54 protein-coding genes are annotated in these 108,159 nt (G+C 71.3%); 33 read left to right on the top strand and 21 right to left on the bottom strand.

Going from position 1 to position 108,159, the window contains the following annotated elements; all coding sequences use genetic code 11:
- Nucleotides 1–261: 261 nt before the first annotated feature.
- From K8638_RS15395 to K8638_RS15365, 5 genes are all read right to left on the bottom strand, one after another.
- Nucleotides 262–885 carry a hypothetical protein gene (locus tag K8638_RS15395; protein ID WP_223755273.1) on the bottom strand — a complete coding sequence of 208 codons (624 nt, stop codon included), beginning with the start codon at nt 883–885 and terminating at the stop codon, nt 262–264.
- Nucleotides 878–12,493, bottom strand: coding sequence for an RHS repeat-associated core domain-containing protein (locus K8638_RS44565; protein WP_305071166.1), 11,616 nt, complete (start codon nt 12,491–12,493; stop codon nt 878–880). Before K8638_RS44565 ends, K8638_RS15395 begins: the two co-directional genes overlap by 8 nt.
- A 206-nt stretch (nt 12,494–12,699) precedes the next feature.
- On the bottom strand, nt 12,700–13,269 hold the full coding sequence (locus K8638_RS15375; protein WP_223755272.1) for a hypothetical protein: 570 nt from the start codon (nt 13,267–13,269) through the stop codon (nt 12,700–12,702).
- A gap of 151 nt (nt 13,270–13,420) precedes the next feature.
- Nucleotides 13,421–19,315, bottom strand: a complete 5,895-nt coding sequence (locus tag K8638_RS15370) for a transglutaminase-like domain-containing protein (RefSeq protein ID WP_223755271.1) — start codon at nt 19,313–19,315, stop codon at nt 13,421–13,423.
- A gap of 120 nt (nt 19,316–19,435) precedes the next feature.
- Nucleotides 19,436–35,905, bottom strand: a complete 16,470-nt coding sequence (locus K8638_RS15365; protein ID WP_223755270.1) for a CARDB domain-containing protein — start codon at nt 35,903–35,905, stop codon at nt 19,436–19,438.
- Between the two features lie 629 nt (nt 35,906–36,534).
- On the opposite strand from K8638_RS15365, the gene K8638_RS15360 reads away from it, so the two are divergent.
- From K8638_RS15360 to K8638_RS15240, 25 genes are all read left to right on the top strand, one after another.
- On the top strand, nt 36,535–37,131 hold the full coding sequence (locus tag K8638_RS15360) for a DUF4255 domain-containing protein (RefSeq protein WP_223755269.1): 597 nt from the start codon (nt 36,535–36,537) through the stop codon (nt 37,129–37,131).
- Nucleotides 37,128–38,042: a hypothetical protein gene (locus K8638_RS15355; RefSeq protein ID WP_223755268.1), complete on the top strand. Its 915-nt coding sequence runs from the start codon at nt 37,128–37,130 to the stop codon at nt 38,040–38,042. The genes K8638_RS15360 and K8638_RS15355 overlap by 4 nt, the downstream gene beginning before the upstream one ends.
- Nucleotides 38,043–38,051: 9 nt before the next feature.
- A complete protein-coding gene (locus K8638_RS15350; RefSeq protein WP_223755267.1) occupies nt 38,052–40,016 on the top strand; it encodes a phage tail sheath subtilisin-like domain-containing protein in 1,965 nt (654 codons plus the stop codon).
- 18 nt (nt 40,017–40,034) lie between these two features.
- Nucleotides 40,035–40,487 carry a phage tail protein gene (locus tag K8638_RS15345; protein WP_223755266.1) on the top strand — a complete coding sequence of 151 codons (453 nt, stop codon included), beginning with the start codon at nt 40,035–40,037 and terminating at the stop codon, nt 40,485–40,487.
- A gap of 1 nt (nt 40,488) precedes the next feature.
- Nucleotides 40,489–43,281, top strand: coding sequence for a hypothetical protein (locus K8638_RS15340; RefSeq protein WP_223755265.1), 2,793 nt, complete (start codon nt 40,489–40,491; stop codon nt 43,279–43,281).
- 3 nt (nt 43,282–43,284) lie between these two features.
- Nucleotides 43,285–43,773, top strand: coding sequence for a phage tail protein (locus tag K8638_RS15335; protein ID WP_223755264.1), 489 nt, complete (start codon nt 43,285–43,287; stop codon nt 43,771–43,773).
- Between the two features lie 3 nt (nt 43,774–43,776).
- The gene (locus K8638_RS15330) at nt 43,777–44,520 is read left to right on the top strand and encodes a LysM peptidoglycan-binding domain-containing protein (RefSeq protein WP_223755263.1); all 744 of its coding nucleotides are present in this window, start codon (nt 43,777–43,779) and stop codon (nt 44,518–44,520) included.
- A gap of 10 nt (nt 44,521–44,530) precedes the next feature.
- On the top strand, nt 44,531–44,704 hold the full coding sequence (locus K8638_RS15325; RefSeq protein WP_223755262.1) for a hypothetical protein: 174 nt from the start codon (nt 44,531–44,533) through the stop codon (nt 44,702–44,704).
- A gap of 18 nt (nt 44,705–44,722) precedes the next feature.
- Nucleotides 44,723–45,808: a phage late control D family protein gene (locus K8638_RS15320; RefSeq protein WP_223755261.1), complete on the top strand. Its 1,086-nt coding sequence runs from the start codon at nt 44,723–44,725 to the stop codon at nt 45,806–45,808.
- Nucleotides 45,805–46,524, top strand: coding sequence for a phage baseplate assembly protein V (locus K8638_RS15315; RefSeq protein ID WP_223755260.1), 720 nt, complete (start codon nt 45,805–45,807; stop codon nt 46,522–46,524). Before K8638_RS15320 ends, K8638_RS15315 begins: the two co-directional genes overlap by 4 nt.
- Nucleotides 46,524–48,089: a hypothetical protein gene (locus K8638_RS15310; RefSeq protein WP_223755259.1), complete on the top strand. Its 1,566-nt coding sequence runs from the start codon at nt 46,524–46,526 to the stop codon at nt 48,087–48,089. The genes K8638_RS15315 and K8638_RS15310 overlap by 1 nt, the downstream gene beginning before the upstream one ends.
- 70 nt (nt 48,090–48,159) lie before the next feature.
- Nucleotides 48,160–48,486: a GPW/gp25 family protein gene (locus K8638_RS15305; RefSeq protein ID WP_223755258.1), complete on the top strand. Its 327-nt coding sequence runs from the start codon at nt 48,160–48,162 to the stop codon at nt 48,484–48,486.
- Nucleotides 48,487–48,493: 7 nt separating this feature from the next.
- Nucleotides 48,494–50,803, top strand: a complete 2,310-nt coding sequence (locus tag K8638_RS45200) for a baseplate J/gp47 family protein (RefSeq protein WP_223755257.1) — start codon at nt 48,494–48,496, stop codon at nt 50,801–50,803.
- The gene (locus tag K8638_RS15295) at nt 50,804–53,575 is read left to right on the top strand and encodes a phage tail protein (RefSeq protein WP_223755256.1); all 2,772 of its coding nucleotides are present in this window, start codon (nt 50,804–50,806) and stop codon (nt 53,573–53,575) included.
- Nucleotides 53,572–55,236, top strand: a complete 1,665-nt coding sequence (locus K8638_RS44880; protein ID WP_223755280.1) for a collagen-like protein — start codon at nt 53,572–53,574, stop codon at nt 55,234–55,236. The genes K8638_RS15295 and K8638_RS44880 overlap by 4 nt, the downstream gene beginning before the upstream one ends.
- A gap of 6 nt (nt 55,237–55,242) precedes the next feature.
- Complete coding sequence (locus tag K8638_RS15285) at nt 55,243–56,550, top strand: hypothetical protein (RefSeq protein ID WP_223755255.1); 1,308 nt, start codon at nt 55,243–55,245, stop codon at nt 56,548–56,550.
- Nucleotides 56,551–56,601: 51 nt separating this feature from the next.
- Nucleotides 56,602–57,780: a hypothetical protein gene (locus K8638_RS15280; RefSeq protein WP_223755254.1), complete on the top strand. Its 1,179-nt coding sequence runs from the start codon at nt 56,602–56,604 to the stop codon at nt 57,778–57,780.
- Nucleotides 57,781–57,807: 27 nt separating this feature from the next.
- Nucleotides 57,808–59,787, top strand: a complete 1,980-nt coding sequence (locus tag K8638_RS15275; RefSeq protein ID WP_223755253.1) for an MYXO-CTERM sorting domain-containing protein — start codon at nt 57,808–57,810, stop codon at nt 59,785–59,787.
- Entirely contained in the window at nt 59,780–61,894 is a 2,115-nt protein-coding gene (locus K8638_RS15270; RefSeq protein ID WP_223755252.1) for a hypothetical protein, read from the top strand. The genes K8638_RS15275 and K8638_RS15270 overlap by 8 nt, the downstream gene beginning before the upstream one ends.
- 14 nt (nt 61,895–61,908) lie before the next feature.
- A complete protein-coding gene (locus K8638_RS15265; protein WP_223755251.1) occupies nt 61,909–63,996 on the top strand; it encodes an ATP-binding protein in 2,088 nt (695 codons plus the stop codon).
- Nucleotides 63,997–64,008: 12 nt separating this feature from the next.
- Nucleotides 64,009–67,101 carry a hypothetical protein gene (locus K8638_RS15260; protein WP_223755250.1) on the top strand — a complete coding sequence of 1,031 codons (3,093 nt, stop codon included), beginning with the start codon at nt 64,009–64,011 and terminating at the stop codon, nt 67,099–67,101.
- 30 nt (nt 67,102–67,131) lie between these two features.
- Nucleotides 67,132–67,851 (top strand): hypothetical protein, encoded by a 720-nt coding sequence (locus K8638_RS15255; protein ID WP_223755249.1) that lies wholly within the window; start codon nt 67,132–67,134, stop codon nt 67,849–67,851.
- 18 nt (nt 67,852–67,869) lie between these two features.
- Nucleotides 67,870–70,245, top strand: a complete 2,376-nt coding sequence (locus K8638_RS15250) for a glycosyltransferase (RefSeq protein ID WP_223755248.1) — start codon at nt 67,870–67,872, stop codon at nt 70,243–70,245.
- Between the two features lie 8 nt (nt 70,246–70,253).
- Nucleotides 70,254–71,015, top strand: coding sequence for a hypothetical protein (locus K8638_RS15245; RefSeq protein ID WP_223755247.1), 762 nt, complete (start codon nt 70,254–70,256; stop codon nt 71,013–71,015).
- Nucleotides 71,016–71,110: 95 nt separating this feature from the next.
- Nucleotides 71,111–72,934, top strand: a complete 1,824-nt coding sequence (locus tag K8638_RS15240; protein WP_223755246.1) for a lipopolysaccharide assembly protein LapB — start codon at nt 71,111–71,113, stop codon at nt 72,932–72,934.
- Here the strand turns inward: K8638_RS15240 and K8638_RS15235 are convergent.
- From K8638_RS15235 to K8638_RS15175, 13 genes are all read right to left on the bottom strand, one after another.
- Entirely contained in the window at nt 72,900–74,015 is a 1,116-nt protein-coding gene (locus tag K8638_RS15235; RefSeq protein WP_223755245.1) for an FAD-binding oxidoreductase, read from the bottom strand. The genes K8638_RS15240 and K8638_RS15235 overlap by 35 nt on opposite strands.
- A 49-nt stretch (nt 74,016–74,064) precedes the next feature.
- Entirely contained in the window at nt 74,065–74,442 is a 378-nt protein-coding gene (locus K8638_RS15230) for a hypothetical protein (RefSeq protein WP_223755244.1), read from the bottom strand.
- Between the two features lie 3 nt (nt 74,443–74,445).
- The gene (locus K8638_RS15225) at nt 74,446–74,847 is read right to left on the bottom strand and encodes a hypothetical protein (protein ID WP_223755243.1); all 402 of its coding nucleotides are present in this window, start codon (nt 74,845–74,847) and stop codon (nt 74,446–74,448) included.
- Between the two features lie 195 nt (nt 74,848–75,042).
- Complete coding sequence (locus K8638_RS15220) at nt 75,043–75,504, bottom strand: hypothetical protein (protein ID WP_223755242.1); 462 nt, start codon at nt 75,502–75,504, stop codon at nt 75,043–75,045.
- Nucleotides 75,505–75,536: 32 nt separating this feature from the next.
- Nucleotides 75,537–77,858: a lantibiotic dehydratase gene (locus K8638_RS15215; RefSeq protein WP_223755241.1), complete on the bottom strand. Its 2,322-nt coding sequence runs from the start codon at nt 77,856–77,858 to the stop codon at nt 75,537–75,539.
- Nucleotides 77,855–79,552, bottom strand: a complete 1,698-nt coding sequence (locus K8638_RS15210; RefSeq protein WP_223755240.1) for a hypothetical protein — start codon at nt 79,550–79,552, stop codon at nt 77,855–77,857. Before K8638_RS15210 ends, K8638_RS15215 begins: the two co-directional genes overlap by 4 nt.
- A complete protein-coding gene (locus K8638_RS15205; protein WP_223755239.1) occupies nt 79,549–81,870 on the bottom strand; it encodes a lantibiotic dehydratase in 2,322 nt (773 codons plus the stop codon). The genes K8638_RS15210 and K8638_RS15205 overlap by 4 nt, the downstream gene beginning before the upstream one ends.
- 66 nt (nt 81,871–81,936) lie before the next feature.
- A complete protein-coding gene (locus K8638_RS15200) occupies nt 81,937–85,206 on the bottom strand; it encodes a serine/threonine-protein kinase (RefSeq protein WP_223755238.1) in 3,270 nt (1,089 codons plus the stop codon).
- A gap of 11 nt (nt 85,207–85,217) precedes the next feature.
- The gene (locus tag K8638_RS15195) at nt 85,218–86,048 is read right to left on the bottom strand and encodes a hypothetical protein (protein ID WP_223755237.1); all 831 of its coding nucleotides are present in this window, start codon (nt 86,046–86,048) and stop codon (nt 85,218–85,220) included.
- A gap of 21 nt (nt 86,049–86,069) precedes the next feature.
- A complete protein-coding gene (locus K8638_RS15190) occupies nt 86,070–88,589 on the bottom strand; it encodes a TonB-dependent siderophore receptor (RefSeq protein ID WP_223755236.1) in 2,520 nt (839 codons plus the stop codon).
- A gap of 311 nt (nt 88,590–88,900) precedes the next feature.
- On the bottom strand, nt 88,901–89,821 hold the full coding sequence (locus tag K8638_RS15185; protein ID WP_223755235.1) for a PhnD/SsuA/transferrin family substrate-binding protein: 921 nt from the start codon (nt 89,819–89,821) through the stop codon (nt 88,901–88,903).
- Nucleotides 89,818–92,331 carry a tetratricopeptide repeat protein gene (locus K8638_RS15180; protein ID WP_223755234.1) on the bottom strand — a complete coding sequence of 838 codons (2,514 nt, stop codon included), beginning with the start codon at nt 92,329–92,331 and terminating at the stop codon, nt 89,818–89,820. Before K8638_RS15180 ends, K8638_RS15185 begins: the two co-directional genes overlap by 4 nt.
- Before the next feature lie 20 nt (nt 92,332–92,351).
- Complete coding sequence (locus K8638_RS15175; protein WP_223755233.1) at nt 92,352–94,133, bottom strand: PP2C family protein-serine/threonine phosphatase; 1,782 nt, start codon at nt 94,131–94,133, stop codon at nt 92,352–92,354.
- 224 nt (nt 94,134–94,357) lie between these two features.
- Between K8638_RS15175 and K8638_RS15170 the strand changes: the two genes are divergently transcribed.
- From K8638_RS15170 to K8638_RS15155, 4 genes are all read left to right on the top strand, one after another.
- Nucleotides 94,358–95,500 carry a M50 family metallopeptidase gene (locus K8638_RS15170; RefSeq protein ID WP_223755232.1) on the top strand — a complete coding sequence of 381 codons (1,143 nt, stop codon included), beginning with the start codon at nt 94,358–94,360 and terminating at the stop codon, nt 95,498–95,500.
- Between the two features lie 197 nt (nt 95,501–95,697).
- Nucleotides 95,698–96,705: a thiamine pyrophosphate-dependent dehydrogenase E1 component subunit alpha gene (locus K8638_RS15165; protein ID WP_223755231.1), complete on the top strand. Its 1,008-nt coding sequence runs from the start codon at nt 95,698–95,700 to the stop codon at nt 96,703–96,705.
- A 3-nt stretch (nt 96,706–96,708) separates the two neighbouring features.
- Nucleotides 96,709–97,764 (top strand): alpha-ketoacid dehydrogenase subunit beta, encoded by a 1,056-nt coding sequence (locus tag K8638_RS15160; RefSeq protein WP_223755230.1) that lies wholly within the window; start codon nt 96,709–96,711, stop codon nt 97,762–97,764.
- A gap of 188 nt (nt 97,765–97,952) precedes the next feature.
- Nucleotides 97,953–98,354 carry a GNAT family N-acetyltransferase gene (locus K8638_RS15155; protein ID WP_223755229.1) on the top strand — a complete coding sequence of 134 codons (402 nt, stop codon included), beginning with the start codon at nt 97,953–97,955 and terminating at the stop codon, nt 98,352–98,354.
- A 30-nt stretch (nt 98,355–98,384) separates the two neighbouring features.
- Here K8638_RS15155 and K8638_RS15150 read toward each other — a convergent pair whose 3' ends face one another.
- Nucleotides 98,385–98,750, bottom strand: a complete 366-nt coding sequence (locus tag K8638_RS15150) for a TIGR02266 family protein (protein WP_223755228.1) — start codon at nt 98,748–98,750, stop codon at nt 98,385–98,387.
- Between the two features lie 199 nt (nt 98,751–98,949).
- On the opposite strand from K8638_RS15150, the gene K8638_RS15145 reads away from it, so the two are divergent.
- The 4 genes from K8638_RS15145 to K8638_RS15130 all read left to right on the top strand — a co-directional run bounded on the left by K8638_RS15145 (nt 98,950) and on the right by K8638_RS15130 (nt 104,656).
- Complete coding sequence (locus tag K8638_RS15145) at nt 98,950–99,825, top strand: hypothetical protein (RefSeq protein WP_223755227.1); 876 nt, start codon at nt 98,950–98,952, stop codon at nt 99,823–99,825.
- Nucleotides 99,826–99,948: 123 nt separating this feature from the next.
- Nucleotides 99,949–102,252 (top strand): hypothetical protein, encoded by a 2,304-nt coding sequence (locus K8638_RS15140; RefSeq protein ID WP_223755226.1) that lies wholly within the window; start codon nt 99,949–99,951, stop codon nt 102,250–102,252.
- Nucleotides 102,253–102,297: 45 nt separating this feature from the next.
- Nucleotides 102,298–103,260: a calcium/sodium antiporter gene (locus K8638_RS15135; protein WP_223755225.1), complete on the top strand. Its 963-nt coding sequence runs from the start codon at nt 102,298–102,300 to the stop codon at nt 103,258–103,260.
- Between the two features lie 124 nt (nt 103,261–103,384).
- A complete protein-coding gene (locus K8638_RS15130) occupies nt 103,385–104,656 on the top strand; it encodes an SGNH/GDSL hydrolase family protein (protein WP_223755224.1) in 1,272 nt (423 codons plus the stop codon).
- Nucleotides 104,657–104,664: 8 nt separating this feature from the next.
- Here the strand turns inward: K8638_RS15130 and K8638_RS15125 are convergent, their stop codons facing one another.
- Nucleotides 104,665–105,378, bottom strand: coding sequence for a hypothetical protein (locus tag K8638_RS15125; protein ID WP_223755223.1), 714 nt, complete (start codon nt 105,376–105,378; stop codon nt 104,665–104,667).
- A gap of 31 nt (nt 105,379–105,409) precedes the next feature.
- Complete coding sequence (locus tag K8638_RS15120; protein ID WP_223755222.1) at nt 105,410–108,079, bottom strand: phosphoenolpyruvate carboxylase; 2,670 nt, start codon at nt 108,077–108,079, stop codon at nt 105,410–105,412.
- Nucleotides 108,080–108,159 lie beyond the last annotated feature (80 nt).

Raw genomic sequence — 108,159 nt, 5'->3', positions numbered from 1 at the left:
GCCACCGCCTTCGCTCCTTCCGAACTCTGGCTCGGCCCAGGCGGCCTCCGTCGCTGCCTGAGCCGGTGAACAGTTACCTCCGATGTAGTGACGAAGCCGCGCCTATCGCGCGTGTGCACGCTGGGCCGACGCATGCACCTCCACGACTGCACGACACACTTCCACACGTATGGCTCGTGCCGTGCAGAGCCCTCTGGGCCTTCGCCTCGGAGAATGCCGCTCAACGCTTCCGATATTTCGACATTCTCTGGCGCGCATACATCACCCGCCTGAGAATTCATCAAAGAACTCCCCGCCCCTCAATGCAGCCGAAATCATCTCCTCAACCTCTTGAGTGAAGAGGGCGGGAGCCAACGCAAGCGCATTGTAAATAAAGTAAGCCTGCGGCTCTGTCATGGTCGACGGCTGCGAGATCAACCAATGCAGGTCGACCTCCCGCTTCTTTGGATCTCGAGACAAAACATCCCGAATAATCTCACGAATGAACCGGGCCGTCTCGCGCGACAAATGATTCCCGCGCGCCGAAAGCATTTGCCACATGGCCCTGAATAGGTCGCCAACTCCTGCCTGAGGAATTGACAGCACAGCATCTACGAGTCGACCAACCATGAAGCTCGACCAACGCGGGACCTCTTCATCAAAGTGCATGCCCATCAACGCAAGCCTGCAGGCCCCGACTCGCGCTGACTCGCCGACCGCTGAAATGGAATCATCAGCCTGCAGCTCAGGCTGGTGTCCAAAGATGCCAATAATTGGCGCGTACGCCTGTCTAAGATCTGCCGGTAGCGCTCTTATGAGACTGCTCAACGCTCCGATGTTCCCTTGAACGCGAGCCTTGCGCATCTCTGCCTCTGCAAACTCCTGAAATCGCGAGGGGTCAGTCATGTAGAAGCACCTTGATTGTGAAGTGGGGGGCCATCTCACCCGCCTGAACTCTTCGAATGATCTCCTCTGTGCGATGATGCCCGCCGGTCAGGCGGAATCCTCCCTTCGCACCATTTGCACTGATGGGGTCGTCGACCCTGAATCGCACAAGGTCGTCGTCTGTCATCTGTGAAACTCCTGACCGCTGGAAGGCGTTTGTTGGGTGCAGCCTCTCCACAATCCTTTCTGCCAATTCACCGACCGAGACCTCATAGATTCTTGGGTTGAACTCCTTGATGGTCGGCGGTCTCGGGTTCCTCGGAGTGCCAAATCCACCCTTCGAGATTCGATAGAGAACACTCTCAGGAAGCTCATTGAAATCGATGCCGTGCTTTGCAGCCTCCATCCGCTCGATGCCCAGTTCAAGTCCGGGCGCCAAAACTGGCCCCTCGCCCAGTCCAGGGGCTACTAACGTTTCCCCTGAATGACCAGGCGCCAGCATGGATTGCCCCCCCTCCCCCGGCGCCTCCTGCGGCATCACGGGGCCCTCAGGCGCAGGCGCATGCATCGGCACCCTCACCGTGCCTGCGATTCCCGGGGCCTCCACCACTGTTGTCTCGCGTGCTTGCGTCCCCTGCTGGTTGTGGCGCGCGAGAATTCGGTCTGCTTCCGCCATCAACCGCTCATGCTCTGCCTCTTCTGCACGCTGCTCTTCGGACTTGATTCCCACTGCTGCGGCCAACGACGTTGCCGCCACCTTCCACCACGGTAGCGACTTCGCCGCAGTGGGCGCAGTGCCCGTCCCTGCGTAGCCTTGGAATTTGGAGAGCGCCTCGGCACTGTTCCCCAGCCGCTTGGCTTGCTCGGCCACCTGGTGTGCATTCCTCGCCGCCCTTGCCGCCTCGCTGTAGCAGACCGTTGGCCGTGCATCACACGTATTCCCGGCAAACGGGTTGATGACCGGGTCTGGGTCATACCCGTCCAAGTCCACGTACAGCAAAGGATTGACGCGCGCATATACGTACCGGTGCAGGCTCGGTGCATCGTCCAGCGTGCCCTCGTAGGAGTCGCGGCTGATGAAACGGCCCAACTCGGAGTCGTAGTAGCGGGCCCGGGCGTAGGTGAGGCCCGTCTCGGTGTCGTACTGGTGCCCGGTGAAGCCCAGCTTGAAGTCGCCGGCCCCCGGCGCCGTTCCGCCCCGGTGATTGCCCCACGCGTCGTACTGGCGCGCGGCCACCACGTCGCCGGTGCTACTGGCCGTGGCGTCCGTCACGCTTCCCAGCGCGTCCGTCCCCAGGAAGCTCGTCGTGGTGGTTGAGGCCACCTCGCTGACGGCCAGCGGGCCCTGGCCGTAGTGGTAGCGCCGCCTCGTCGGATGGTTGGACTGGCTGCCGTCCGCCTCCTGCAACACGAAAGCGTCGTCCAGCACGTACTCCACGTCCTCCGTGGCCGTGCGCCGCTTCGTCCGCTGGAGGTTGGCGTCGTAGTCGTACCTCCCTACCTCCACGCCGCCCTCGTACACGGACGTCAGCGTGTTGCGGATGTCCCACCCCAGCTCCCGCGTCACTCCCCCCTTCTGCCGGGAGACGAGGTTGCCGTTGTTGTCCCAGTTGTACGTCGCGTTGCGTGACGCGTCCTTCGTGTCCGTCTGCGACAGCGTACGGTCCGCCCGGTCGAAGAGCGTCGTCACGTCCGCCAGCGCGTCCGCGGGCGCCAGCGCGAAGAAGGCCGCCGCCGTCAGGGCCACCACCGCCGACGCCGGGGCCCGTCGCTCTCCCAGGCGGTTGCCCACCCCGTCCAACCTGTACAGCATCGCCGTGCCCTCCGGGTACTTCACTCCCACCAGCCGGTCCAACCCGTCATACCCATAGCTGGTCGACTCGGCCGTCCCCAACGCCTGGGTGGCCGGGCTCGTGCGCTGCTCCGTCTGCGACACCCGGTTGCCATTCGCGTCGTACCCATACGCGTACCGCGTCACCACCGGCGCCGACGTGCCGCAGGTGTCCGAAACCGCCCCCTTCGCCGTGACGAGCACCTCCAGCCGCCCCGCCGCGTCGTAGCACCGCCGCTCCTCCAGCCCATTCGGGTACGTCGTCCCCTTCGGCAACCCGTCCGGCCAGTACGCGTACGTGGTGACGGCCTCGCCCATGGTGGCGGTGCGTACCCTGTCCAGCGCGTCATGCGTGTACTCGGTGGCCACCCCGTCCCCGTCCTCCACCCGCGTCCGGTTCCCCTTCGCGTCGTACCCGTACCCCACACGCTTCCCGTCGTAGCGCACCTCCTCCTTCAACCGGTCCACCCCGTCGTAGGTGCGCACCGTGGTCTCCACCACCGTCCCCGTCGCCGCCTGCTTCGTCTCCACCACCGACGTCACGTTGCCGTTGCCGTCGTACCCGTACTCCTCCCCTTCCACTGACGGCAGCTCTCGCGGCTGCTTGTGCAAGAGGTACGTCCTCGCCTCCAGCCGGTTGAGGAGGCCGTACTCCTGCAACGTCACCTGTCCTTCCGCGTCCTCACGCCGCGCGACGTTGCCCTCCTCGTCGTACCCCGTCTTCCACGTCAGGGTATTCGCACCCTCGGCGCCCGGCACGCTGCCCCGCTGCTGGGGCGTCAGCCGCGTGTGCGCATCCAGGTGCTGGTGCTCGTCCGTCCTCCGGTTGAGGGCGTCATGGGCGTACGTCGTCAGGTTGCCGTTGGCGTCCTGCTTCGCCACCAGGTTGCGCTGCACGTCGTAGACGAAGGAGTGCACCCCTCCCAGTGCGTCCGTCACTGACAGCAGCCTCCCTTCCTCGTCGTACGCATACCGCGTCACGAAGTTGCCCTCGCACGCGTGGGCCCGCACCGCCTCCACGTCCAGCCCCGCCGCCGCGCCGTGCCCCAGCGTCGCCCCTCCCAGCGGCCGCTTCTCGCACTCCTTGTTGCCGCTCGCGTCGAAGGCCCGCGTCGTAACGTTGCCCACCGCGTCCTCGCTGCGCACCGCCCGGTTCAGGTCGTCGTACGTGTGCCGCACGTCGTACGCCACCCCCGTCACCCGCGCCCCCTTCACCTCCAGCACGTTGCCCACCGCGTCATACTTCGACGTGGTACGCGCCGCCTCCGCCGTCCCCACCCCTCGCGTCTGCTCCAGCAGGCGGCCCGCCCCGTCGTACACCGACTCGGTGACGTGGCCGTTGGCGTCCGTCTCCCGCGTGGCATGGCCGCTGCCGTCGTACTGCGCCTCGCTCGTCTGCGTGTCCTCCCCATCGCTCCGGACGGTGCGCTCCACCCGTCCGAGGCCATCCAACTCCTGCGTCTGCGCGGTGCCGCGCCGGTCATACTGCGTCCGCGTCCTCGCCACGTCGTCGTACACCGTGCTTTGCGTGTACTCCGGCGTGGTGGCCTCCAACGCGAAGTCCCGCTGGAAGCGCGGCCGGTTGGCCCCGTCGTACTCGTACGTCGTGACGTACCCCTTCCTGTCCCTCTCCTCGCGCTTGTTGGCCGCGTCGAAGCGCGTCTCCCTCGCGTGCCCCAGCGCGTCCACCGTACGCACTTCGCGGCCCAGGGCGTCCACGTACCGCGTCGTCACGTTGTTCCGCGCATCCCTCTCCTCCACGCGCACCAGGCCCGCCTCAGGCACGTCCACGTAGGCGCGCGCGCTTCGCGTCAACTCCTGTCCACCGGCCGAGAGGCTCTCCACCAGCACTTCGCGTGTCGGCCGGCCCAGCATGTCGAAGCGCGCCTTGCGCTGAATCCCCCGCCCATCCACCTGCGCAATGACGTGGCCCTCACCGTCGTAACTGAGGGCTTCCGTCACCCCCATGGGCAGTGTGCGTGAGACTCGCCGGTTGAGGCCGTCGTAGCCCTCCACCGTGCGCCGGCCCAGCGCGTCCACCACCGCGCTCCGGTTGCCATTCGCGTCGTACTCGTACCGGGTGGTGAGGCTCAGCGCGGGCCCCACGCGCGGGTCATCCGGGCTTCGCGCCAGCGAGGCCTCGCCGTCGTCCACCACCTCGGCGAGGGCGCGGTCCAGGTCGTCCAGTTCCACGGTGCTCACGAAGCCTCGCCTGTCGCGCGTGTGCACGCGGTGCTGTGCGTCCTCGTAGCGCGTTGTCTGCGTGTACACCCACGTGGCCCCGCCCCGCCTCGCCACCGTCTCCGTCACCACCAGCGGCCGGTTGAGTCCGTCATACGTGGTGCCTCGCACCAGGTGCACCGCCGTCCCCTGCCGACTCTCCACCCGGGTGGCGTTGCCGTTGCCGTCGTACTCGCGCCGCTCCTCACGGCCCACCGCGTCCACCGTGGACGTCCGACGGTTGGCGAAGTCATACGCGTACGTCGTCGTGTGGCCGTTGCCATCCGTCTCCGCCAGGAGGTTGCCCACCCTGTCGTAACGCCGCGTCATCTCGTATTGGCGGAGGGCCGACGTGGCGAAGGACTCGGAGGGCACCTCCGGCGTCCTCACGCGCACCACCCGGTACAGCACGTCCAGCCTCGACTCCGTCCGGAAGCCGTGCCGGTCCTCTTCCCAGACGCGATTGCCCACCGCGTCGTAGCCGTAGCGCGCCACCACGCCCGCCAAGCCCACCGCGGTGGCTTCGCCGCCTTGCGCCTGGAAGCGGGCCGCGTCCTCCACGGCCACCGTCACCGTCACCGGCCGGTCGGCGAAGTCATACGCCGTGCGCGTCACCACCCCGCGCCGGTCCACCACCTCCGTCCGGTTGCCCGCCTCATCGTAGCGGTACACCGTCCTCAGCGCCGCGGCGAGGTTGCCTCCCGACTCCGTCACTTCCTCCGGCCGGTTGAGCCCATCCAGCTGCACCTCACGCGTCAGCCCCAGGCCGTTCCGCTCCTCCTTCACCTGCCCGCCCGCGTAGTACGCGTACTGCGTCGTCAGGCCGGGGCCCTTCGCGTTGCGGCGCTCGCGGCGCACCACGCGGTCCAGCCCGTCGTAGGCCAGGTGTGTCTTGTGGCCCAGCGTGTCCGCCTCGTCCTCCAGGCGGCTGCGCTTGTCATACGTGGACGTCGTCTCGATGAAACCGCCGCCGGACGTGGGCGTCTGCCTCCTCGTCGGGTTTCCGTACCCGTCGTACGCGAGGACAACGGTGGTGTGGCCATTGCCGTCCACGGCGGAGACCAGGTCCCCCCTGACGGCGCCCGTAGGGCAGGCCGCCCCCTGCACCTGGCAGTACCGCTGGCTCGTCACGAGGTCCGAGGGGGAGGTGGCCACTCCACCCGCCAACTCCAGGCACCCCGCCTCTCCCAGCAACGCGGCGCTGGCCACCGTGTTGGCCAGGGCACGTGATTGCAGCATCCGGCCTGTCCCCGCGGGCGTGCCTGTCTGGGGATTCACTCCCGTGGAGTCCACCGTGTGCAGCGTCACTCGCCCTTCCGCGTCGAGGTGGCACGTCGGGACGGCGAAGGCCGCGTCGTACGCCCACCGCTCCACCACCGCGGGCACCGGCTGCCCCTCTGCGTCCAGCACGCGCTCCGTCGGCTCCGTGTCTTCGCCCGAAGCAGCGAGCGCCGGAGTCTCCGTCCTGCGCTCCACCAGGTTGCCGAAGGTGTCGTACTTGTAGCGCGTCACCCGGCCACGCGCGTCCTCCTCGCTCACCTTGCGGACATGCGTGGCGTCCCAGTCTGTCCGCGTGCGCGCCACCTGTGTCCCGCTGAGGGGACGCTCCACCTCCACCGCCGCGCCGTACGGATTCATCCGGTACACCGTCGCCGGCACGCCGGGGCGCGGCCCCGTCACCCGCGTCTCATACGTGCGCACGGGCTGCCCGAAGAGGGGCCGCGTGTTGGGCTCCAGCGCGTACACGAACTCCGTGGTGGCTCCCTCGGGCTCCAGCACGCGCTTCACCCGCTCGCGCTTGTCCCCGAAGCGCAGGTAGTCCGACTCTCCCGGCAGCGTGTCCGCCTGCGTGTACCACTCGTACCGCGTCGTGTTGCCGTTCGCGTCCGTGTACGCGGCCAGGTTGCTCTGCAGCCGCTCGTCGAAGCTGTCCACGTACTCGTACTTCTCTTCCCTCAGGACGGGCGCCCCCGACTCGGCACACCCACCGTCCAGGCGCCTCACGCTGCCCAGGTTCGCGCGCACGTCGTAGCCGAACGACAGGCACACTCCCAGCGAGGTGGCCGTCCCGTCCTCGGGCACCGGCGCGGGCGCATACGGGTTCTCCATCAGCTCCACGTTGGCCAGCAGCGCACGCGGCGCCCCGGGCAGGCGCATGTAGCCGAATTGCAGCAGGCGGCGGGCTCCCGCCTCGTAGATTCGCGTCACCTCGCCGTCCACGTCCGCTCCGCCGTACTCCAGCGTCGCGCGGTTGCCCGCGGCGTCCGTCACCGAGCGCAGCCGGTGCCGGGGCGGACTCACGGAGGTGTCCACCTGCCCGTACCGGTACTCGACTCCCGCAGGAGCCCGGAAGACGAGCTGCTCCTGCGACGTGCCCCCCACCGGCACCGTCTCGCGGCGGAAGGTGCCGTGGTAGCCGCGCTGCGCCGTGCACGCACCCGTGCCGCCGCACGTGAAGACCTGGCCGCCGCCCTCGCCGCCCACCACCATGTAGCGGAACTCGCCGTTGCTGCCGTCGAACACCACGAAGCTCCGGTAACCGTGCGTCCAGCCGCGGCCCAGCGGCCCCGCCTCGAAGCCCTGGTTGCTGTAGCTGCGCGTGAAGGCCAGCGGAGCGCCACGGCCAGGGACTCGCAGGTCCTCGAACTGCCGGGTGAGGTGCCCGTCCACCACGCTGACGTTCTTCACGAAGGTGTGGCCCACCGGCAGCGCGCCCGCGTCGTCCACCGTCGTCTTCAGCGTGAGGCGTTGCGTTTGCGGCTGGTCGGGGTTGGCCGCGGACACGAAGTCGATTCTCACCTCCTGGCCAGAGGGGTCTCCCGGAGGTACCTGGAGGCGCAGCACACCCGAGCCGGCCACCCTCTCCGGAGGCGGCGCGTTGGCGTCCACGGCCCGCACCTCCAGCACGCCCTCCGCGTTGCGCACCAGCCGCCCCCGGCTGAGGAGCGTGGGGCCGGACGTCACCGACACGTCGCCCTCTTCATCCAGACAGAACGACAGCGGCGCCGGCACCAGGATGGGTTTTTCTGTGGCCGTTGCCGCCACCACGTCCGAGCCCTCGGGCGTCGCCGCCGACTCGAAGTTGCGCACCGGGAGGATGACCTTCGCCCCCAGCGTGTCGCCGCTGGCCACCAGCTGGCTCCCCGCCGGAGCGATGCGGATGACGCCGCTGCTCACCACGTCCGTGACGGACGGCGCGAGGCTGTAGCGCACCGCGTGCACCTCCACCCGGATGACACCGCCATGGGTGCCGGGCCTCAGCGGCAGCGTGAAGGTGGTGCCAGACTCCGGCGAAAGCTGGACGAGCGACGAATCCGAGGGGAACCGCGGCGAGCCCGCCAGCGCGCCGTCCGCGAGGAGGGCTTCCCCCGGCACCGCGGGCTGCTCGATGAAGCGGGCATAGAGGGGATAGCCGGCGGGGTTCGAGACGCGGACCCGCGCGAAGCCCTCATCCACGGACGCGCCATTGCACGGACTGGCGACGGGCTCCCCGGAGGTCGCGTCAACCACGGCCTGGACCTCGGACTCCACCGAGTGGAACGAGTAGGAAAAGGCCGCCGGGCTCAGAGCCGCGGCCCTGTCTCCGTCCGGGGTCCGCTCCACCACCGAGGCGCGCACCAGGACGTACTGCCGCCCGTTGTGCACCAGGTACTTCGGCCAGAACACCACGCGCTGGTCGTCATCGAGACCGCCCCCCACCGTCAGCGGCGTCGCCACCTGTTCGGAGAGGGTGGCGGTATCCGACGCCACCTGGATGCGCACCTGCACACTCGCGAGGTCCGGCTCATTCCCCTTCACCGGCTGCCAGGGGCCTCCATTCTCCGGGGCGCTCAGCACCTGGGCCACCAGCGGCTCGGGGAAGTCTCCGCCGAAGACGCCGTTGAAGTGGGTGCCCAGCGTCTCCACGGTGAGGGTGTACCGCTTGTGGTTCTCCGACGCCGGGGGAAGCCCCGCCTCGACGATGTAGCTGGCGCTGACCGGCCCTCCGGGTGACTGCGCGCTGGCCGTCGCCGTGTACTCGCCTGGGGTGGGGCCGGGGACATAGCCCGCCAGCACCTCTCCGAGCGTCTCGGTCGGCTGCATCAGCGTGGGCGTGACGTGGGCCGAGCCCAGCACCTGAATCTGACCCGGGGGCACCACGGCCGGGTTGAAGAAGCCCCCCGTGCCCGGCGCGCCGCTCCAGGTCATGTCCACGTTGGCCAGGGGATTGCCATGGGTGTCCACGGCCCTGGCCCGCAGGGCGCGGCCCGTCTCGACGCCGCTGACTCCGAGTTCCAGCCGCCGCGGGTCCTCGACCTCGATGCGCGCCAGGGGGCCGGGCATGCCAAGCACGGTGAAGGGGCTCGCCAGCGCGAGGGTGACTTCCCCACTCGTCGTCTGGGCCATCACCTCGTTGAAGCCCACGAACTGGCTGGCCGGGTGGGCGTTCGTCCCGGTGGGCGCCACCGGGAGCTGGATGGCCCACTTGCGGATGTCCTTGTCCGGAATGACGAGCACCCGCGCCCGGCCTCGCTTGTCCGTGTTCACCGTCACGGAGGCACTCGGCGTGCCGGGGGCCTCCACCGTCGCGAAGCGCGGGACGGCGTGGTTGTTCTGCGTGTGCACCCTGAAAGTCACGGGCGCCCCGTTGACGGGGGTGCCGTCCGCGGCGGTGACGTACACCGCCAGCGGCACCGTCCCGGGCTTGTCCACCTCCACCTGCTGCAGGTCCGTCGCCGCCACCTTCACGATGCGGGCGATGCGGGCGAGGTCGTCCGTGGACTGAGGGGCGTCAGGGCCCTCGAGCACCTCCACCAGCGAGTCATCCAGCCACGCGCCGGGGGAGACAATCGTCTGACCACCGGAGAGACGGCCCGACAGGTAGTAGCCACCTTCCTCCGTGAGTGGCTCGCGGGCGATGTAGCCCGTCCCCTCCCAGTCCCTCAGCTCCAGGGGCACCTCCGGAATCCGCACCTCCCAGCCCCGGGAGACCAGGTCCTCCACGTCGCGGCGCACCTCGGGCGTGGCGACGAGCCGGGCCAGCTGCGCCGGGGCATTGGCCGGGGTGATGTCCAGGACGTCCACCCCCTGCGCTCGCGCGCGCTGGAGCACCGTCGCCGCGGAGACCGCCTCCTCGCCGGTGCCTTGCGCCAGCACGTGTGCTTCCTGGTAGCTGCCCTCGTAGCCCGCCATCCGGAAGAGCGCCCTGCCCCGCCCCGCCACCAGCTCCAGCGGCGTCATGGTGCGCAGGTCCGCGTCCATCTCCAGCCCCTTCCAGAGGAGCCGCTGCGGCACGCCCAGCGTCTGCTCCACCTCCAGCTGGTTCTGCACCAGCACCACGCTGGCCGTGGGGTGGATGGGCACCACCTGGAGCAACCTCGCCAGTTCGCGCTCCCCGGCCGTCCACGCATTCACGTACGCCGCGGCGCGCTCGTAGAGGAAGCGGGGCGCTTCGCCGTCCTGGATGTCGTCCACGTCCAGCAACACGGGCGAGTACGCGTTGCCAGGGCTCCCCACGCCCACGGCCACCAGGTTGCCGGCGATGATGCGGTTCTCCATCCGCCGCTTCGAGCCGTCCGGCAGCACCAGCTCCAGCGCCCACGTGTGCTCCAGGCCCAGTCCCACCGCGCGGGTGCCGAGCGCCTTCTGCTTCCCGTCCACCCGCAGCTGCGGCATCACCCGCACCACCGACGCGGGCGCCTGGTAGAGCCCCCCATACCGGAGGACGACCTGCTCGTCGGCCACCGTGGCCGGGCGGTAGGTGAGGAGGGTGCGGTGGCCCGCCACCTGATGCAGGGGCAGCGTCACGTCCAGGAAGAGGCCCGCATCATCCGAGGCCGTCACCCGCAAGCGTTGCCGGGCCGAGTCCGGCAGGAAGGCGGACTCCGCCTGCACCGACACCACCTCGTAGGGCAGCGTGCCGGGGAGGAAGGACAGCTCCTCGCGGCGCCGCTGCACGGTGCGCAGCGTCTGCTCGTAGCTCGTCTCCGGATGCTGCGCGGTGAGGAAGTCACGCACCCGGCTCCGGTAGTACTCGAGTGGCGAGAGCGGGCCGTTCTGGGAGAGGTAGCCATCGGTGAAGGACTCCGGCCCCACGCCCATGGCCTCCAGGGCGTCCAGCACCGGGGGCGTGGCCGCGTACTTCGCGGTGCCCGGAATGGCGGCATCCAGCGCCACCCACTGCCGCGCCCCCGCGCCGTCTCCGACGCCGCGGTAGTCCGCATAAGGAAGGTAGGCCTCCACCCAGACGCGGGAGAGCTTCACCGCCACCACCCGGTTTCCCCCCGACACCGGCTCGAAGGGGATGCCCGCCGCGGAGAGCCCCTGAAAGACGCGCTGCTCGATAGCCGCCGGCAGCTGGAAGGCCGCGCCCGAAGCGCCGTACAGCGCCGTCACCTCCGCCTCGGTGAGCAGCCCCATCAGGTCCGCCAGCTTCGGCAGCGGGAGCTTCACGGTGCCACGCACGTAGCGGGCGGGGATGTCCTGCGCCCTCAGCAGGGCGATGAGGAGCGTCGACAGGTCCGCGTCGTTGCCGCGCTTCTGACGCAGCGTCTCCGTGGAGCCCTTCGTCGAGCCGTGGTACCAGTCCAGGTCGAACTCATTCTTGACGTACTCGTAGGCCGCCTTCGCGGTCCCCAGCTCGCGTGCCCGGGCCACCACCTCCGCGGACAGCTCCACCTCCTGTCCCTGCGTCGTGTCCTCCAGCGCGGGCAGGCTGAGGGGGCCGGCGAGGAAGGCCGGGACGATTTCCTCGGAGGCCAGCTCGGCCGGCGCCAGCATTCCCCGCACGTACGTCAGCTCCGAGCCCAGCACGGGCACGGGCCGCGAGGCGCCCCACTCGCGCAGTTCCTCGCGCAGCTTCGCGAGCCGGGTGGGCGCGTCGTCGTAGAGCCGCCGTTCGATGTAGGCCAGGTACCGTTTCCAGAGGGAGTCGCGTGGCTCGGAGAGCGCCTCACGCACCTGGCGCAGGGCCTGGAGCGTCGGCTCCGCGCGCGCCGTGAGCTCCGCGCGCTGGTGTCCCACCCGGCCCGCCAGCTCCGTGTCTCCCGGTGGCAGCGCGGCCTCCAGCGCGGCCATCCGCCGCAGGGACTCCTGGTGGCTCTCCTCCAGCAGGCGCTCCACCTCGCTCAGGGCGGAGGCCGCTTCCTGATGTCTCGCCGCCTCGTCTCCGGTGGGCTGGGCGGGGAAGCTGAAGACGCGCTCCCAGAAGCCCAGCGGCACGCCGACGCGCTCCACGGCCACGTCCAGCTTCCGGGCGAGGTCCGTCCCCTGCGCATGAGGCCGGGTCTGCTCCTCGTGGCGCTGGCGGCGGCGGTTGAACTCCTCGGTGCGGGCGCGCACCGCGGCCCAGTCAAAGGGGGACGGAGCCGGCGGGGTGACAACCACCACCGGCAGCTGGCCGCCACCGGCCCCGTGGGGCGTGAGGCCCGCGGCGAGGCCCCGCATCCGCCTGTGCGCGGCGGTCTGCTGGTCCGCGGCTGCGGCCACGGCCGGAGCCTCCGGCCCCTTTGGCGCCGGAGGGGCGCCCTCCACGGTCCGCGCCGCCAGTAGCGTGACGAGGACGAGGACCACCCGGTATACAGAAGAGGAGTCGAACATGATTCGCGCGCTATTCGAAGGAAGAGAGGATGCGGGGAGACCTGGACCGGGGCTTCAGCGGCACCCGCTGTGTTCCGAGAGGTCTCCCGGCTTGCCCAGGGCGCCACATGCGGCGTCAAGCCAACGTGAGGCACCGACAGCACCGACAAGCCTTGGGGTGACCGCGTAGATGGCGAGCCGGCTTTCTCTCCGGCCCTCGTGATGCGTTACTGCTCCTGATTGGCAATGGACTTCGGGCAAGCGTCGTCCGCGACTCTCTCCCGGGAGCGCACCGTGCCAGCGCACCGATAGACACACCCCCACCTGCGCGTCGGCTCCCGGAAGGTTTCCTGATAGAGCGTGCAGACGCTGGGGTCCTGCAGGAGGCTGATGGCCCTATCAATGGTCCTCAGGGTCTTCTCGTCAGAGACTTCCGGACGCAGGGCCTTCAGGTGGGGAACAGCCTCGGCGCGTCCCAGCGTCATCAAATCATCGACAAGCCATCGCTGCGCCTCCGCATCCCGTCGTTCGCGGAGGTTCGAAGCGAGAATGCCCACCTTTTCGTTCTCCGGTGCAAGCTCGACGAGTCCCTTCAGGGCCTCTCGTGAGAGCGAGAAAGCGGCCTTGTCGCTGGAGGCAAGTCGCTGGAGCACCCCTCGGGCCCGCTCCTTCTCGAGCTGCACCAACCCCTTCACGGCGGCCACCACCTGATGGGCGTTGTCGGCCCGGCCGGTTTCCGCAGCATCTGTCACCAGCTTCTCGAAGAGCGGAACCGCCTCCTCACCGTACTTTTTCAAGAAGGACTGGAAGCTCTCATCGTATGCCCCGTCCTCTCGCCGCGCGTCCTGGTCTTCCTGGATGGCGCGGTCCAGTTCCTCCTGGAGCCGAGGCGGACTGGCGGAGCCCGCCGGCCTGCAGGCGCCAGCAACCAGGGCCAGAAAAAACAGGCTACAGAGAACTCGAGCGATTGACCCTGTCGACAAAGTCCGCCTCCTCCTCGGAAATATCCACGCTGCCCGCTTCCGGTCCGGTCTTGAAATACATCAGTGAATTGTCGTTCATGGCGTGGCCATACTCCTTCGTTTCTTCGGCGCCGTATGGAGGCGTCGTGGGAAGCAGGTACGGAGGCCTGCCGGAGGGGCCCACTTTGGATGGCTCGACCGTGCCATCCGTGTTGTTGAGTCCCAGGTGGTGACCATACTCGTGCGCGGTGGACAGCTCACGCTCGCGCGGTTTGAGCGCATCCAGCTGGCGATGGGTCTTGGGGTCCATCCGCACGTTGTTGCCGGCAGCAACCGCGATTCCCGCTCGAGGCAGAGCCACCGCGAGGACATATCGATTCCCCGTCCAGATGAACCTACGCCGGTAATACATCTCCATGTATTCCGAGCCGAACTGGGCCTTCCGATCCGGCTGAGACAGCGTATCGAGTTGCATGACCTCGTGAACGAGCTTCGTGCTGTAATCTCCCGCGACGAGCTCTGCGGTAGCTTCTCGACACGTGGCGGGTCCATCACCGTCCACGCGAGTGAACCGGACACAGGCCTGGCGCCAGATGTTGTTGGTGGCAGCCAGGTCCTTCGCGAGCCACTCAGGTGGCAGGATTTCACTCACTTCGTCCGCGTCATCGCAGTCCGTGACGACAGCAAAGGGCCGGACCTTGATGGTCCGGTAGTTCTTCACCGTGAGGGTCAGCGGCGAGGCAGAAGCCCTCGACTTCGCCTTGTCCACCGAAATCTCGAGGCCAACCTTGCCGGGCAGGCCCGGAAAGGGGCCCGTAGTGGTCGCGGGAGACAGTTGGACCTTGGGGCCCTTGTTGCCACCCACGAAGGTAACCCCGGTGCCGTTCGCATCGAGGCTCCAGGTAATCAGGTTCTCGAGCCCCTGGGTGTTCTTCAGGACGAAGGTGGCCGGCGGGTCCGTCTGCCCTGACTCCGGCACACAGAGCCGTGCGGGATTCCAGACGACGCCAGGGGCTGCCGGGTCCCGGTTCGGGGCCGCATCGAAGTCAGACTTGCTGGTGATGAGGTCGATGCCAATGTCCCGGACCTTCTTCTCGATCTTCTCGCCGAGTCCCTGCACCTCGACCTGTAGCGCGCCTCCCGGCGGAACCGCCATGAGCGCGCCACCATCCTGGCCAGCCGGCCCGACGCCGCCATCACCGCCGTCCGCTCCGCCGGAAACGGGAAGGACGTCGCGAGCGCATTCATCACCCGCATCCCCCGAGACCACCGACTGGGGGAAGCCGCCATCATCGGGCAGCTCGGTCTCGGGTGGAGCCGCCTCCCCGAACAGGTCATCTCGCGAGGAATACCCCGCGACGGCCGTCACCCACTCGGACCGGTACTGGTTGGCGAGGGTCAGCGCGAGCTCCACCCGGGTCTCCACACCGCACTGCCCGGTAACGCCCTTCAGGATGGCCTTGTACTCCCGGCCGTCCGTGGGCGGCGGCCAGAGCTCCACGCGGAACCGCCGGGCCTGACCCGCCAGATAGTCCGCGTACGGCTGAAGGCCGACATAGAAGGTCGTCGGGTCGTCCTCGGTGCTCAGTCGCTCGCCGTCGTCACCCACGAGGTAGAAGGAGGGGCTGGCGAGGACCTCGACCTTCCGCGACACCCGCACCGCCGACAGCGCGGGCGGCTCGCCGTATGCGGCGCGGTCCTGGTAGAGCTCGAAGCTGACGAGCCCGCCCACCGTGTCCGGCACCACCGGGAAGGAGAAGTCCGTCCTGCTCAGCGAGAGCGTCCCGTCCGGACGCTGGCTCGTGCCGAGGCTGGCGGGAACCTCCACCAGGCTCGCGTCCGACGGGTGCCGCTTGAACACGTCCGGGCCCGGGACGCGGACGATGTCTCCCGTCCCCGAAACCGGCGTCTGGACCACCCGCAGGTAGAGGGGCGCATCCGACGGGTGGCTCACCGATAGCTCGAGGTACCGCGTCTCCGCGGCAAGCACGGGCTCGCCCGCGAGCACCACCTTCTCCAGCGTCGGCTTCACCTGCGCCACGGAGAGCTTCGCCCGGCCTGAGGGCGCCTCGATGTAGAAGGACTGTCCGCAGCACACCTGCCGCGAGTCCTGCGTCTCGTCCACCCGGCCGCGGAAGGTGATGTACTGGTAGCCGTCCTCCACGACGTAGGTCGGCCAGAAGATGGCCTTCGTCCGGTCATCCCCGGGCATGCTCGTGTCCACGTCGCGAGGCACCCGTGTCTCCGACAGCAGCAGCGTGCCCAGCCGGTCCCGGACCTCCATGGTCACCTCGACGCGGGAGAGGTCTCCCCCCGGGCCCTCCAGGGGAACCCAGCCGCCCCCGGAGACCCGCCGCAGCACCACGCCCGCCACCGGCGAGGCCAGCCGCGTGCCGTGGATGCCACCGAACTGCACACCCCGCTGAATCACCGGCCGGAACACGTAGTCCGGCTGTTCCGTGGGCACGCTGAAGGTCTGGGTGAGCCCCGCCACCTGGGCCAGCACCTCGCCCGAGGTGCTCTGGTAGCCGGGAATGAAGTCCACCTTCACCTGCCCCTCCGTGGAAGAGAGCCGCATCACGCTCGGCACCTGCAGCGGGTCGAAGAAGTCCAGCACCCGCACGTTCAGGTCCTTGCGCAGCGGGGAGTCTGGAGGCAGCCCGTCATAGTCGAAGAAGCGGCTGTCGCCCGCGAGGCTCGTCCAGGTCACCGGCTGGTTCGCCAGGCGGTTGTCGAACCGGTCCTGCACCCACACCGCGAGCGGGTGCCCCAATTCCAGCCCCGCGGGAGCCGCGGGCACCAGCGCGCCCGGAAAGGGCACCAGCCGCGCCGGTGCCTCGGGCAGGGCCGTCACCCGGAAGGAGTCCACCACCTGCACCTGGTTGCCATTCCCGTCCGTCACCCGCGCCAGCACCTCGCTGAGTCCCAGGAGCTGCGCGTGCGGCTGCTCGGGCGTCGTCGGGGCGAAGATGGCCACGCGGCTGAAGTTCGGGTCGGGCGTCATGTAGACACCGGCCTGCCCGTATTCGTTGGTGGTGACGGTGACCTCGGCGGGCAGTGCGTGGACGCGCTCCACCACCTGGCTCCCCGGGCCGCTGAGGACGGCCTGCAGCGTCTCCGCCTGGGCGGCGAGCCCCGGCTTCGCGTCGCCGTGACGGAAGAAGGTCACCGCTGCGCCCTTCACGGGCCTGCCGTCCTCCGTGACGACGTACACGCGAAGCTGTCTGGGCGCGAGCTTCCCCGCCTGCGTCTGCTGGAAGTCCGTCTCCGCGACCTTCGTAATCTCCGCCACCTTCGTGACGTCCTCCTCGGCGGGCGGCGCGTCCGGCTGGCGCAGTTGCTCCACCAGCGTGGCTTCTGGCCACCGGCCGGGGGAGACCACCGTCTGTCCTCCGGAGAGCCGCCCCGAGAGGAAGTAGCCCGCCTCCTCGGTGGCGGGGGCATGGGCGATGAAGCCCGTCCCCGTCCAGTCCTCGAGGACCACCGGCGTGGCGGGAATCCGGACGTGACGCCCCAGGGCCAGCAGGTCCCGCACATCCCGAAGGACCTCGGGCGTGGCGGAGAGTCGCGGCAGCTCCGTCTCCTGGTTCTCCGGCGTCAGGTTCAGGATGGCGATGCCCTGGCGGGCCGCCTCCTGCAGCACTGACGTGGAGGCCACGGTGGGCACGCCACTGCCCTGCGCCAGCACCCGCGCCTCCAGGAAGCTGCCCTCGTAGCCGGACAGCCGCAGCAGCTCCCGGCCCGCCCCCGCCCTCAACTCCACCGGAGTGAGGGTGCGCAGGTCCGCGTCCAGCTCCAGCCCCTTCCACTCCACCCGCCGCGGAACTCCCAGCACCGAGTCCACCTGGAGCTGGTTCTGCACGAACACGAAGTTGCCCGTGGGCCGCACCGGCAGCACCTGCGTCAGCCGCGCCAGCTCCTCCTCGCTCTGCGTCCACGCGCTCGCATAGGCCGCGGCGCGGCCATAGAGGAAGCGCACGGCGGCGCCGTCCAGGCCCTCCGGGCCCTCGCCCTCGACATACGCATTGCCCGGTGCCCCTACCCCGAGCGCGATGAAGTTGCCCGCCACCACGCGGTTCTCGACCTGCCTCACCGCTCCGCCCGGCAGCAGCAGCTCCAGGCGCCAGGTGTGCTGCGTGCCCAACCCCACCGCGCGCCCGCCCACGGCCACCTCCTGGCCTCCCACTCGCACCACGGGCACCACGTCCACGAGGGACGCCGGGGCCAGGTACAGCCCTCCCGAGGACTGCACCAGCTCCTGGTCGGCGGCGGTCGCGGGCTTGTACCCCAGCACCGCGATGTGGCCAGTGAGCTGGTGCAGGGGCAGCGTCACATCGAAGAGCGGGCCGTTGGCGTCCGCGCCCGACAGGCGCACCCGTTGCTGGGCCGATTCGGGAAGAAAGGCGAGCTCCTCCTGCACCGACACCACCGGGTACGGCAGTGAGCCGGGAATGAAGGGCAGGGCCTCCGGACGCGCGCTCACCGTGCGTAGTACCTGTTCATAGGTGACGTCCGGCCTCTGGGCCGCGAGCCACGCCTGGATGCGCCCCCTCACGAACTCCAGAGGTGACTGCGCGGAGCGCTGCGCCAGGTAGGCGTCCATCAGCGAGGTGGGTGTCTCCGCCATGGCCTCCAGCGCCGACAGCACGGGAGACGTGGCCGCCACCTTCGCCCTTCCCGTCAATGCCGGCTCCAGCGGTACCCACTGCCTGCCGCCCTCCCCCACCCCACGATAGTCCGCATAGGGCAGGTACGCTTCCACCCAGATGTGCGCCAGGCGCACCGCCACCACCTGTGCCCCCTCACTCACCGGCTCGAAGGGAATGGCCGCCGCCGCCAACACCTGCAGCACACGCTGCCTGAGGAGCTCGGAGACGACGAAGGGCGCTCCGCCATGCTGGGAAGCATCTAGCGCCGAGGCCTCCTCGGGCGAGAGCAACCCCATGGCGGCAGCGAGGGCGGAGAGCCGCAACTCCACCGTTCCCCGCACGTAGCGCGCCGGGGTGCCCTGGGCGCGCAGCAGGGCGATGAGGAGGCTGGCCAGGTCCGCGTCGTTGCCACGCAAGTCCCTCAGTGTCTGCGTGGCTCCCTTCAGGGAGCCGAAGTACCACTCCAGGCGCGCCCCGTTCCTGACGAAGTCATGGGCGGCCTTTGCCGTGCCCAGCTCGCGTGCCTTCGCCACCAACTCGGCGGACAGCTCCACCTCCCGGCCCGTCTCGGTGTCCTCCAGGGCCGGCATAACGCCGGCGGCCGCGAGGTACGCGGGCGTTACTTCCCCACTGAGAAGCGCTCCGGGGGCCACGTCCCCCCTCACGTATGTCAGCTCCGCCCCCAGCGTCTGGGGCGCGGGCGCCGACCACTCCTCCAGGCGGGACTGAAGCGCGGTCAGCCTCGCGTCCGGCCTGCTGCCCGTCAGCGAGTGCAGGAACCGCAGCAGACCTCCCATGCGTCCGTCGTACGCGCGCAGCGCCTCGGTGGCCCGTGTGCCCAGCCCCCGCGCCTCGGCCTCTCGGGAAGCCAGCAACTCCCGCTGCCGGCGCAGCCGCTCCTGCCAAATCGCCTTGTGAGGCGAATCCGGGAGCGACGCCTCGAGCCCGTCCAGGTGCCGCAGCCCCCGCTCCTTCTCCGATGACAACTCCGACAGCACTGCTTCCACCTGGGCGGTCGCGAGCCCGCGCTCCCCCTGCGTCTGGCCATTCTTCGCCACCAGCGACCGGGCCTGGGCCAGCGATTCCACCGGCCTTCTGGTGGAGCGCACGGCCTCCTCCGCCGCGCGGTGGCGCGAGAGTGCCTCCTCGAATAGCCGGGTCTGCTCACGGACGCGAGCCAGGTCGATGTCCGCCCCCACTCCCGGCGGCATCACCAGTGCTGAGGAAACCACGCGCGATGGTGCCGCCGCCCCCTTCACGGGGGCGGCGACCGCCACGGACAGCGTCGTGAGCGCAGCGGCGAGTCCGAGCCCCAGAGCGCCCCTTGGAGATGAATCGAGCATGATGTCGCGCTACTCGCAGAAGAGAGGAGGCGGGGAGACCTGGGACCCGGGCTTCAGCACCACCCGCTGCTCCCCCGAGAGGTCCACCGTCTTGCCCATGAGGGCGCCATACAGCGTCGTGTTGGTGGACAGCGCCAGGTAGTTCCTGGGCGCGTACAACATGAGGGAGGCGTCCGCGGCGTTGTTCACGACGACCGACTCACCCTCCATGTGATACGAGCCGGTCACCACCACCATGGGGTGGGAGGCATCAGGGCTCGCGCCCAGCGTCGAGCCGGTATCCACCTGCACGTCGTTCTGAACGAAGAGCAGCACCCGCGCCCCCGGCTGTGCCGACAGCGTCGAGCCTCCGGAGAGGTGGAGATGGTCGGCGTAGTAGCGGCCCGAGGGCAGCGCCACGTGGGCCCCGTTCAGCTCGAAGGCTCCGTTGACCCACCAGGTGCCACTGTCCGGGAGCGAGGCCATGCGTGCGTTGTCGTTCTCCGCGCTCGCCTGCGCCAGCGTCGCCATTACGTCATAGCTGCACTGGCAGGGGTTGAGCGTGCCGACGGGATGGATGCCTCCCAGCACGGTGGCGTACTCGCCCAGGGTGTAGCCCTGCCCGTAGTACAGCGAGCCGCTCAGCAGGGCTACCTCCACCACGGCGGAGTGGCCGCCGACGAGGTCGCCGGACACGAAGGCATTCTGGCCAACGTACGCCAGGCTGTTGGCGGCCACGGAGGCCTTGTCGCCCGTCGCCGGGCCCACCACCTCCGCGTTCCCGTACACCAAGGCGTCCTGCACGCCGCACACCGCATAGGGGAAGGGCGGCATCAGCGGGTCCGCGGAGCTATCGACGGAGAAGTTCACCACCACCTCGCGCGTGTTCCCCGCCAGGTCGGAGGCCCGCACCCGCAGCACGCGGGCGCCCTCCTCGGTGACGGTGTTCCCGCTGGTGAAGGGGTTGCCGTCCAGCGTTGCGAGGACGCTGGGGGCGTCCAGGTGGAGGTCCGTGGCGGTGAAGTGGATGGTGAAGGAATCTCCCTGCGCGCCCTCGGACACCCCCGTCACCTGGATGGTGGGCGGCGTCTTGTCGAGCGTGAAGGAAAGGCTCGCTTCCGCTACGTTTCCGGCCACGTCCCGGGCCTGGGCACGCAGGAGGTAGTCGCCGTCTTCCGTGAGCTGGGTGCCCATGGTGAAGGGCTGACCGTTCAGCGTCACCGTGGTGCCAGAAGTCTCGAGGTGGAGGTCCGTCACGGACACCGTGGGCGTCACGTCCTGGTTGACCAGGGCCCCCGGCGCCACGCCCCCCAGCACGATGCGTGGAGACTGGGTGTCGAGGGTGAAGCGCCTCAGCTCCTGGTCCGTGTTGCCGGCCCGGTCGGTGGCCACCACGTGGAGTTCATAGACGCCATCCGTGGAGACGGCGGTGCCCGAGGTGAAGGGCACGCCATTCAGGGTGGCCGTCACCGAGGAGAGGTAGGTGTCCTGTGCCTCGAAGACGGGCGTTACGGGGCCATGCACCGGTACCTCGCCGGGCACGCCCGTCACCGTCAGCACGGGTGGCAGGGTGTCCCGGATGACGGTGACACTCACGGGGTTGTCGAGCGACGGCAGCGTCCGGCCGTCATTGCCCGCCCCGTCCGCGGCGCTGAAGACGAGGGTATGGCTTCCCTCGGTCGCGAGCGGAATGCTGGCGCTCCAGACACCATCCAGCGCGTTGCCGGACAGGGGCGCCAGCGCCACCGCCGACGCGTTGGCGCCGTCAACAACGGCCCGAAGCACGGCGATTCCCGTGGCGTCGTCGAGGGCGCGTACCCGGGCACTCACCGTTTCGCGCACGAACATGCTTTCGGTGAGGTTGACGAGCTCGAGCCGGGGCGCCTGGCCATCCGTCACCTGGAAGGTGAGGTTGGACAGTACCTCCGAGCCCGCCGAGCGCTCCACCAGCAGCGTCAGGCCGTAGGAGCCCAGCGCCCAGCCCGCGGTGGAAAAGACGTGCTGCTGCATCCACTGCGCGCCCGGCGCCAGCATCGCGAGCGGCCAGGTTCCGGCGGAGAGGTACGTCCCGTCGGGACGGCTCACTACGAGGCGCACGGTGGCATCGACTTCCGGCGCCGTCCCGCGGTTCTCCACCCGCAGTTCGGCGGTGGCGGACTGGCCCGCGCGGACGACGGGCTGCGAGCCCGTCTGGCCGGCGATGGACACCTGGCCCGCGAACAGCGGCCGGCCCTCCAACGTGAAGGTGGCCTGAGCCTGGGCCAGCACCTGGGTGCCCAGCCGCACGTCGCTCGTCACGCCGTACTGTCCCGGCGGCAGCGTGCCGGTGGCGAACGACGTCAGCCGCGTCTCACGCCGTCCGGACATCATGAGCGGCAGGGGCATTTCCTGCTGGCCCACGACGGCGCCGCCCGCGTTCCGCAACGTCACGACGCTCACCGCGCCCTCCAGGTAGCTGTTGCGCGAGGTGTTCGTCACGTCCGAGCTGACCTCCACCGTCTCGCCCGTGAGGTAGCGGGTGCGCGACGTGCTCACCGCCACGAGGACGGCCCGCTCCGGCAGCACAGTCAGCGGGGCGCGGTCTTCCTTTACCACCGCACCGTCCCTCCACAGCGTGGCCCGGACCTCATAGTCGCCGGCCAGCAACGTTCCCACCGCCACCGGGCGGGTGAAGGCGCGCTCCTCGCCGCCGGGAAGCGGCGTGAGGAACTCGGCGGAGCCGAGGGCGAGGACGACGCTTCCGCCCGCACCCAGCAGGTCCACGCGCACCTCGCCGAAGAGCGGCGCAGTGCTCGGGTTGGCCACCGACATCGTGGCGGTGCGCGTGCCATTCACCGGCACCGAGGCCGCGTCGAGCGCCACCGCGACGATGGGCTGGGTGTCCTCCGCCACGGTGAAGGGCTTCAGCACCTCGTTGTTGGTGCGCTCGAGCTCGAAAATCTGGTGGGCCGGGTCCACCACCACGCTCAGGTGCTGCGGGCCCACCAAGCCGGTGACGTCGATGGGCACGAGGAGAACGGCCGAGGCGCCGGCGGCCAGCGTCTGGTTCAGCTGCGCGAGGGGGGAAGGCCGCAGTGAGCCGTTCCCCGTCACCACCGTCACCGCCACCCGCGGGTTCGTCGCCGCAGCCGTGCCCGTGTTGGAGACGGTGATGACGGCATGGGTGGTGTCAGTCGCCAGGGGCATCCCGGGCTGGAGGACGGCGGACACGGTGAGGTCCGCTACCGAGGTGGGCACGTAGCGCGCTTCGATGGGAAGCGAGGAGCCACTGCGCGCGCCACCCGCGTCCTCGGCCACGGCACTGAAGAAGTTGTCGCCGACCTCAAGGGAGATCCCGGGGAAGGAGAAGCGCCCCGACAGCTCCACATAGGTGAGCCATGAATTGGAGGAGCCGATGTACGACATGAGGCTGTCGCCCGCCCCAGCCAGGAGGCGCTCGCCCAGGTAGCCCAGGTTCTCCACGACGTCGCTGTAAACCTCCTGGCGAACCAGGTAGCCATTTTGGGTGAAGAGAACGCGGGTGCCATCGGGCGTGAAGAGCGGCCCATCCGCGGAGTTCGAGGAAGGCAGCCGCCGCCCCTCGGTCTTCCCCGCGCCTACCTCCACGAGGAATAGAGAGGTCTGGGAGCTGTTGGGCACGCGCGAGACAAGCGCCACCTCGCGACCGGAAGGGGACACGGCCATGGGCGCCCGGATGTCCGGCGACGTAAAGATGTCGACATGCGTATCGCCCTGCGTGTCGAAGCGCCGCAGGTGGTACAGCCCGTCGCCATCCACCAGGATGGCGACGAGGTGCCGTCCGTCCCGTAGCCACACTGGCGACCGGGCATTCATCCCCGCCTCCTGCGGCAGGGCCTGCTGCACGCCCGTGGCCAGCTCCACCACCATGAGCGAATGGATGCCGTCCGCGTCGCGGTACTGCACTGCCACCCGGGACGCGTCCGGTGCCCACGTGGGCGCGAACTCCTGGCCCGTGGGCGCCGCAAGCAGCGGCTGTACCGCGCCGGTGGCGACGTCCACGAGGTAGACGTGGGTCTCCCCCGCCGTCGACTGGGCTTCCATGGCCAGCCGCGTGCCGTCCGGGGAGAAGGCGGGCGTACCCTGGAAGTTCGCGCCCGGCAGCGTCGACTTCACCACCCCCCCCGTCTCCAGGTCCTCCACGGCGATGCCCCGTACCGAGCTGGACTCCTGATAGGCGTAGGCCGCTTTCCGGCCATCGGCAGATAGCGCCGGAATGCTTCGGCGCGACAGCGCCAGTGTCTTCTTCCGGGTCTGGACCTTGAGCGCCCCGGCCTGGGTGCGCCCCACCTGACGACCGTTGCGGTACAGGTCCACCCAGGACAGGGGCTCCGCGGTGCCCACCACCTCCGTGACGGAGTTGGAGAGGACGATGGGCGTGCCAGAGGCCGTTGGGTACTTCAGCCAGGGCGCATCGGGCGCCTGCGTGTCGCCCGGCACTCCCGAGGCCACCACGGAAGGCGAGCTGCGGTTGCCGCCGCCATCCACCGCGAAAACCCGGTAGTAGTAGCGCGTCCCATTCACCAGGCGCCGGTCCGTGTAGGTCGTATCCGGAGTGGCCGCCACCATGACAGACGTGAACGGTCCCTGCTCCGCGAGGGCTCGCTCCACGAGGAAGCCCGCTGCGCCGCCCGCAGCGTGCGTCCACGTCAGTGCCAGCATCCCACCGGTTGCGGGCGCGGATACAGCCAGGGACTCGGGCGGAGCCAGCAGCGGCACATCCACCGTGGCGGACACCGCGTTCGAGTGCGTCCCCGAGAAGCCGTCCTCATTCACCGCCACCACCGTGTATGTGTACGTGCCGTTACGCAGGCCCGGGTCAAGATGGGTACGCGCATCCGCCGCCAGCGTGGCCACCATCTCGGCCGGCGCCGCCCCCGAGGCCCGCCACACCTCGAAGCCCGCTACGTCGACCGTGTCACCGGAGACAGAGAAGGCCAGGGCCACGCTCAGGCCCGACACCTCGGCCGGCGCCAGCGTCACCCCCGCGGAGGGCGGCGGCACTCGAGTGACGTACACCGGGTAGGACTCCATGCTCCTGCTGCCCGTGGTGTCCCTAGCGACGGCTGAGAGGACGTTCTCTCCCATTTGCAGGGGAGCCTGCACCTCGAACATCCCGGAGGTATCCGCCTCTGCCTGGGCCACGACGGCCCCGTCACGCTGAATGTCAATGGAGACCTCCGCGACCGGGCTGTAGCCGCTCAACCGCACGGTGGGCGTCGCGACACGCGTCTGTGCCGGCCAGTCCAGGTCCGGCCGGTACACCCGGGCCTGGGCCGTGCCTTCCGCGCGCGGCCCCCACTTCCCCACTGTTACCACCTGGTATGCGTGCGTGCCCTCGGGGACATCGACTTCGGAGAACGACGCAGAAGTCGTCAGGCGAGCCAGACCCAGCGTCACTTCGCTCAGAGATACGCCAGTGGTGTTGGAACCGCTGAGGAACTGGAGGCGAACGCCCTCGGCACCCCACACCTGGGGCAGGCTCAGCGAGACGTAGTCTCTGCTGGCCACCACGGGCTTGCCCATGGGGACCCACGTCCCATTCAACTTCAGGAACACCTGGACCGTGGATCCCCAGCTGAGGTCGGCCCGCAGTGACTCCAGGGGGACTGGAGCGCCGAACTCCATCTCCCAGGTCTGGGGCAGACCGGGCCCGGACTGCCAGGCGGTGTTGCTGTTACCGTCAAAACCCTGGGCCGGCGTGGAGCCGTTGACGCTGCTGCTCGCAGATGCCGTGGCAGCCGGGCGCGGCGGCTCCGGCAATAGCGAGGTGCCTCCACGCCGCACGTCGAAGCCCAGCACGAGCCCCGAGGGGTTGCTGTCCGTCCAGGAGAAGTCCACCGCGGAGCCCGTCGCCCGAGCGGTGACCGTGGGCGCCACGAGGTCGGGCGAGCTCGAAACGAGAATGGACGTCGGCGCCGGGTCCACGTTGCCACGGGTATCGGTGGCAACGGCGCGCAGTTCCAGGACCGGCGCGGCGAACTGCGCGGGGTCCAGCATCGCGGAGTACGGCGAATTCGTCGCGGCGGGCCCGAGGGGCACGAAGGCCCCTTGTCCGGCCGCGCGTGCCTCGAACTGAACCTGGGCGACATCCAGGTCCGTGGTGCTGGCCTGCACCGCCACCGGTCCGGACAGCCGGCTGTAGGGGCTGGGCGTCACCAACATCGCCACCGGTGCCCGCGTCTCCACGATGGCCGTCCTCGGCTGCGAGGGCGCGCTGAGGCTGCCGGCCACATCCACCGCGTAGAGCTGATACTCCAGCTCTCCGTCCAGCAGGCCCGCGTCGATGAATTGCGTCGTCCCGGCCGGCAACAGGAAGTCCAGGTAGTTTCCTGGGGAAGCGCCATCAGGCGCGTTGGCCGGAGCGCCATTGGCGAGGAGCAGATAGCCCGCCAGGTCCGTCTCGGTATTCGCCGTCCACTGCACGGTCACCGAGGAGCCGCTGGCCGTCGCCGAGAGCAGCACCGGCGCCGCCGGCGCCGTGTTGTCCACCTGCACCACGACGCGCGCATCGGCCACGTTGCCGGAGGTGTCCTCCGCCTCCAGGAGCAGCGTGTGCTGCGAGCCCTGCGGCACCGTGCTGGTGTCCCACAGGAGGAGCACGTCACCCGGTATCGGCGCTGTACCACGCGCCAGCTGCGTGAAGGCGGTAGGGAGCGCACCCGCCCCCACGGAGAGTCGGTATTCGCGGAAGTCCTTCAGGCTGAAGGCCCTCCCCTTCACCTGCACCTGACCGGAAACCACCATGCCATCCGCCGGCGAGTCGAGAGCCACCGCCGGAGGCGCGAAGTCCACCGCGGCTTCCGGCGAGGGCGGGCTCTGCTGTTGCGCCCTGTCCACCGCCACCACCGCGTAGCGGTACTCGGCGGCCGAGAGGTTGTCTTCGGCGAACGTCGTGCCCGACACGAGGCCCGTGCCGATGGGCGCCATGGGGCCCTCCCCCTCCGCTCGCAGCACGCGGTAGCCCACGAGGTCCGCGTCGCCACTGGCTGTCCACGTCAGCGTGACGTCATTCGGCGGCCGCACCTGGGCCGTCAGGCCGGCAGGGGCGGACGGCGGAGCGCGGTCCACGAAGAAGCCCGCCACGTCCACCCGCTCGTTGCCGGCCCGGTCCTTTACCGTCAGCCGCAGCGTGTAGTCGCCGTCGGCCGGCGTCTTCGCGAGGGTGGCCAGCGTGCTCTCGGCCACCGGTGACGTGCCCTTCACCAGCGTCACGAACCGGGCTGCCGTCGCGGGCACGCCATCGGAGAGTTCCAGATGGTACTCCGCGAGACGCTCGTCCGTGGCCGTGCCCGAAATCGTGCCCGCCGCTAGCAGGACGCTGTCCCGCGGCGAGGTGATGTGTGCCTGTGGCAGCGTGCTATCGAGGGTGAGAGCGATGCGGCTCTCACCGGTGTTGCCCGCCTGGTCCTCCACCTTCAGGAGAAGGGTGACATCCCCATCCGCCGCCCCGGCCACGTCCCAGCGCAGGAGGATGCTGTCCCCGGGGAACTCGGACCAGGATGCCAGCAACTCCGGCGCCGAGCCGTCCCCGCGCAGCAACTCCAGCGTGAGGCGCCGCAGGTGTGGCTCCTCCAGCGTGGCGGTGACGGGCACCAGGCCATCAAGTCCGGTGAGGACCGCACCGTCCAGCGGAGCGGTGAAGGCCACTACCGGCGGCGTGGCATCCACCGAGAAGGCGATGACCGTCTCGCGGAAGTTGCCCGCGACGTCCGTCGCGCGGACCGTCAACGTGTGTGAGCCCTCCGCCAGCGACGTGAGCGCGGAGAGCTTCCCGTTCACCGGGGCCGTCCCCGAGGCCACGGTGCTCGTCGTCCCCGCGGGGGACGTGTGCAGCACCGTCCAGGTCTCGAGGTGGGGATCGTCAATGCTCCCGACGGCGTCCACGCTGGCGCGGACGATGGCCCCTGGCTGCGGCGCCGTGACGGCCACGTCGGGCACCTGCCTGTCGAGAGTCAGGGGGGCTTCGGCCTCCTCCGTCGTCGCGCCCGCGGTGGCCACGAGGCGCACGCGATACTCTCCGTCCGGAAGCGGCTGCAGGAGCGCGAGCTCCAGCGGCGCGGTGTGCTCGCCCGCGTCCCGCGAGGTGGAAGCCAGCGGGAGCCCCACCACCTGTCCTCCAGCATCCACCACCTCCAGGCGCACGGTGGCCGCCGACAGCAGGCGGAATCCGGCCTGGGTGACGTCTTGGGCCCCATCCCCGTTCGGTGACAGCACGCTTCGCGCGAGCGAGAACCCGCCCAGTACGCCTCGGGCCGACACGTCCACCGTCGCCAGCGCCGTGGAGGTGTATCCCGCAGTGTCCCTCACCACCAGTCGCAGGGTATGCGGCCCCGGCTGCAGCCGCGCGGTGTCCACCGTCCCCAGCGCACCCGTGGCTGGCGCGGACGCTGCCTGCACCAGCGTGTAGCTCGTGGGAGCCGTCCCCTCCCCCACGAAGAGCTGGTAGTCAAGGAAGTTGGTGTCGCTGGCCTCACCGCGCACCGTCACCGTACCCTGCACGCTTCCCCCCGCCGGCGAGTCGATTCGCGCCACCGGCGCCTGGGCGTCAACCCGCACCCGGGTGGTCCGGCTCGTCTCCGCGCCACAGGCGTTCCCCGCCGTCAGGCGCAGCACGTAGTCACCATCCGCAAGGGCGCTTCCCGCCGGGCCGCGCCCATCCCAGGCCACGGTGTTGGCGCCCGCCACGAAGGAACCCTGGTAGAGGGTCCCCAGGGAGGGCCCCTCCACCTCGCCAGTCAGCCGCGCCAGCGTCACCGTGACTGTTGCGTCTTCCGTCAGCGTGGCATCCAGCGTCGTGCCACCCTGGTCCGGTGCCACGAAATCCGTCGCCGCCGCGAAGCGCGAGATGTCCACGCCCGCGACGTAGCGGAAGGTCCTGACGGGAGAGCAGTAGCTGCCCCCACTCGCGTCCCAGGCGCTGAGGCGCATCTCGTAATCGCCAGAGGCCAAGCGGCTGGTGTCCACCTGCGCCAGGAGGCCCGTCACCGTCCGGGCCTGCGGAATGGCGTAGAAGGTGCTCGCCTGCTGCTCCAGCGGATGGCCCGCCTCTCCCAGGAGGACGGCGTAGCCATCGAGGAGGTTGTCGGAGATGGTGCCCCGCACTTCGATGGCCGTGCGCTGGCGGCCCTGCGCGTCCCGCATGCGCACCGGGCACACCACCGCCTGTGAGGCCGGGACGTCCAGGACGGTGGAGGGAGCCTGCCGATCCACTGCGGCGGTGACGGCGTCGAGCATGTCCGTCACCGTCAGGCCCAAGCTGTCCGTGGCCTGGGCCGTCACGAGGTAGCGGCCATCAGGCAAGCCCGCCGAGGAGAAGGTTCCCGTCGTCTCCACCCTGGGGGCCGCCGTGAAGGGCTCCACCACCACCGGTGTCACCGTGGTGGAGGCGTGCGGCCTCACCCAGGCGGCAATCTCCCGTACGTTGCCCCCGCCCTCAGCGGATGCGCTGAAGGCCACGGTGAAGTGGGGATCCTGCGGCGTGCAGGCGGGAGCCCGGCCTTCCACGCGCGCCACGGACTCCACCTTCACCCGGGTGCAGGGCACGTCGAACGTCGCGGACGCCGTGCAGGTGTTCTCGGAGTGGGCCTCCGAGTCCACGGGCGCACTGCCATCCGCGAAGTACGTCACCACCCGCACCTTCTGCTCGCTGCATGCCCACGAGGCGTCGCTCGTCACCGCCAGGGCCGGGGCCGTCCCGTTGAAGGCCCCCAGCGTCCCCACACTCCTCCAGGTGGATGAGCCACCGCCCTGGACGAAGACCTCCATGGCGGAGACCGGCTTGCGGAAGGTCTCAGCAAACGTCAGGGAGGCCCCTGTGTCCGTCACTGCGGCTCCCGTCAGGAAGGTTCCGCAGAGGTTCACCGTCTTCTCGGTGTCCAGCCGCTGTCCCAGGACGGTGCGTCCGCGGAACCTCGCGCGGTACTGACACCCCGTGAGGCCGGAGGTGTCGAGGTTCGCTTCCAGCGTCGCCGTCCCATCGGGCCGCGCCTGGAGCACCATGTCGTCGAGCGAGTAGGTCCGCTCCGGCTGCGACGAGGAAGGCGCAACGAAGTCCACCGCGGCCCCTGGCTCGAGGAGGAAGGAGGCCGCCGTGAAGAGGGTCAACGTCACCTTGGAGGACTCACCCACTCCCGAGGGGGCGGTGCACACCCGCAGCTCCGAGAGCTGCGCTTCGAACCTCACCCTGGCCCGGAAGAGTTGCCCATCCGCCGCGGTCGCCTCCACGTCGACGTCGTAGGCTCCAGGCGCCAGGGCGCGGGCGTCCCAGAGCACCACGGCATCTCCCAGCGCGTTGACGTTCTGCGTGTCGAGCTGCGACTGGCCGGTCTCCCGCCGCGTGTACCGGACGGCGAAGCTGACGAGAGGCGAGTCGGAGGAGTGGTCGAGGGCGAAGGCGTAGTGCTGGGGCGCGAAGGCGAAGACATGCGGGAAGCCATTCGCGTCCATCAGCGGGGTCAGCCGGTCGATACGCGGCACCTGGCGACCATCAAGCAGGAGGTGGCCGTACTCGGGCCCCACCTCCGCGGCCTCTCCCAGGGCGGTGACGAACATGGCCTCGGGCGTCGACAGCGGGAGGGTCGTCCTCGCGTTGCCGGCCTTGTCCCAGGCCTTCAGCCGGAGCGCGCGCCCACTGAGTGATCGCAACCGCAGGGGCCTGTCCAGCACCTCCACCTTCGTCTGCGTGAACGCGGCTTGACCGACGCTCACCGTGGTGAAGTCATTGACGCTCGCGGGCGCCCGCTGCTCCAGCGTCCACCCGACGAGGTTGGCATCCTCGGCCCGCCAGCTCGTCCGGAGCTGGACGGCGGGCACCATCAACCGATGGCCTTCCGGCTGCGACAGCGCGTCCGCGAAGCCATATGCGAAGACGTCGCCTTCCGGCGGATTCTGCTCGGCCGGGAGCTTCTTCGAGAAGCGAAGCTCCAGGTCGGGGGGGCTGCTGTCCACGACGAAGCGCAGCGAGGCTCCCTCCGTCCGGGCCGTATAGACACCATCCTCGACCGCCACGCCCTGGTCATTCCTGCCATCCCAGGAGAAGGACTGGTCACCCGCCCCGGTGTGCGTCACGGAGACATGGCGGACGGCGGTGCCCGCCGAGGAGACGAACTCGAACTGCGTCGTGAGTGGCGCGGTGTTGGTGTAGTGCAGCTCCGAGACGTCCTGCACCCCATCACCGTTGGGGGAGAGGAACTCGGGCTCGCGCCAGAGGTTCGCCAGCAGCGGCGTGCTAGTCCACGCCGCCAACGTCCGGCTCGTGCGCACGTTGCCTGCCTTGTCGGTGGCCTTGAGCATCACCTCGTACATTCCCGGCGCGGAGGGCGTCCACTCGGCCAGCGTGCCGTTCAGCATGGGCTGGTTGGAGCGCGCTATGACGGTCGGCGTCCCCGAGGGCATGGCGCGGACGGAGACTTCGTAGGACTCAAAGTTCTTGTCCATCGCCGTCCCGTGGAGGGTGAGAGACGACGAGCCCGTCTTTCGCGTGGCCACCACGCGCACCCCCAGGTTCTCCAGTGAGGAGACCGCGCGGTAGCCACCCGGTGCCAGAACCACGCTGAGGAAACTGCCTTGGGGGGAAATCTGCAGGTCCTGCACACCAGCGCCGACGGGAGCCGTATAGAACGGGTGCCCCGGGCCTCCTTCCAGCGGCACGGACCAGATTTCCCAGGGGAGCCCCTTGTCCGAGCCCTTGCTGTAAGTGAAGTAGAGGGACTGCTTTAGCCCATCGAGGGACAGGGAGTAGAGCTGCCGGGTGAAGAGGCGCCCATCCCAATCTCCAAACGGAATCTTGAAGACGGTTCGTCGCACCCCTGTCAGGGGGGCCACGGCGAAGAGTTCGTCATTTGAACCGTAAATGAGCTCGGAGTCTGTTGACCAGATATGCCGCCTGCCGCCTACGTACGTCGTGGTCTCCGTGCGGGAGGGATAGTTGAGCGGTCCTACCTGCCGGGGTGTCCCGCCTTCAATCCCCACGGCGAAGACTCCGACCCTGTCCGCGATGTAGTCACTGTGATCGGCCACCCGGAAGGAGAACATCTGCCCGTCGGGCGAAAACGCCCCTTCCGACATGTACTCAGCGGGATCGAGTACGCTCAACGCCTTCAGCGTCCGCCTGTTCGCACCGGTCCGGTCAATGACCTCTAGGATGTGGCGCCATGCATAGCCATTGTAAGCCAGGGTACTGAAGACAACCCTCTGGCTGTCATGGCTGAATATTGGAACGACGTAGCCCGACACCGACTTGTACTTCTCATTGTGTGCGAGCGTCTGCACCTTCTTGGTGTCAAGGTCTTGCATGCCGAGGTGGCCGCAGTTCTGGTTGCTGTAACCGCAAGAACTCATGCTGATGGGAAAGAGCAGGGTCTTCCCATCGGGCGAGATCGAGACGTCGTAGATCCGCCGGATGTCGCAATCCCACTCGGGCTGCACCCGCTCCGGTGACCCACCCTCCAACGATTGGAAATACATGCTACACATCTGGGCCGATCCGGACTGGCGCTGGCCGACGAAGTAGATGCCCGAATCATCGGGCGCGAAAGCGAGACGCCCACGCCGAGTCACACCCGAACCAGCCGAAGGCTCCAGAGTCTTCTCCAGCAGCCACTGCGACCCGGGTGCATCCTCCAGGCGCGAGCGGTTGTTGTCGACGACGGCCACCAGCATCCCGAGGTCCGTCTTGCCGCTGGACGCACTCGCGCGGACCGCCAGTTGGTACGAGCCGTCTCTTGTTACTCGTCCCTGCGCATCCCGCCCGTCCCAGCTGACGGTGCCCGCCTCCGCCGGCTCCGCCATCAGCGTCCGGACCAGGACGCCCGCCGCGTTACGGACCTCCACGTCCACGGCGGAAGGCGCCGCCAGCCGGTAGCTCACCTCGGTGGCGTCCTTCACCCCGTCCCCATTGGGCGAGAAGAAGAGATGGGAGAGGGCCAGCGCCGAGTCCTGCACCCGGACCCTCCGCTCCGCGCGGTTGTTGTCGTACCGGCCCTCGCTGACCGCCTGCGAGGGATTCACCACCGCCACCAGTCGCTGTTCCCCGGTCAGCCCCGTGGTGCTCCACGTGAAGGTGGCCTCCGCGCGCTCGCCCGCCGGCACGAGCGCCAGGGGCTGGCTGCCGAGGAGCGCCCCGCCGCTGCCCGGCTCCCCCAGGTACAGCTCCACCACCGCCCCCGCCGCGTCCTGCCCGCCGGAGTTGAGGACGGATACCGTCACCGGCACGTCCATGCCCGAGCGGGGATAGACCGGCTCGGGCTGGATATCCGCGCTGCCCACCACCAGCTCCGCGAGGGGCACCGGCTGGAAGGACACCACCGCGCGGTTGTCCATCTCGTCGATCTCCTGGACCTGCAGGTCCGCGTCCAGCTCCACCCGCACGGCGGCCTGCGCCGCTTCCGCCACCGTGAAGGGCGCGGAGACGGTGACGCTTTCCCCGGCGGCCACCGACGTCACCTCGCGGCGGGCGAACCGCGAGTCCGTGCCCCCGGTGGGGCCCTCGAAGAAATCCACGAAGAAGGGCCCCGCGGCCGAGGCCCCGCCGTTGCGCACCACGACAGTGGCCGTGGCCTCCACCTGCTGCAAGGGCCGCAGCGGCGAAAGCGAGAGCCCACCCGCCGGGATGTCCAGGTTGGCCAGCGTGGAGGCGTCGACAGTGAAGGCCGCCGTCGCGATGTCATTCGCCGGGTTGCCGTCCGCCGGCGCCGGCTGGCCGGAGAGGACCTGGACCTTCGCGACGAGGCTGCCCGCGAGGTTCGCGCGCCACGTCACGTCGCGCTGCACGGAGCCTCCCGCCGGGACGGTGACACTCTGGGACGGCAGCGTGGCGAGCGTCGCGCCGCCGGAGGACTCGATGGTGAGCCGCACCGTGGTGCCGGGCGCGTCCACCGTGCCGGCATTCACCACGCGGAAGGAGAGCGACACGTCCTGTCCCTGCTGCGTCTGGGACGGTGTCACCGTCAGGTTCGCCACCCCCACGTCGATGGAGGGGGTGACAGGCACCTGCACGGTGCCCATGTTGTTGTCCTCGTTCCCCTCGGCGTACAGCTTGCGCGGGTCCACCACGATGGAGACCTCGACGGCGGACGGAGCACTGGCAACGCTGCCCGTCAGCGTCACGGGAACGGACGCGCGCCCGGCCAGCGCCACCGTTGTCGTCGCCACGGGAACTTCGTGGACGAGCAGGGCCACCTCCACCGAGTCCGCGTCCGCCACGCTCAGGTTGCGCAGGGTGGCGATCGCCGTCAGCGTGGTGGGCAGCTGGCTGATGGCCACCGGTGACGTGGAGACACTGCCCGCGCTCACCACCAGGTCCAGCAGCGCCGGGGGCAGCTCGACGGTCAGCGGTACCGCCACCCGGTTGTCATCCTCCCGGGTCTCATCCACGACCTGTGGAGCGTCGACCACGATGAAGACCTGCGTGGCCCCCGCCTGGCCCGTGGTGTCGAGGGTGAGGACCACCGTGCCCGTGGCCCCCGCCTCAATGCTGGGAAGGGTTTGCGGCGCCCCCAGGGACGTGCCGTTCGCGTCGAAGGCCTGCACCTGCACGCCGTCCGCCCTGGAGCCTCCGAAGTTGTGCACGGACACCGTCGCGAGGACGGCCTCCCCTTCCACCACCGTCGAGGCCGAGAGCGCCACGTCGAGCGGCGCCAGCGACAGGTTGGGCGTCAGCGCCGTCCGCACCGCCTGGACGACCCAGGCCGTGGCGTGGACCGACGACTCCCAGCTCCCGTCATCCCGCTGCACGCCCAGGAGCGCACCGGCCGTCGTGGCCGCGTCCGCCGAGGACAGCCGGGACCAGGCCTTGAGGGCCAGGAGGGCCTGGGCCGTGGCCGCCGCGGACGGGCGCTCGTCACCATAGAGATGTCCGGGGTTGCGGCGGCTCTCCAGGAACGCCGCGGCCTTGCCGGCGGCGGCGTAGGTGGCGGGCGTCCTCGGCAGCCGCGCCAGCATCTCCATCACGAGAGCCGTCGGCTCGACGCGGCCGGGGCCACCCACCAGCAGCGGCCAGCTTCCATCCATGGACTGCCGGGCCAGCAGGAACTCCGTCAGGCCCGTGAGCTGGGGCGCCGTCGCGCCCGCCGCCACCAGGGCCCGGGCCGCGAGCACCGAGTCGATGACCGTGGGCGTGTAACCCTGCGACAACCCCGCGCCCCCGCCTGTCCACCACCCGAGCTGCCCCGTGAGGGCGGTGAGCGCCGCCTGGACGGACTCCGGCGTCTGCCGGGCCGCCACGAGCCCGAGCACCCTGCGCGCCGCATCATCCACCCCGGACCCCATCGTGGCCGCGAGGTAGCCCCCGCCCCGTCCCGTCGCGGCCGTCACGCTCGGCGAGAGGCCACTGAGCGCTAGCGCCTCGAGCGCCACCTGCGTCTCACGCCACCGGGTGCCGGTGCCATCGCCATCCGCCCAGAAGCCCTCCGCCTTCTGCCGGGCCACCAGGTAGTCGATGCCCCGCTGGAGGCTGGGCTCCGCGGTGCCCGGCGACGGAGGCAGCTCCACCAATGCCGTCTCGAAGACGGCGCGCCCCCGGGTGAGGAAGAAGAAGCTGTTGCTGAAGGAGCGGCGCAGCTCGTCGACGAAGGCCACCTGCGCCGGAGTCGCCTGCTGCCCCTGCGGAGTCATGAGGATGAACGCCGCGCGGAAGGACTTCTGCGACTGGCCCACCGCCGGCACGCGGGCGCCCTCGGCCGCGATGATGTCGTTGATGGAGAGGGTGCGCGCCGTGGCGTCGATGCGGGTGCCGTCCGCCGGGGGCAGGTCCACCGCCTGGTGGGGCACCTGGGCGCCGGGGGTGAGCAGCGTCAGCGGGCCCACCTCGTCCGGGCCCAGCAGGCCCATGAGGTACAGGTCCAGATTGGAGTAGCGCGTCCGCGAGCGTGCCGACGTGAAGCTTCCCGCCACCTCCTGCGTCCACTCACTGCCGTAGAGCACGGACGCGTCCGAGTCGAGGAAGAAGCTCCAGTGAGCGCCCTCCCGCCCCACCAGGTCCGTCCTCCGCGCCTGGGTCACGGGATCCAGATAGGCGACCCGTCCGCTCCACTGGTGGGCCACCTCGTGGGCGAGGATGGAGGCGGCGGACTCCACGCTGGTGCCCAGGGCGTCGGGGTTCAGGGCCAGGACGTCCACGTACCCCTTCAGCCGCGTGGCACTTCCATACTGGGCGCCCACGTCATGGGGCGATGGGAGACCAATGCCCTGGACGGCGTTGCGGACGACGATGTGGTAGCCCCCGACCTCCTGGCCCAGGTCCACGTCGAACGTGGGCAGGACCACCAGGAAGTCGTACGCGTCACCGTGCGTCTCGTAGAACTTCTGCGCAACACGGGCCCTGGGCGCGCTCGCGGTGCCATAGGGCATCCCGTCGTGCTGGACGACGGTGACATGCTCCGAGCCGAAGGCACTCGCGGGCAGGGCCGCCGCCGCCACCACGCACAACGCCCCCACCAGCCCCCCCAGGGACTGGTTTCCAAGAATCCCGGTCCGGCGCATCTCCCCCTCCTGCAACCATGAGCACTTCGAGCAGCACATCCGCGCCATTGAATGTCGGCGCTCTGACATTTGCAGCGGCGTGGCATCTACAGAGTCCGTGGCCGCGCGTCAAACCGATAAAGGCATTTGACAAGGAAATGATTGTCACGGCAGGCGCACGGTTCCGTCATGGTTTCGGAATGGCCCTTGAGGCCCGCCTGAAGACAGACAGGGTGGCCCCGACTGCCCCGCCAGCGATCCGACGAGAGCGTCCGCCCACGGCGCCTCGCGCCGTCTGGCCAGCCGTCACGGGTGATGGAGACGTGACCCCACCACGAGCCGTGGCGGAGCCTGCGATCCGCTAGAAGTTTCCAGCCCACACGGCCGCCGCGGGGCCGCGGGGCGAGGTGGATGTTTCTGTCCACCCCCTTTGATCAGGGATTGCCGGGGGTTGCCCCGGAGGGTGGAGCTTTTCGTCCACCCTCCCCCATACCTGCGCCCCGGGCGCTCCCTTCAAGTGTGCGGGATCACTGAGTCACGCACGCCAAAGTGTGCGGGCACGCGTGTTGCTGTCTGCCCACCGACGGTTCCAACGCACCAATGGGGTGTGGGTGGCCATGGGCCCGGCCTGGCCCAGGGGGACGCTTCTGGTGGCGACGTACGCGGCGATTTCCGCGGTGGGACAGGGGCTCGTCGCCCTCCTGGAGCAGTCCTGTCCGAAGCCGGAATTCGAGGGCGCGAAGTTCCGCCTCTTCCTGGCCTCTGACTTCAAGACGCCCCCCTTCGAGGAGGGCATCTCCCTCTTCCTCTACCGCGTCACCCCCAGCACCACCCGCCGCAACCTCCCGGGCCGCGTGGACTCGCAGGGGCGACGCACTCGCAGGCCCCTGCCGCTCGACCTCTATTACCTCCTCACGCCGTGGGCGAAGACACCCGCCATGCAGCACCGGCTCCTCGGCTGGGCCATGCGGCTGCTGGAGGACACGCCCACCCTCACCGCCAGCTTCCTCAACCACTACGGCACCCCGGAGGCCGACACCTTCCTCCCCGATGAGACGGTGACGCTCGTCTTCGAGCCCCTGTCCATCCAGGACATGCTCAACATCTGGAAGCCCGGCGAGCCCAACATCCAGGTGTCCGCCACCTACGTCGCGCGGATGGTGGTCATCGAATCCGCCATCTCCGATGAAGAGGCCGGCCGCGTGCAGACGCGGGTCCTCGAGCCGGGGAGGCTCACCGAGCGATGAGGCCTCCCGTCCACGTCATGGAGCGCCTGTCTCGCGTGGCCCCGCTGGGCCTGCGCTTCGTGGACGAGGCCACCGGCACCTTCATCGGTGACGGCCTCCAGGTCAGCGCCTTCCCCGAGGGACTGCCCGCCGCCCGCCGCCAATCCGTGCTCAACCGCTCCGGCATCCACGTCCTCATGGACCTGCCCGGCCTGCGAGACCTCGAGTTCGGGGACGAGCACGCCGGAGATGACGCGTGGTGGGCCACCCACGCCGGCCAGCGGCCCTACACCGTGGAGGTACGGGACACGCTGGGCCGCTTCCTGCCGTGCGCCTTCCGCGCCGAGCTGCCCCACCGGAAGCTGTTCGCTCCGGACTGCGTGTCCTCGCCGCCGTCTCCGCTGTCTCCCCTGTCTCCCAACGACGACGGGCCCTCCGTGCCGCTCTTCTCCGCGCCCTCGCGCCAGGCCGCCGTGCCCCTGGCCGTGCTGCGCGCCGAGCTGTGGGACGTGGACGAGGACGCCCCGGCGGCGTGGGCCCTGGTGGAGGCCACGGACCCGGGAGGCGTCACCGTGCGCGGCGTGGCGGACGAGAAGGGCCGGCTCGCCCTCTTCTTCCAGTACCCCAGGCCCCTCGACTTCTCGCCGGACTTCAGCTTCCCAGCGGGGCCTCCCCTGCTGGAGCAGACGTGGGCGCTGCAGATTCGCGTCCACTACACCCGCCGCACGCCCGTGCCGGAGCTGCCGGACGTGTGCCTCACGCTGTCCCAGCCCCCGGCGGGGGTGTGGACGGTCGACTCGGGCGGCCCGCTGGCGCTGCTCGAGTCAACGCTGCGCTACGGCCAGGAGCTCGTCCTGCGGACCCGCCGTCCCGACCCGCAGGCCCCGCCCCACCCCAGGCTGTGGATCACCCCCACGGGTTCAACGCCCTAGGAAAGACCGATGCCCGAATATCTTGCCCCTGGCGTATTCATCGAGGAGACCAGCTTCCGTGCCAAGTCCATCGAGGGCGTGAGCACGACCACCACCGGCTTCATCGGCCCCACACGCTACGGGCCCGTGGACCTGGAGCCGGAGCTCGTCACCAGCGTGGTGGAGTTCGAGCGCGTCTACGGCAACCGGCGCCAGCTCCAGTACCCCTCCGGCACCATCCTCCACAACTACACGTGGCACGCCGTGCGCGCCTTCTTCGAGGAGGGCGGCAAGCGCCTCTACGTGAGCCGCACCTACCGCCGGCCGGATGACAAGACCTACACCGGCCTGGACAGCACCATCAGCCTGGTGAGCGCCTCGCCCGCCTCCGCTCCCTTCAATGACGGCCACGCCCGCGCGCTGCTGGAGCCGAACGCGGCGGACAAGACGCAGACGCTGGTCCTGGCCGCGCGCTACCCCGGGCTGGCCGGCAACCTGCGCGTGCGCTTCACGCTCCGGGTGGGGCAGAACGTCCTCTCCTTCGAGAACGGCACGCCGCGCGTGGGCGCGCTGCTGGAGCGCGACGTGGTGCTGATGAAGGACATCACGTCCCCCCTCTCCAGCCCCATGGGCGCCGGCGAAATCTACCTGGCGGAGTGGGACCAGGACGCCAATGACTGGAAGTTCACCCAGGGCCCGAGCTCGCCGGTGTTCCTGTCCACGCTCCCCGCCGGGCAGGGCATCGAGATTCGCGTCATCACCGTGGCGGTGACGGTGATTCCCACGGACGACCCCGCCTCCGCGCAGACGTGGGACGGGCTGGCGCTGGACCCGAAGCACACCCGCGCCGGGGCGGAGGACTCGCTGACCGCGCGATTCAAGCACGACACCAACGACACGGCGCGCAACCGGGAAATGCCCATCATCGTGGACACGCAGGGGCTCACCCACGGCGTGGCGGTGATTGGCGCCTTCCTGGCGGCCAGCCTCGCCAGCCCGCCCGCCAGCCCGCCGCTGGACATGGCGCTGGAGGACCCGGACTCGACGGAGGCGGAGCGCTCGCTGGAGGTGCTGCTCAAGGGCGGCAGCGACGGCATGCGCCCGGTGGCGGACGACTACCAGGGCCAGGGCATCCCCAACACCACCCGGAAGACGGGCCTGCTCCAGTTCGAGGACCTGGAGGACATCTCCATCGTCGCCGCGCCGGGCTCCACGTTCGGCTACGAGAACGGCTACGGGGCGAGCTCCGCCACCATCATCAACCTGCTCATCTCCCACGCGCAGCGGATGAAGTACCGCATCGCCGTGCTGGACAGCGGCAATGGCCAGACGATTGCCCAGGTGCGCGCTCTGCGCGCGAAGATCGACTCCAGCCACGCGGCGCTCTACTACCCGTGGGTGAAGGTGCTGGACCCCGTCACGCGCCAGCCCATCTTCCTGCCTCCCAGCGGCTTCGTGGCCGGCATCTACGCGCGCAACGACGTCAACCGCGCCGTCTACAAGGCCCCCGCCAACGAGGTGGTCAACCTGGCGCTGGGCTTCGAGGCGAACCTCAGCAAGGCGCAGCAGGAGGTGCTCAACCCCGAGGGCATCAACGCCTTCCGCTTCTTCGAGGGCCGCGGCAACCGGCTGTGGGGCGCGCGCACCACGTCGTCCGACCCCGAGTGGAAGTACGTCAACCTGCGCCGCTACTTCGCCTACCTGGAGCGCTCCATCGACAAGGGCACCCAGTGGGCCGTGTTCGAGCCGAACGGCGAGCAACTCTGGGCCAACGTGCGGCGGACGATTGAAGACTTCCTCCTCAACGAGTGGCAGTCGGGCGCGCTGCTCGGCGACAAGCCGGAGAAGGCGTACTTCGTGAAGTGCGACCGCAGCACCATGAGCCAGAACGACCTGGATAACGGTCGGCTGGTCTGCCTCATCGGCGTGGCGCCGCTGCGCCCGGCCGAGTTCGTCATCTTCCGCATCGGCCAGTGGACCGGCGACCGGAAGTAACCCTCCTGGAGAGCACCCATGGCCGTCTTTCGAGATCGTCCCTATGTGCAGTTCAACTTCCTGGTCGACCTGGGCACCGGCACCACCGAGGGCCCTGACGCCGGCTTCCAGGAAATCTCCAACGTGGGCATGGAGGTCACCGTCGCGGAGTACCGCAACGGCAACGAGAAGGAGAACAGCGTCCGCAAGATTACCGGCCTGAACAAGGCCACGGACGTCACCATGAAGCGCGGGGTGATTGGCTCGCTCAGCCTCTACAAGTGGTTGGATCAGCTCCGCAACGGCGACGCCAACGCGCTGCGCACCGTCACCATCCAGCTCCAGAACGAGGACCACACCGCGGTGGTGCAGACGTGGAAGCTGTTGCGCGCGCGCATCATCAAGCACGTGTCCGGCCCCTTCAACGCGAAGGGCACCGACGTGGCCATCGAAGAGCTGACCATCGCCTACGAGCGCCTGGAGATGGAGTGACGTGAGCCGCCCCGCCGCCAGACGCCTCCCCGGCCTCCGCTTCGAGATGCAGGCGCCGCCCGTGGCGGACGCGCTGCCTCGGATGGACGTGGCCGCGTTCGTCGGCTTCGCCGCCTCCGGCCCGCTGCACGTGCCGGTGGCGGTGGAGGACGTGGCGGACTTCGAGGCGGTGTTCGGCGCGGCGCCCCTGCTGGCCTGGGACGCCGAGCGGGGCGAGCCGGTGCACGCGCACCTGGAGTCCGCCGTGCGCGCCTTCTTCCGCAACGGCGGCCGGCGCTGCTGGGTGGTGCGCGTGGCGGGCAGTGGCGCTCGCACCAACACCTTCCCGGTGCCGGGCCTGCTGCGGTGCTCGGAGGGCGGAGCGGTGTTCGCGGCGCTGGCGCGGGCCCGCTCGGAGGGGAGCTGGTCGGACGCGGCGAAGGTGGCCGCCTCCCTCCACCGCGAGCCGGTGGACCTGGTGGACTGGAACAGCGCGGGCGGCGCGGGCGCGGAGTTGCGGGTGACCGCGCCCGGCGGCGTGGCCGTGGGCGACCTGCTGCGCGTGAGCTTCGACGGCACCGGCTGCTCGCTGCTGGTGCCCGTGGAGTCCGCGGAGCCCGTGGCGCGGGAGACGGCGCCGGTGGGGTCCGGCCCGGCGTCCCGGCGGGTGACGGCGCTCGTGCGCTCGCCCCACGCGCGGTGGATGCAGACGGACGCTGCGCCCGTCGACACCACGCCCTTCGTTTCCTGGACGCGGGGCGAGGGGGACGAGGTGTCCCTGGACGTCACCGCGATGACGGACCCGGGGCCGGGTGTGACGCCGCGCGTGCTCACGCTCACCCTGAACCTGACGCCCGAGGAGGCCCCCTCGCCCGGCACGGTGCTGCGCATCGTGGACGCGTCCACCGGCGAGCTCTGGCTCCAGGTGGAGTCCGTGACGCTGGGGCAGGGAGAGACGGGCGCGGTGCAGGTGTCCGGCGTAGCAACGCGGGTGATGACCAGCGCTCCCATGGACGTGGCCTCCGCGCCCGCGTGGTGCGAGCGGCTGACGCTGAGCCTGTGGACGCGGCGGGGCGAAGAGCCGCCGGCGCAGCTGGAGCGGCTGGGCTTCTGCCCGGCGCACCCGCGCCACTGGGCCGCGCTGCCCACCGACGTGGAGCGGGCCCGGCACGAGGACGAGGAGACGCTCCCCGCGCGGCTGCCGGAGGAGCGGCTGCCACAGGACTGGCGCCAGGGCGTCCCCGCCGCCCGCTTCCCGCTGGCGGGCCCCGGCCCGGCGGGCGAGCTGTTCTCCCTGCCGCTGGGACTGACGGACCAGCCCACCGCGTACGTGGGCTGCACACCTCCGGCGGGGGACTCGCTGGAGCGCGACGGCCTGGCCGTCTTCGGCGCGGACCTCTTCCTGGACGCGGGCGTGAAGTCCGTTGGCACGGAGGCGCTGATGGCCCAGGCGGACTTCCTCCGCTACCAGAGCAGCCAGCCGCGCTCCCTCCAGGGCATCCACGCGGTGCTGGACCGGCTGGACGCCACCCTGGTGGCGGTGCCGGACGCGGTGCACCGGCCGTGGGTGCTCGTGGGACGTCCCGACGTCCCGCCTCCAGAGCCGGGCGAGCCGCTCCCGGAGCCGGCCTGGGGCTCGTTCCTCGACTGCGCCTTCCGGCCCCCACCCGCGCCCGAGCCGCTGGTGGCGCAGCCGGACGCGCCGTCCTCCGGGCAGTCCTTCACCCTGACCTGGGCGGAGGTGCCGGGGACGGACGTCGCGTACGTCCTGGAAGAGGCCACGGAGCCGGACTTCCGCGACGCGGCCGAGCTGTACCGGGGGCCGCGAACCACCCGCACGCTCTACGGACGCACGGCCGGCACGCGCTACTACCGGGTCCGCGCCGAGAGCGGGGGCGTCACCGGTCCGTGGGCTCCGGGAGTGGCCGTCACGGTGGCGCCACCGGCGCGGTGGCACCTGGCGCCCGAGTCCCAGTACGACGTGGGGCCGCTGCTGGCCGTGCAGCGCGCGCTGATGCGGATGTCCTGCGCACGCGGAGACCTGCTGGCCGTGCTGTCGCTGCCCGAGCACTACCGGGAGGAGGACGCCATGGCCCACGCGGCGGCGCTCCAGTCCCCGCTGGGCGCGGAGGAGGACGGCGTGCCGCCGCTGGGCCTCATCGAGGAGGCGGCCCTCTCCCACGGCGCCCTCTACCACCCGTGGACCTTCGTCTCCGAGGAGGGCCGCTCCGGCGCGCCCCGGCGCATGCCTCCGGACGGCACCGCGTGCGGCGTGCTGGCGCGGCGGGCGCTGGAGCGCGGGGCGTGGGTGGCCCCCGCCAACGAGCGCTGGGACGGCGTGGTGGCGCTGGACCCGGCGATGAGCTCCGAGCGGTGGCTGGACCTCCAGGAAGCGCAGGTGAACGTGGTGCGCCAGGAGCCCCGGGCCTTCCTCACGCTGTCCGCGGACACGCTGTCCACGGACCCGGAGCTGCGCCCCATCCACGTGCGGCGCCTGCTGGCGCTGCTGCGGCGCGCGGCCCTGCGCCTGGGCGCCACGTATGTCTTCGAGCCCAACGACGCCAGCTTCCGGCGGCGCGTGCAGCGCGGCTTCGAGACACTGCTGGGAGAGCTCTTCGTCCGGGGCGCCTTCGCCGGGAAGACGCGCGAGGGCGCGTTCCAGGTGGTGACGGGAGCAGAGCTCAACACCCCGGCGCAAGTGGAGCTGGGGCGCTTCTTCGTCGACCTTCGGGTGGCGCCCTCCCAGCCACTCACCTTCCTCAACGTGCGGCTCGTGCAGAGCGGCGACCGCGGGCTCGTCACGGAGGCTCGCTAGTCCATGGCCACGCAACAGGACGAAACGGTCATCGCCCCGTTCACCGCGTTCGCCTTCGCGGTGGAAATCGACATCCCGGACGTCAGCCCCAAGGCGTGCAGCGCGGCCTTCTCCGAGTGCGACGGCCTGGAGATGACGATGGACGTGAAGACCATCCGCGAGGGCGGCAACAACGGGCGGCAGATACGCCTCGCGGGCCCGCTGAGCTACGGGCAGCTCACGCTGAAGCGGGGCATGACGGCCAGCGATGACCTGTGGAAGTGGTTCGAGGTCATCCGCACGCGCCCCCGGCTGCGCGCCAGCGCCGAGGTGGTGGTGTTCGCCCCGGGCCCCGAGCAGAAGGAGCGCGCCCGCTTCGTCCTGTCCCGCTGCCTGCCCGTGAAGCTCAAGGCGCCGCCGCTCAACGCCAAGGACGGCATGGTGGCGATTGAGGAACTACAGATTGCCTACGAGTCACTGACGCGCAAGCCCGTGTCCGGGGGAGGCGCCTAGCCCATGTCCGACGACGCCACGCCGCTTGCCAAGGCGAAGCTCATCCAGCTCGACTCGAACTTCGAGCACCCCATCGACGAGGACAAGACGTCCACCGAGGTGCAGTTCAACCCGGAGACGCTGAAGGTCTCCTACGCCAACCAGGTGCAGCAGCCCTCCGGCGGAGGAGACCAGCGCGGCACGCCCGCGCAGCAGTTCGTGGGCGCCGGCACCACCAAGCTGGCCGTGCAGCTCTGGTTCGACGTGACGGGCCAGCCGGAGGGGGCGACGGGCGCCGTCGACGACGTGCGCAAGCTCACGGAGAAGGTGGCCTTCTTCATCACCCCGAAGAAGGAGGGCGACAAGTTCATCCCGCCCGCCGTGCGCTTCCTGTGGGGCAGCTTCCGCTTCGACGGAATCATGGAGTCGATGGAGGAGTCGCTGGAGCTGTTCTCCGCGGAGGGCCTGCCCCTGCGCGCCAGCGTGTCCTTCACCCTGTCGCAGCAGAAAATCGACAAGTTCGTCTTCGAGCCCACCGCGAAGCCTCCCGCGGGCGCGAGCACCAGCCCCAGCGGCAAGCCCGCGGGCACCGCGCCGATGACGCCCGCTCCGGCGGGCTCGACGATGCAGGGACTGGCCGCGAACCAGGGCAAGGGCGGCAACTGGCAGGCCATTGCCTCCGCGAACGGAATCGAGAACCCGCGGCGGCTCGCCCCGGGACAGCTGGTGGACCTGCAGGCGGGACTCAACGTTGGCGTGAGGCGATAGGGGCGCGCACATGGCCGTGGTCATCAACGAGATGGAAGTGGTGAGCGAGCCGCCGCCGGCCGCCGCGCCTGCTGGCGCCAAGGGCGAGGAGCAGCCCTCCGCGTCCGGCGTCCAGCGTGCGCAGGACCTGGAGCGAAGCCTGGGCCGTCACCGTCAGCGGATGGAGCGCGTGCGCGCGCACTGAGCCGGAAGACCCTGAACCATGGCCGACGGAAACAGCACCGACACCAGGCTCCGCGTCGCCCGCCCCACCCTGCGCGTGGACGGGCAGGAACAGGCCACGCTCGCCAGCGGCCTGATGGAGCTGTCCATCGTGGAGACGGCCCAGGGGCTGTACCGGTGCGAGGCCACCTTCGGCAACTGGGGCCCCAAGGAGGGCGAGACGGGCTTCCTCTACTTCGACCGCGCGCTGCTGGACTTCGGCAAGGCCTTCGAGGTGCGGCTGGGCACTGCCGACGTCCTCTTCGAAGGCCGCATCACCGGGCTGGAAGCGGACTACCCGGAGAGCGCGCCGCCCACGCTGACGGTGCTGGCGGAGGACCGGCTCCAGGATTTGCGCATGACGCGGCGGACGGCCACGTACGCGGACGTCAGCGACGCGGACGTGCTGCGGCAGGTGGCCAGCAAGCACGGCCTGACGGCGGAGGTGGACGTCCAGGGGCCCACGCACAAGGTGCTGGCGCAGGTGAACCAGAGCGACCTGGCCTTCCTGCGCGAGCGCTGCCGCGCGGTGGACGTGGAGCTGTGGGTGGAGGGGCGCACGCTGAAGGCGAAGAAGCGCGGGGCCCGCGCCACCGGCGAGGCGCCGAAGCTGGGACGCGGCAACGAGCTGATGGCCTTCACCGTGCTGGCGGACCTGGCGAACCAGCGCTCCTCGGTGACGGTGAGCGGCTGGAGCGTGCAGGACAAGGACGCGGTGAGCCACGAGGCCGGCCCGTCCGTGCTGGGCGCGGAGCTGGACGGCGACGAGAGCGGCGCGAGCCTGCTGTCCTCCAAGCTGGCCGAGCGCAAGGAGGCCGTGGTCCACACCGTGCCGCTGGGCAGCCAGGAGGCCCAGGCCCGGGCGGAGGGACTGTTCCGGCAGATGGCCCGGCGCTTCGTGGTGGGGCGCGGCACGGCGCAGACGGACGCGCGCCTGCGCGTGGGCGCCCGCGTGGAGCTGACGGGGCTGGGGCCGCTGTTCAGCGGCAAGTACCACCTGGCCGAGGTGAAGCACCTGTTCGACGGCGCGCGCGGCCTGCGCACGGAGTTCATCGCGGAGCGGGTTGGCCTGGGGAGGGCGTCATGATGGACGGCTCGGCGTGGGAGATGGTGGCGGACGAGCGCGTGCCGGGAGGACTGGGCGGCCGCTTCTACGGCCTGTACCCGGCGCGGGTGACGGACATCAAGGACCCGGACAACCAGGGCCGGGTGAAGGTGGCGCTGCCGTGGGCCGCGGACGCGGCGGGCGGCGGGCGCTACGAGGCGTGGGCCCGGCTGGCCACGCTAATGGGCGGCAACAACCGCGGCTCCTGGTTCGTGCCCGACGTGGACGACGAGGTGCTGGTGGGCTTCGAGGCCGGAGACGCGCGGCGGCCCTACGTGGTGGGCGCGCTGTGGAACGGGAAGGACGCTCCGCCGGAGAGCATGGACGGCGCGGGGCGCAACGCGAAGAAGGTGCTCCGCTCTCGCAACGGCGTGGTGATTACCCTCGACGACACGGACGGCCAGGAGACGCTCACCCTGGAGACGCCCGCCGGCCAGAAGGTGACGCTCAAGGACGGGCCCGGCTCCATCGAGGCCCAGGACAGCAACGGCAACTCCCTGAAGATGGAGGCCAGCGGCATCACAGTGACTGCCGCGGCGAAGGTCACCATCAACGCCAGCACCGCGGAGGTCTCCGCCGGCATGCTCACCGTCAACGCGGGCATGTCCAAGTTCAGCGGCGTGGTGCAGGCGGACACCGTCATCACCAACAGCGTCGTCAGCTCGTCGTACACGCCGGGCGCGGGGAACGTCTGGTGATGGCCACGACGCTCGCACATCCCGTCCAGTGGGTGGCGGCCTCGCCCCTGTGGGGGCCGGGAGTCGACAAGCTCGCGCGCATCCAGGCGCCCGGCATCCTCGAGTTCGACTCGGACCGCTTCATGGAGGAGCTGGCCGAGCGGCTGGCGGCGGCGCCGCGGCCGGACCTGACGTCCCTGCTCGTCACCCAGTTCAAGAGCCACCGCGAGCGCATGCCCGGTGAGCCCGCGGACGACGTGGTCAACACCCCGCCGAAGCTGTACCAGCCGGCGCACGGGCGCTTCTACCTGGTGGCGTCCAGCCTGGTGTGCCGCCTGCCCGGCATGCCCGACCACGTGGTGGACACCGCCAAGGGCGAGAAGGCCGCCTTCGTGCTGCGCCGCGACCTGGGCGGCGGCAAGGAGGGCGCGTGGGTGCCCGACCCGGGCGACTCGACGGGCAAGCGCCGCATCTGGAAGACGCTGGAGGCCGCGGACGCGGGGACGCTGGCGAAGGGCGAGGAGCTGCTGCCGCTCTTCCCGGTGAACTTCACGGCGGACGGCAAGCGCCGGCGCATGCTGGTGGGGCTGGTGCCCACGTCCAGCCGCGACACCTTCGAGTCCGCCGAGGCCTTCGAGCCTCCCCCCGGCACGGACCTGGACCCGGAGAAGATGATTGCCGCCGAGGCCGAGGCGCAGGTCCTCGTCCCGTATGAGCAGCTCCTGGCCTGGAAGAAGGACACGGCCGAAGCGGTGGAGGTGCAGAAGGAGGCGACGCGCTTCTTGCTGGTGGACTTCGCCACCCTGCTGGAGGAGCGGCTGCCCACGCTGTGGAGCGTGCTCAACAAGGACACGCCGGGGCCCGCGCCCGCGGTGGGCTCCCCCACCCGCGCGCTGTACGACCTGCTGACCGGCAACCACCGCGTCGAGGGGAGCTCGGGCGACACCTGGCAGCAGGCGCTGCGCAAGGCGTGGCTGCAGCGGGTGGCCATCCTCAACGGGGGCACGGGAGGGCTGAACTACAACCTGCGCAGGTGCACGGAGGTGTCCGTCGCGGACCTGCGCCGGGACATCGAGGCCGCGGCGGTCGCGGGCACCTACTCCCTGCCCTCCGAGCCGGAGCCCGTGCCCAGGCTGGAGGAGCCGGGCATCGCGCGCTACGTGCTGCGCTGCGTGTACCTCAAGCCCCACTGCGGCGCGCTCTGCCCGCCGCTGGTGAGTGCCCGCTCGAAGGCCTTCACGCTGGCCCCGTTCTTCGACCCGGACGCGCCCGGGCGGCCGGTGCGCATCGAGCTGCCCGTGGACACCAGCATCCGCGGGCTGCGCAAGTTCAAGAAGAACGTCGGCTTCACGCTGTCCAAGGGGCTGCGCAAGCAGATGTCCCGCGTGGCGGGCCTCGAGAAGACGATGAAGGGCGAGCTCGATGACGGCCTGAGCTTCGACCTGGGAGAGCTGTGCATGTTCTCCATTCCCATCATCACGCTGTGCGCGTTCATCGTCCTGATGATCTTCCTCGCACTGCTCAACATCATCTTCTGGTGGATGCCCTTCCTGAAGATCTGCCTGCCGAAGCCACGGGTGGGGTGAGTCCATGGACGCCGGAAAGCTCATAGGCCGAGGCATCAGCTTCCCTCCCCGCGTAGGCCCCGACGGCCGCGTGCAGTGGTCCGAGGGCGAGCGCAACGTGCGCGAGTCCATCCAGGTCATCCTCGCCACGGAGCAGCGCGAGCGCATCCTGCTGCCGGAGTTCGGCGCGGGACTGTCTCGCTTCCTCTTCGAGCCGAACACCGTCACCACGCGGCAGCAGATCGCCGAGCGGATTACCCGCGCCCTGGCGCGGTGGGAGCCGCGCATCGCGGTGGAGTCGGTGAGCGTGGACGCGGACCCGCAGGATGCCCGGGCCGCCACGGCGACCCTTACCTACAAGCTCGTCGCCACCGGGGCGCGCGAGCGGCTCAGCCTGAACATCACCCTCGCGGGGTAACCCCACCGTGCCACTCACCCTGCCCTTCATCGACGACCGCAAGTACCAGCAACTGCTGGACGAGGCGCTGGCGCGCATCCCCGTCCACAACCCCGAGTGGACCAACTTCAACAAGGCCGACCCGGGCGTCACCCTGCTGGAGCTCTTCGCCTTCCTGACGGAGAGCCTGCTGTACCGCGCCAACCAGATTCCGGAGCGCAACCGGCTCAAGTTCCTCCAGCTGCTGGGCGTGCCGCTGCTGCCGGCGTCCTCCGCGAAGGGCCTGGTGGCCTTCCGCAACGAGCGCGGCGGCCCGCCGCAGACCCTCACGCTCACCGACGGCGTGGAGGTACGCGCCGGCCAGGTGCCCTTCCGTACCGAGCGCGGGCTGGACGTCCTGCCGGTGGAGGCCGCCCTCTACTACAAGCGGAGCGTGGCGCCCGAGACGCGCGTGCGGGAGTACTACCAGGAGCTGTACGCCTCCTTCACCGCGACGATGCCGCCCCCCGCGGCGCCGAGCGACCTCCAGTTCTACGAGACGACGCCCTTCTCCCCTCGCGGCACCGAGCCGCTGGACCTGAACACCCAGACGCTGGACCGCGCGCTGTGGGTGGCGCTGCTGCTGCGGCCCGCGGACCGGAAGCTGCCGGACGCGCTGAAGCGCGCCCGCGAGGAGCTGAAGGGGAAGGTGCTGACCGTGGGACTGGCCCCCGCCGGGGACACGGGCGGGAGGAACCTGGTACCCAACGGGCAGGTACGGCCGGAGGGCTCGGCGGTGCTCCAGTTCCAGCTCCCGAAGCTGCCGGCGGAGGGGAAGCTCCCGGAGACCGCCGCGGAGCGCAACGCGAGCTGGCGCACCCTGGCCACCGCGGAGGTGCCCGCCGAGCCGGTGGTGGTGGACGTCCCCCTGCCCTCCAGCGTCGCGGAGCTGGAGCTGTGGACGAACATGGACCCGCTGGAGGCGGGCACCCGCGACTTCCCTCCCGCGCTGGACGACGAGGAGCTGGACGCGCGCGTCATCACCTGGCTGCGCATCACCTCCTCCGCGCCCGTCTCGGTGAAGCTGCTGTGGGCGGGCATCAACGCCGCGCCGGTGTCCCAGCGCGAGCGCGTCACGGGCGAGCTGCTGCCCGCGGGCACCGGCGAGCCGGACCAGGTGGCGAAGCTGGCGCGCGCGCCCGTGCTGCCGGGCACCGTGAAGCTGACCGTCACCGTCAACGGCACCAGCGAGACCTGGGAGGAGATTGACGACCTGATGAGCGCGGGCCCGGAAGTCGCGGTGGCGGACCCCCGCCTGCCGCCGGGCACACCCGCGACGGGCAACACGCGGGTGAAGGTGTTCCGGCTGGACGCGGAGGCCGGAGAGCTGCGCTTCGGTGACGGTGCCCATGGCGCCCGGCCGCCTCCCGGCGCCACCCTGCGCGTGGACTACGACCACGGCGTGGGGCGCGCCGGCAACGTGGGCCCGGGCACGGTGACGAGCGGCCCGGCGCTGCCGCCGGGAATCCAGGTGGAGAACCCGCTGCCCACGTGGGGCGGCGCGGACGCGGAGGGCGTGCGCGAGGGAGAGCGGCAGATTTCCCGCTTCCTCCAGCACCGGGACAGGCTGGTGACGACGCAGGACTTCGAGGCACTCACCCTGCGCACGCCCGGCGTGGCCGTGGGCCGGGTGGAGGTGCTGCCCGCCTTCCACCCCGCGCTGTCGCCCAACGAGCCCGGGGACGCGCCGGGCGCGGTGACGGTGATGGCCATTCCTCGCTTCGAGCCGGACCCGGCGGAGACGCAGGGCGCCGACGCCTTCCTGGACGCCATCGCCTGCTGGCTGGCGCCCCGGCGGCTGGTGACCACCGAAATCTTCGTGCGCCGCCCCCAGTACAAGCCCGTCTGGGTGACGGTGGGCCTGGAGGTGGTGGCCGGCGTGTCCCAGGCCCAGGTGCGCGAGGCGGTGAAGGCGGCGCTGACGGCCTTCCTGTCTCCCCTGCCCCCCGAGGGCGCGGAGCTGCTGGAGCCGACGGTGTCGCTGGCGGGCGCGCCGCAGGCCACCGTGGCGCAGCGGGGCTGGCCGCTGCGCAAGGCGGTGGTGGCCCTGGAGCTGGCCGCGGTGGCCAGCCGCGTGGCCGGCGTGGCGCTGGTGCGCGGGGTGCGGCTGGGGCTGGCCACGGGCACGGCGCAGGACCAGGTGCCGCTGACGGGCCTGCAGCTCCCCCGGCTGGCCGGCATCGCCGTGGCCGTGGGGGACCCGCCGTCGCTGGACGAGCTGCGCGGCACCGGCCCGGTGGCCACCGGCGCGCAGCGGCCCTTCGTCTCCGTGCCCGTCGTCCCGGAGGAGTGCCGATAGATGGACGCCAACGGCACCCGCTTCCACCTGCTGCTCGGCCGCGACGACTGGGGCCGCTGCTCCTCCGGGGGGCGGCTCCTCTCCGAGGCCTGGGCCGACGCGTCCGGCACCGGCGCGGACATCGCCTGGGACGCCCTCCGCGCGGAGGTGTCCCTGCGCGCGGAGCTGTTCCGCTTCCTCGCCGCGCCCCGCGACGTGCCACCGAAGCTGGAGGACCGGCGCGGCGCCGCGAGGGACCGCTACGGCAACTTCTACTGGATTGACCGCGACGGGCTCACCGTGAAGGTGCTGTCCAGCGGCTCGCGGCAGACCAGCGCCTTCTGGCCCGTGGCTCCCGCCGTGGCGCCCGCGCCCACCCACGGCGGCTTCGGGCCGGCCGTGCCCCCCTCCGCGCCCGCGCCCCTCCCGCTCGGCGGGCTGGTCATCACCGCGCACCACTACCTCGTCGTGGGCACGCTGGCGCCGTCCCCCGGACTGCTGGTGTTCGACCTGCACTCCGGAGGCCCTCCGGTGCGGCACACGTGGCCCGCGGGCGTGCCCTTCGCGCCGTGGGACATGGCGGCCACCCCGGACGGGGGCGCGGTGGTGCTGGACCGGCAGAACCGCCGCCTGTGGCGCCTGGACGCGGAGCTGCGCGTGGTGCGCACCGGCGGCGAGTCCGTGCTGTCCGAGGAGGTGGTGGAGGCATTCCAGCCCGCGGATGGCAGCGCGCAGCGGCGCGTGCCCGCCGTGCTGTTCCCGGAGCCGGTGACGCTGGATGCGTCCACCCCGCTGTCCGCCGGAGACCCCATCTCCGTGGAGGTGCTGCCGGACGGCCGCGTGCTGGTGCTGGACCGCGGCGAGGCCGGCAGCTTCCTCCTCGTGTACCGCGACGGGCAGGGCGAGGGCGCGCCGGTGCCACTGGAGGTGGAAGGCATCCTCCAGGGCACAGGCCCGGCCTTCAGCTACGTGCTGGTGGCGCACGACATGGCGCTGGTGCCCGGGACGGAGGAGACGCCCCACAGGGTGCTGGTGGTGGGACGCGACGGCAACCAGGTCTTCGCCTTCGACCTGCACGCGGGCCAGGACGGCTCGCTCTCCGCCGTGCCCCAGCCGGAGTACCTGCCGCTGCGGCTGTTCGGCGGCAAGGCGCTCATCGCGGCGGGAGGCGGAGCGTTCTACGACTTCGCCGACACCTTCGTGCCCCTGGTGCCGCAGCGCCGGCCCCGTTACGTGCACGAGGCCACCCTGCGCACGCCCGTGCTCGACGGCCGCACCCCGGACTGCGTGTGGCACCGGTTGCTGCTGGACGCGTCCATCCCTCCCGGCGCCCGCGTCACCGTGCGCAGCCGCGCGGCCAACGAGCGCGAGGACCTGGAGGCCGCTCCCTTCAGCGAGGAGCCCACGCTCTACAAGCGCGGCGGCGGCTCCGAGCTGCCCTTCGTGGCCGGCGCGAAGGGCGAGCACCGCGGCACCTTCGAGGTCCTCTTCCAGCGCGCGAAGGGCCGCTACGCGCAGGTGGAGTTGACGCTGCACGGCGGCGGCGCCACCACGCCGCGCATCCATGCCCTGCGCGCCTGGTACCCGCGCTTCTCGTACCTGGCCCAGTACCTGCCCGGCCTGTACCGGCAGGACGCGGAGTCGTCGAGCTTCCTGGACCGGTTCCTCGCCAACGTGGAGGGCCTGTTCACCTCCACGGAGGACCGCATCGCGGCGGCACAGGTGCTGTTCGACGCCCGGAGCGCGCCCCCCGAGGCCCTGGAGTGGCTGTCGTCCTGGTTCGGCGTGACGATGGACCCGGCCTGGGACGAGACGCGGCGGCGGCTCTTCCTGCGCCACACCCTGGACTTCTTCCAGTGGCGCGGCACCCCGCGCGGGCTGCGCATGGCCCTGCGCGTGGCCCTGGACGAGTGCCCGGACGACTCCATCTTCACCGAGGAGACGGACCCGACGCGCTCGCGCTACCGCATCGTCGAGCGCTTCCGCTCCGCGCGCCTGCCCTTCATCGCTCCGCCGGAGCTTCCGGAAACAGGGGGCATCCACACCCTGGCCACCCCCACGACGGCACGCTGGGAGCCGTCCCAGGGACGGGCGCGGCTCGTGGACCGCTACCGGAAGGCGTTGCAGGACGCGGGCGTGACGGCCCTGCCGGAGAGCTTCCCCCTGCGCGAGCCCTCCGACGCGCAGGTCTCCGCGGTCTGGCGCTCCGTGTGCCAGGAGGCGCTGGGCTTCCTCCCCGCGGCCACCACGGCGGACACGCCGGTGTGGCGGGACTTCCTGTCCCGGCGCTACCGCAACGTGGAAGCGCTCAACGCGGCGCACGTGTCCTCGCTGACGGACTTCACGCAGGCCGCGCTGCCGGTGACGCTGCCGGCGGACGGCCCGGCGCAGTCGGACTGGTACCACTTCGAGACGGTGGTGATGCCGGTGCGCGCCGCGGCCCACCGCTTCACGGTGGTGTTGCCGGTGCCGTCGGGGAGTGCCGCGCAGGAGCAGCGCGCGCGGCTGGAGCAGGCGATGCGGGTGGTGGCGGTGGAGAAGCCGGCCCACACCGTGTTCGACGTGAAGTTCTACTGGGCCATGTTCCGCGTCGGCGAGGCACGCCTCGGCGTGGACACCTTGATTGACCTGGGCAGCCGTGCCCCCGAGCTGATGCCCGCCATGCAGCTCGGACGCGAGTACCTGGCGGAAAGCCATCTGGCCCCGAGGCCCCCACAGGACGCCATGGACCGGCACATCCTGGGACGGGACGCGCTCGGGCGCCGAGAGAGTCACGGGAGCGACATCCAATGAGCACCTTCACTTCCACGGCAGTACCGCGCGCGGCCGCCGACCCCACCAAGCACGTCAACTACGTGCTGGGAATGGTGCTGGGGGTGGACGACTTCACCCAGGAGTTCGCCTACCTGTCCGAGCGGGACAGATGGCTCGCGAGGGATTTGCTCGGCTACGGCACCGCCTGGGGCCTGGCCATCACCCCGGGCACGGGCTCGCGAGGCCCGGAGGTGCGGGTGTCGCCGGGCGTGGCGCTCACCCCACGCGGGCACCTGGTGCGCGTGACGCCCGCCCAGTGCGCGTCCCTCAACGACTGGCTGAAGGCCAACCGCGGGGGCGTGGACACCCACGTGTCCGTGTCGCAGCTGCTGCGCTTGTGGGTGGTGCTCTGCTACCGCGAGTGCCTCACGGACATGGTGCCCGTGCCGGGCGAGCCGTGCCGCAGTGAGGATGACTCCATGGCGCCCTCGCGCGTCACGGACGACTTCCGGCTGGAGCTGCGCCTGTCCCGTCCCGCCCAACCGGAAGAGGACGCCGTCCGCGACTTCGTGCGCTGGCTGAAGGACCACATCCAACCGGGGAGCGACCCGGCCAGCTCCATTTCCCTGGAGGACTTCCTCCAGGCGGTGCGCAACGCCGTGGTGACGCGCTCGCCGCCGTCCTCACCGCTGTCTCCGCCCTCTCCGCTCAACAGCCCGCTGGACGCGATGCTCGACGCGTCTCCTCCCGGGCCGCTCATCATCTACACGGAGTACATGGAGCAGTACCTGCGCGCCGCGCTGCGGCTGTGGGTCACCGAGCTGCGCGCGCTGTGGCGCCCCAACTGGCTGGGCGAGGCGCATGGGTGCACCGCGCCCGTCACGCCCGAGCCCACGGGTGATGGCGACTGCGTGATGCTGGCCGAGGTCGAGGTGGCGCTGGTGAAGTCCGGCGTGGGCGGCGATTGGCAGGTGAGCGACGCCGCCAATGCCATCCGCATCCTCGAGGAGGAGCGCCCCTACCTGCTCCACCTGCGGATGCTCCAGGAGCTGCTGCTGGTGGACCTGGCGGCCGGCGGCGGTGGCGGCGCGGCCGGCCCCGCTGGCCCGATGGGCCCGCCGGGACCTCAAGGGCCGGCGGGACCGGCGGGGCCCGTGGGCGCGACGGGTGCGACCGGGCCGCAGGGGCCGGCGGGGCCGCAGGGGCCCACCGGCCCTCAGGGGCCCACCGGCCCTCAGGGGCCCACCGGCCCGCAGGGCCCCACCGGCCCCCAGGGCCCGATGGGACCGCAGGGGCCCCAGGGCGAGCCGGGTGAGACGGTCGTCGACGTGGTGCTGAAACCGCCCGGGCTCCCCCAGTACTTCATCGTCGCCGCGGGCATCGTCCTGGCGGACCCGGGCCAGGCTTTCGGCGACACGTTCAACAACCTGAAGTGCGTCTTCATCGACCACGGGGAGGTGGGCTTCTCCTTCGACAACTACGCGGAGGACCCGGACAAGTACCAGTACATCGTCAAGGCGATGCCGGAGTTCCATGGCGAGTTCCCCGACATGCCGCTCGTCGTCAGCTTCGGCGGGTTCCATGGGGACCACTTCCGCCTCCGCGTCTGGAGCATCCGGGATGCGGAGCCCCTCAATCTGGAGATCCTCCGGCTGCTCCGGTTCGTCATCGAGGTCAGCCAGTACTTCCTGGAGGGGTGACGCGCCATGCGCATCGACCTGGACACCGCATTCCTCGACGACGGCATCCGTTCGACGAACTTCTTCAACGGCCGGCTGCTGTCGGCCGAGGACCTCACGCAGGAGCAGCAGGCGCGCAAGGAGGCACTGAAGCAGCTGGGCCGCGCCATCGGCGAGGGGGTGGTCTACGGCCTGACGGTGGAGGCCGTCACGGGCGGAGGCTCGAACACGGACCCGACCGTCACCGTGAAGAAGGGACTGGCCCTCAACCGCGAGGGCCGGCCTCTGGAGCTGAAGCAGGAGGTCACCGTGTCGCTCTTGCGCGGGGCCGCCAACACCGAATCAACCACTGGCGGGACGGGGGACTTCGGGGCGTGCGCGCCCCCGGGCAGCGTCTATGTGTCCGGCACGGGCGTGTACCTGCTGGTCATCTCCGAGGCCGACGGCCGAGAGGGGCGCGCGACGACGAGCGGGCTGGGCGGCCTTCCTGGCACCGGCTGCGAAGCCAGGCGGCTGGTGGAGGGCGTCCGCTTCCGGCTGCTGCGGCTGGACGTGCCAGAGGCGGACCTGCAGAACACCAGCGCCAAGGTCCAGTTGCTGCGCAACAAGGTGGCATACCAGTGCTTCGGGACGCCGGAGGGCGCGCTGACGTGGCCCTTCACCGAGCCCGAGAATGGCTACGGACTGGTAGACAAGCTGCGGCCCCATTTCCTCACCCCCTGTGACGTCCCGCTCGCCGTGCTGCACTGGAGGGACGGCGTGGGCATCCGCTGGGTGGACATGTGGTCGGTGCGGAGGCACCCCGTCCAGGTGGGGACGCCGGTGCCCTGGCTGGCGGGACGCGGCGAGCGGCGCGAGCGCGAGGCCGAGGCCATGTTCCTTCAGTTCCAGGAGCAGGTAGCGCTGCTGCACGTCCAGAGCCTGGCCCTGGCGAGCGTGAAGGCCACGGACCACTTCGCGTACCTGCCCTCCGCGGGAGTGCTCCCGCTGGGAGGCTTCACGGGGACGAGCGGGTTCGACTACCTGAAGTTCTTCGAGGGCCTTCCGGCGCGAAAGCCCATCACCATCGAGGGCGCCCGCGTCGCGCCCCTGCTGCGGGCAGCGCGCGACTACCCGCCCATGGAGCTGTCCCGCAAGGAGCTGCTCTGGCTCTACCTGGTGCGGGAGAACCAGCTGGCGGTGTCCGCGGGTACCGCCAGCCGCCGTCCCCAGCCCTACCTCGTCTTCGCCACGGGGCACATGCCCTACTGGGGGGACCCGCGCTTCGATACGGCGAAGTGGGATGGCGCCCACTACGCGTCCCTGGGACCGAGCGCGGACCAGCCCGGCCCCTGACGCCCCCGCGCGGGAGCCACGAGGCGCAAACCCTTTCTGGAGGATTCTTCCATGTCGCAACTGCCATCCAAGGTCCAACCGGGGGACCTCATCACCTCGGACCTGTTCAACAGGCTCATCGACCACCTGCAGACCCAGGACCAACGCCTGGCGGAGCTGGAGGCCTCCATCGCGACGGTCGCCATCACCGACATCGTGCCCACCGGCCTCATCCGCATGGGTAGCGAGATGCGCGTGCTGGGGCGGGGCTTCGGCGTGGCCTCGCAGAACACGGTGCTCATCGAGTCGGTGATGGTGAATGCTTTCAAGGCGGGCAGCTCGGACTCGCAGCTCATCTTCAACGCGCCGGCCGTGCCCAACGTTCCGGTCGAGGGCAAGCCCGTCACCCTGTCGGTGAGCAACATGCGGGGCTTCGCCACCACGACCATCATGCTCGCCCAGGCGGAGGCCACCACGCCGGAGGGCTCGCTCCAGGTGTCGCTGGCACAGACGCCGTCCACGACCATCACCGCGGGCTCCAGCTACGACTTCACATACACCATCAAGGCGATCACCAACATGGAGGAGACGTACAAGCTGACGCCCTCCGTGGAGCCGCCCGCGGGCACGGCCGCGTCCTCGTGGGCGCTGGTGGTGCAGGACACCTCTGGCGTTACCCTGGCCAACAACGAGCTGCTCATCCCCAAGGGAGATCCGCCGTCCGGCGCGCTCCGTCAGGTCCGTGTCCGGGTGACGATTCCGTCCGGGCTTACGGGAGGGAGCGTCAAGCTTCGGCTGGCGGTGACCTCCAAGCGCAACGCCAAGCTCACGGGCTCGTCGGGCGACCACAGCTTCATGCTGGGCTCCATCTCCACGGCGCCGAGCATCCCCATGTCCCGCACGCTGGTGTCCCCCTCCAGCGCGGTGGTGCAGGACGAAGTCCACGCGGCCGCGGGCGGGAGGGTGCTGCTCCAGTTCACCGCCGAGCTGAGCGTGGCGGGGCCGTACACAGTGACGCTGAGCCTGCCCGGCGACAGCACGAACCTGTGGGCGGCGAAGCTGAGCATCGCGTCAGACCAGACTCCCCTGTCGGGGCAGGTCAACATCACCGGCCCGGGGCCCACGAACCTCCTGATGAGCATACAGCCTGGGGCCACGGCGCCCGCGTCGGTGGACCTGGTGGTACGCATTACCTCCTCCGAAAACACCTCGGTCTTTGGACAAGTATCCCAGAAGCTGCGCCGCGTCTGAGCGGCAGCGGCATGAGAGGAGAGCGGCATGACAATGAAGCAGGGCATGTTGAGTCGGTGGTGCGTGCGGGGGAGCTTCGGCTTGCTGGCGGCGCTGGGGCTGTACGCGCCGGGGGCGGGCGCGGATGGAGGCAACCGGCTGTGCTTCCGGGATGTCTCGGGCGTCCCCTACACGAGGGGGCCACCGACCCTTGATGGGAAGATCCAGGAGGACAAGGGCTGGACGGGCGCGTTCCGCTACGAGTTCGGCAACGGCACGACCAGCTCGCACGCCGTGGTCCAGGGCGTGCGCGACTCCGGCAACGTCTACATCTCCGTGGAGGCGAACAACGATCCGTCGTTCGACGAGAACGACGTGGTGGTGCTCGCATTCGACCTGGGGGGCGGCGCCAACCGCTACCGGCGGCTGCACCTCTTCCCGCTCTACGCGACCGGCGCCGCGGCGGATGGCCGGATGCGGGAGGCGCAGTACTGGCAGTCAGGAGCGCTGAACCCCAACGGCACGGTGAACTGGGGCACGGTCCAGATCATCCCCCATGGGGACCTGGTGGCGGGCGCGTTCTTCCTGGACGCGAAGGTGACGTCCTCCGACGGCGGCCCCAACAACCGCACCTGGAGCGTGGAGATGCGGATTCCGTCGTCCGGCCTTCCCCTGCCGCCGGCCGCCGACTTCAAGATGTACTTCGACATCTTCCGCGTGGACGGACTCACCTCCACCACGCCCTCTCTGCACTGGCCCACGAACGCGAACCCGCCGCCGGGGGATGCGCCGGACATCAACAACCGGACCCCCGCCCCGGCGAACTGGGGAATCGGGAGCTTCGGCACCTCCGGATGCACCGGGGTGTCCATCAGCGCGACGGACATCCGCACGAACAACTCCCCGTCGCACGTCATCCAGATTCCGGGGACGACGGCCAGCAACAAGTTCCAGGCGGTGGTGCGTAACAGCGGCGCGGACGCCGCGCCGGACGTGCGCGCCACGTTCAAGATCGCCAACTTCGGCCTGCCCTCGGAGCAGAGCTGGCGGCCGGTTCCCGCTCCCGGCAACCCGACAGAGGCTCCAGGGCTGAGCGTGCCCGCCCTGGGGAGCCAGATGCTCGAAACGGGCTCCTGGATTCTCACGGGCGCGGTGGCGGACTCCTACGAGGACAACCGGCATCAGTGCATCCTCGTGGAGCTGAGCTCGGGCTCGGACCGGACCACGTTCACCAATCGAAGCGCCTACGTGAACATGGACTTCAGCGGCAGCGCGTCCGTCTTCGAGCGGAAGGTGGAGATCTCCACCCGGGGATACGCGCTGCCCCCCGGCGCGACCGCCCACCGGATCCGCGTGGACACCAACCAGCGGCGGAACACCGTCTTCGCCCCCGGCGGCCTGAGGATTCCCATCTCCCAGCTGGAGTGGCTGTTCCACGGGTACCAGGACACCGGTGCCGTCGTCAGCATCCGAGGCAAGACGTACAGGGTGGTCTCGCCCATCGGCTCGTTCGGCTACATCATCAAGCACAAGCTGACGCGCCCCCTGGAGCCGGTGGAGCGTCCCGAGTTGCTGGACGACCGGTGGCGAATCCAGTTGGACAACCTGCGGCCGGAGATCAGGCTGCGCGCACTGCCGAGGCTGGACCTCCAGCGCGTGCCCGTCGTCGAGCGACAAGTGGATGTGGCGGGTGCGGTCGCCATCACTCGCCCTCCTGAAATCCCGCTGATGGACGCCCCGAGGGGCGCCCTGCCCGTGGCGGGGACGGAGACGCCAGCCAGCTACTTCATCGACATTCCCGCCGGGGAGTCGGTGCAGATGGTGACGCGCGCAGAGTTCCCCGACGAGGGAGCGCCGGCACCGAGTGACGGCGGGACGGAGCCTGGCGACGGCGGGACGGGGACCCCGACTCCCAACCCGGATCCGTGTGGCTGCCGGCGGACGCCCGCGAGCGGGACGATGGGGCTGCTGGGGCTGACGATGCTCGCGCTCATGGCTCAGCGGAGGCGCCGCCGGGACGATGAGTGAGGGGGCGCGAGTGGGCCGCACGGTCATCGGGAAGCTGCGGCTGCACGGGGCGGAGCTGGAACCGCTCTCCGCGCGGCTGCGGCTGGAGTCCCTGTTGAGCGGCGCCCACCTCGTGCCACTGGGGCTGCCTCCGTCGGCTACCGTCTGCATCCGCCGGCTGATGGACCCGAAGCCGGGGGTGCTGCCCGTGCGGCGGCACTCACTGCGTCCCCCAGCGGCGTGGGACGAGGCGCTGGCTTCCACGCTGGAGGCCCAGGTGGCACGGGCGGCGCGGCCCGCGCGTGGCGCCGTGCCGCCGGGCGCGGAGGCCGTGCTGTTCGCGGACCCGGCGGAGTTGCTGGCGTGCCTCGCCAGTGACGTCGCCCGGGGTAGCGCGCTGGCGCACTGGTGGTGGCGCGGCCTGTTCCCCAGCGTGGACCTGGCCCGGACGGTGGTGGCCGAGTGGCTGCGTCAACCCGAGTACGTGCCCGCCGCGCTGGAGACCACCGTGCTCCGGCGCGAGGCGCGGCCCGTGCTCGCCCTGTTCACCGAGGAGGAGGCGCACACGCTGCTCGCCCAGGTGGCCCGCGTGCATGGGCTGCCGGCGCTGGCGTCGGCGCGCCAGGCGGCGGAGGGAGCCGCGACGGGTTCGAAGGCGGAGGCGCTGGACGCCGGGGGGAGCGGACCGGTGATGGCGGAGGTGGAGGCCAGCGCGCTCGCGGCACCGTGGGAGCCCCGGGTGCCGGAGGTCCGCACGCTGGGGCTGGGAAGGGCCCGGCAGGCGCTGCTCGGCGTGGCGCTGATGTTGCGTCGGGCTCCCGTGGAGGCCCGGAGTCCTTCGTTCGCTCCCGCGGTGGTGGCGTGGCGCGCGGGCCCGGCCGAGGCGCGCAGGGAGGAGCGGGCGCGAGCACGTGTGGCTTCCCCGGCATCGGCCCTGGAGACCGGCTCGACGCCCATGGATGTCAGGGGGGCTGGCGGTTCAATGGGAGCCGCCTCGGAGGTTTCTCCCGCGCGGGGGGAGAAACTCGAGGTGCGTGCTTCGCCTCATCGCGGGAATGTGGCACCGAATGTGAGTGGCGGTCCGAGCGAGGAGGCCGGGAGCGGGGCTCCGCCGCCCATCGAGGCCGTGGTGGCACGGTCCTCCCCCGTCCCGTCGCTCGTTGATGCCCCGGCTCCCGCGAATGATGGGGCCGCGGACACGGTCCGGGGAACCGCTCCGGACGAGGGGACGCCGGCTGTCTCCCCTCCCTCTCCCGCCATGCCAGATTCGCCGCCCAGGGTGTTCGAGCCGCCCCCTGGACGCGCGTGGGGCCTGCCCATCTCCACCGGCCTCGGCGGCCTCTTCTACCTGGTCAACCTGGGCCTCTTCCTGGAGCTGTACGGGGACTTCTCGCGGCCCATGCATCCGCACCTTCCCCTGCCCTTGTGGGACTTCGTCACGCTGCTGGGACGCGGGCTGCTCGTGGACCCGCGGCCGTCGGACCCGGTGTGGAAGGTGCTGGCCCTGCTCTCCGGCCGCAAGCCGGGCGAGGCTCCCGGTCAGGGCTTCGAGCCTCCCGACGCGTGGCGCGTACCCGAGGAGTGGCTGCTCGCGTTCCGGACTCCGGAGGCCTCCGAGTGGACGTGGGCGGTTGGCGAGGACCGGCTGCGCATACGGCACCCGGCGGGCTTCCTGGTGCTGGATGTGCCGTGCGAATCGGACTCCGAAGCGGAGGTCCAGGTCCGACGGGAGACGGAGCCCTACGCCCGCGCTCTTGTTCCGGACCCAAGAAAGTCCGCGCGAAGCGACATCACTCGGGACGCAACGGCCTCCCCATTCACGTTGGCGCGCGGAGAGGTGACCGCCCCCGCCGGACCGGAGGCTTCGCTGCTGGAGCGGTGGCTCGGGTGGCTGGTGCCCTACTGCCGCGCCCGGCTGGTGCGCGCCCTGGGCCTGCCTCCGGACGATGCGCTCGCGCTGGAGGCCACCCTGCTCACCCACGAGGCCCGGCTCCACGTGACGGAGACACACGTGGACGTGGTGCTCGCGCTGTCGCAGCTCCCTCTGGAGGTACGCGTCGCGGGGCTGGACCGCGACGTCGGATGGCTGCCCTCCGCCGGGCGGCACCTCTCCTTCCACTTCGAGTGACTCCAACGCGCGCCATGTCCGACACCCAGACCGCCATCACCCTCCCACCTGATTCCGAGCCGGAAGCCTCGGAGCCCCTGGAGCACTTCAAGCTGTACTTCTTCGCCGCGGCTACGCGAGTGCTGGCCCACGGCGCCCGCACCTGCGGCGGAGAGGCGGCGCTGCTGGCGCGCTTCCCCTTCCTGGAGAGCTACCGCGAGGAGCTGTCGGAGCTGGGCGTGGCCCCGGTGGAAGCAGACGACGGCCCCGGCCCATGGCCCGAGGCCATCGCCGCCTGGGAGGCGGACGTGTCCGGCCACCTGCCCCTGCGCGCGCTGCGCCGGGCCGCGGGGCTGGACCACGAGGCCCTGACGCTGCTGCTCGCCGTGGGCATGGTGGAGGAGGACGCCCGCTTCGGCGCGCTCTTCTCCTCCATGCAGGGCACGCCCACGCTGCACCGCCCCACCCTGGGCCTGCTCAACGCGAGCTGGCGCGGCGAGGAGGACCGCGGCGAGGTGCGCTCCCGCCTGCGCCGGCTGATGGACCTGGGGCTGGTGGAGGTGTCCGACCGCGAGGCCCCGCGCTCCGAGTGGGCACTCCACGTCCCCGGCCCCGTCTGGGACGCGCTGCGCGGCGAGGCACCGGAGCGGCCCGCGCCCTGGCTGAAGCACCACGCGCGGGAAACACTGTCCCGCGATGAGCCGCTCATCGTCCCGGACGCGCTGCGCGAGGCACTCGGACGGCTGCCGGCGCTGCTCGCGTCGGGAGAGGCCCGGGCGCTGGTGGTCCGCGGTCCCCACCACAACGGGCGGCGCACCCTGCTGCGCTCGGTGGCACGCGCGCTCGGCCGTGGCGTGCTGGAGGTGGAGGGGCCGCAGAAGGCGGACGACGCGCGGTGGCGCATGGTGGGGCCGCTGGCCACGCTGCTCCACGCGCTGCCGGTGGTGGTGCTGGAGCCCGCCCCCGGCGAGGCCGCCGAGGTGCCGGAGCTGAACGGGCTGGATGGGCCGCTGGGCGTGGTGCTCGGCCGGCTGGGCGGTGTCTCCGGCGATGGCGTGGACCGCGCGCTCACGCTGAACGTGGACATGCCCGGCCCCGAGGAGCGCGCCCTTCACTGGACGCGGGCCCTGGCGGGCCGGCCCTGCTCCTCCGTGACGGAAATCAGCGAGTCCTTCCGCCTCACCCGGGGCCACGTCCGGCGCGCGGCCCGGCTGGCGCAGGCCCACGCGGCGCTCGCCGGGCGCTCCGAGGTGGAGCCCGCCGACGTGCGCGAGGCGGCGCGCGCCCTCAACCGGCAGGCGCTGGACACGCTGGCCGTGCGGCTGACGGCCTCCGGCGACTGGAGCCAGCTCTCCGTGGCCGGCGAGACGCTGCGCGAATTGCGCCTGCTGGAGGCGCGCTGCCGCCACCGCGAGCGCATGGGCGTGGCCGTGGGCGGCCCGCTGGCGGGACAGCTCACCCCGGGCGTGCGCGCCCTCTTCCAGGGCCCCAGCGGCACCGGGAAGACGCTGGCGGCGCGCCTGGTCGCCGCGGCCCTGGGGCTGGACGTGTACCGGGTGGAGCTGTCCTCCGTGGTGAACAAGTACATCGGCGAGACGGAGAAGAACCTCTCCCGCATCTTCGCGCTCGCCGAGGAGCTGGACGTGGTGCTGCTCTTCGACGAGGGCGACTCGCTGTTCGCCCGGCGCACCGGCGTGGGCTCGTCCACGGACCGGTATGCCAACCTGGAGACCAACTACCTCCTCCAGCGCATCGAGTCCTACGAGGGCATCCTCGTCGTCACCACCAACGCGGCGGACGCCATCGACTCCGCCTTCCAGCGCCGCATGGACGTGGTGGTGGACTTCCGCGCGCCGGACCCGTCCGAGCGCTGGATGCTCTGGCAGCTCCACCTGCCCACCGCGCACGCCGTGGATACGGGCCTGCTGCGCGAGGTGGCCGTGCGCTGCCAGCTCAGCGGCGGGCAGATTCGCAACGCGGTGCTGCACGCGTCCCTGCTGGCGCTGGAGGAAGGGACGCCGATGGGCTCGGCGCACCTGGAGGCCAGCGTGGTGCGCGAGTACCGCAAGGCCGGTGACGTCTGTCCCCTGCGCCGCGCCGGCGCCACCTCCCTCCGGGGCTGAGAGCCACCACCCATGCCTCCCGCCCGCGCCGCCGCCCGAGGTCCCGCCCGCGCCCCCGCACGCGGCGCGGCCCCCGCGCGTCCCGGGGGCGGCGCCACCACCGCCGCGGCACCGGGCGGCGCGGCGGTGAAGGTGGGCGGCGACGCGGAGAAGGACCCTCGCTTCCGCAAGGTCATCGAGCAACTCGAGAAGGGCGCGGCCCGCACGAAGAAGCACCCGCCCGCCTCGCAGAAGGCCTCGGAGGCCCAGGCCGCCGCCGTGTCCCCGCCCACCGAGCGGCTCGCCGGCGCCAAGGCCAACCAGGTGGACGCCATGAGGTCGGCGGAGGCGCCCAAGGCAGAGCCCAGCGGTTTCCTCGCGCTCCTGCGCGCGGAAATCGAAAAGGTGATGCCGAAGACGCTGGATGACGCCGACAAGTTCATGGAGGGCAACGAGACGGCCCAGGTGAAGGGCGCCGTCTCCGGCAGCGTGAAGGAGCAGAAGGACGCGGCGGCGGGCCCCACGGAACAGGCGTCCGCCGCACCGCCGGACCCCGGCGCCGTGCCGGCCCGGCAGGCCACGCCCATGCCCGAGGAGCCGGCCGCGCCGCCCCCGCCCGTCAACGGCGCGGAGGCCATGCCGGCACCGAAGCCCGCCGCTCAGGTGCAGGCGCTCGGCAAGGGGAAGCAGGACGCCGAGCAGCAGATGAAGGACGCGGAGCTGACGCCGGAGCAGCTCAAGAAGGCGAATGACCCGCGCTTCTCCGCCGTGCTGTCGCAGAAGACGCAGGTGGAGAAGGTGGCCACCGTGGCGCCCGGGAAGTACGTGGCCAGCGAGGCGGCCACGCTGGGCCAGGCCAAGGCGAAGGCCACGGGCGACTCGCGCTCGGGCGTGGCGCAGATGGCCGGCGTGAAGCTGTCCGGCAACAGCAAGGTCAAGGCGCGGCAGTTGCTGGCAAAGCAGAAAGATGAGGCGCGGCGCAAGGAAGTCACCGACCACATCGAGAAGCTGTACCAGCAGACGAAGCAGAAGGTGGACCTGAAGCTGTCCACGCTCGAAACGGACGTGATGCGCGTGTTCGACCTGGGCGCCGAGGCGGCCCTGGCGGACATGAAGGCGTACGCCAACCGCCAGATCGACAAGTTCAAGGACGAGCGCTACAGCGGCCTCCGGGGCAAGGCGCGCTGGCTGGCGGACCTGTTCCGCCCCGTGCCCGAGGGCATCAAGGTCATCCTCGGACAGGCCCGCGCGCGCTTCGCGTCGAAGATGGACGCGCTGGCGGTGCGCATCTCCTCCATGGTGGACGGCCGGCTCGCGGACGCGAAGGCCGAGGTCAACAAGGGCCAGGCCGCCATCAAGGCGTACGTGGACAGCCTGCCCAGGGATTTGCAGGCGGTGGGGCGGGACGCACAGAAGGCGATGGCCGAGCGCTTCGACGAGCTGCGCAACGGCATCGACGCGAAGAAGAACGACCTCGCCCAGAAGCTGGCGCAGAAATACAAGGAGGCGCACGACAAGGCGGACGCGGCGCTCAAGAAGCTGGAGGAGGAGAACGCCGGCGCGCTGAAGAAGCTGGCGGACGCCATCGGCGAGGTCATCAAGATCCTCACCGAGTTCAAGGACAAGCTGATGGCCGTGCTCCGCAAGGGGCTGGCCACCATCAAGCTCATCCTGTCGGACCCCATCGGGTTCCTGTCCAACCTGCTGGCCGCCATCAAGCAGGGGTTCAGCCAGTTCGTCGCCAACATCTGGACTCACCTCAAGCGCGGCTTCATGCAGTGGCTCTTCGGCTCGCTGGCCGCCGCGGGCATCCAGGTCCCGAGCGACCTGAACGTGTGGTCCATCCTCAAGCTCGTGCTCGACGTGCTCGGGCTGACCTACGCCTGGATGCGCGGCGAGGCCGTGAAGCTGATGGGCGAGCGCAACGTGGCGCTCCTCGAGAAGCTCGTCGAGTACATCACCGTCACCATCAAGGGCGGCCCGCAGGCGCTGTGGGAGAAGGTGAAGGAGGACCTGTCCAACCTCAAGGCGATGGTCATCGACGCCATCCAGACCTGGCTCATCGAGACCATCGTCAAGCAGGCCGTCACCAAGATTCTCTCGATGTTCAACCCGGCGGGCGCCATCGTGCAGGCCGTCATCGCCATCTACAACGTGGTGATGTGGGTCATCGAGAACGCCTCGCGCATCGTCGCGCTCATCGAGGCGGTGGTGAACTCGGTGCATGCCATCGCCACGGGGGCCATCGGCGGCGCGGCGGCGTGGATTGAACGGGCGCTGGCGAACCTGATTCCCATCGTCATCGCCTTCCTCGCGCGGCTCATCGGACTGGGCGGCATCTCCGGGAAGATTCGCGAGTTCATCACCAAGGTGCAGGCCAAGGTCCGCGCCGCAGTGCTCGGCTGGCTGAAGAAGGCCTGGGCGTATGTGAAGAAGCTGTTCGGCGGGGGCAAGGGCAAGGAGCAGCCCGAGGACAAGCGGACACCCGCGGAGAAGGAGCGGGATCTCCAGCTCGCGCTACGAGAGGCGAACAGCCTCCTGTCCAAGGAGGACGCCTCCGTCAGCACCGTCAGCAGCAAGCTGCCCGGCCTGCGCACCAAGTACCGCTTGAAGTCCCTCGAGCTCAAGAAGACAGGAGGGACGAAGTACCGGGCCAAGGGCAAGGTCAACCCGGGCGACGAGACCGACGAGCACGACCTCAAGAAGGTGTCCATCTACGTGGACAAGGCGACGATGGAGGTCAAGCCGGGCATCGTCATCCGGGACAAGTTCTACAAGAAGAAGTTCCGGAAGGTGCCGATGACCAACATGCTCGCCCGTGCGCTGTCGCCCCAGAAGGCTCCCAATGGCGACCCGCTCTACAGGTGCGAGAACACCGGCAAGAAGGGGCCCAACCACAAACCCCTCCTCCTTCGTTCGGAAATCGAGGTCGAGCACACGGAGCAGGTGGTGGACCAGTGGAACAAGGCGGGCGGCGGGAACAACATGCTGCAGAAGGAGCGAAACGATTGGTACGACGATGACTCGCACCTCATCGTCATGTGCGGCTCGTGCAACGCGGGCAAGAACCAGGGCGATTACGTGCGCAAAGTAACCGAGCGATTCCGCGGCCCCAAGGACCCGTAGCCAGCCCAGCCACATGTTCAGGAGCGTCGGATGGAAAACTTCATTCTCTGGAACGCGGCGGTACAGGACGGCGGGCAGACGCTGTCCTTCTCGGCCTTTGCCATGGCCATCAAGCAGCTCCACCAGGGGACGCCGGAGATGGTGGCGCAGATGCTCCGGGACCTGGGCGTGCCGGACATCGCCTTCTCTTCCTGGCGTGTGAGCCACTTCGTCACCAACTACCTGGCGGACGACCTGGACAGCGATGATTGGGAGGACATCTGGAATGACAACTGGCGCGTCGACGTGCGGCTCGTCACGCCACTTCAGCGCAGTTGGTCGGACCTCGAGCTCATCCGCACCTACGCCAGCGATGCGAGCTGGCCGGGGGAGCCGCCAGATCCTCCCTTCGAGTGCGTCGTCATGGCCGACTTCCTGGAGACCGGCGCGCTCACCCACGCGGAAGCCCTCCTCCGGCGCCTTGAAGGGCTGAGGACGGGGACACTGACTCCCGCCGAGCTGCTGCGCGAGGTGCCCACCGCCCGGCCCGAGCTTCCGAGGGAGCTCGCCGAGGAGCTGCGCGCCCGGCCCGAAGCCAGGGTGGTGGTGGAGCGCAGGGCGACCGAGCCCGAGCGGCTGGTCATCTCCGTGGGCCGCTTCGACATGGACTTCTTCGAGGACGGAGCCCCGTTCGCTGAGAAGGTCCGGGAACTGTGCCGCGTGCTTGGCGGGCTCACGACCTGGAACGACCTGACGGATGCCCAGATCTGACGCCCGGGAGACCGCCGCATGAGAAACACCTTCGCCTGTCTCGTCCACGAGAGCCGGGAGTGCGTCATCGACCTGGTGCGCAACCTGCACCACCTGGACCCGGACTCGCGCATCCTGCTCTACAACGGTGGGCAGGACGGGGATCTGCTCCAGGGCTTCCCCTTCGAGCGGTACAACGCCGTCGTCCACCCCACCCCACGGCCGATGAAGTGGGGCTGGCTGCACGACTTCGCGCTCGACTGCTTCCGCTTCGCGCTGGAGCACCACCCGTTCGACGCGATGACCATCGTCGACTCGGACCAGCTCGGGCTGCGGCCCGGGTACTCCGGCTTCCTGCGCGCCTTCCTGGACGCGAACCCCGGCGCGGGGCTGCTCGGCAACGTGCAGCCTCCCCATGGCCCCGGCAGCCGCGCCGCGCCCGCGGTGAATGCCCGCCGCGAGGTGGACCTGTGGCGCCCCTTCCTCCGGAGGTTCCCCCAGGGCGAGGCCCAGTTCGTCCATTGGACCTTCTGGCCCTCCACCGTCTTCACCGCGGATGCCGCCAAGGACATGGTGACGCTGTGGGAAGACCCGCAGCTCCAGGACATCCTCCGGCGCTCACGCATCTGGGCCAGCGAGGAGGTGCTCTTCCCCACCCTCGTCGCCCTGCTCGGCCACCGCGTCCTCACCAGCCCGTGCAGCTACGACCTGGTCCGCTACCGCGTCCGCTACTCCACCGGACAGCTCGACACGGCCCTGGCCGACCCGAGCGGCTTCTGGGCCCACCCCATCCCCCGCCGCTACGACGACCCGCTGCGCGCCCACGTGCGCTCGCGCTTCCGCGACTACGAGGGCCGCGCGCGGGTGTTGCAAGCACCGCCCCCGGCGGGTGACGCCCTGGCGCCGAAGGCGGAGGACGGCGCCCCTGTTGAAGGCGCGGCGGCGAACACGGAGGAGCACGGGCCTCGGCTGCTGCTCACCTGGCCCATCCTCGCGGAGATGCAGAAGGTGGAGGGCTGGCTCTCCGAGGAGGAGGCGGACCTGCTCATCGCCGCGGCCTCACGCGCGCTGTCCTCGCTGCCCGCGCCGCACGCGGTGGTGGAGGTGGGCAGCTACTGCGGGAAGGCCACCGTCGTGCTGGGCCGCGTCGCCGAGTCGCTCGGCTCCCCAGCGCCCATCCACGCCATCGACCCGGGGGACGGCGTCGTCGGCTCGCGCGACAGCGGGCTCCGCCACCTGGGGCCCACGCGCGACAAGCTCCAGCAGACGCTGCGGCAGGCCGGGCTCGACTCGCGCGTCCGCGTCCACTTCCAGGCCGCGCCCTCCGTGCCGTGGAGCGAGCCCATCGGCTTCCTCCTCGTCGACGGGCTGCATGACTACGCCAGCGTCGCCGCCGACTTCCACCACCTGGAGCCGTGGCTCGCCACCGGTGGGTTCGTCGCCTTCCACGACTGCGCGGACTACTTCCCCGGAGTGAAGCTCTTCGTGCGCGAGTTGCTGCGCGGCGGCAGGTTCCGGCGCGTCCACATGGCGGGCTCGCTCGTCGTCCTGGAGAAGGTGGCCGCGGAGGAGCGGACGGACGCGGCCGCGGCGCCGCCCGCCGCCGAGCCTCCGGCGCTCGTGGGGATGGACCCCACGCCCACCGCCCCGCGCGCCCGCGTCACGCTCCCGGCGGGAGCGGCGGGCACGAAGGTGTCGTGCATCATGCCCACGTACAACCGGCGCCGGTTCGTCCCGCTCGCGGTGCGCTGGTTCCTCGCGCAGGACTGGCCGGACCGGGAGCTCATCGTCGTGGACGACGGCTCCGAGCCCGCGGGCGACCTCCTCCCCGAGGACCCGCGCATCCGCCACGTGCGATTGGAGCGCCGCCACTCGCTGGGCGCCAAGCGCAACCTCGCGTGCCAGGCCGCGCGTGGGGACGTCATCGTCCACTGGGACGACGACGACTGGTCCGCGCCCACGCGCCTCACCTACCAGGTGTCGTCCCTGCTCCAGGCGGGCGCCGCCGTCTGCGGCCTCACCCGCGTCTACTACCACCAGCCGTCCACCGGCCGCTCCTGGCAGTACGTGTACCCCACCGGCCAGCGCCCCTGGGTGTCCGGCAACACGCTCTGCTACACGCGGGACTTCTGGCGCCGAAACCCCTTCCCCGACATCAACGTCGGCGAGGACGCGCGCTTCCTCTGGAGCGACCCGTCCCGGACGCTCCTCGTGCTGGAGGACTCCTCCTTCTTCGTCGCCTGTGTGCACGACGCCAACGTGGACCCCAAGCGCGTCCACCACCGCTTCTGGCACTCCCACCCCACCGAGGCGCTGCGCGCCCTCATGGGTGACGCCTTCGACGCCCTCCGTGGCGCCGCCCTCCCCACCGAAACCTCCCATGCACCGCGCCCGCTCGCCGCGGGAGCCCCCTGAGGCCCGCCATGACGTCCGCCCTCACCTTCTGCTTCCACGACCACACCGTCCGGCCCAGCCTGGTTGCCGCCGTCCGCTCGGCCATGTCCCACAACCGCGACGCCGTCGTCCGCATCTACTGCGACCCGGAGAGCATCCCCCGCTACCAGCCGCTGCTGCCCAAGGCCCACTTCGAGGACCTGACGCAGTACTTCGACACCTTGCAGACGACACGGATGGACATCGCCGCGCGGCGCATGCGGGCCTTCGCGCTCCACCGCCATGGAGGCTGGTACCTGGACGCCTTCGACACCCTCTCCCTCCGCCCCCTGCCGGACGTGGAGCGCTTCACCATTGGCGAGGAGTGCTGGGACCCGCGCCGCCGCTGCGCCGGCATCTGCGCCAGCCCACCGGGCTCCCCGTTCGCCGCGGCGTGGCTCACCGCGATGAAGGGCGTGCCCGACACCCAGTGGGACCACTGGACGGACCAGACGCTGGTCAACCGCGTCATCGACTCCGGCCGATTCCCCGTGGAGCGGCTCCCCACCGGCCGCCTCAACTGGCCCTCCGAGAGCGGCTTCGTGGGCGAGCTGCGCCTGTCCGAGGACCAGGTGGAGTGGCTGCTCGATAACGCCTGGGTCGTCCACTACTACGGCCGGGGCGCGCGCGGCATCCCCTACAAGGAGATGAACCTCACCACCCTGCGCCGCTGCAGGAACCTGGACGGGTGGCTCCCCCGCCTCATCCTCCATTACAGCCGTGGCGTACCCGAGACGCCCGGTCCCGGATGACCCGTCGCCGCCTCGCACCGACCGCCGCGCCGAGTGCGGCCTTACGGGTTCTCCAGCGATTGCTCAGTTCTTGAGACAGTGTGAAGATCAGCGCCATGGGAAAAAGCGCACTGGCGGTCTCCGTTGCGGGAGACGTCCCCCCGGTCATCCCCTCTCGTGCCCTGGAGGTGGACGTGGGGGGAGCCCTGCCGGTGGCCTTCGGTGGCCTGCGGAAGGTGCTGCGCGCGTGCGAGGACGCCGCTCCGGACGTGGTGCGTGCCCTGTCCCGAGCCCACCCTTCCGAGTGGAACCGGCTCTTCCCGGGCGCCATCGACGGCGTGCCGGACCTGAGCGACCTGGCGCTGACGCCGTCCGAGCGCCGGCTCCACCGCGAGTCCGAGCAGATGTTCTGGGTGCTCAACGTGGCGGCGAAGGCCATCGTCGAGACGCTGCGCGCCTGTGGCCGCCCGCTGGTGCTGCACGGCGCGGGCGAGTGCGACCTGGTCAGCCTGCGCGCGGTGATGCGCGCCGCTGAGTGGAGCCGCCTGGAGGGGCTGGACGGCACGCTGCTGCTCACCGGGTGGAACGTGCGCCGTCCGCATGGCGCGGTGGGCTTCGAGTCCCGGCGGCGGGCGTACCTGGACTCGCTCTGCGACCGGATGCGGGCGCCGCGCGCCTCGGGGCCGGGGCCGGTGTCCTCGCGCGCCGTGGAGCCCGCGGTGGACCTGGAGGGGCGCTACCTGCAGCTGGTGGTGGACGGCTCGCAGGCGCGGGAGGACCGCGTGGCCGCGGCCATCCTCGCCATCCGGAGCTGCTTCTTCACCACCAACTACGAGGGAGCGATGCTGGCCGCGGAGCAGGGGCTGGCGCTGCTGGACGGGGACGCGGACGCGGCGCTGCCCTCGCGCGTCGCCCAGGCGTGGGACGCGCTGGACACGGGCTTCTCCACGCCGGCCATCGAAATCGACCGGAGCAGCCTGGGGGACGTGGAGGAGTTGCGCGCCCTGTTCGCGCGGAGCATGGGCGTGGTGCACGTCTATACCGGCGCGCACGACGCGGCCATGGAGGCCTTCGCCCGGGGACTGGCGTGCCGCGTGCCGCCGGAGCTGGTGGCGCGGCTGCACATGTTCCGCGCGCTCACGCTGACCAAGCGCTTCGGGCAGCTCCCGAACGCGCGCGCCGAGGTGGAGGCGGGCGTGGCCGCGCTGGAGCGCTGCACGTCGCCGGACCGCGCGCTCCAGGAGGGCTGGTTGCGCAACGTCTGCGCGCTCACCTGGTTCCAGGAGCGCAAGCTGGACAAGGCGCTGGTGGAGGAGAAGCTCGCCATGCGCTGCGTGGGCGACCTGCATGACGCCAGCGCCACGCACCTGAAAATCAACCTCATCTCCAACGCCAGCTACCTTCAGGAGACGGCGCGGCAGTACGGGGACGCCATCGCCACGTGGCGGCGCTTCGAGGCCATCAGCGCGCGGTGGGGCGTCAACTTCGCCAAGCACCACCGCTACCGGCTGGCCGGACTGGAGCTGGCCGCGGGCGAGCGCGACGCCGCCGTGGCCCACTTCACCGAGGCGTACGCCAACGCGGACGCGCTGGGGGACTCGTTCCACCGGCAGGTCATCGCCGCGGAGCTGGGGCGCCTCTTCCTGGACGAGCAGCAGCACGCCTCCGCCGTGGAGTGGTTCGCCCGCGCGGAGGAGCACGCGCGCGCCGTGGGAGACCCGCTGAAGACGGCGGAGAGCCTCGCGGGGCTCGCGGTGGCCGCCGGCCGCACCGACTGGACGGAGGCCCTGCGCTGCGCCCGGGCCAGCACCACCTGGCCGAAGGAGACCGCCACCCTGACGGATGCGCTGGAGCGCGGGGACGTGAAGGCGGTGCACGCCGCGCTGCCGCGAGCACGGACGAAGCTCAACCGCCCGTTCGACCTGGTGAGCCTGTACTGACGAGGCGCGCGGGGTCGAACGGAGCGACCGCGTCACAGCGGCCGTGTGCCAGGAGCTCCGTGACGGAGGCCCCCGTGAGCGCGCCGGTGAGGATGCCCTGCCCGCCCAGTCCCGTCGCGACGAAGGTGCGCAGCGTGCCCGGGAAGCGGCCGATGTAGGGCCGCCCATCCACCGTCACCGCGCGCAGCCCGGCCCAGGCGCGAACGAAGCGGGCGTCCCGCAGGCGCGGCGCCAGCTTCGCCACCGTGGCGCTGAGGTGCAGCAGGCCCGCGGGCGTCACGTGCTCCGAGAAGCCCGCGTCCTCCTCCGTGGCGCCGACGACAATCTCCCCCGAGCGCCAGGGCGCCAGGTACGAAGGGCCGGAGACGACACGCGTGAGGTGCAGGCCCGGCTGGTGCACCACCAGCATCTGCCCGCGCACCGGCTTCAGCGGCAGTGCCGGCAGGCCCGCCAGGCCGGCCGACCACGGGCCCGCGCTGACGATGAGCTGGTCCGCTCGAAGCGTTCCCCCGTCCGTCCGAACCTCGACTCCGCCGTCCGTCTCCGTGACGGAGCGCGCGGCCTCGCCCAGGCGCAGTCGCACTCCCGCGCGCGCCCCGGCGGCCAGGAGCGCGTTGACGTAGCCCTCCGTGTCCACCATGTGGCCGTGCCCGCTCTCGAAGGCGCCGAAGAGGGGCGTGCCTTCCAGCGCGGGCTCCAGCGCCACGAGCCTCGCGGCATCCACCCACGTGCCGGGGCCCTCCGGGTCCTTCGAGGCCTTGTCCGCCAGCGCGTCCCGGGACTTCGCGTCCGTGGCGACGCGGAGGATGCCGTGCCCCCGGCGCAGCGTGGGGCCTTCCGGGAGCGAGGCGAGGTCCTCGGCCAGGGTGGCGCGGCCCGCGCGGGCGAACGCGAGCATGTCCGCGTCCTCCCACAGGCGGACGGAAGGAATGGCCACCCCGGCGGCGGCGCGCGAGCCCCGGCCTCCGGGGTGCACGGCGTCCAGGACGGTGACGCTCGCCCCAGAAGAGACGAGCCGGCGCGCGGCCGAAAGGCCGACGACGCCAGCTCCGAGAATCAGGATGTCGGTGCCTGGCTTCATGTGGACGGGCCCGGGTGGGCCCTGCTCCCTCCTGGCACCAGGACTCCGCTCACAGCGGGCGGGCCACGAGGTGGAAGTTGCCTCCCACGTAGACGAAGCCGGTGCGCTCCGCGCGCTTCACCACCGCGTCCAGCAGCGTGTAGCCCAGCAGCATCTTGAAGCCCTGCCGCGCCGCTTCCTCGCACACGGCGGCGACGATGGCGTCCACGGCCACGTTGCGCTCGTCCTTCGGCAGCCCCGGCGCGGCCACGAGGTTCTCGATGAGGGCCATCGAGCTGTCCGTGCGGTACAGGAAACCCGCGGCCTTGCCGGGAATGATGAAGCCGGTCTTCGGAAGAGCTTCCGGGACCATCAGCTCGTTCCAGTGCTGCAGCCAGTCCTTCACCTGCTCGAAGTGCAGCTCTGGAACGAAGGGGATGGGCGTCATGGATTACTGGAACAGCAGCTGGGCCATGCGCTGAGCGGACAGCTCCGTGGCGTTCTCGCGGCCCTGCTGCGTGAGCTCCTCCTTCTTGGTGCTCTTGAGCAGGTCGCCGATGATGTCGGTGACCTTGCCCTTGCCGGAGGCCAGGTTGAGCGCGCCGCTCAGCAGGCTGTTGCCGCCCATGCCGTCCATCAGCGCGGAGCCGCCAAACTTGCCCAGGACGTTCCCGAAGATGTTGCCACCCGGGATGAGGTCGGTGGCCGCACCCATCAGCGCCTGCAGGGGGTTCTTGCCCTGCATCAGGCCGCTGGCGAAGCCCATCGCGGCGCCGAGCAGCGGGTTGACGGCCGAGACGAACGGCTTGACGACGTCCATCACCTTGCCAAGAGCCTTGCCGATTCCACCCATGGTCAGATCCTTTGTTCGGGGCCGCCGTGCGGCCAGCGTGTGTTCCTGTTGATGGAATTGTCGGACGCTCGGCTTATTTGTTCCGTGTTACCCCGAAAAAACCCGACGACCTCCTTGGGGCTCCAGGGAATCCAGGGACTTGGGCACACTGGGGACGGGAAAAATCCCGGGGACTCCCGTCCCCGCGCGTGCGCCTCAGCTTCCCCTGGGCGGCGACTTCTTGGCGTCCGCGGCCTGCACGGCGGTGGGGGACAGGCCCTTGCGAGCCTCGGGGGCGCCCTTCTGGACCTGATCCGACGCGAGCGCCGACTTGAAGCGCGCGTCCGGGTCCTCCTTGTTGAAGCCGTCGAGCTGCTGGGCGCGGTTGAGCATCACCTCGCCGTCGACGACCTTCTGCAGGTACCCCTGGAGCTCCTCGACGGTGGGGACGCTGGGGTCTCTCGCCTTGAGCTCCTCGTCCGGGGTGATCTTGAGCTGAGCCGGCTTCTCCGGGTACTGGGCGTAGTCGATGATCTTCGCGACGTAGGCCTCCACGTCGATCTTCAGCATCCGGGCCTGTTCCTTCACATCCGGGTCGGCCATCAGCTCCGCGCGAATCTCTTCCACCGGCTTCTTCAGCTTCCGCGGCTGCGGGACGACCTCGTTCTCTCCGGCCATGGGCTTTCTCCAGAAGTTAGGGGCGCGTCATCCTACCCCAGCCCTCCGGGGCCGGGTACGGGGGTTCCCTGGCTCCAGCGGGTGAATTGCATCCGCAGCTCGCAGGTGAAGCGGCCCCGCGCGTCCTTCAGCCAGAGCTGCTCCGGGGCCGGGTACATCTCCTCCACCGACAGCCGCTCCGCCTCCCGCGCCAGATGGGACAGCAGGTCCAGGGCGAAGGGGCTCGCCGTGTCGATGAGGTACGGCTTGCGCTCCTTCGAGCTGCGCATGAACACGAAGCGGGGCCACCCGCCCGCCCGCCGCTCGCGCTGCACCGCGAGGAAGAGGTCGAAGCCCGCCGGCCCCGCCAGCCGCTCGGCGGGCAACTCCCACCGCTCGCGCTGGTACACCGCGCCGCCCACGCTCAGCCGCGGCAGGTGGCTGCCCCTCGTGCGCAGCGGCGCGTGCAGCACCTGGGCGTGCGCCAGCGCGGCGAAGGGCGGGTACGAGGAGAAGTCGTCCAGCGGGAGGTAGAGGCTCAGCCGCTGGCCCGTGCCGTCCGTCAGCACCGGCCCCTCCGGCGTGGGCGCCACCCGCACGTCGGCCGGCGTCAGCGCGCCCTCCTCCACGTCCAGCACGTCCGACACCGAGTACACCAGCCGCCGTCCCGGGAAGACGTAGAAGCCCTTGTTGCGCCGGCGGATGGACAGGCCCACCAGCCCCCGCGCGGCGGGGTCCGCGTCCAGCCAGCGCGAGGCCACCGAGGCGTACCGCTCGCGCTCCGGCTGGAAGGCGCTCAGCCAGCTCCACAGCAGCAGGTGGTGGTGGACGCGCGCCAGCATCACCTCGAAGCCGCCGCCGTCCGGCTTCGCCGCGAGGCACACGTCCGGCAGCGCGTACCGGCCTCCCGGCGTGGACGTGCCCAGGAAGTCCACGGGCAGCGCCCGGGCGCGCGCCCCGTCCTCGTCGAGCAGCACCGGAGGCACCGGCGAGAAGCGGCTCCCCGACACGGTGTCCGGCCGCAGCCGCACCGCGTACTCGAGGAGGTCCATGGGCCGCGCGTCCGGGCCCAGCGCGTCACGCACCTGCTCGCGGAAGCCGCGCTGCACCTTCTCCCCGTACGCGGCTGACAGCTCCAGCGCGCCCGTCAGCGCGGCCTCCAGCTCCGCGGTGAAGCGCTCGCCGAAGCGCAGGCGGAACGGTGAGCTGGCCTCCTCATAGATGATGAGCCGATCCGCGTAGACCTGCCCTTCCCCGCGCCGCGCCGGCTTGCCGGTGGCCTCCGTGAAGGCCGCCTCCAGGCGCGGCAGCAGCTCGCGGCGGTGGGCCAGGTCCGCCGTCTCGAAGCCGGCCCTCAGGCGCGCGAGCGCGTCGAGCCGCTCCAGCCAGCGGCCCCGGGCCTCGGACTCCGGCAGCGCGGCCACCGCGTCGCGCACGCTCTCGAACGTGCTGAAGTCGTTCGGCCGGAACGGCAGGCCCCACAGCAGCAGCGCCGTCTTCACCAGCGGCAGCGCCTGCCGCTCCACGTCCGCCACCGCCACCCCCAGCACCCGCGCCGCCTCCTCCGGCGTCGGATGCTCGCGCAGCACGGACAGGAGATTCTCCGCCTGGGGAGACAGGGGCACGTCCAGCTTCAGCGGCTCGCACGCGGCGCGGCCCGGAGTCACCTTGAAGAGCGGATTGAGACGCAGCGGGAGGTGCGCGCGCAGCGCCCGCTCGCGGCCCACCGCGCGGGCCAGTTCCGTCACCGCCCAGAAGGAGAAGAACGTCCGGCGGCGCGTGTTGCCGCTCGGTACCGTGCGCACGTCGTAGCCGTCCTCGGTGGTGCGCTCTCCGTAGGAGATGGGGCCGAAGAAGCTGGTCGTCTCGTTCTTCGCGCAGAAGCGCTGCAGGTACGTGTAGACCTGCCGCTCCACCCGGCGCGCGTCGGAGGTGTCCGGCCGGTCGCCGCCTCGCAGGTAGCGCGTCCAGACGTTGTCGAACATGGCCGGGCTGGAGAGGAACACCGCCTCCTGGATGGCCGGGTCCGCCGCCCGCTCACGCAGGCGCGGGCGCAGGGCCTTGCGCTCCTCGGCGTAGCGGGCCTGGAGTGAATCGCGGCGCGCTTTGTAGCGCGCCAGCGCGTCCCGGGCCGCGGGGCCATGGCGCGGCTTGAGCATGGGCTCGCGGCCCCGGGCGAGGGACTCCTGGAGGGCCTGGGCGTCGGCGTCACCGCCTCCTGTACGCACCGCGGCGAGCAGCGCGTCCTCGTCCTCCAGCAGCCGGGTGGTCTCCTCCAGCAGCTCCGCGGACAGGCCGAGCGACTCCAGCCAGTCGAAAGGAAAGCCCGCGTGGCGCAGTACGAACACCTCGCCCAGCGTCCAGGTCTCACTCATCCGTGCACCCTCGTCAGGACGGACTTCGCCACCAGCGTGTCCACCAGCCTGCCCCGCTGGGCCTCGGGGACGGCGCCCAGCACGTCGGCCACATGCGCGGGCCGCGTCAGGCCAGCCAGCTTCGGCGCGAGGCGCGCGTCCATCGCGAGCACCGTGCCCGTGCGCAGGTTCGCCGCGTACCACGTGGGCTTCGGCGCTCCGTCCAACGCGGCCGGGAGCTGGAGCAGCGCGCAGTCGTCGTCCAGGCGGAGGGGCTGGCTTCCCATGCCTGGCGCCCGGGCCGCGCTCCCTTCTTCCGCCGGCGGCTCACGCTCCGCACGCGTGGGTCCATGGAGGTAGGCGGCGGCGACACGGCCCGGGTTCAGGGGCGCTCGCTGCATCAGCCGGGTGGACAGGGCCGTGAGCATCTCCTGGAGCTGGAAGCCCGAGAGCGTGGCCGGAGCATCGAAGGGCCAGCTCCGCGCGAGGTCCCGGTCCGCGGCCGGATTTCGCAGCTGGCCGATGCGCCAGCGGAACCGACGGTCCACGTGCCGCTGGTGCATCGGCCAGTGAAAGGGACGCACTCCGGCCATGTGGTGGAACAGGGGCTTCGCGTCGAGCGCCGCCAGCGTCGATTCCAGCATCGCCGTGTCCACGCCCGGCGCTCCCACCCACCACTCCGCGACGACCCGCACGCCCGCGGCCCTCAACCGCTCGGCTCCCCGCGCGAGTTCCTCCGAATGCAGCCGGCCGCCAAAGGTATCCAACACGTCCTCGCCGCGCGCCGCGCAGAAGCCCACCACCGCCACGCGGCAGCCGCTCGCCACCAGGGCGTCCGCATGCACGAGACTGTCGAGCTCCACGTGGCCGCCCCAGGGGGCTCCCCCCGTGAAGCCTCGCAGCTCGTCCGGGGTACAGACGCCGAACTCCTGCCCCGCCGTCAGCGCCCGCAGGTCTTTCGGCCCGCGCTCCTCCCCCAGCGTCACCCAGCCGCGCCCATCGTCTGGAGGCCAGGGCGTGGTGACACACAGGTCCAGGGCCTCGGGAATCCACACGAGCGACTCCGGCCCGGGGGCACCCGTCAGCGGAGCCACGCGCCAGCGGAGGGGCGCGGTCGCATCGACGAACACCGCCCGCTGGAGCATGGGCAGGCGGGACAGCACCTTGCGGTGGGCCACCGCGAAGGGCCCGGCGACCTCCAGAACCACCTCGGGCGGACAGGCCCGGGCGAGCCATGCCGTCGCCGGGAGTTGCTGGTCCCGCTCCAGCCAGAGGCGCACCCGCTCCGCTTCCGTGAAGCGCTCGGCCGCCCGGGCCAGGTCCTCCGCGTAGGGCGCGGGCTGGCCCACCGCGCGCAGCACGTCCGCGCTCCGCTCGGTGGTGCCCTCCTCCAACTCCAGGTCGTCGAGCCGCAGGCGCACGCCATTCGGAGGCCCCGAAAGGGCCGTGAGCACCGCCCCCAGGGCCCGGAGCCCGGTGTTTCCGCCGCGCTCCTCGCGCGTAGACAGGGTGCGGGCCGCGCGCAGCAGGAGCAGCTCGCGCATCGACTCCGCCGTGGCGGGAGCCGCCTCGCGGGCTTCGGAGGCCTCTGTCATCGCCGCATCGGAGAGGATGCGCCGGCAGAAGTCCCGGGCCACGTCCACGAGGTGCCAGCCCTCGGGCGCCTCCGGGATGAGCGTCACGTCCCGGTGTGGTGGCAGCACCAGCAGCTTCATTCCCGGGCCTCCGGCGACGGTGCTCCCCACAGCAGCGTGCACCGCAGCTCCACCGTGTGACGGCCTCCCGGTCCCCGGAGCCAGAGCTGGTCCGGCGCGGGCCGCATCTCCGAGAGGACGACGTCCGTCTTCTGCTCCAGCAGGTTGAGGAAGACGCGCAGCAGCGGCGGGCTGCGCACGTCCACCAGCACGGGCTTCCGCTCGTCCTTGAACTTCGCGAAGACGCAGTCAGGCATCCCCCGCGCCGCCCACAGGGCCACCGCCGCTCGCAGCCGCGCCCGGTCGTCCCGGCATGCGAGCAACACCTCCCGCTCCTCCGCGCCCAGCCGCCACTGCTCGCGCTGCACCACCACCCCACCCAGCGTCAGCCGGGGCGTATGCGCCCCCTGCGACACACGCAGCGGGCGGATGCGGGGCAGCGCGAAGGCGGTGTGCACCAGGCTCTCCAGCTCGCCGTTGTAGAGGCACACCTCCGAGCCCAGCCGCTTCGACACCAGCCGCGCGCTCTTCCCATCACTCTCCACGAACAGGTCGTCCAGCGGCAGCCGCCACCCGGAGGCCCGCGCGCTCACCCCGCCCAGCTCCACCACCGGGCCCGGAAACTCCGAAGGCAGCAGCCCCGTGCGCCGCGACGCCAGCACCGTCACCAGCGGCAGGGGCCGCGGCAGCGCTCCCAGCGCCCGCACCATTCCGCTCTCCACCTTGCCGCGCGCCTCGTGGAACTGGAGCGCCCAGCCCCACACCAGGGCCGTGTCGTGCACGTCGCCCATCACCAGCTCGTAGTCGCCCCGGCTCCACGCCTCCACGTCCCTCGCGCCCACCAGCAGGTCCACCGAGGTGACGAGCGGCAGCGCCCGCGCATCCTCCGGCGCCGGCGGCGCCGCCACTCCGCCCAGCTCCACGTGGCGCGCGGCCGCGTCGGGAATGGCCCCCGCGAGCACCTCCGCCACCGACGTGTCCGAGGGCACCGGCCGGTCCGCGTACGCGGCCACCACCTTCCAGAAGGGCACCGTGCGCGCCCCCACCAGCCCCGCCACCGCGGCCCGAGCCGCCTCGCGCGTGCGGCGCGCCGCCTCGCCCATCCACGCCAGGGCGGGCTCCAGCCGCGACACCAGCTCGCGGGCGCGCTCGCCGCCAACCTCCACCCGCAGGTCTCCCCCGCACTCCTCCCGGAGCGGCAGCCGGTCCTGGTAGAAGTTGTGGGATTCGGACGCCGAGGCGCGCTCGGACGGCGGCACCACGCCCCACCGCGCGCGTGCCCGCTCCGCGAAGGCCCCTTGCAGCGCCATCTTCCCCGCGGCGTCCGCCGCGCCGTACCGGGCCATCAGCTCCAGCAGCGCGCTCAGCCCCTCCACGTGGCGCCGCGCCGCGGGACAGGGCACCCCCGCCACCCGCTCGGCCAGGTCGTCCAGCGGGTGGTGCACGGCGGCGGGGACCTCGAGCTGGTGCGTGAGCAGGCCCTTGTCACAGCCCAGCCGCGCCGCCTCGCGCGCCATCCCCGGTGCCACGCCCAGTGACGACGCCAGCCCCGCCAGCGTCCGCGTCCCGTCCGCCAGCTCCACCAGCCGCGGCAGCAGCTCGTCCGTGCTCTCCGGCGGGGGCGCGGCCTTGCGCGAGGGCACCTCCGCGAAGGCCTTGCGGCGCAGCACCAGCCACGCGGAAATCTCCGGGTCGAAGGCGATGGCGCGCACCAGCCCCTGCACCAGCCATGAGGCCGCGAAGGTGTTGCGCCCCACCAGCACCTCCGGCCCGGACCAGCGCAGCGTCACCCCCGTGGGTGCCTCCGCGTCCGCCCGGCCGTAGTTGATGGGGCCGAAGAAGCCCATCGTCTCGTTCTTCGCGCACAGACGCTGCAGGTAGCTGGCCACCTGCCGCCGCAGCCGTGCGCCATCACGCCCCGCCAGCAGGTCCTTCGCCACGGGGGGGCTGGAGCTGGCCACTGCCTCCAGGAAGCGCGGCTCCATGCGCAGCGCGGCCAGCGCCGCCTCCACGCCCGCGGACTCGCGCTCCAGCGCCGACTCGAAGGCGTCCTCCGCCTCTCGGGCCGCCCGGGCGCGCGCGTTCCACGCGGCGAACACCTCCGGCGACTCCAGTCCCTCCGTGTCCACCGGATGCCCGGCCTTCAGCGCCGCCAGTACCGCGCGCGGCGGGCGCTTCACTCGTGGGCCCTCGGCGCGCAGCGCCTCCAGGGCGCGCTGCTCCGCCGCCAGCCGCCGCGCCCCCGCCGCTGACTCCGGGCACCCCAGGCGCTCCAGCCAGTCAAAGGGGAAGCCCGTGGTACGCACCACGAGGTGGGGGAAGAGGGTCCAGCCCTTCATGGGTTACGCACCCTTCGTCCTGGGGCGCGCGCGGCGCCCGGAGGTGTGCCGCTCAGCCACGCTGCTCTACCGCGCCTTCACCTCGATTTCCTGCCCCGGCACGGCCATCACCCACACCTTGCTCACGCCACCCGGGCAGCGCACCAGCACCTCCAGCTCCCGGCCGGCGTCGATGGGCGCCTTCACCACCGGCGTCACGCCCGGCAGCATCGCCCCGCCGACCTGGACCTGGCAGCCCGGAGCGCTTCCCGCCACGCTCAGCAGGCCCTGCGTTCCAGGCTGATGCGTGGCGCCCGCCAGCGTGCGCACGTCGATGCCGTCCCGCTGCTGGGTCGTCCCGAAACGCCGCAGCTTCCCGTCCACCGCCGTGGAGACGAGCAGCGGCCCGGTCAGCGACTCGAACGAGGCCGAGCCCTCCTCCACGCGCACACCGCCCACGTAGACGTGCTCGCCCGGCTCCACGTTGACGAACGGAGAGCCGGGGCCACGCAGCATCACCAGCGCCACCGCGCCCAGCACCAGCAGCCCGCCCCCCCCCAGCGCGGCCCACTTCCAGGCCCCGCCCCCGCCCGCCTCGGCCTCCTTCGAGGGAGGCCGCGGGGCCCCCTGCGGAGCGGGACGGGCGGCCGGGAGCTCCGGAACCGTGGGGACGCTGACGGAAGGCCGCGTGGGCACGGGGGCCCGGGCCTGCGCGGCGGCATTCGCCTGCGCGCCATGAGCCGGCACGCCGGTGGTGGAGGGGCGCGCCATGGCCGGCTGGGAGGGCCGCGGCGGCGGTGCGGGCCGGGGCGCCGCGGGGGCCTCCGCGCGCGGCGGAGGCTGTCCCTGTATCAGCGGGAGGACCTCCGTGCGCTCGCCCAGCTCCACGTCCACGTCCAGGCCGGGGAGCTCGGGCAGCGAGGCCGGCGGAGGCACCGCCGCGGCCCGGGGCTCCACGCGCGGCACGCTCCCGCTCGCGGGGGGACGGGGGCCGCTGGCGGGGGGCGGCGTCGCGGGCGAGGAGCCACCAGGCGCTCCGCTGCCGGCCACCGGACGCGCGCTGGCGACGGGAGGTGGCGTCATGGGCCTGGGGCCACTGCCACTGCCCGCCGCCGGACGCGGGCCGCTGCCACTGCCCGTCGTCGCCGGGTGCGAGCCACTGCCCCGGTTCGGCGTGCGCCCGTCCGTCGGGGCGGCCATCTCTCCCGTGTGGACATTCCCGCTGCCCGTGCCCGACGGCATGGGGCGCGGGTGGCTGCCGGTGCCCGAGGTGGTCGACGGCGCGAACTCCACCAGCCGGTCCCCCAGCGTGTCCTTGAAGAACTGGGCCACCGCCGCCGGCGACGAGTTGAGCCGGTGGTGGGCCATCACCGCCTCGATTTCCTCGCGCATCGCCGCGGCCGACGGCGTGCGCCGCGCCGGGTCCTTCACCAGCGCGCGGAGGATGAGGTCGGACACGTCCTGCGGAATGTGAGGCTTGAGCTGCGAAGGCACCGGCGCCGGCTCGCGAACGATGGCGTTGAGCGTGGCCGCGTCGTGGTCCCTGCGGAACGGAAGCTGGCCCGTGAGCAGCTCGAAGAGCACCACGCCCAGGGCGAACACGTCGTTGCGCGCGTCCAGCGTGCGCCCGGAGGCCGCCTCCGGGGAGATGTAGGAAATCTTCCCCTTCAGCACGCCCGCCTGGGTGTTCTCCTCGCCCGCCACCTTGGCGATGCCGAAGTCGCTCAGCTTGATGGCGCCGTCCAGCGAGATGAGGACGTTGTGCGGGCTGACGTCCCGGTGCACCACCGGGTGCGGCGTGCCCGCCGGGTCCACGTAGCTGTGCGCGTAGTGCAGGCCCGCCGCGACCTCCGCGACGATGCGCAGCGCGTGCTCCAGCGGCAGCGCCAGTCCCTTGCGCCGCAGCTCGATGACCAGCTTCTTGAGGTCCGGCCCGCGCACGTACTCCATGAGGATGTACGCCACCCCGTCGGACACGCCCACGTCGAACGTCTGCACGACGTTCGGGTGCGTCAGCCGCGCGTTGGCGCGCGCCTCCGCGAACAGCATGTCCACGAACTCGGGGTTCTCCGCGAACTGCGGGAGAATCTTCTTCATCACCACGAACTTCTCGAAGCCCTTCACGCCGACCTGTTTGGCGAGGAAGACCTCCGCCATGCCGCCCTGCCCCAGCCGCCGGATGATGTTCAGCTTCGTGCTGCCCAGCGAGTTGGAGATGTCGGTGGAGGCGCCCTGCTTCGCCTGGGGGTCGACGTTCGTGGAGCCGAAGAGGTACTGGCTGAGGGCGCGCGGCTCCAGCGCCTCCATGTCCTCCAGCGGCCTGTCCGTGAGCTGCATGCGCGCCAGCAGGCCCTGGAGCTGGGGCATGTGGGGCACGCGGGCCTCGCCGCCGCAGATGGGGCACGCGATGTCCACGGCGGACTGCTGGGCGCGGAGCTGCGCCAGGTAGTCCGCGGCCTGGATGCGCTGGTGGCTCACCTGCCCGCAGTTGCGGCAGTCGCAGGGCAGCCACAGCGTGGCCATGCGCACCGGCGGATGCCGGGACGAGCGCGCCAGCGCGGCGAGGACCGGAGGCGGCACCCGGCACAGCACCACCTGCGCGCCCTGGGCCGCCGTCTCCAGCACCTGCTCCAGCTTGGGCAGCGCCTCCGGCTCCACCTTGCTCACGTGGCTGAAGTCGAAGGCGACACGCCCCTCCAGCCCGGACGCGAGCCGGCGCACGTTGAGGTCGCCCTTCAGCGCGCTGGCCAGGGTGATGTAGGTGATGTCGTCCTGGACGATTTTCAGGTGCTGCTGCAACTCCGGCTGCTCCGCGGGCATGCTGGCCCGCAGGTAGCGCATCACCACCGGGTCCACCGTGCCGAACTGCTGGCGGCGCGCGTAGTCGAAGAACTCGCCCGGCAGGTCCGCGAACTCCAGCGCGTTGGCGCACACCGGGCACTTGTGCTCGGGCGCGCGCTCCTCGGCGATGGCCTGGGCGTCGTCCAGCAGGTTCACCACCCGCAGCCGGTCCTCGTTGCAGGTGCGGCAGGTGTAGGGCGCCAGGACGGAGAGCACCCGCGCCACGCCGGCGAAGCCCTCCACCATGTTGAGCTGGTCCACCATCACCGGTGGCGCGTGCACGACGTACAGCCCCAGGGCCCCGGGAGGCAGCTTGCCGGCGAACTCAATCCACCGGCGCACACCGAAGGAGCTGATGCGCTCCACCCGTCCCAGGTCGACCACCAACAACCCGCTGAGCTCCGGGCTGCTGGCCGTCAGTGGGAATGTCTCGTCGATGACCCCGGAAATCCGGACGTGGGTGATGGTACCCACGCGGAGCCGGCTGATGATGGCGTTGGAACCCTGGCTATCCACCGGCCCTGACCTCATTGCAGACAGAACAACAGCGATTTCGGTTGGGTGGCGCGGCGGCGCGCCTCTCCCATGTCCACCACGCACAAGACACGCGATTCCTGGCCGGGTCTCACCCGGACCGCCACCGTGTCGCTGTGCTCCAGGATGCGCCGCAGCCCCAGGCCCGCGCCCCCGCCCGAGGCGTCCACCCGCACGCGCCCGCCCCACCCCTCCAGCGCACGGGCGAAGGGCCCCGGACGCAGGCCGCCGAAGCGGTCCACCACCTCCAGCCACATCCGGCCGTCCTCCACCGCGAAGGACAGCTCGCAGGCGTCCTCCTCCGCCACCTCGCTCACCTCCGTGCGCCGGTGCGCGTAGCGGTGCTGGCCCCGCGCGTCCACCGGAGCATCCAGCAGCGCGTTGGCGGCCAACTCATGCACCACGTCACCCACCAGGCCGGCCGCCACGCGGGAGCCACCCGCCTGCCCCACCGCCGCCGAGGCCGCGGCCCCCGTGACACCGATGTCCGCCACCCGCCGCAGCCGGTGCCTCGCCACCTCCACCCCTTCCGGCAGCAGCGCCCCGCCTCGCAGCAGGGCCCCCAGCAGGCGCACCTCCCACGCGGCGGGACGTCCGTCCGGGCCGCGCGTGGCCAGCAGCAGGGGCGGAGGCTCGCGGCGCAGCGACTCCGCGTGTGACGGCGACAGCCGGCCGTCGAAGAGCACCAGCCGGCGCGGGCCGGAGGGGAGCTCCGGCCCCTGGTGGAGGGCCACCCCTCCCTGCGCCAGCACCGGAGCCGCCCGCTCCAGCAGCGCGGGAGGAAGCGACTCGTCGGCGATCAGCAGGAGACCCCCGGGCTCCATGTGGGGTGCGGTACTCAAGGCCTAGTAGCGAACCTTGACTTCACTGAAGAAGGACTGCGGGGGCGCTGGGAAGCCGTGCGACTCCTCGTACCGGGCGTTGAAGAGGTTGGAGCCCAGGAACGACACGGAGACGCCGTCGTAGACGTTGAAGCCCACGCGCGCGCTGGCGGTGACGTAGCTGGGGAGCTGCACCCGCGTGGTGGCCTGGCCCGTGGCCTCGTCCACCAGGAAGCCCGGGTCGTAGCGCGGGCCCACGAAGAGGGCGTACAGCTCCGCGAAGGCCACCTTGCCGATGTTGGTGCGCCCGCGCGCGTAGATGCGGTGGCCGGGCGCGTAGTCCAGCGGCGTCTCCGGCCCGTCGCCGTACGGAAGCGTCTTGGCGTCCAGGAACTGGTAGGCCACGTCGAAGGACGAGTCGATGGACGGAATCTGCGCGGCGGCCTCCAGCTCGAAGCCCCGCACGCGCGCGTCGCCCAGGTTCTTGAACTGGGAGACGGAGCCGAACACCAGCTCCTGATTGATGAAGTTCTTCGCCAGGTTGTAGAAGCCCGTGCCCGTCAGACGCACCTTCCGGTCGAAGGGCCAGAAGTCCACCGACGCCTCGAAGGTGTCCAGCGTCTCCGCGCGCAGGTCCGCGTTGCCTACCAGTGTGGCCGCGTACATCTGCTGGTTGATGGCCAGCTCCGCCAGCGTGGGCGCGCGGAAGGCGCGGCCGTAGTTGGTGCGCAGCGTGAGCAACTCCGGCACCGCGTGGAAGACGACGCTGGCGCGCGGCGAAAGCTGGTCCGTGCGCTGGGTCCAGACGCGCTCGGGAATCTGGTAGCGGTCGTAGCGGGCGCCCGCGCCGAACACCAGCCGGTTGAAGAGGCGGTACTCCGCGTCCACGAAGCCGCCGATGATGGTCTGCTTCGTGTCGTCCAGCGTCAGCTCCGGCAGGACGTTGGGCACGTTCACCTGGTCCAGCTTCACGTCGCCGCCGAAGGTGACGTTCAGGTCGCCCACGGACAGGAGCGCGCGAGCCTCGCCGCCCAGCCGCCGGCGCTTGCCCAGGGCGCGCTGCGGGTCGCCACCGAAGGCGTTCTCCATCAGCACGTCGCGGCGCTTGAAGAGGCCGTACGCCTGGCCGAACAGGCGCAGGTTCTCCGACACCTGTGTGTCCACCTGGGCGGAGGCGTTGAAGTTCTGCACCGACTCCGAGTCGTTGGGCGTGTAGTGGCAGCGGCCGCAGTTGCCCACGGTGGAGATGTTGGTGCCGCCCGGGCGGCCAATCTCCGCGTCCGTGAAGTCCGCGTCCAGCGCCAGCGGGCCCGCGCGCACCTTGCCGCTCACCTGGTGCACCAGTGAGTCCTGGTTGTCGTCCACCCGGCCCACGCGCGGGTCGTTGAAGAGCTGCGGCCCGTCCGAGCCGTAGCCGTAGTAGCCCAGCAGCGCCTCCACCGGGCCGCCGCGGCCGGCCACGTTGCCGTGCACGCGCCACGTCTGGTCCTGGCCCGCCAGCACCCGCGCCTCGGCGCCCACGTTCCGGCCCTTGGCGAGCAGGTCCGCCGGCTGGCGCTCGATGATGTTGATGACGCCGCTGAAGGCGTTGGAGCCGTACAGCGACGAGCCCGGGCCCCGGATGACCTCCACCTGCTTGAGGTTGACCAGCGGCGTCGTCTCGTCCGCGTAGAACTGGCCCGTCCACGGGTCCGTCAGCGGGCGGCCGTCCTTCAAGAGCAGCAGGCGGTTGGACAGGTAGTTGGAGCCCAGACCGCGCGCGCTCACCGCCGCCTTGCGCATGGAGCCCCGGCGGCACTCCATGCCGGGGAAGTACTGGATGGCCTCGCACAGCGAGAACTGGCCGGTGCCCTCCAGCTCCTCGGCGGGAATCCAGGACACCGTGAGGGGCACGTCGGCGATGCGCTGGTTGCGCTTGGACGCGGTGGTCACCACCGCCTCGCTCAGCACGCGGTTGATGGACTCCTCCACCATGTCTCCGCCCGCCAGGGGGTCCACGCCGGCCAGGCCCGAGGGAGGCGGCAGCGGCCGGTCCAGGGTGGGCTCCGCGAAGGGCGCGCTGATGGGCACGTTGGATGCCGGCGCGGGCGCCGGGGCGGCCACCGGGGACGGCGCGGGCAGCGTGCCGCTGGCGGGCACCGTCGTGGCCTCCACCGGCGTGGCCGTCGTCCCCACGGCCGGGGTGGCCATGGGCGAGCCCGGCGACGCCACGGGCAGCGGCTCCCCCATGGAGGGGGCCATCGGGGTGGGCGGCTCGGCCGCCACCGGCATCACCGGCTCGGTCGCGGTGAGCGGATCATCCGTGGCCGGCCCGCCCAGGACGGGAATCTCCGCGTCGGCCGGAGGCGTGGCCGGCTTGACGGCCGTCTTCTGGGCCTTGCGCGACTTGCCCTTCGGCTTCGAGGCGCGCGGCGTCGTGGCGCTCTTGGGGGCCACGCGCTTCTTCCTGCGCACCTTGGCCGGAGCCTCCGCCGCGGCGTCCTGGGCGCGGGCTTCGGTGCCGGCGAGGCCGGTGACGGCCAGCAGGCACAACATGAGGGACATGGACAGGGCCCGAACACCCCGGCGCCCTGGAAGAGCCTTCACCGCGCCTTTCCGCGGCTCACGGTACACAGTCGAGTGCATCGTTCTCACATCCGTGAATGGGGGACACCCACGGTCCTGTACGCACGCCCCGGGTTGGCGGGCCCGGCGTCGGGGTCATCGTCCTCTCGGACAAAGCACCACCCCTGAACGCTCGCGCCGTCGGACTTCAACCTACCGCAGAGCCACTGCTGGGCCAAGTCAGCGACTCTCATTCCCTGAAACTCAAGAAGTTGGCCGGGACCCGGTGGGTCCAGGTGCGCCCGGAGGCCTCAGTCATCGGGCTGTTCGGCGGAGACGGCGAGGTCCCCGGCGAAGGAAGGCAGGGCGGGGCCCAGCTCCTCGGAGCGCACCAGGACCTCGGCGTCCACGCGCAGGTCGGGGGGCTCGGCCAGCACGGGCTGGCGGCGTGGAGGGCCCTGGGTGACGAGCCTGCGGAAGTCCTCGAAGTCACGGTCCTGGACGCGGGCGAAGGCGTCGAAGGGGGGCACCGCGCCCACGGCCGCGAGCACCCCGGTGAGCACGTCCCCGCTGCCCCGCAGGTCCACCAGCACCGCGCCGGGAATGCGGCCGCTGCGGAAGAGGACGCGCACGTCCTTGTCCTTGGGCACGTGGGCGAGCGGGACGAGGGCGGCCTCCGCGCCCCGGGCCTCCAGCATCTTCAGGGCGGACTCCACGTTGGGCACGGGCGTCACCTTGAAGTGACGCTGCGCGTCCAGGTCACCGCCGAGCACGACGTGGGTGACGAACTTCGGGTCCGAGGGGCCCGCGCCCTTCACGAGCGCCAGGCGCTTGCCGGCCAGGTCCTTCACGGCGCCCTTCTGGGTGGAGACGATGGCCCAGCGCTGCTGCGTCTCGCCGGAGCGGGAGGCCCAGGCCACCGGCTTCGCGCGGTTGCCGAGCTGCACGGCGGCCCACGCATCCACCACGGCGAAGTCCAGCAGCCCCTCGGACACGGCGCGGGAGAAGTCCTCGTACCGGCCGAAGCTCTTGGCGGCCACGGGGCGGTCCAGCGCGTCGCCCAGCCTCGCGGCCAGCGCCTCCGCGTACTGGAAGCGCTCCTGGCCGTCCGCCAGGGTGGTGGCGAGGAAGACGCCCAGGGTGGCCTTCTTCGCGGCCGCGCCCGCGGGGGCGGCGGCCAGGGTACAGGCCAGCACGAGGCCGGCCAGGAGGAAGTGGTGTGCCTTCTTCATGGGGTCTCCTCCGCGGTGACGGCCGGCGCGCTGGTGGAAGGCTCCGCGAGGCCATGGAGGCTCTGCAGGCGCTCCTTCCACTCGCGCACCTGGGCCAGGCGCGGGCCGGCTCCGGCGGCGAGGTAGCGGCGCCAGGCGTCCACGGCCTCGGCGGGCTCGCGGCGGCGCTCCTGCGCGTCGATGCCGAGGTTGAGGGCGGCCACCGGCACGGCGGACTCCAGCTGGCGCCAGGTGTCCAGCGCGCTCGCCGCCCGGCCCTTGCGCCAGTCCACGCAGGCCAGGTTGTGCTGCACCAGCGCGTCCTCCGGGGCCTGGGCGAGCGCGGCCTTGAGGGCCTTCTCCGCCAGCTTCATGTTGCCGGCGGCGTATGCCAGCCCGGCCTCTCGCCGGTGGAGCGCGCCCGTCATGGCGGCCAGCCACTTCGGCTGCCCGGGCATGGGCTTCTTCGAGGCGGCGGCGAGCTGCTTGCGCGCCGCGGGCACCTGCCCCTTCTTGTAGAGGACGAAGGCCTCCGCGAGGGCGCGGGTGTTGGGCCAGGCCCAGCGCTGGGCGGGGGCGAGGGCGCGCTTGAGGGCGGCGCTCGCCTCCGCGTGGCGCCCCGCCTCCGCGCGCGCCAGGCCGCGGGTGAAGAGGGCCAGCTTCGCCAGGTCCGCGCGGCTGCCGGTGCCCAGCCGGTCCACCAGGTCCAAATCCCGGTCCGCGCCCTCGGCGTCGCCGGCCTCCAGGCGCGCCAGCGCGCGGCGCACCAGCACGCGTGGAAGGTTGGCGCCCGCCACCTGCGCGGCGGCCCGCGAGGGCCCCACCGCGGTGAGCCGCTGCACGGCGGCGTCCACCTGCCCCAGCTCCACCTCCGCCAGCGCGGCGCCCACGGACGTCTCGGCCTGCTCGTCCGGCTCCTCCGTCTGCGTCCCCGCGCGGGTGAAGGACTCCAGCGCCGCCTGCGCGTCGCCCGAGGCCAGCCGCGCGTAGCCCAGCAGCAGCCCCTCGCGCCAGGTGGCGCCGGGCAGCGTGACGCCCTGCTCCATCACCCTGCGGGCCTCGGGGAAGGCGCGCGTCTCCAGCAGCGCGGCGCCCAGCCGGCGGGCCATGAGGGCGGAGCGTTCCAAGTCGTACGCGCGGCGCAAATCCCGCACGGAGTCCTCCAGGCGCCCCGCCCCGGCCCTGTCGCGGGCGCGGTGGGCCAGTGCGCGGGCCAGCCACTGCTTCGCCCCGGGGTGCTCCGGCTCCACCTGCAAGGCGTTGGAGTAGTCCTCGATGGCCTGGTCCCACTGGCCGGTGGCGAAGTGGTCCGCGCCCAGCAGCACCCAGCCCAGGGCCTGCCGGGGGGCCATCTCCACCACGCGCCGGTGGACCTCCACCGCGCGCTGGAAGCGGCCCGCGCGCCGGTTGACGGAGCCCAGCGTGGCCCACAGCTCCAGGCTGTTGGCGCCGGAGCGCACCGCGGCCTCCAGGAACTGGATGGCCTCCTCGTGGCGTCCCTGCGCCTGCAGCGCCTTGCCCACCGCCATCTGCCCCAGCACGAGGCCCGGCTGGAGCTGCAGCACCTTGCGGTACTCCACCTCCGCGGCCGCCGCGCTCTTCTGCGCCAGCCGCACGTCACCCAGGAGCAGGTGCGCCGCGGGCGTGCTGCCCAGCTTCACCAGCGCCAGCGCCTGGGCCTCCGCCCGAGCCACGTCTCCGGCCGCGAGGTACAGCCGCGCCAGCTTCTCCCTCGGCTCGGCGGCCTGCGGGAAGCGCGTGGTGACGCCCTCCAGCAGCGTGCGCGCCTCCGGCACCCGGCCCTCCAGCTCCAGCACGCTGGCCAGGCCGAGCTGCACGGAGGGCGACTCCGGCCGCCCCGCCTGGGCCTGCTGGAAGGCCGCGCGCGCCGCGGCCACGTCCCGGCGCAGCACGTGCGCGCGGCCCAGCAGCTCGTGAATCTGGAAGTCGTTCTGCGCCAGCTTCGCGGGGCGCAGCGCCAGGTAGCGCAGCAGCCGCGTCACCGCCGCGTCGCCCTGCTGCGCGTAGAGGTAGTAGCTGGCGAGGTAGTAGTGGACGATGAGGTGCTCCGCCGCGTCCGCGGCCGCCACCTGCTCCATCAACGGCACCGCCTCGGGGAAGCGGCGCAGCTTGTAGAGGGCCACGCCCACCGGGTACGCCAGCGACAGCTCGCGCGGATTCGCCGCCAGCACGGGCCGCACCTTGTCCACCGTGCGCTGCCAGTCCTGGAGCCCGTTGGCCGCGGCGCCCACGCCGGCCGCGGCGGCGACGGAGCCCGGCTCCGTGGCGAGCGCCTGCTCGAAGAGGGCCAGGGCCTTGCGGTACTTCTCCTCGGCCTCCTTCTTGTCACCTTCGGCGGCGGCGGCGCTGGCGGCCACCTGGGCCGACTCACCCTCCTTCACCAGCCGCTGCGACTCGGACATGGGCGGAGGACGGTACTGCGCGAGCGCGGGAGGGCCGGCCAGCGAGGCCAGCAGCGCGAGCGCCGTGGCGAGACGGCGCGGCGGCGGAGTGCGGGGTGTGCGGCGCATGCGGGGTGGTTCCTGGGGAATCAGGCGACGGGGCTGAACTCGGCCACGACGACGGTGATGTCGTCGCGCTGCGGCTGGCCGGCGCTGTAGGCGCGCGCGTCCGCGAGCAGCGCGTCGCGCAGCGCCTCCGCGGACAGGTGGGCGTTGGCCTGCACGGCGGCGGCCAGGCGCTGGGTGCCATAGAGGCGTCCCGAGCCATCTCGGGACTCGGTGAGGCCGTCCGTGTACCAGACCACCACGTCCCCCGGGCGGAGCTGCGCCTGGCGCGAGGTGAACTGGGACGTCACGGACGCGCCCAGCAGCGGCCCGCGCGCCGGCAGCGAGGCCACCTGCCCGCTGTTCCGGTTGAACACGAGCGGGCTGGGGTGCGCGCCCGCCGCGTAGTCGATGTAGCCGTTGGACACGTCGATGACGGCCAGGGCGCTGGACATCTGGTGCTCGCCGCGCCCCACGTTGGCCAGGGTGACGTTGAGAGCCGTAATCAACATCTGCGCGTTGACCTGCGAGGGCTCGCGCAGCGTCATGGCGGAGGCGAAGCCGCTGGTGGCGCTGGTGGCCACCAGCGAGGTGGACAGGCCGTGGCCCGTCACGTCGCCGATGCCGATGACCACCCGCCGCTCGTCCAGCCCGGCGCGGAACCACCAGTCACCGCCGCACGCGTCCGCGGTGACGACGAGGCCGGCGATGCGCACCGGGCCCACCTGCACCGCGTCGCGGCCGGGCAGCAGCGTCTCCTGCACCGTGCGCGCGAGCGACACCTCGCGCTCGAGCTGCGCCTTGGCGCGCACGTCGTCCAGCAGCACCTTGATGCGCTCGGCCATGTGGTTGAACACCACGCCCAGCGTCGCCACCTCGCGGCCGGCACCCCGGGCGGTGCCGGCACGGGCGCCCAGGTCTCCCGCCGCCAGCTGCATCACCTTGCCGGTGAGCATGCCCAGCGGCCGGGTGATTCTCCGGCTCTGGAACGCGGCGATGACACCCGCCAGTACCACGAAGCCCAGCCCCAGCCCCAGCATGCGGACCGTGTTGGAGCGCACCGTGGCGCGCTTGTCCTGCTCCAGCACCTCGAGCTGCTTCTGGAGCGCGCCCAGCGAGTAGCTGAGGACGACCAGGCCCTTGCCGCTGCTGGAGCCGTAGTCGATGGGCTCCTGAATCTCGAAGACGGGCTGGTTCTGGTAGAAGGCCTCCACCAGCCGCCGCTCCACCGTCCTCGCGGTGGCGGGCTCGGGCGCGGGCTCCTTCTTCGCGTCCGGCGCGCTGTCCGCCATCCGCACCCCGTCCGGGTCGAAAATCTGCACGCGGAGGATGTTGGGATTGGACTTGACGACGGAGCCCGCCACCTCCTCAAGAAAGGCGTAGTTGTTGTCGCGCAGGTTGGTGGCGGAGGTGAGTGCAATCGTCTGCCCCACCGTCCTGCCCAGCTCGCGGGCCTGCTCCTGGATGCGCTCCGTGGAGCGGCGGGCCGTCTCCTCGAACTGGGCCTGGGTGGAGGCGACGGACAGCGCGGCCAGCAGGCCGACGATGAGCACCACCAGCGCGATGGTGGTGAGCAGCAGGAGCTGGTCCAACCGGGGCCCCTTGATGGCGGCCACGTTGGGAAGCTCGCCGGCCTCCAGTGGGGCGATGAGGGTGCTGGTGGCCTCCGCCTGCCCCAGGCCCAGGGGGCCCGTCAGCCGCGTGGCCGTGACGTCGCGAGTGCCCGTGGCGGTGACCTCCCGGGTGCCCGTCCGCTCGGCGGGAGGGGGGGCGGAGTCCGGTTCGTCTTCGGGCGCGGGTTTCAGACGCGTGTTCGTGCTGGACAAGGGCACACCCAAGGGGTCGCGACGAGCGCGATGTGATGAGGGAGCAGGGGGGCGTGGACTCTATCGCACTTCTCCTGCTTCGCGAGGACCCCCACCCCGGCCGCTCCGGGTGGCCGCGACTGCGCCGCGCGGAAAACCGCAGTGTCACTTCACGTCCGGTATGAAGCGCTCCCCTCCCCCTTCACCGGGCGTCCTCGGAGGGCGCCGGTTAGCATTGAAGGCGCATGCGGCCCCACTTCCACGTGGCCGGCTTCCCGGTCCGCGTCCACCCGCTCTTCTTCCTCATCTCCCTTGCCACCGGCTGGGCGCTGCGGGACGAGCCCGCGCGGCTGGCGCTGTGGGTGGGCATCGTCTTCGTCTCCGTGCTCCTCCACGAGCTGGGCCATGCGCTGGCCTTCCGCCGCTTCGGCCGCACCGCCGCCATCGAGCTGCACGGAATGGGCGGCACCACCACGAGCGGGGCGGAGGAGGAGCTCACGCACAGGCACTCCGCGTGGGTGAGCTTCGCCGGGCCGGGCATGGGGTTCCTGCTCGGAGGACTCGTCTGGGCGCTGTCGAGCCTCACGCCCCTGGGGCAGCAGGGAGGACTGGCGGGCTTCGCGGCGAGGCAGCTCCTGTGGGTCAACGTTGGCTGGGGGCTCTTCAACCTGCTGCCCATGCAGCCGCTGGACGGAGGCCACCTGCTGGCCTCGATGGTGCGCGCCCGGAGCGGCTACCGGTACGAGCGCGTGCTGCATGGCATCGGCATCGCCACGGCGCTGGGTGTGCTGGGCCTGTCCATCTGGTGGGGCCAGGTGTGGATGGGCCTGCTGGCGATGCTGTTCGGGGTGATGAACCTCGAGCAGCTCCTCCGGCTGCCGAGGGAGTTCCGCTTCCAGCGCGCGGCCGCCCCGCCCCGGCGCCGCCGCGCTCCACGACGCGGGCCGGAGGCCGGCTCCGTCTCCGTGGAGCGCCTGCTGGGGGAGCTGAGGAGTGCTCCCCGCGCCGGGCCTCCGGATGGGACGGCGGCCGGGACGCATCGCGCTCCCGCGTCGCTGAAGGTACCGGACGCGGACGCGCCCGAGGGGCCACCCGACCCGGTGCTGGTGGGCGAGATGTTCCTGGAAGGCGGACTGGCGGCGCTGGCGGTGCGTCCGCTCCAGCAGGCCTTCGCGGCGTCGCCCTCGGCGCGGACCGGCCACGCGCTCGTCCTGGCGCTGCTGGAGGCCGGGCGCTTCAGGGAGCTGGAGTCGCTGCTGGCGGGCCCCCACGCGGCGCGCCTGTCCGGCGACACGCTGCTCCTCCTCTCCGAACGGGCCGGAAGGTCCGGCCATGACGCGCTGGCCTCGAGGGCCGCCGCACTGCGCGATGACCGGCCGCGGCAATGACGGACAGTGCGCGCACGGCCGCGCGGGCGGCGACGCGCCGAGTCACTTTCTGACTTGGATGAGCACCGCTGATTGCCGCGCCGCGCCAGGAGATGCCTTCCGCCCGACGGCCCGCCAGGAGGGCCATCAGCATCCTTGAGCGGAGGGGGCGCATCCGGGTTATAGGGGCGTCCCCTCCAGATAGAGGAAGCCCGCGCGTGTCCCGACCCCGTCTCATCAAAGAAGCGTCCGCGCCGCTCCAGCTCGAGAAGGAGCTGCTGCTTCGCATCCACGACCTCATGGTCAAAACGCGCGTCCTCGAGGAGCGCCTCATCCAGATGTACAAGCAGGGCCATGGGTACTTCTGGATTGGCGGCCCCGGCGAGGAGGCGTTCAACGTCCCCCTGGGCCTGCTGATGAAGAAGGGCCAGGGCCCCGCGTACGACTACCTGCACGCCCACTACCGCCAGTCCGGCACCATGCTGGCGCTAGGCGAGGAGCCCATCGGCGCGCTCCGGCAGATGAAGAACACGGCCACGGACCCGTACTCGGGCGGCCGCAACTTCGCGGGCCACTTCTCGCTGCGGAAGTACAACGTGGCGCCCGTCTCCTCGCCCATCGAGGTGCAGTACGCCATCGCTCCGGGCACGGCCATGGTGCAGAAGCGCCACGGCGGTGACGGCATCACCATCGTCACCGGCGGCGACGCCGGCACGGCCGAGGGTGATTTCGCCTCGTGCCTGGTGTGGAGCAGCCGCCCCGCCAACCCGCTGCCCATCCTCATCATCGTCACCAACAACAAGTGGGGCATCTCCACGTCGGCGGAGGGCCAGCACGGCGAGCAGCGCATCAGCGACCGCGCCAAGGCCTTCGGCATCCAGGCGAAGACCATCAACGGGAACGACCCCATCGAGGCCTACACCGAGCTGAAGGAGGCCATGGAGTACGTGCGCAAGGAGCGCAAGCCGTACTTCATCGAGGCCCTGGTGTCGCGCCTGTACGGGCACTCCTCCGCCTCCGGCGCCAACTTCGTGGGCGACGAGGTGGACTGCCTCAAGCAGTTCGAGGCGCGCCTGGCGCAGGACGGCCTGCTCACCCGGCAGCAGATGGACGACCTGCGCAACCGCTACACCGAGGACATGGCCGCCGCCGCCCGCCAGGCGCGCGACGAGCCCCAGCCGGACCCCGATTCCATCTGGAAGCACATCTACGCGGAGGACAAGTAACCCATGGCCAACATGGCACAGGCCATCCGGATGGCCCTCCACTACGCCGAGGAGAACCTCGGCGTGACGGACATCTTCGGCGAGGACGTAGGCATGCCGCTGGGCGGCGTCTTCACCTGCACGCAGGGCCTGAAGACGACGTGGAACTCCCCGCTCGACGAGCGCGGCATCATCGGCGCGGCCATGGGCATCGCCATGGGCGGCGGCCGTCCCGTCGCGGAGATTCAGTTCTGCGACTACGTCTACAACACCATCGACCTGCTCAAGCTGGCGGGCAACACCTGCTGGTCCAGCAACGGCGACTGGAACCTGCCCATGGTGGTGCGCACGCCGGTGGGCAGCGGCATCCGCGGGTCCATCTACCACTCGCACTCGTTCGACGCGACGATGACCCACATCCCCGGCTGGAAGGTGGTCATGCCCTCCACGCCGCTGGACGCGTACGGGCTGCTCATCACCGCCTGCAAGGAGCAGAACCCGGTGATGTTCCTCGAGCCCAAGGCGCTCCTGCGCGTCAAGGGCGAGGAGCGCATCCCCGGCGAGCCGGACGATGACCGCGCGCTGTCGAAGATGATTGACGCGCCGCTGGGCGACCGCTCGCAGTGGAAGCCGCAGTGGCCCACGCTGCAGGAGTACGCGGTGCCCTTCGGCAAGGGCAAGCTCGTGCGCGAGGGCTCGCAGGTGACGGTGGTCAGCTACGGCCGCACCCTGCCCCTGTGCGCGAAGGCCGCCGCGGCGCTCGCGGACGAGGGCCTCAGCGCGGAGGTCATCGACCTGCGCTCGCTGTGGCCCTATGACTGGGAGCTCATCAAGCAGTCCGTCCAGAAGACGGGCCGCGTCCTCTACGTCAACGAGGACACCGAGGTGACGAACTTCGGCGAGCACCTGGTGCGCCGCACCGTCGAGGAGCTCTTCTACTCGCTGCTGGCGCCGCCGCGGCTGCTGGCCGGCAAGTTCGTCCCCGGCATCGGCCTCGCGGACAGCCTGGAGATGGCGTCGGTGCCCCAGCAGAACGACATCACCGCCGCCATCCGCTCGCTCGCGGCCGAGCAGCCGTAAGCGCCGCACCCACAAACACCCCGCCCGCCGGGGCCCGGGCCGCCGTTCCTCTTTGAAGGTTCGGCGGCCCTTTCGTTAGAATCCCAACCGCCTTGTCACAGCCAATCGTACGCACCGTCACTCCCTCCGCAGGCGCTGAAGCACCCGCCTTCCGTATCCGCCGTGCCCGCCGGGGCGACGCCGAGGCCATGGCGTTGCTCCTGCGCGAGCTGGGCTATCCCCAGGGCACGGACCAGCAGACGGTCCACTGGGTCGTCAGCCATCCGGAGATTGAAATCTTCGTCGCCGGGGACCCGCAGGACCGTCCCGTGGGGATGATTTCCTTCTCCCACCGGCCGCAGCTCCGCCTGCGTGGGCGCGTGGCCACCGTGGATGAGCTGGTGGTGACGGAGACGTGGCGGCGGCGCGGCGTGGGCCGGGCGCTCATCAAGCAGATTCTGGAGCGCTGCAAGGTGCTGAGCGTCAAGCAGCTCCAGCTCGTCTCGCCCATGGCCAGCACGCCCGAGACGCGCAGCTTCTACGCCGCCTGCGGCTTCTCCGAGATTGACTCGGGGGTGTTCCGCCACCTGGAGACGGAAGACCGGCGCTAGGCGCGCCACGGCCCCCGTCCTCCGGGGGCCCTACCGCTTGAAGCTGTCCACCACGCGCTGGAGCCGGGCGCGGTCGTCGTCGCTCATGTCCGTGAAGCGCACGCCGATGGCCTCCGCCTCGTCGCGCACCCAGGCGATGACGCCGTTGAGGTGGAATTCCTGGCCTTCAATCACCATGGACAGGCGCACCTGTGCGCCCACGTCGTAGGCCTTGCGCGTGCGCAGGCACAGCCCGCCCGCGGAGATGTTGAGGGAGTACGCGCGCAGCGCCCGCGCCGCGTCCTGCGTCTGTGCGAAGCGAACCTCGAACCTCGCGGCCACGCGCTCGTCGGTCCGACGGTTCGCGAATGCGCTGGGGTCCACGCCTGCCATCTCATCCACCGCCTTGGTTGTCATGCGCACCCGCTACCCCCTTCGACGCGACTGGCGATACCCCTGACGCTCCACAGCCACCCCCACCAGGTAACGCGCCGGGCCAACCCGGGGGAGTCGGGTGTCCTGCAAGTGTCGGCTGCTTTCCAGGCCCGATTCAAGGGGGCCCCTGTATCGGATTCTCTCGGCTAAGTCCCTGTGTACTTCGATTCAGGAGCTTGGGATGCGTGCCCGCCTGGTGGTGTTGACTGGAACCCTCGCCCTGGCGCTCTGGGCGGCGGGGTGTGATGACGACGGAGAGGGCCCGGGGCCCACCCCCATGGAGGACTCCGGGGTGCCATCGGACCCGGATGGCGGGAGGATTCGGGAGGATGGAGGGAGAGGAGGCTCCGGCTCGGACTTCGCCTGCAACGTGGCGAGGCAGGAGGGCTGCGACGCGGGGCAGAGCTGCCACTTCGCGGACCTGGAGGACGGGGGCACGGGCAGCCGCTGCTTCGCGGCGGAGTGCGATGTGGTGCGCCAGGACTGCACGGAGGGGCAGCGGTGCACCTACGTGGGCCAGGGGGAGGCCATGCGGCGCGGGTGCGTGGAGCCGGGGACGGCGGCCGAGGGCGCGCCGTGCACGCTGGCCCCCAACGACGCCGGCCTCGCCTACGACACGTGCGGGCAGGGCCTGTTCTGCAAGGACGAGCCGGTGGACGGCGGCGCGGGCTTCTTCTGCCGGCGGCTGTGCCACGCCACGCCCCAGTGCGGGGACGCGGGCGAGTGCAACACGGTGCTGCGGCTGGAGGGCACGGTGGAGTTGCCGCTGGTGTGCGGCCCGCCGTCACGGCAGTGCGACCCGTTCGGCGCGGACTGCACGGCGCCGCTGAGCTGCTACCCGTCCACGTCCGGCCCGGTGTGCGCGGGCAGCGGCACCCGGCGAGAGGGCGAGGCGTGCGACTTCAGCAACCAGTGCGCGCCGGGGAGCGCCTGTGTGAACACGGGCAGCGGGCTCACCTGCCGCCCGTTGTGCCGGCCCGGCGGGACGCCCGCGTGCGCCACCGGCACCTGCCGCGCGCTGGATGGCAACCCCGGCGTGGGCGCCTGCGTGCCGTGAGCGGCGCGTCCCCTCCCCCGGCCTGCCTGCTCCCCCCCGGAGCGAAGCCGCTCGGATGGCTGGGAGCCGGGCCCGCACACGGGGCTTGATTCTCGGGGGCTCCTCCGGTTTGGGGAGGGGTCCATGCAAGCCGTACGAATCCTGCTCCTCGCGACGCTGGCACTCGCGGGGCGCGCCTCCGCCGCCCCCGTCATCCAGGTGCCCGAGGGGGGGCGGCCCGTCGAGGTCGTGTCGAGGGGCGTCGTGTGCGGGCCGCTGCGAGGCGGCTGGTCGCTGGGCGCCGACGGGCGTTCCGTCCAGCCTCCCGCGAAGGCGGACGAGGGCGAGCGGCGGCTGGACCTCACGGTGGCCGAGAGCGCCGGCCTGTGCGACACGAGCGAGCTCACCGTCACGGTGATTGCCACCGGTGCCTTCCCCCGCATCGACGCCGCGGCCACCACCTTCTACCCGGATGACGGGCGCGTCGAGCTCAAGGGGACGAACCTCCTGAACGTGTCCATCGCCTGGTCCGGCGCGCCGCGCGGAGCGCCGCGGCGTGGCCCCCCGGATGGCCAGGACGTCTGCCTGACGCCCTCCTCGGGCAAGGGGCCCGCGGACTGCGCCGTGCCGGTGGCGCCGGGCCTGCCCACGGACGCGGCGCTCTACTGGGTTCCGCCTCACGGCAGGTGGGGCCCGGACGTCACCACCTATGACGCCAACGGCGACGTGGTGGACCCGGAGACCCAGCGGCTGCGCCCCGGCCGCGTCATCCTCACCCAGCCGCTCGTCCTCTCCAGCGGCATCGACGTGTCGAAGGGCCCCGGCTCCGTGGCGGTCAGCCACCCCGAGGCGATTGCCACCGCCGACTGCGGGCTGGCGCGCTGCGAGGTCGGGGAAGGCGCCCTCCTCGTGCGCAACGTGCCCGGCGTGGACGCCACCATTCCCCTGCGCCTGCGGCTGACGCCCCGCGTGCTGTTCGCCCGGGGCGAGGCCCTGGAGAACACGGTCTCCGCGACGCTGTCCGTCCTGGCCTGCCCCCTCACGGCCATGGAGGGCACGGTGCTGCGCGATGCGGAGAACTCGGGACTGGTGGTGCGGTTGGACCCCGTCTGCGCGCATGACCCGCGCGCCCTCAGCTGGACGGTCAACAACCAGCGCGTCCGCGTGGAGCGCGTGGTGAAGACGGCGGAGGGCACCCACGTGCTGCTGCGCACGGGCGGAACGTCCGACCCGCAGGTCACCATCACCGCGATGACGTCGCGGCACGAGGGGACGGTGGTGGCCTCGGAGACGGCGAAGACGGTGCCGGTGCCCGTTCCCCGCGCCGTGCTCGAGCTGCCCGGCCACGGCCCCATCGACTTCGTCCCCACCAACCGCCCCGCGGAGGCCCGGGTGGCGTCCGCGGCGGGGCCGGGACGCTTCGTGTTCCACTCGCGCGCGGGCGCGTACGGCGTCACCACGCGGGACGCCACCGTCCTTGTCCAGGGCGAGTCCACCGCGGGCGGCTTCGTGGCGCTCCGCTTCGGCTACCAGCTGCCGACGCTTCCCGGCGAGCTCGCCACCGTGGACCTGACCCACGTCGACGAGCGCGTCCAGCGCCTGGTGCGCGAGGCCAGCGTGCCCGCCCGCGTCGACTCCCTGTTCGAGTTCGTCTGCGCGGACAAGGACGGCAAGGACCAGACGCTGGAGCCGAGCAGGCCCCACCGGCTCTCCTACGAGATGCGCAACACGTGCCGCGTCATCGTGCACCGCGAGCGCCTGACGCCCGAGGAGGGCAACCAGGAGGTCCAGCTCCGCATCAGCGTCACCCGGCCGGACGGCTCCGCGCGCGGGGAGAGCCACGTCGACCAGCGCATGTTCCTGCGTCCGAGGGGAGACCAGCGCGTCATCCCCATCCCGGGCAACCTGGGACAGTACGACCGCATCCTCATCCAGGTCTCCCATGTGGCGGACGAGGCCCGCTACGCGCTGAGCACGACGGACCGCACGGGCCTGCCTTCCGCGCAGTGGACGGCCACCGTCAAGGGGGGCCTCTTCCGGCTCTACACGACGGCGGCCATTCCCGCGGGCCTCTACCGCGCCACGGAGCCGACGGGGCAGCTCGCCATCAACTTCGGAGTCCTGTCCCGGCTGGCCCTGCTGAACGACGAGGGGCAGGAGCGGCTGCTGGGAATCGAGCTCGGGTTGATGGGCATGGGGCTCGTCCCGCAGTCGGGCGACATCCAGTTCCCGCCCACCCTGGCGGTCGTCGCGGGCCTGGGCCTGCGCGTCCCCATCGGCCCCGGGGCCGCCGTGGGCGCCAACGCCTGGGTGGCGCGCGAGTTCCGGGGCGACATCCAGCGCAAGACGAACGGCGACCCCAACGTCAACCCGGTCGTCCCCTCCAGCCGCTGGTCCTTCGTCTTCGGGCCGAGCATCTCCGTCGGAAACGTGGGCTTCAATCTCTGACGGTTTTCGACGTCAGGGGCGGGGGTTTATCTACGATGCACTCCCATGCTCCTCGACCTCGGAATGTTGGTGATTGGCATCGTCCTCCTCTACTTCGGGGCGGAGTGGCTCGTGCAGGGCTCCGCCGGCCTCGCGCGCTCCATGGGGGTGCGGCCGCTGGTGGTGGGGTTGACGGTGGTGGCCTATGGCACGTCGGCGCCGGAGCTCGTGGTGTCGCTGCTGGCCTCCCTGGAGGGCCGGAGCGCCATCGCGCTGGGCAACGTCGTGGGCTCCAACATCGCCAACATCGGCGCCATCCTGGGTGTCACCGCGCTCATCTCCCCGCCCCGCGTCGAGCCCACCCTCATCCGGCGTGAGCTGCCCGTCCTCGTGGCCAGCGCGCTGCTCGTCCCCCTCTTCCTGCTGGATGGCGGCATCTCGCGGCTGGAGGGCGTCATCCTGCTCGTGGGCGCGGCGGGCTTCACGCTGCTCACGCTGCGCCTGGCCAGGGAGATTCCCGTCAGCGCGCCCGAGCTGCGGGCCGAGATGCGCGAGGAGGTCCAGGAGGAGGCGGCGACGGGCTCACGTCCGAAGCTCGCCGGCCTCTCCGTCATGGGACTGGTGGGGCTGGTGGCGGGCGGCAAGCTGTTCGTCGACGGCGCCAGTGCGCTGGCGCTGGCGCTCGGCATGAGTGAGCGGGTGGTGGGGCTCACCATCGTCGCGGTGGGCACCTCGCTGCCGGAGATGGCGGCCTCGGTGGTGGCCGCGCTCCGGGGCCACTCCGCCATCGCCATTGGCAACGTCATCGGCTCCAACATCTTCAACGTCCTGCTCATCCTCGGAGGCGCCTCGGTGGCCAACCCCATCGCGGGCTCCCTGAGCGACCTCCGCCTGGACATGGGCGTCTTCATGGGCTTCACCCTGGCGGCGGTCCTCTTCATGCGGGGAGCGCGGCACGTCAGCCGCCTGGAGGGAGGACTGCTGGCCGGCGCCTACGCGGCGTTCCTCGGGGTCATCGCGCTCACGTAGCACCGTCCCCTCCTCGCCCTGCGGGCGGCCGGGCAGGCGCTTCCGCCAGGGGGCCGCTCCCACCGCCACCGGCTCGTCACGACGGGCCGGTGTGCGCATCCTCAAGCGCCGGGAGGGAGCGGGGATGCGACTGTGGCGGGCGTGGCTCGGGGTCCTGGTGTGCGCGGGGAGTGCACTGCTGGCGTGCGCGGACACCGCCAGTGGAGAACTCCCGGCGGAGGCACCTCCTCCGGAGACGAGCGCGCCTGCCCCGGTGGAGGCCAGCGCCCCGGACGCACCGCTGGAGGTGGCGCCGGCGCTGGTGTTGAACGATGAACGCCGGGTGAGGCCCACGCCGCCCCCTCCGCCCAGGCAGTCCTTCCAACCCGGCTTCCACCAGGCGCTGCGCTGGTCTCACGACGTGGGGGGCGTGGTGACGTTCCGCCTGCGCGTGCCGGTGGCGCGCGAGGGCGGGCGCATCCGCGTGACGTTCCGCTCGGGAGACGGGACGCTGACGCTGCGGCGGGCCACCGTGGCGAAGGCGGGCACCAATGGCGCGCTGGCCTCGACGCCGGTGCCGCTCACCTTCGGCGGGAAGGAGGGCTTCTCCACGAGTCCCCGCACGCGCGTGACGTCGGACCCGGTGAACTTCCCGGTGTCGTTCCTCGACGACCTGGCCATCAGCTTCGAGGTGAGCGGCGCGCTGGGAGTGAGCGCCATCGATGCCTTCCCGGGCAGCTACGCCCGTGCGGGGGCCTACGCGGCGGTGCCCGGCGCCATCGGAGGCCAGCCCTTCGAGCGCTCGGTGGGCGTGGCGACGGTGGACGTGGAGGGGCCCACGGGGAGGGCCTTCGTGGCGCTCGGGGACAGCATCACCGAGGGCTACATGGACACGAAGAACGACACGCGGAGCGCGTGGCCGTCGCTGGTGGCGTCACGACTCGAGGTGCCGGTGGTGAACGCGGGCGTGAGCGGACAGGGCTTCTACGACGCGCTGGAGCTGCTGGACGGCGAGGTGCTGGCGCTGGAGGGCATCACCGACTGCCTCGTGCTGCTGGGCACCAATGACCTGGGATTGGACGGAGCGCTGGCGCAGCTCCAGGCCCGGATGCTGCGGATGGTGGCGCGGCTGCGGCCCTTCTGCCGGGTGTGGGTGAGCACGCTGTTGCCCAAGGAGAAGTCGAACCACGGCGCCTACACCCTGGTGAAGACGCAGCGGGTGTCGTTCAACGAGTGGCTGCGCCAGGGCGCCACCGGAACGGACGTCATCGACCTGGAGGCTGTGACGCGCCAGCCGGACAACACGCACCTCTTCCTCGAAGGGCTGGTGGCGGACGGCATCCACCCCAGCGCCGAGGGCCACGAGGTGATGGCCACGGAGGTGGTGCGCGTCCTGCGGGAGCGGGGCGGGCTGTAGCTCCGCCGTCACGCCGGGCGCGGGCCCAAAACGCCGTGCAGCACGAGCAGCTCGGCGAGCCCCGGCGGCGCCAGAATCCAGTCATCCCCGGTGGGCACCCAGCGCACCGGCGCGCCCGCGCCCTCCAGCCGCGTGTTCACCTGCCTGAGCAGCGGCTCGAAGGTGATGCCGGGTGCTTCCCGGCTCCCCTCTCCCGCCACCACCTCGACACCGCCGGGCTGCACGGCGAAGGCGGCGCGCCCCTGGACGGGCTGCACCTGGAAACCCGGCAGGTACGGCTGCATCGCCGCCTCCAGCCGCTCCAGGAGCGTGGCGTCCTCGTAGGGGTGGTCCACCTCCCAGTCGAAGAAGGTGGGGAGCTGCGAGAGCAGCTCCAGCGTCAGCGGGTCCTCCCGGCTGTCACGCCAGTGGTGCTCGGCCAGGTCGAAGGCGGTGGCGGGGATGCGCAGCTCCCACCGCTCCAGCTTCGCGAGCAGCTCCGCCATCCGCTCCACGAGGTCCTCGGGAGGCTGCGCGCGGGACTGCCACGCCACCTCGGACACGGACTGGCCGCGCCGCAGGCCCGTCACGCGGTCGCCCACGCGGAGCTGCATCTGGGGCTCTCCGGACTCTTCGTCCGGGTAGAGCGGTGCGTGGAAGGGGCCCCCGCCGCCGTCCGGGCGCAGCAGCGCGAAGCCGTGCTTGGGGTTGATCTCCACGACGTCGAACGTGTCCCTGGGCATCCCATCCTCCTCGCGGCCCGCCACGGCCAGCCTACCCCGTGTTGCGCATGCCGGCGGCGATGCCGTTGAGCGTGAGGAGCAGCGGCCGGTCGCACTCGGTCTGTCCCTCGCGCTTGCGCATGAGCAGCTCCACCTGCAGGAAGGACATCGGGTCCACGTAGGGGTTGCGCAGGGCGATGCTGCGCTGGAGCCGCGGGTTGTGGTCCAGCAGCTTCAGCTCGCCCGTCAGCGCCTTCACCTGCTTGCGCGTGCGCCGGTGCTCCTGCTGGATGCGCCGCCACAGCGGCCGCGTGGAGCGGGGCGCCAGCTTCGCGTAGCGGCTGGCGATGGCCATGTCCGACTTGGCCAGCACCATGGTGACGTTGTCGATGACGGAGCGGAAGAAGGGCCACTCCCGGTACATGCGCTTCAGCCGCTCCGCCCCACCCGGCTCCAGCGAGTACGCCTCCAGGGCCGAGCCCACTCCGTACCAGCCGGGGAGGATGGCCCGGTTCTGCGTCCAGGCGAACACCCACGGAATCGCGCGCAGCGTCTCCAGTCCCCCCGCCTTGCGCTTGCTGGGGCGCGAGCCGATGGGCAGCGACGCGATTTCCTCCACCGGCGTCGCCGCGGTGAACAGCTCCAGGAAGCGCGGGTCCTCCCAGACGAGCGCGCGGTACTCGCGCCGTCCCGTCTCCGCCAGCGTGTCGAACACGGCGCGGAAGGTGCTCTCGTCCTCGGGCGGCGGGCGCGGCTGCGCGTCCAGCGTGTGCAGCAGCACGCCGCCGAGGATTAGCTCCAGCGTGCGCCGCGCCAGCTCCGGGCGCGCGTACTTGTGGTCCAGCGCCTCGCCCTGCTCCGTGGCCTTGTAGCCACCCGCCACCGCGCCCGGAGGCAGCGCGAGGATGGCCTCCTGCGCCGGGCCTCCGCCGCGGGCCACGGACTCACCGCGGCCGTGGAACAGGCGCAGCGGCACCCCGGCCTCGCGCGCCGTCTCCGTGAGCGTCACCTGCGCGCGCTGGAGCGCCGCGCTCGCCGCCAGGAGTCCCACCTCCTTGCCGGAGTCGCTGTAGCCCACCATCACCTCCTGCACGCCCCGCGCATCCAGGTGCCGACGGTACTCCGGATGGGCGAAGAGCTCGCGCAGCACATCCGGCCCCGCGTCCAGCGCCCCGAGCTGCTCGAACAGGGGCACCACGTCCACGGTGGCGCAGCCGCGCGTCGCGTCCCACAGGCCCGCGTGCTTCACGCAGCGGAAGGCCGCGAGCACGTCCTCCGACGTGCTGGCCATGCTGAGGATGAGGGTGCGGCACGCCGGCTCGCCCGACTCGGCCTGTGCCTCCTTCAGTCGCGCCAGCACCGCGAGCAGCCGCGCCCCACCCTCCGACGGCGGAGGCCCCCCATCCAGAGAGGCCGCCGCGCTCACCGCGTCTTCGGCCGGCACGCGGGCCTCCAGCTCCACCAGGGACAGGCCCAGCGCGCACACCTGCTCCCGCATCCGGCGCAGCCGCCGCAGTCCCGCGTGGGCGCCCTTCGCCTCCTCCAGCGAGCGCGCCAGCAGGTCCATATCTCCCAGCAACGCCTCCGGTGTCCGGTAGGCTCCGGCCGGCATCTCCAGCGGCTCTCCGGCCCGCTGCGCCGTCACGTACCGCAGGGCGCGCTGAAGGCGCTCCTCCATGAAGCGCATCTTCCGGCGCCACGGCTCACCGGTGGTGCGAGGGCCCTGGCGGCGCTCCACCTCGGGCAGCTCCGCCGCGTCGCGGGCCAGGGATTCCTCCAGCTCCGGCGACGGCCGTGCGTGCCGCTCCGACTGGGAGAGCCTGCCACCCAGCTCCTCCAGGTCTCTCAGCAGCCGCCTGAGGCCACGGGCGCGGTGCGCGCGCAGCGTGTCCGCGAACACCTCCGGCGTCACCAGCGGGTTGCCGTCCATGTCCCCGCCCACCCAGGAGTGCACGCGCACCGGCGTGCCCACCGGCCCGAGCGGCTCGCCATAGGCGTGCTCGAAGGCCCACTCCAGCAGCTCCGGGGTGAGGGAGAGCTGCTCCGCGAGCACCTCCTCCACGTACCAGAGGACGTTCTTCACCTCGTCGCCCACGGTGGGACGCTCGCGGCGCAGCTCGTCCGTCTGCCAGAGGGTGGTGATTTCCTCTCGGAGGGACTCCAGGTTGTCGGCGGACTCCCGGGGCGTCAGCTGGCAGCGGTCCCGGTCCTCCAGCAGGCTGGAGATGCGGTAGAGCTTCTCCAGCAGCGTGCGGCGCACGGCCTGCGTGGGGTGCGCGGTGAGCGTGAGTGTCACCCGCATGTGGCGCAGGGCCTCACGCACGCGCTGGGGCGGTACTCCGGAGGCCTTGAGCGACAGCAGCGTGGCCTCCAGTGAGCCGCGCTGCGGACGGGCGGAAGCCGAGGCCGCGTGGGTGCGCGCGCGGCGGATGCGGTGGTGCTGCTCCGCGATGTTGACGAGCTGGAAGTAGACGGAGAAGGCGCGCAGCACGGGCTCGGCCCGCTCCATGGGCAGACGCTGGAGCACCTCTCCCAGCTCCGCCGCCGCGGCTCGCCGCCCCGCCACCGGCCCGCGCCGGCGCTGGATGGCCAGGCGCCTCACCTCTTCCTCCAGGTCGTAGAGCGCCTTCCCTTCCTGCTCGACGAGCACCTCCCCGAGGAGCCTGCCGAGCAGGCGGACGTCACGACGGAGGGGCTGTTCCAGGGCACGTGGTCGGGCCATACGCCTTCAACCGTAACGCCGCACCACATCTCCGGCCCGGCCATTCACGCGGCATTCGCCCGGCACCGGACGATGTGTGC

Origin of the sequence: Myxococcus sp. RHSTA-1-4, assembly GCF_020037125.1 — a bacterium.
Taxonomy (GTDB): domain Bacteria; phylum Myxococcota; class Myxococcia; order Myxococcales; family Myxococcaceae; genus Myxococcus.
The sequence above is the reverse complement of the archived record's forward strand: the minus strand, read 5'-3'. Positions and strand labels throughout refer to the sequence as shown.

Coding starts and splice junctions, on each gene's coding strand:
- K8638_RS15395 (WP_223755273.1), bottom strand. CDS start 885: ATGACTGACCCCTCGCGATTTCAGGAGTTTGCAGAGGCAGAGATGCGC.
- K8638_RS44565 (WP_305071166.1), bottom strand. CDS start 12,493: ATGTTCGACTCCTCTTCTGTATACCGGGTGGTCCTCGTCCTCGTCACG.
- K8638_RS15365 (WP_223755270.1), bottom strand. CDS start 35,905: ATGCGCCGGACCGGGATTCTTGGAAACCAGTCCCTGGGGGGGCTGGTG.
- K8638_RS15355 (WP_223755268.1), top strand. CDS start 37,128: ATGAGGCCTCCCGTCCACGTCATGGAGCGCCTGTCTCGCGTGGCCCCG.
- K8638_RS15350 (WP_223755267.1), top strand. CDS start 38,052: ATGCCCGAATATCTTGCCCCTGGCGTATTCATCGAGGAGACCAGCTTC.
- K8638_RS15345 (WP_223755266.1), top strand. CDS start 40,035: ATGGCCGTCTTTCGAGATCGTCCCTATGTGCAGTTCAACTTCCTGGTC.
- K8638_RS15335 (WP_223755264.1), top strand. CDS start 43,285: ATGGCCACGCAACAGGACGAAACGGTCATCGCCCCGTTCACCGCGTTC.
- K8638_RS15330 (WP_223755263.1), top strand. CDS start 43,777: ATGTCCGACGACGCCACGCCGCTTGCCAAGGCGAAGCTCATCCAGCTC.
- K8638_RS15325 (WP_223755262.1), top strand. CDS start 44,531: ATGGCCGTGGTCATCAACGAGATGGAAGTGGTGAGCGAGCCGCCGCCG.
- K8638_RS15320 (WP_223755261.1), top strand. CDS start 44,723: ATGGCCGACGGAAACAGCACCGACACCAGGCTCCGCGTCGCCCGCCCC.
- K8638_RS15315 (WP_223755260.1), top strand. CDS start 45,805: ATGATGGACGGCTCGGCGTGGGAGATGGTGGCGGACGAGCGCGTGCCG.
- K8638_RS15310 (WP_223755259.1), top strand. CDS start 46,524: ATGGCCACGACGCTCGCACATCCCGTCCAGTGGGTGGCGGCCTCGCCC.
- K8638_RS15295 (WP_223755256.1), top strand. CDS start 50,804: ATGGACGCCAACGGCACCCGCTTCCACCTGCTGCTCGGCCGCGACGAC.
- K8638_RS44880 (WP_223755280.1), top strand. CDS start 53,572: ATGAGCACCTTCACTTCCACGGCAGTACCGCGCGCGGCCGCCGACCCC.
- K8638_RS15285 (WP_223755255.1), top strand. CDS start 55,243: ATGCGCATCGACCTGGACACCGCATTCCTCGACGACGGCATCCGTTCG.
- K8638_RS15280 (WP_223755254.1), top strand. CDS start 56,602: ATGTCGCAACTGCCATCCAAGGTCCAACCGGGGGACCTCATCACCTCG.
- K8638_RS15275 (WP_223755253.1), top strand. CDS start 57,808: ATGACAATGAAGCAGGGCATGTTGAGTCGGTGGTGCGTGCGGGGGAGC.
- K8638_RS15270 (WP_223755252.1), top strand. CDS start 59,780: ATGAGTGAGGGGGCGCGAGTGGGCCGCACGGTCATCGGGAAGCTGCGG.
- K8638_RS15265 (WP_223755251.1), top strand. CDS start 61,909: ATGTCCGACACCCAGACCGCCATCACCCTCCCACCTGATTCCGAGCCG.
- K8638_RS15260 (WP_223755250.1), top strand. CDS start 64,009: ATGCCTCCCGCCCGCGCCGCCGCCCGAGGTCCCGCCCGCGCCCCCGCA.
- K8638_RS15255 (WP_223755249.1), top strand. CDS start 67,132: ATGGAAAACTTCATTCTCTGGAACGCGGCGGTACAGGACGGCGGGCAG.
- K8638_RS15250 (WP_223755248.1), top strand. CDS start 67,870: ATGAGAAACACCTTCGCCTGTCTCGTCCACGAGAGCCGGGAGTGCGTC.
- K8638_RS15245 (WP_223755247.1), top strand. CDS start 70,254: ATGACGTCCGCCCTCACCTTCTGCTTCCACGACCACACCGTCCGGCCC.
- K8638_RS15240 (WP_223755246.1), top strand. CDS start 71,111: ATGGGAAAAAGCGCACTGGCGGTCTCCGTTGCGGGAGACGTCCCCCCG.
- K8638_RS15235 (WP_223755245.1), bottom strand. CDS start 74,015: ATGAAGCCAGGCACCGACATCCTGATTCTCGGAGCTGGCGTCGTCGGC.
- K8638_RS15230 (WP_223755244.1), bottom strand. CDS start 74,442: ATGACGCCCATCCCCTTCGTTCCAGAGCTGCACTTCGAGCAGGTGAAG.
- K8638_RS15225 (WP_223755243.1), bottom strand. CDS start 74,847: ATGGGTGGAATCGGCAAGGCTCTTGGCAAGGTGATGGACGTCGTCAAG.
- K8638_RS15220 (WP_223755242.1), bottom strand. CDS start 75,504: ATGGCCGGAGAGAACGAGGTCGTCCCGCAGCCGCGGAAGCTGAAGAAG.
- K8638_RS15215 (WP_223755241.1), bottom strand. CDS start 77,858: ATGAGTGAGACCTGGACGCTGGGCGAGGTGTTCGTACTGCGCCACGCG.
- K8638_RS15210 (WP_223755240.1), bottom strand. CDS start 79,552: ATGAAGCTGCTGGTGCTGCCACCACACCGGGACGTGACGCTCATCCCG.
- K8638_RS15205 (WP_223755239.1), bottom strand. CDS start 81,870: ATGAAGGGCTGGACCCTCTTCCCCCACCTCGTGGTGCGTACCACGGGC.
- K8638_RS15195 (WP_223755237.1), bottom strand. CDS start 86,048: ATGGAGCCCGGGGGTCTCCTGCTGATCGCCGACGAGTCGCTTCCTCCC.
- K8638_RS15190 (WP_223755236.1), bottom strand. CDS start 88,589: ATGTCCCTCATGTTGTGCCTGCTGGCCGTCACCGGCCTCGCCGGCACC.
- K8638_RS15185 (WP_223755235.1), bottom strand. CDS start 89,821: ATGAAGAAGGCACACCACTTCCTCCTGGCCGGCCTCGTGCTGGCCTGT.
- K8638_RS15180 (WP_223755234.1), bottom strand. CDS start 92,331: ATGCGCCGCACACCCCGCACTCCGCCGCCGCGCCGTCTCGCCACGGCG.
- K8638_RS15170 (WP_223755232.1), top strand. CDS start 94,358: ATGCGGCCCCACTTCCACGTGGCCGGCTTCCCGGTCCGCGTCCACCCG.
- K8638_RS15160 (WP_223755230.1), top strand. CDS start 96,709: ATGGCCAACATGGCACAGGCCATCCGGATGGCCCTCCACTACGCCGAG.
- K8638_RS15155 (WP_223755229.1), top strand. CDS start 97,953: ATGGCGTTGCTCCTGCGCGAGCTGGGCTATCCCCAGGGCACGGACCAG.
- K8638_RS15150 (WP_223755228.1), bottom strand. CDS start 98,750: ATGACAACCAAGGCGGTGGATGAGATGGCAGGCGTGGACCCCAGCGCA.
- K8638_RS15145 (WP_223755227.1), top strand. CDS start 98,950: ATGCGTGCCCGCCTGGTGGTGTTGACTGGAACCCTCGCCCTGGCGCTC.
- K8638_RS15140 (WP_223755226.1), top strand. CDS start 99,949: ATGCAAGCCGTACGAATCCTGCTCCTCGCGACGCTGGCACTCGCGGGG.
- K8638_RS15135 (WP_223755225.1), top strand. CDS start 102,298: ATGCTCCTCGACCTCGGAATGTTGGTGATTGGCATCGTCCTCCTCTAC.
- K8638_RS15130 (WP_223755224.1), top strand. CDS start 103,385: ATGCGACTGTGGCGGGCGTGGCTCGGGGTCCTGGTGTGCGCGGGGAGT.
- K8638_RS15125 (WP_223755223.1), bottom strand. CDS start 105,378: ATGCCCAGGGACACGTTCGACGTCGTGGAGATCAACCCCAAGCACGGC.
- K8638_RS15120 (WP_223755222.1), bottom strand. CDS start 108,079: ATGGCCCGACCACGTGCCCTGGAACAGCCCCTCCGTCGTGACGTCCGC.